This window comes from Streptomyces sp. NPDC002446 (assembly GCF_053595675.1).
Genome location: NZ_JBSFYC010000008.1, coordinates 1 through 111,044, shown reverse-complemented (window position 1 = coordinate 111,044; position 111,044 = coordinate 1). Strand labels below are relative to the sequence as shown.

108 protein-coding genes and 1 rRNA gene (1 of these 109 running past the window's edge) are annotated in these 111,044 nt (G+C 72.2%); 50 read left to right on the top strand and 59 right to left on the bottom strand.

The annotated features are described in order from the left end of the window. Positions 1 to 53, bottom strand: the 5' portion of a protein-coding gene (gene ispD, locus ACWD6P_RS07305; protein WP_451443051.1) for a 2-C-methyl-D-erythritol 4-phosphate cytidylyltransferase. 694 nt of this gene lie to the left of the window's left edge; 53 of the gene's 747 nt are visible here — the first part of the coding sequence; it begins with the start codon at positions 51 to 53; its stop codon lies off the left edge, out of view. Positions 54 to 502: 449 nt separating this feature from the next. Beyond that, positions 503 to 985: a CarD family transcriptional regulator gene (locus ACWD6P_RS07300; RefSeq protein WP_003953493.1), complete on the bottom strand. Its 483-nt coding sequence runs from the start codon at positions 983 to 985 to the stop codon at positions 503 to 505. 856 nt (positions 986 to 1,841) lie between these two features. Between ACWD6P_RS07300 and ACWD6P_RS07295 the strand changes: the two genes are divergently transcribed. Then, positions 1,842 to 2,501 (top strand): DUF461 domain-containing protein, encoded by a 660-nt coding sequence (locus ACWD6P_RS07295; RefSeq protein ID WP_451443050.1) that lies wholly within the window; start codon positions 1,842 to 1,844, stop codon positions 2,499 to 2,501. 105 nt (positions 2,502 to 2,606) lie between these two features. On the opposite strand, the gene ACWD6P_RS07290 is transcribed toward ACWD6P_RS07295, so the two are convergent. Next, entirely contained in the window at positions 2,607 to 3,287 is a 681-nt protein-coding gene (locus ACWD6P_RS07290) for a response regulator transcription factor (protein ID WP_006603892.1), read from the bottom strand. Beyond that, entirely contained in the window at positions 3,284 to 4,552 is a 1,269-nt protein-coding gene (locus ACWD6P_RS07285; RefSeq protein WP_451443049.1) for a sensor histidine kinase, read from the bottom strand. The genes ACWD6P_RS07290 and ACWD6P_RS07285 overlap by 4 nt, the downstream gene beginning before the upstream one ends. 465 nt (positions 4,553 to 5,017) lie before the next feature. Here ACWD6P_RS07285 and phoU point away from each other — a divergent pair, with 465 nt between their 5' ends. Both phoU and ACWD6P_RS07275 read left to right on the top strand, forming a co-directional pair. Continuing rightward, positions 5,018 to 5,695, top strand: coding sequence for a phosphate signaling complex protein PhoU (gene phoU / locus ACWD6P_RS07280; protein WP_451443048.1), 678 nt, complete (start codon positions 5,018 to 5,020; stop codon positions 5,693 to 5,695). 155 nt (positions 5,696 to 5,850) lie between these two features. Continuing rightward, positions 5,851 to 6,003 (top strand): hypothetical protein, encoded by a 153-nt coding sequence (locus ACWD6P_RS07275; RefSeq protein WP_451443047.1) that lies wholly within the window; start codon positions 5,851 to 5,853, stop codon positions 6,001 to 6,003. 139 nt (positions 6,004 to 6,142) lie between these two features. On the opposite strand, the gene ACWD6P_RS07270 is transcribed toward ACWD6P_RS07275, so the two are convergent. Beyond that, a complete protein-coding gene (locus ACWD6P_RS07270; RefSeq protein ID WP_451443046.1) occupies positions 6,143 to 6,391 on the bottom strand; it encodes an SCO4226 family nickel-binding protein in 249 nt (82 codons plus the stop codon). Between the two features lie 143 nt (positions 6,392 to 6,534). On the opposite strand from ACWD6P_RS07270, the gene ACWD6P_RS07265 reads away from it, so the two are divergent. Continuing rightward, positions 6,535 to 6,972, top strand: coding sequence for a DUF7144 family membrane protein (locus tag ACWD6P_RS07265; RefSeq protein ID WP_451443045.1), 438 nt, complete (start codon positions 6,535 to 6,537; stop codon positions 6,970 to 6,972). Positions 6,973 to 7,057: 85 nt separating this feature from the next. Here the strand turns inward: ACWD6P_RS07265 and ACWD6P_RS07260 are convergent, their stop codons facing one another. Then, entirely contained in the window at positions 7,058 to 7,819 is a 762-nt protein-coding gene (locus ACWD6P_RS07260) for a phosphoglyceromutase (protein ID WP_384424826.1), read from the bottom strand. A 233-nt stretch (positions 7,820 to 8,052) separates the two neighbouring features. Between ACWD6P_RS07260 and ACWD6P_RS07255 the strand changes: the two genes are divergently transcribed. Then, entirely contained in the window at positions 8,053 to 9,354 is a 1,302-nt protein-coding gene (locus ACWD6P_RS07255) for an MDR family MFS transporter (protein WP_451443044.1), read from the top strand. A gap of 56 nt (positions 9,355 to 9,410) precedes the next feature. Further along, positions 9,411 to 9,740, top strand: coding sequence for a deoxyxylulose-5-phosphate synthase (locus tag ACWD6P_RS07250; protein ID WP_451443043.1), 330 nt, complete (start codon positions 9,411 to 9,413; stop codon positions 9,738 to 9,740). Between the two features lie 44 nt (positions 9,741 to 9,784). Here the strand turns inward: ACWD6P_RS07250 and ACWD6P_RS07245 are convergent, their stop codons facing one another. Further along, a complete protein-coding gene (locus tag ACWD6P_RS07245) occupies positions 9,785 to 10,642 on the bottom strand; it encodes a class I SAM-dependent methyltransferase (protein ID WP_451443042.1) in 858 nt (285 codons plus the stop codon). Then, positions 10,642 to 11,607: an NAD(P)/FAD-dependent oxidoreductase gene (locus ACWD6P_RS07240; protein ID WP_451443041.1), complete on the bottom strand. Its 966-nt coding sequence runs from the start codon at positions 11,605 to 11,607 to the stop codon at positions 10,642 to 10,644. Before ACWD6P_RS07240 ends, ACWD6P_RS07245 begins: the two co-directional genes overlap by 1 nt. Before the next feature lie 254 nt (positions 11,608 to 11,861). Here ACWD6P_RS07240 and ACWD6P_RS07235 point away from each other — a divergent pair, with 254 nt between their 5' ends. Next, entirely contained in the window at positions 11,862 to 13,919 is a 2,058-nt protein-coding gene (locus ACWD6P_RS07235; protein ID WP_451443040.1) for a phosphocholine-specific phospholipase C, read from the top strand. Positions 13,920 to 13,957: 38 nt separating this feature from the next. Here the strand turns inward: ACWD6P_RS07235 and ACWD6P_RS07230 are convergent, their stop codons facing one another. Together ACWD6P_RS07230 and mshA are read right to left on the bottom strand one after the other, a co-directional pair. Further along, positions 13,958 to 14,545: a YbjN domain-containing protein gene (locus ACWD6P_RS07230; protein ID WP_451443039.1), complete on the bottom strand. Its 588-nt coding sequence runs from the start codon at positions 14,543 to 14,545 to the stop codon at positions 13,958 to 13,960. Beyond that, positions 14,538 to 15,908, bottom strand: a complete 1,371-nt coding sequence (gene mshA, locus ACWD6P_RS07225; RefSeq protein ID WP_451443038.1) for a D-inositol-3-phosphate glycosyltransferase — start codon at positions 15,906 to 15,908, stop codon at positions 14,538 to 14,540. The genes ACWD6P_RS07230 and mshA overlap by 8 nt, the downstream gene beginning before the upstream one ends. A 168-nt stretch (positions 15,909 to 16,076) precedes the next feature. Between mshA and ACWD6P_RS07220 the strand changes: the two genes are divergently transcribed. Further along, positions 16,077 to 16,922 (top strand): class I SAM-dependent methyltransferase, encoded by an 846-nt coding sequence (locus ACWD6P_RS07220; protein ID WP_451443037.1) that lies wholly within the window; start codon positions 16,077 to 16,079, stop codon positions 16,920 to 16,922. 40 nt (positions 16,923 to 16,962) lie between these two features. Here ACWD6P_RS07220 and ACWD6P_RS07215 read toward each other — a convergent pair whose 3' ends face one another. Next, positions 16,963 to 17,829 carry a helix-turn-helix domain-containing protein gene (locus ACWD6P_RS07215; RefSeq protein ID WP_451443036.1) on the bottom strand — a complete coding sequence of 289 codons (867 nt, stop codon included), beginning with the start codon at positions 17,827 to 17,829 and terminating at the stop codon, positions 16,963 to 16,965. Positions 17,830 to 17,971: 142 nt separating this feature from the next. Here ACWD6P_RS07215 and ACWD6P_RS07210 point away from each other — a divergent pair, with 142 nt between their 5' ends. Further along, a complete protein-coding gene (locus tag ACWD6P_RS07210) occupies positions 17,972 to 18,979 on the top strand; it encodes an aldo/keto reductase (RefSeq protein ID WP_451443035.1) in 1,008 nt (335 codons plus the stop codon). A 262-nt stretch (positions 18,980 to 19,241) separates the two neighbouring features. Here the strand turns inward: ACWD6P_RS07210 and ACWD6P_RS07205 are convergent, their stop codons facing one another. Together ACWD6P_RS07205 and ACWD6P_RS07200 are read right to left on the bottom strand one after the other, a co-directional pair. Next, positions 19,242 to 19,670: a VOC family protein gene (locus ACWD6P_RS07205; protein ID WP_451443034.1), complete on the bottom strand. Its 429-nt coding sequence runs from the start codon at positions 19,668 to 19,670 to the stop codon at positions 19,242 to 19,244. A 222-nt stretch (positions 19,671 to 19,892) separates the two neighbouring features. Then, positions 19,893 to 20,939, bottom strand: a complete 1,047-nt coding sequence (locus ACWD6P_RS07200; protein WP_451443033.1) for an SMP-30/gluconolactonase/LRE family protein — start codon at positions 20,937 to 20,939, stop codon at positions 19,893 to 19,895. 150 nt (positions 20,940 to 21,089) lie between these two features. Here ACWD6P_RS07200 and ACWD6P_RS07195 point away from each other — a divergent pair, with 150 nt between their 5' ends. Further along, complete coding sequence (locus tag ACWD6P_RS07195) at positions 21,090 to 21,530, top strand: MarR family winged helix-turn-helix transcriptional regulator (RefSeq protein ID WP_451443032.1); 441 nt, start codon at positions 21,090 to 21,092, stop codon at positions 21,528 to 21,530. Between the two features lie 27 nt (positions 21,531 to 21,557). Here the strand turns inward: ACWD6P_RS07195 and ACWD6P_RS07190 are convergent, their stop codons facing one another. The 5 genes from ACWD6P_RS07190 to ACWD6P_RS07170 form a co-directional block, all read right to left on the bottom strand. After that, entirely contained in the window at positions 21,558 to 21,977 is a 420-nt protein-coding gene (locus ACWD6P_RS07190; protein WP_451443031.1) for an NUDIX hydrolase, read from the bottom strand. Between the two features lie 12 nt (positions 21,978 to 21,989). After that, positions 21,990 to 23,234, bottom strand: coding sequence for a CHAD domain-containing protein (locus ACWD6P_RS07185; RefSeq protein ID WP_451443030.1), 1,245 nt, complete (start codon positions 23,232 to 23,234; stop codon positions 21,990 to 21,992). After that, positions 23,218 to 25,500, bottom strand: coding sequence for an RNA degradosome polyphosphate kinase (locus ACWD6P_RS07180; RefSeq protein WP_451443029.1), 2,283 nt, complete (start codon positions 25,498 to 25,500; stop codon positions 23,218 to 23,220). Before ACWD6P_RS07180 ends, ACWD6P_RS07185 begins: the two co-directional genes overlap by 17 nt. 263 nt (positions 25,501 to 25,763) lie before the next feature. Further along, the gene (locus ACWD6P_RS07175) at positions 25,764 to 26,831 is read right to left on the bottom strand and encodes an ABC transporter permease (RefSeq protein ID WP_451443028.1); all 1,068 of its coding nucleotides are present in this window, start codon (positions 26,829 to 26,831) and stop codon (positions 25,764 to 25,766) included. After that, positions 26,828 to 27,943, bottom strand: a complete 1,116-nt coding sequence (locus ACWD6P_RS07170) for an ATP-binding cassette domain-containing protein (RefSeq protein WP_451443027.1) — start codon at positions 27,941 to 27,943, stop codon at positions 26,828 to 26,830. The genes ACWD6P_RS07175 and ACWD6P_RS07170 overlap by 4 nt, the downstream gene beginning before the upstream one ends. Positions 27,944 to 28,046: 103 nt before the next feature. On the opposite strand from ACWD6P_RS07170, the gene ACWD6P_RS07165 reads away from it, so the two are divergent. After that, positions 28,047 to 28,649 (top strand): GNAT family N-acetyltransferase, encoded by a 603-nt coding sequence (locus ACWD6P_RS07165; RefSeq protein ID WP_451443026.1) that lies wholly within the window; start codon positions 28,047 to 28,049, stop codon positions 28,647 to 28,649. Between the two features lie 68 nt (positions 28,650 to 28,717). On the opposite strand, the gene mshD is transcribed toward ACWD6P_RS07165, so the two are convergent. Further along, positions 28,718 to 29,662 carry a mycothiol synthase gene (mshD, locus tag ACWD6P_RS07160; protein ID WP_451443025.1) on the bottom strand — a complete coding sequence of 315 codons (945 nt, stop codon included), beginning with the start codon at positions 29,660 to 29,662 and terminating at the stop codon, positions 28,718 to 28,720. A 146-nt stretch (positions 29,663 to 29,808) separates the two neighbouring features. Between mshD and ACWD6P_RS07155 the strand changes: the two genes are divergently transcribed. Then, positions 29,809 to 31,617, top strand: coding sequence for a bifunctional metallophosphatase/5'-nucleotidase (locus ACWD6P_RS07155; protein ID WP_451443024.1), 1,809 nt, complete (start codon positions 29,809 to 29,811; stop codon positions 31,615 to 31,617). A 16-nt stretch (positions 31,618 to 31,633) separates the two neighbouring features. Here ACWD6P_RS07155 and ACWD6P_RS07150 read toward each other — a convergent pair whose 3' ends face one another. Together ACWD6P_RS07150 and ACWD6P_RS07145 are read right to left on the bottom strand one after the other, a co-directional pair. Then, positions 31,634 to 32,560 (bottom strand): aminoglycoside phosphotransferase family protein, encoded by a 927-nt coding sequence (locus ACWD6P_RS07150; protein ID WP_451443023.1) that lies wholly within the window; start codon positions 32,558 to 32,560, stop codon positions 31,634 to 31,636. A 110-nt stretch (positions 32,561 to 32,670) separates the two neighbouring features. Then, on the bottom strand, positions 32,671 to 33,528 hold the full coding sequence (locus tag ACWD6P_RS07145; RefSeq protein ID WP_451443022.1) for an SDR family oxidoreductase: 858 nt from the start codon (positions 33,526 to 33,528) through the stop codon (positions 32,671 to 32,673). Between the two features lie 201 nt (positions 33,529 to 33,729). Between ACWD6P_RS07145 and ACWD6P_RS07140 the strand changes: the two genes are divergently transcribed. Next, on the top strand, positions 33,730 to 35,109 hold the full coding sequence (locus tag ACWD6P_RS07140; RefSeq protein ID WP_451443021.1) for an LmeA family phospholipid-binding protein: 1,380 nt from the start codon (positions 33,730 to 33,732) through the stop codon (positions 35,107 to 35,109). 32 nt (positions 35,110 to 35,141) lie between these two features. On the opposite strand, the gene ACWD6P_RS07135 is transcribed toward ACWD6P_RS07140, so the two are convergent. The 7 genes from ACWD6P_RS07135 to ACWD6P_RS07105 all read right to left on the bottom strand — a co-directional run bounded on the left by ACWD6P_RS07135 (position 35,142) and on the right by ACWD6P_RS07105 (position 44,902). Beyond that, a complete protein-coding gene (locus tag ACWD6P_RS07135; protein WP_451443103.1) occupies positions 35,142 to 36,590 on the bottom strand; it encodes a HAMP domain-containing sensor histidine kinase in 1,449 nt (482 codons plus the stop codon). 20 nt (positions 36,591 to 36,610) lie between these two features. Next, positions 36,611 to 37,345, bottom strand: coding sequence for a response regulator transcription factor (locus tag ACWD6P_RS07130; RefSeq protein ID WP_451443020.1), 735 nt, complete (start codon positions 37,343 to 37,345; stop codon positions 36,611 to 36,613). Between the two features lie 79 nt (positions 37,346 to 37,424). Further along, positions 37,425 to 38,471, bottom strand: a complete 1,047-nt coding sequence (locus tag ACWD6P_RS07125; RefSeq protein WP_451443019.1) for a S1C family serine protease — start codon at positions 38,469 to 38,471, stop codon at positions 37,425 to 37,427. Positions 38,472 to 38,570: 99 nt separating this feature from the next. Continuing rightward, entirely contained in the window at positions 38,571 to 39,596 is a 1,026-nt protein-coding gene (locus tag ACWD6P_RS07120) for a LacI family DNA-binding transcriptional regulator (RefSeq protein WP_451443018.1), read from the bottom strand. Positions 39,597 to 39,620: 24 nt separating this feature from the next. After that, the gene (locus ACWD6P_RS07115; RefSeq protein WP_451443017.1) at positions 39,621 to 40,460 is read right to left on the bottom strand and encodes a response regulator transcription factor; all 840 of its coding nucleotides are present in this window, start codon (positions 40,458 to 40,460) and stop codon (positions 39,621 to 39,623) included. Positions 40,461 to 41,129: 669 nt separating this feature from the next. After that, a complete protein-coding gene (locus ACWD6P_RS07110; RefSeq protein WP_451443102.1) occupies positions 41,130 to 43,031 on the bottom strand; it encodes an ABC transporter ATP-binding protein in 1,902 nt (633 codons plus the stop codon). A gap of 137 nt (positions 43,032 to 43,168) precedes the next feature. Then, positions 43,169 to 44,902: an ABC transporter ATP-binding protein gene (locus ACWD6P_RS07105; protein ID WP_451443016.1), complete on the bottom strand. Its 1,734-nt coding sequence runs from the start codon at positions 44,900 to 44,902 to the stop codon at positions 43,169 to 43,171. A gap of 208 nt (positions 44,903 to 45,110) precedes the next feature. Here ACWD6P_RS07105 and ACWD6P_RS07100 point away from each other — a divergent pair, with 208 nt between their 5' ends. The 7 genes from ACWD6P_RS07100 to ACWD6P_RS07070 all read left to right on the top strand — a co-directional run bounded on the left by ACWD6P_RS07100 (position 45,111) and on the right by ACWD6P_RS07070 (position 49,552). Continuing rightward, entirely contained in the window at positions 45,111 to 45,356 is a 246-nt protein-coding gene (locus ACWD6P_RS07100) for a MoaD/ThiS family protein (protein WP_451443101.1), read from the top strand. A 10-nt stretch (positions 45,357 to 45,366) separates the two neighbouring features. Beyond that, positions 45,367 to 46,539: a hypothetical protein gene (locus tag ACWD6P_RS07095; protein ID WP_451443015.1), complete on the top strand. Its 1,173-nt coding sequence runs from the start codon at positions 45,367 to 45,369 to the stop codon at positions 46,537 to 46,539. A 195-nt stretch (positions 46,540 to 46,734) separates the two neighbouring features. Next, positions 46,735 to 47,430 carry an LmeA family phospholipid-binding protein gene (locus ACWD6P_RS07090; RefSeq protein ID WP_451443014.1) on the top strand — a complete coding sequence of 232 codons (696 nt, stop codon included), beginning with the start codon at positions 46,735 to 46,737 and terminating at the stop codon, positions 47,428 to 47,430. Positions 47,431 to 47,645: 215 nt separating this feature from the next. After that, on the top strand, positions 47,646 to 47,753 hold the full coding sequence (locus tag ACWD6P_RS07085) for an Ms5788A family Cys-rich leader peptide (RefSeq protein ID WP_363152786.1): 108 nt from the start codon (positions 47,646 to 47,648) through the stop codon (positions 47,751 to 47,753). Positions 47,754 to 47,938: 185 nt separating this feature from the next. Beyond that, on the top strand, positions 47,939 to 48,784 hold the full coding sequence (locus ACWD6P_RS07080; protein WP_451443013.1) for a sulfurtransferase: 846 nt from the start codon (positions 47,939 to 47,941) through the stop codon (positions 48,782 to 48,784). A gap of 39 nt (positions 48,785 to 48,823) precedes the next feature. Next, entirely contained in the window at positions 48,824 to 49,111 is a 288-nt protein-coding gene (locus tag ACWD6P_RS07075) for a DUF1416 domain-containing protein (RefSeq protein ID WP_189861150.1), read from the top strand. Positions 49,112 to 49,321: 210 nt separating this feature from the next. After that, the gene (locus ACWD6P_RS07070; protein ID WP_451443100.1) at positions 49,322 to 49,552 is read left to right on the top strand and encodes a hypothetical protein; all 231 of its coding nucleotides are present in this window, start codon (positions 49,322 to 49,324) and stop codon (positions 49,550 to 49,552) included. Between the two features lie 39 nt (positions 49,553 to 49,591). On the opposite strand, the gene ACWD6P_RS07065 is transcribed toward ACWD6P_RS07070, so the two are convergent. After that, positions 49,592 to 49,957, bottom strand: a complete 366-nt coding sequence (locus tag ACWD6P_RS07065; RefSeq protein ID WP_399148699.1) for a DsrE family protein — start codon at positions 49,955 to 49,957, stop codon at positions 49,592 to 49,594. A 261-nt stretch (positions 49,958 to 50,218) separates the two neighbouring features. Between ACWD6P_RS07065 and ACWD6P_RS07060 the strand changes: the two genes are divergently transcribed. The 6 genes from ACWD6P_RS07060 (at position 50,219) to ygfZ (ending at position 55,431) form a co-directional block, all read left to right on the top strand. Next, positions 50,219 to 50,806: an FABP family protein gene (locus ACWD6P_RS07060; RefSeq protein ID WP_451443012.1), complete on the top strand. Its 588-nt coding sequence runs from the start codon at positions 50,219 to 50,221 to the stop codon at positions 50,804 to 50,806. A 252-nt stretch (positions 50,807 to 51,058) separates the two neighbouring features. Next, positions 51,059 to 52,102, top strand: coding sequence for a FecCD family ABC transporter permease (locus ACWD6P_RS07055; protein WP_451443011.1), 1,044 nt, complete (start codon positions 51,059 to 51,061; stop codon positions 52,100 to 52,102). Continuing rightward, complete coding sequence (locus ACWD6P_RS07050; protein ID WP_451443010.1) at positions 52,102 to 52,884, top strand: ABC transporter ATP-binding protein; 783 nt, start codon at positions 52,102 to 52,104, stop codon at positions 52,882 to 52,884. Before ACWD6P_RS07055 ends, ACWD6P_RS07050 begins: the two co-directional genes overlap by 1 nt. An 8-nt stretch (positions 52,885 to 52,892) precedes the next feature. Next, on the top strand, positions 52,893 to 53,912 hold the full coding sequence (locus ACWD6P_RS07045; RefSeq protein ID WP_451443009.1) for an ABC transporter substrate-binding protein: 1,020 nt from the start codon (positions 52,893 to 52,895) through the stop codon (positions 53,910 to 53,912). A gap of 69 nt (positions 53,913 to 53,981) precedes the next feature. Continuing rightward, positions 53,982 to 54,419, top strand: coding sequence for a Fur family transcriptional regulator (locus tag ACWD6P_RS07040; protein WP_451443008.1), 438 nt, complete (start codon positions 53,982 to 53,984; stop codon positions 54,417 to 54,419). A 31-nt stretch (positions 54,420 to 54,450) separates the two neighbouring features. Beyond that, positions 54,451 to 55,431 (top strand): CAF17-like 4Fe-4S cluster assembly/insertion protein YgfZ, encoded by a 981-nt coding sequence (ygfZ, locus tag ACWD6P_RS07035; protein WP_451443007.1) that lies wholly within the window; start codon positions 54,451 to 54,453, stop codon positions 55,429 to 55,431. A 288-nt stretch (positions 55,432 to 55,719) separates the two neighbouring features. On the opposite strand, the gene dtd is transcribed toward ygfZ, so the two are convergent. Beyond that, positions 55,720 to 56,145 (bottom strand): D-aminoacyl-tRNA deacylase, encoded by a 426-nt coding sequence (gene dtd, locus ACWD6P_RS07030; protein ID WP_451443006.1) that lies wholly within the window; start codon positions 56,143 to 56,145, stop codon positions 55,720 to 55,722. Positions 56,146 to 56,321: 176 nt separating this feature from the next. On the opposite strand from dtd, the gene ACWD6P_RS07025 reads away from it, so the two are divergent. From ACWD6P_RS07025 to ACWD6P_RS07010, 4 genes are all read left to right on the top strand, one after another. Then, on the top strand, positions 56,322 to 57,101 hold the full coding sequence (locus ACWD6P_RS07025; protein ID WP_451443005.1) for an RsiG family protein: 780 nt from the start codon (positions 56,322 to 56,324) through the stop codon (positions 57,099 to 57,101). Between the two features lie 53 nt (positions 57,102 to 57,154). Further along, complete coding sequence (locus ACWD6P_RS07020; protein WP_451443004.1) at positions 57,155 to 58,162, top strand: asparaginase; 1,008 nt, start codon at positions 57,155 to 57,157, stop codon at positions 58,160 to 58,162. 224 nt (positions 58,163 to 58,386) lie between these two features. After that, on the top strand, positions 58,387 to 58,818 hold the full coding sequence (locus ACWD6P_RS07015; RefSeq protein ID WP_451443003.1) for an ankyrin repeat domain-containing protein: 432 nt from the start codon (positions 58,387 to 58,389) through the stop codon (positions 58,816 to 58,818). Positions 58,819 to 58,982: 164 nt separating this feature from the next. Beyond that, on the top strand, positions 58,983 to 59,549 hold the full coding sequence (locus ACWD6P_RS07010; protein ID WP_451443002.1) for an NADPH-dependent FMN reductase: 567 nt from the start codon (positions 58,983 to 58,985) through the stop codon (positions 59,547 to 59,549). A 58-nt stretch (positions 59,550 to 59,607) separates the two neighbouring features. Here ACWD6P_RS07010 and ACWD6P_RS07005 read toward each other — a convergent pair whose 3' ends face one another. Further along, positions 59,608 to 60,018, bottom strand: coding sequence for a VOC family protein (locus ACWD6P_RS07005; RefSeq protein ID WP_451443001.1), 411 nt, complete (start codon positions 60,016 to 60,018; stop codon positions 59,608 to 59,610). A gap of 317 nt (positions 60,019 to 60,335) precedes the next feature. Between ACWD6P_RS07005 and ACWD6P_RS07000 the strand changes: the two genes are divergently transcribed. Next, on the top strand, positions 60,336 to 61,016 hold the full coding sequence (locus ACWD6P_RS07000) for a helix-turn-helix domain-containing protein (protein WP_451443099.1): 681 nt from the start codon (positions 60,336 to 60,338) through the stop codon (positions 61,014 to 61,016). 105 nt (positions 61,017 to 61,121) lie between these two features. Here the strand turns inward: ACWD6P_RS07000 and ACWD6P_RS06995 are convergent, their stop codons facing one another. Beyond that, complete coding sequence (locus tag ACWD6P_RS06995) at positions 61,122 to 62,114, bottom strand: aldo/keto reductase (protein ID WP_451443000.1); 993 nt, start codon at positions 62,112 to 62,114, stop codon at positions 61,122 to 61,124. A 325-nt stretch (positions 62,115 to 62,439) separates the two neighbouring features. Between ACWD6P_RS06995 and ACWD6P_RS06990 the strand changes: the two genes are divergently transcribed. Both ACWD6P_RS06990 and ACWD6P_RS06985 read left to right on the top strand, forming a co-directional pair. Beyond that, positions 62,440 to 63,369, top strand: a complete 930-nt coding sequence (locus ACWD6P_RS06990) for a putative protein N(5)-glutamine methyltransferase (RefSeq protein WP_451442999.1) — start codon at positions 62,440 to 62,442, stop codon at positions 63,367 to 63,369. A gap of 71 nt (positions 63,370 to 63,440) precedes the next feature. Continuing rightward, positions 63,441 to 64,286, top strand: a complete 846-nt coding sequence (locus tag ACWD6P_RS06985; RefSeq protein ID WP_451442998.1) for a maleylpyruvate isomerase N-terminal domain-containing protein — start codon at positions 63,441 to 63,443, stop codon at positions 64,284 to 64,286. Between the two features lie 76 nt (positions 64,287 to 64,362). Here ACWD6P_RS06985 and ACWD6P_RS06980 read toward each other — a convergent pair whose 3' ends face one another. The 4 genes from ACWD6P_RS06980 to ACWD6P_RS06965 all read right to left on the bottom strand — a co-directional run bounded on the left by ACWD6P_RS06980 (position 64,363) and on the right by ACWD6P_RS06965 (position 68,822). Further along, on the bottom strand, positions 64,363 to 65,139 hold the full coding sequence (locus tag ACWD6P_RS06980) for a DUF5707 domain-containing protein (protein ID WP_451442997.1): 777 nt from the start codon (positions 65,137 to 65,139) through the stop codon (positions 64,363 to 64,365). 264 nt (positions 65,140 to 65,403) lie between these two features. Then, on the bottom strand, positions 65,404 to 67,824 hold the full coding sequence (locus ACWD6P_RS06975) for an ATP-binding cassette domain-containing protein (RefSeq protein WP_451442996.1): 2,421 nt from the start codon (positions 67,822 to 67,824) through the stop codon (positions 65,404 to 65,406). Positions 67,825 to 67,912: 88 nt separating this feature from the next. Further along, positions 67,913 to 68,329, bottom strand: a complete 417-nt coding sequence (locus tag ACWD6P_RS06970) for a VOC family protein (RefSeq protein ID WP_451442995.1) — start codon at positions 68,327 to 68,329, stop codon at positions 67,913 to 67,915. Between the two features lie 10 nt (positions 68,330 to 68,339). Continuing rightward, complete coding sequence (locus ACWD6P_RS06965; RefSeq protein WP_451443098.1) at positions 68,340 to 68,822, bottom strand: helix-turn-helix domain-containing protein; 483 nt, start codon at positions 68,820 to 68,822, stop codon at positions 68,340 to 68,342. A 137-nt stretch (positions 68,823 to 68,959) separates the two neighbouring features. Here ACWD6P_RS06965 and ACWD6P_RS06960 point away from each other — a divergent pair, with 137 nt between their 5' ends. From ACWD6P_RS06960 to ACWD6P_RS06950, 3 genes are all read left to right on the top strand, one after another. Then, positions 68,960 to 69,427, top strand: a complete 468-nt coding sequence (locus tag ACWD6P_RS06960) for a helix-turn-helix domain-containing protein (protein WP_451442994.1) — start codon at positions 68,960 to 68,962, stop codon at positions 69,425 to 69,427. Positions 69,428 to 69,460: 33 nt separating this feature from the next. Next, the gene (locus tag ACWD6P_RS06955; protein WP_451442993.1) at positions 69,461 to 70,063 is read left to right on the top strand and encodes a hypothetical protein; all 603 of its coding nucleotides are present in this window, start codon (positions 69,461 to 69,463) and stop codon (positions 70,061 to 70,063) included. A 155-nt stretch (positions 70,064 to 70,218) separates the two neighbouring features. Then, positions 70,219 to 70,563, top strand: coding sequence for a DUF2516 family protein (locus tag ACWD6P_RS06950; protein WP_451442992.1), 345 nt, complete (start codon positions 70,219 to 70,221; stop codon positions 70,561 to 70,563). Between the two features lie 42 nt (positions 70,564 to 70,605). Here the strand turns inward: ACWD6P_RS06950 and ACWD6P_RS06945 are convergent, their stop codons facing one another. Together ACWD6P_RS06945 and ACWD6P_RS06940 are read right to left on the bottom strand one after the other, a co-directional pair. Then, the gene (locus ACWD6P_RS06945; RefSeq protein ID WP_451442991.1) at positions 70,606 to 72,027 is read right to left on the bottom strand and encodes a PP2C family protein-serine/threonine phosphatase; all 1,422 of its coding nucleotides are present in this window, start codon (positions 72,025 to 72,027) and stop codon (positions 70,606 to 70,608) included. A gap of 298 nt (positions 72,028 to 72,325) precedes the next feature. Beyond that, positions 72,326 to 73,423, bottom strand: a complete 1,098-nt coding sequence (locus ACWD6P_RS06940) for an NlpC/P60 family protein (protein WP_451442990.1) — start codon at positions 73,421 to 73,423, stop codon at positions 72,326 to 72,328. A gap of 454 nt (positions 73,424 to 73,877) precedes the next feature. On the opposite strand from ACWD6P_RS06940, the gene pstS reads away from it, so the two are divergent. From pstS to pstB, 4 genes are all read left to right on the top strand, one after another. Continuing rightward, positions 73,878 to 74,993 (top strand): phosphate ABC transporter substrate-binding protein PstS, encoded by a 1,116-nt coding sequence (pstS, locus tag ACWD6P_RS06935; protein WP_451442989.1) that lies wholly within the window; start codon positions 73,878 to 73,880, stop codon positions 74,991 to 74,993. Positions 74,994 to 75,107: 114 nt separating this feature from the next. Then, positions 75,108 to 76,103: a phosphate ABC transporter permease subunit PstC gene (gene pstC / locus ACWD6P_RS06930; protein WP_451442988.1), complete on the top strand. Its 996-nt coding sequence runs from the start codon at positions 75,108 to 75,110 to the stop codon at positions 76,101 to 76,103. A gap of 5 nt (positions 76,104 to 76,108) precedes the next feature. Beyond that, complete coding sequence (gene pstA, locus ACWD6P_RS06925) at positions 76,109 to 77,179, top strand: phosphate ABC transporter permease PstA (RefSeq protein WP_451443097.1); 1,071 nt, start codon at positions 76,109 to 76,111, stop codon at positions 77,177 to 77,179. A 73-nt stretch (positions 77,180 to 77,252) separates the two neighbouring features. Next, positions 77,253 to 78,029, top strand: a complete 777-nt coding sequence (gene pstB / locus ACWD6P_RS06920; protein WP_355787463.1) for a phosphate ABC transporter ATP-binding protein PstB — start codon at positions 77,253 to 77,255, stop codon at positions 78,027 to 78,029. Between the two features lie 188 nt (positions 78,030 to 78,217). On the opposite strand, the gene ACWD6P_RS06915 is transcribed toward pstB, so the two are convergent. Then, entirely contained in the window at positions 78,218 to 79,216 is a 999-nt protein-coding gene (locus ACWD6P_RS06915; RefSeq protein WP_451442987.1) for an anion permease, read from the bottom strand. Positions 79,217 to 79,225: 9 nt separating this feature from the next. Continuing rightward, complete coding sequence (locus tag ACWD6P_RS06910) at positions 79,226 to 79,846, bottom strand: DUF47 domain-containing protein (RefSeq protein WP_451442986.1); 621 nt, start codon at positions 79,844 to 79,846, stop codon at positions 79,226 to 79,228. Positions 79,847 to 80,040: 194 nt separating this feature from the next. On the opposite strand from ACWD6P_RS06910, the gene ACWD6P_RS06905 reads away from it, so the two are divergent. Next, positions 80,041 to 80,457: a metal-sensitive transcriptional regulator gene (locus ACWD6P_RS06905; RefSeq protein ID WP_451442985.1), complete on the top strand. Its 417-nt coding sequence runs from the start codon at positions 80,041 to 80,043 to the stop codon at positions 80,455 to 80,457. 6 nt (positions 80,458 to 80,463) lie between these two features. Here ACWD6P_RS06905 and ACWD6P_RS06900 read toward each other — a convergent pair whose 3' ends face one another. Together ACWD6P_RS06900 and ACWD6P_RS06895 are read right to left on the bottom strand one after the other, a co-directional pair. Next, positions 80,464 to 80,655 (bottom strand): hypothetical protein, encoded by a 192-nt coding sequence (locus tag ACWD6P_RS06900; protein ID WP_451442984.1) that lies wholly within the window; start codon positions 80,653 to 80,655, stop codon positions 80,464 to 80,466. Positions 80,656 to 80,791: 136 nt separating this feature from the next. After that, a complete protein-coding gene (locus ACWD6P_RS06895) occupies positions 80,792 to 81,652 on the bottom strand; it encodes a hypothetical protein (protein ID WP_451442983.1) in 861 nt (286 codons plus the stop codon). 509 nt (positions 81,653 to 82,161) lie between these two features. Between ACWD6P_RS06895 and ACWD6P_RS06890 the strand changes: the two genes are divergently transcribed. Then, a complete protein-coding gene (locus ACWD6P_RS06890) occupies positions 82,162 to 83,754 on the top strand; it encodes an FAD-binding oxidoreductase (RefSeq protein ID WP_451442982.1) in 1,593 nt (530 codons plus the stop codon). Between the two features lie 93 nt (positions 83,755 to 83,847). Here the strand turns inward: ACWD6P_RS06890 and ACWD6P_RS06885 are convergent, their stop codons facing one another. Then, complete coding sequence (locus tag ACWD6P_RS06885) at positions 83,848 to 84,555, bottom strand: phosphatase PAP2 family protein (RefSeq protein WP_451442981.1); 708 nt, start codon at positions 84,553 to 84,555, stop codon at positions 83,848 to 83,850. A 206-nt stretch (positions 84,556 to 84,761) separates the two neighbouring features. Next, complete coding sequence (locus ACWD6P_RS06880; protein WP_451442980.1) at positions 84,762 to 85,766, bottom strand: C40 family peptidase; 1,005 nt, start codon at positions 85,764 to 85,766, stop codon at positions 84,762 to 84,764. 180 nt (positions 85,767 to 85,946) lie between these two features. On the opposite strand from ACWD6P_RS06880, the gene ACWD6P_RS06875 reads away from it, so the two are divergent. The 7 genes from ACWD6P_RS06875 (at position 85,947) to ACWD6P_RS06845 (ending at position 93,965) form a co-directional block, all read left to right on the top strand. After that, positions 85,947 to 86,069 (top strand): hypothetical protein, encoded by a 123-nt coding sequence (locus tag ACWD6P_RS06875; protein WP_399148754.1) that lies wholly within the window; start codon positions 85,947 to 85,949, stop codon positions 86,067 to 86,069. 283 nt (positions 86,070 to 86,352) lie between these two features. Further along, entirely contained in the window at positions 86,353 to 86,661 is a 309-nt protein-coding gene (locus ACWD6P_RS06870; RefSeq protein WP_046930918.1) for a hypothetical protein, read from the top strand. A 539-nt stretch (positions 86,662 to 87,200) separates the two neighbouring features. Next, positions 87,201 to 88,061, top strand: coding sequence for a hypothetical protein (locus ACWD6P_RS06865; protein ID WP_451442979.1), 861 nt, complete (start codon positions 87,201 to 87,203; stop codon positions 88,059 to 88,061). Continuing rightward, complete coding sequence (locus ACWD6P_RS06860; protein ID WP_451442978.1) at positions 88,051 to 89,361, top strand: hypothetical protein; 1,311 nt, start codon at positions 88,051 to 88,053, stop codon at positions 89,359 to 89,361. The genes ACWD6P_RS06865 and ACWD6P_RS06860 overlap by 11 nt, the downstream gene beginning before the upstream one ends. Further along, positions 89,358 to 90,920, top strand: coding sequence for an SCO6880 family protein (locus tag ACWD6P_RS06855; protein WP_451442977.1), 1,563 nt, complete (start codon positions 89,358 to 89,360; stop codon positions 90,918 to 90,920). Before ACWD6P_RS06860 ends, ACWD6P_RS06855 begins: the two co-directional genes overlap by 4 nt. A 28-nt stretch (positions 90,921 to 90,948) precedes the next feature. After that, on the top strand, positions 90,949 to 92,373 hold the full coding sequence (locus ACWD6P_RS06850) for an ATP-binding protein (RefSeq protein ID WP_451443096.1): 1,425 nt from the start codon (positions 90,949 to 90,951) through the stop codon (positions 92,371 to 92,373). Continuing rightward, on the top strand, positions 92,370 to 93,965 hold the full coding sequence (locus ACWD6P_RS06845) for a TraM recognition domain-containing protein (protein WP_451442976.1): 1,596 nt from the start codon (positions 92,370 to 92,372) through the stop codon (positions 93,963 to 93,965). Before ACWD6P_RS06850 ends, ACWD6P_RS06845 begins: the two co-directional genes overlap by 4 nt. Here ACWD6P_RS06845 and ACWD6P_RS06840 read toward each other — a convergent pair. The 14 genes from ACWD6P_RS06840 to ACWD6P_RS06775 form a co-directional block, all read right to left on the bottom strand. Then, complete coding sequence (locus ACWD6P_RS06840) at positions 93,951 to 94,730, bottom strand: thioesterase II family protein (protein WP_451442975.1); 780 nt, start codon at positions 94,728 to 94,730, stop codon at positions 93,951 to 93,953. The genes ACWD6P_RS06845 and ACWD6P_RS06840 overlap by 15 nt on opposite strands. Next, positions 94,720 to 95,541 (bottom strand): SDR family NAD(P)-dependent oxidoreductase, encoded by an 822-nt coding sequence (locus ACWD6P_RS06835; RefSeq protein ID WP_451442974.1) that lies wholly within the window; start codon positions 95,539 to 95,541, stop codon positions 94,720 to 94,722. Before ACWD6P_RS06835 ends, ACWD6P_RS06840 begins: the two co-directional genes overlap by 11 nt. Before the next feature lie 11 nt (positions 95,542 to 95,552). Continuing rightward, positions 95,553 to 96,299 (bottom strand): 3-oxoacyl-ACP reductase family protein, encoded by a 747-nt coding sequence (locus ACWD6P_RS06830; RefSeq protein WP_451442973.1) that lies wholly within the window; start codon positions 96,297 to 96,299, stop codon positions 95,553 to 95,555. A 30-nt stretch (positions 96,300 to 96,329) separates the two neighbouring features. Continuing rightward, positions 96,330 to 99,212 carry an aminotransferase class III-fold pyridoxal phosphate-dependent enzyme gene (locus ACWD6P_RS06825; protein ID WP_451442972.1) on the bottom strand — a complete coding sequence of 961 codons (2,883 nt, stop codon included), beginning with the start codon at positions 99,210 to 99,212 and terminating at the stop codon, positions 96,330 to 96,332. A 20-nt stretch (positions 99,213 to 99,232) separates the two neighbouring features. Beyond that, positions 99,233 to 100,540: a beta-ketoacyl synthase N-terminal-like domain-containing protein gene (locus tag ACWD6P_RS06820; protein ID WP_451442971.1), complete on the bottom strand. Its 1,308-nt coding sequence runs from the start codon at positions 100,538 to 100,540 to the stop codon at positions 99,233 to 99,235. Then, the gene (locus tag ACWD6P_RS06815; protein WP_451442970.1) at positions 100,530 to 101,819 is read right to left on the bottom strand and encodes a beta-ketoacyl-[acyl-carrier-protein] synthase family protein; all 1,290 of its coding nucleotides are present in this window, start codon (positions 101,817 to 101,819) and stop codon (positions 100,530 to 100,532) included. The genes ACWD6P_RS06820 and ACWD6P_RS06815 overlap by 11 nt, the downstream gene beginning before the upstream one ends. Beyond that, the gene (locus ACWD6P_RS06810; RefSeq protein ID WP_451442969.1) at positions 101,816 to 102,979 is read right to left on the bottom strand and encodes a beta-ketoacyl synthase N-terminal-like domain-containing protein; all 1,164 of its coding nucleotides are present in this window, start codon (positions 102,977 to 102,979) and stop codon (positions 101,816 to 101,818) included. The genes ACWD6P_RS06815 and ACWD6P_RS06810 overlap by 4 nt, the downstream gene beginning before the upstream one ends. A 5-nt stretch (positions 102,980 to 102,984) precedes the next feature. After that, positions 102,985 to 104,289 (bottom strand): beta-ketoacyl-[acyl-carrier-protein] synthase family protein, encoded by a 1,305-nt coding sequence (locus ACWD6P_RS06805; RefSeq protein ID WP_451442968.1) that lies wholly within the window; start codon positions 104,287 to 104,289, stop codon positions 102,985 to 102,987. Positions 104,290 to 104,336: 47 nt separating this feature from the next. Next, entirely contained in the window at positions 104,337 to 104,915 is a 579-nt protein-coding gene (locus ACWD6P_RS06800; RefSeq protein ID WP_451442967.1) for an acyl carrier protein, read from the bottom strand. Between the two features lie 634 nt (positions 104,916 to 105,549). After that, the gene (locus tag ACWD6P_RS06795; RefSeq protein ID WP_451442966.1) at positions 105,550 to 106,809 is read right to left on the bottom strand and encodes an NAD(P)/FAD-dependent oxidoreductase; all 1,260 of its coding nucleotides are present in this window, start codon (positions 106,807 to 106,809) and stop codon (positions 105,550 to 105,552) included. Positions 106,810 to 106,811: 2 nt separating this feature from the next. Beyond that, entirely contained in the window at positions 106,812 to 107,006 is a 195-nt protein-coding gene (locus ACWD6P_RS06790) for a ferredoxin (RefSeq protein WP_451442965.1), read from the bottom strand. A gap of 17 nt (positions 107,007 to 107,023) precedes the next feature. Continuing rightward, positions 107,024 to 108,202, bottom strand: a complete 1,179-nt coding sequence (locus ACWD6P_RS06785; protein WP_451442964.1) for a cytochrome P450 family protein — start codon at positions 108,200 to 108,202, stop codon at positions 107,024 to 107,026. Between the two features lie 33 nt (positions 108,203 to 108,235). Further along, positions 108,236 to 108,883 (bottom strand): TetR/AcrR family transcriptional regulator, encoded by a 648-nt coding sequence (locus ACWD6P_RS06780; RefSeq protein WP_451442963.1) that lies wholly within the window; start codon positions 108,881 to 108,883, stop codon positions 108,236 to 108,238. Next, entirely contained in the window at positions 108,880 to 109,941 is a 1,062-nt protein-coding gene (locus ACWD6P_RS06775) for a saccharopine dehydrogenase (protein ID WP_451442962.1), read from the bottom strand. Before ACWD6P_RS06775 ends, ACWD6P_RS06780 begins: the two co-directional genes overlap by 4 nt. 116 nt (positions 109,942 to 110,057) lie before the next feature. On the opposite strand from ACWD6P_RS06775, the gene ACWD6P_RS06770 reads away from it, so the two are divergent. Beyond that, a complete protein-coding gene (locus tag ACWD6P_RS06770) occupies positions 110,058 to 110,699 on the top strand; it encodes a 4'-phosphopantetheinyl transferase family protein (RefSeq protein ID WP_451442961.1) in 642 nt (213 codons plus the stop codon). Between the two features lie 78 nt (positions 110,700 to 110,777). Here the strand turns inward: ACWD6P_RS06770 and rrf are convergent. Beyond that, positions 110,778 to 110,894 (bottom strand): 5S ribosomal RNA (gene rrf / locus ACWD6P_RS06765). Positions 110,895 to 111,044 lie beyond the last annotated feature (150 nt).

The window sequence follows — 111,044 nt, the reverse complement described above, 5'->3', positions numbered from 1 at the left end:
CCGGCGGCAGGGATCACCGCGGCGGTGCGGATCGGGCGGGAGGGATCTGACATCGATGGCTCCGGAGTCCGGGGCGAGCCCGGAATTGGCGCAGACAGGTTTGTTTCCTCGGGAGAGGTGGGTATGGCCTGGGGGTACCCCCTGCTCGTAGAGCTTGGGGGAGTGCCGGGCGCGACGCCTTGACCGGACCCTTCCGTGACATCGGTCGGGGCAGCTGCCCGGGCCCGGCACTCCACGACAGGTCCGCGAGAGCGAGCCGAACCGCAGCGCAACGGCCACCGCAACGGCCACCGGTGCCTCGGCGGGCCCTGCCGGATCGCCGTCCCGTCACAGGCGAACGCGGGCGGGCGTCGAACACAGGCAGACATACAGAGGCAGATATGCCGCAGCGCCCGGTAACGGACCCCTCCCACATGGGAGTCGGTCGCCACTCGGGCACCGCGGCATTTTTGCTACGTCGTCGCTGCGGGTCGTCGCTGCGTCGGTCGGTCGCCGTACGGCGTCAGGACGCGAGGACCTCGTCGAGCAGGGCCTCGGCCTTGTCCTCGTTGGTGTTCTCCGCGAGGGCGAGTTCGCTCACCAGAATCTGGCGGGCCTTTGCAAGCATCCTCTTCTCACCGGCGGAGAGTCCGCGCTCGCGCTCACGCCGCCACAGGTCGCGCACTACTTCGGCGACCTTGATCACATCGCCGGAAGCGAGCTTCTCGAGATTTGCCTTGTAGCGACGGGACCAGTTAGTCGGCTCTTCGGCATACGGTGCACGAAGCACCTCGAAGACCCGGTCCAGCCCGTCCTGACCAACCACGTCGCGTACGCCGACGAACTCCGCATTGTCCGCTGGCACACGAACAGTCAAGTCGCCCTGGGCGACCTTCAGCACCAAGTAGGTCTTGTCCACGCCTTTGATCTGGCGAGTTTCGATGGCCTCGATCAGCGCGGCCCCGTGATGGGGATAGACCACGGTGTCGCCAACCTTGAACGTCATGTGACAGGTACCCCTTCCGTGGCTATCCATGCTAACACGGGAACGGGCCGTTCTGAATGGCGTTTTCGCAGGTCAGGGCATATCTCGGGGCTTGACAACAGCAGCCGGAACGTGCTGCGAGGGGCCCTTCGGTGCGGGTATTCGCAGGTCGGAGGGGCTTCGCGGGCGAGCGGAAACGTGCCTGTCACACGTCGGGAACACCATGATCGATAGGCTGAACGTCCCGTTTTGCACGGATCCGCATGAGCGAGTTCCGCTACTCCGTTCGGCCGCGCAAGCACCCGTCAGGGCCGATTCTCGAATTGATCACCTTCCGGCCGGTGAAGAGTGTGATCAATTCCGTGAGGTCTTCACATTCCCTTCGAATACTGTTTTTCGCCGGGGGAAACCGGCCGGGGAAACGGGCGCATGCCCACCCGAACGGCCGCCTGCCGAATATTCATCCCTGTTCCGGTCATCCATGATCCCGTCATCTCATCCTTGATCCCCTCATCCGTGATCCCGTCATACGGAGCCCGTCATACGGTGAGCCCGTCCTCGCCGTTCCGTGAAGGTCCCGGCACCTTCCGCGCGTCGTTCTCCCGCGGCCGGCTCTCCGGCGGGCCGGGCGCGGCCGGGGGCCCGGCGCCTGGGTCGGAACCGTGTGCGGGCGGCGGTGGCGGGCCGGTGATCGCGCTGGGGGCGGGTCGGGTGCGGCGGTGCGGGGACGGCTCGGTAACCTAGCGGCGCTGACACACCCTTAGGGCGGCTTTACGTGCCCGTCGTCATGACGCGTACGCGGCGCCGCCCCAGCCGTCCATCCGCGACCGGGCACGAACGTTCGGCCGCCGTAGCTCGTCAAGGAGATGCCGCCGCCGTGAGCCGCAGCCTTCGACGCGGCGTCCTCGCCGCCACCGTCCTTTCGCTCTCGATCGCCACGCTGTCCGCGTGCGGGGCCGGGAGCGACGCCCAGACGCTGCAGGTCAAGCCGGACAACGCCGAGACCTCCGCCGGTGACATCAAGATCCAGAACGTGTCCGTCGTCACCCAGCCCGATCTGCACGCCAAGGGCCCGGCCGTGGTGACCGCGACGCTGTTCAACAACGGCACCAAGGACCAGAAGCTGACCGCGATCTCCGTCAACGGCACCGGCCAGTCGGCCAAGCTGAAGGCGGCGGGCAACGGCTCGGGCGGGATCACCGTGCCGGCCGGCGGCTCCGTCGTGGTCGGCGGCAAGGACAACGCCGCCGCCGTCCTGCCCAGCGGCCGGGAGGCCGTCCAGGACGGGAACGTGCAGACGCTGACGTTCGACTTCAGCTCCACCGGCAAGGTGAAGATCGACGCCTTCGTCGTCCCGGCGAAGAGCTACTTCGAGGGCTACGGGCCCTCCCAGGTGCCGCAGCCGTCCGGTTCGGCCACCCCGGGCGGCAAGCCCACGGAGACGGGCAAGCCGACCGAGTCCGGCACGCCGACGGGTACCGCCACGCCGACCACCGGCGCCACCAAGCCCGCCGGGTCGGCGCACGCCGGTCACTGACCTCACCGCACGGGCGTCGTCACCGGCCCCGTGCCCCACGCGTCAGGGGCGCCCCTCCGGATCGGGGGAGCGCCCCTGACGCATGTGCGGTGGTCCGCCGGCGGTCTACGGCTCGAACTTGTAGCCCAGACCGCGGACCGTGACCAGGTAGCGCGGCGCGCCCGGGTCGGGTTCGATCTTGGCGCGCAGCCGCTTGACGTGCACGTCCAGGGTCTTGGTGTCGCCCACGTAGTCGGCGCCCCAGACCCGGTCGATGAGCTGCATGCGGGTCAGCACCCGGCCCGCGTTGCGCAGCAGCATCTCCAGGAGGTCGAACTCCTTGAGGGGCAGGTCGACCTTGCCGCCGGAGACCGTGACGACATGGCGGTCCACGTCCATCCGGACCGGGCCGGCCTCCAGTGCCTGCGGGGTGACCTCCTCGGGCTCGCCGCGGCGGCGGAGCACCGCGCGGATGCGGGCGACCAGCTCACGGGAGGAGAAGGGCTTGGTGACGTAGTCGTCGGCTCCTATTTCCAGGCCGACGACCTTGTCGATCTCGCTGTCCTTGGCGGTGACCATGATGACCGGGACGTTGGAGCGGCCGCGCAGCTGGCGGCAGACCTCCGTGCCGGGCAGGCCAGGCAGCATCAGGTCCAACAGAACGAGGTCGGCGCCGTTGCGCTCGAACTCGTCCAGTCCGTCGGGGCCCGTTGCCGCGATGGCGACCTCGAATCCCTCTTTGCGAAGCATGTACGACAGTGCGTCGCTGAACGATTCCTCGTCCTCGACGACGAGCACTCGGGTCACGGAAGGACCTCCGGGGCTGGGTGAGCAGGGAGCGGATCGTTGAAGGTCTCGTACGGGCGGTCCTCGTCGTCGAGGCCCTCCGCGGAGAGATCGGCGGGCCGTTCGCGGTCGCGTACGGCCCCGGCTTCCGGGAGACGCAGGGTGAACGTGGAGCCCTGTCCCTCAGCGCTCCACACCGTGACCTCCCCGCCGTGTGAGGCGGCCACATGCTTGACGATGGCGAGGCCGAGGCCGGTCCCGCCGGTGGCGCGCGAGCGCGCCGGGTCCACGCGGTAGAACCGCTCGAAGACGCGGTCCCGGTCCTTTTCGGATATCCCGATGCCCTGGTCGGTCACCGCGATCTCGATCAGGTCGCCGCCGGGCGCGGAGACCCGCCGCCCGGCGATCCCGACGCGGGTGCGCGCCGGGGAGTAGTTGACGGCGTTCTCGACGAGGTTGCCCAGGGCGGCCGCGAGCTGGCCGCGGTTGCCCCATACGTGCAGGTCGGCGGTGCCTCCGGCGGCCATGGTGATCTGCTTGGCGCCGGCCTGCTGGCGGCAGCGGTCGATCGCCTCGGCGACCAGCTCGTCGACCCGGACCGGCTCGGCGTCCTCCAGCGGGTCGTCGTTCTGGACCCGGGAGAGGTCGATGAGCTCCTGGACGAGGTTGGTCAGGCGGGTGGCCTCGTTCTGCATCCGGCCGGCGAAGCGGGTGACGGCCTCGGGGTCGTCGCTGGCGTCCATCACGGCTTCGGAGAGCAGCGACAGCGCGCCGGCGGGCGTCTTGAGCTCATGGCTGACGTTGGCGACGAAGTCGCGGCGGACCGCCTCTATGCGGCGGGCCTCCGTCAGGTCCTCGACGAGCAGCAGGACGAGCCGGGAGCCGAGCGGGGCGACCCGGGCGGAGACCGCGAGGGCCTCCCCGCGGCCCGTGCCGCGGCGCGGCAGGTCCAGCTCGACCTGGCGTATCTCCCCGTCCCTGCGGGTGTCGCGGGCCATCTGCATCATCGGCTCGACGGCGAGCTTGCCGCCGCGGACCAGGCCGAGGGCGTACGCCGCGGAGCTGGCCTTGACGACGGCGTCGGCCTCGTCGAGGACCACGGCCGAGGAGCGCAGGACGGAGAGCACGGTGTCGACGCCGGGCGGCAGCACGGCGTCGGTGTGCAGTGAGGTGCGGGTGGGTTTGGCCTGGTCACGCTCGCTCCAGCGGAACGCCAGCATGGCGAAGACGCCGGTGCACAACCCGGCGATCGCTGCCACTGCGGCGACGGCCGCGTCCACGTTCATGTCTCCAGAGTATGTGCCGGGTCGGACACTCCCCCAGCCTTGCGAGCCGCTGCTCGAACAGCCGTCGCCCAGAGTTCACCGTGGCGTCCGTACGGGTTCACTCGGGGGGCCGGGGACGGCGTGCGGCCGGCCGCCGGACGCCTCCGAGGGGGCCGGTGCGGCGCCCGGTCCCGCCGGTGTGCGGCCGGGTGAACGGCGGCGCCGGCCCGGGGGCAGCGGCCGCGTCGCCCAGAGTTCACCTTCACGTCGGTACCGGTTCACCCGGGGTGGGACGGCAGGTCGCGATCCGGCCGCAGGGTGAGGGTGCGGGTGACGGGTGGCGGAGTACCGGCTCCGTGGCGCACCGCCCTGCGGGACACGGGCCGCGCGGGCACGGACCGTGAGACCGTGGGCGCAGGTCGACTGCACCCGGCCCCACCTCCCACACCACGCCACACCACCACTCGACGCGAGAGAAGGTCACAGATGCGGGACGCGTACCACGAGGAGCTGGATTCGATCGGCGAGGGCCTGGTCGAGATGGCCCGGCTCGTCGGCTCCGCGATCGGGCGCGCCACCACGGCGATACTCGACGCGGACCTCAAGCTGGCCGAGCACGTCATCGCGGCCGACGAGAAGGTCGACGACCTCCAGCGTGAGCTGGAGGAACGGGCGGTCACCCTGCTGGCGCGGCAGCAGCCGGTCGCCACGGACCTGCGTATCGTCGTCACCTCGCTGCGGATGAGCGCCGACCTGGAGCGCTCCGGCGACCTGGCCCAGCACGTGGCCAAGCTGGCCCGGCTGCGCTTCCCGGAGACGGCCGTACCGCGCGATCTGCACGCCACCATCCTGGAGATGGGGCAGCTGGCGCAGCGCCTGATGGCCAAGGCCGCCGAGGTCATCATCACCAAGGACGTCGATCTCGCGCTCCAGCTGGAGCAGGACGACGACGCGATGGACCTGCTGCACCGCACGCTCTTCCAGCACCTGATGGACGACCGCTGGAAGCACGGCATCGAGACGGCCGTGGACGTGACCCTGCTGGGCCGCTACTACGAGCGCTTCGCGGACCACGCGGTCTCCGTCGCCAAGCGGGTCGTCTACCTCGTGACCGGCGAGCACGCCGACGAGCTCGCCCCGCCGACGACGGTGGAGGGCGCATAGCGGCAAGGGCGGGAGAGCGGTGGGAGTCCGCCCCGTGAGCGACCATGCGCCGTTGACGCGTGCCTCCGCGCGCCGTTGACGCGCCCTGCCGCCCGGCCGTGCAATGGGGCGGAAGGTGACCCCTCGGACACCAGGTGATCCCTAGGAGGCAATGCATGGCATCCCTTGCGGACTCCCCCGTCCCCGCGTCGCACGGCGCCCCGACGGCCGTCGAGCGCCCGGAGCTCTCCATGGCGTGCTCCTGCGGCCCCGGCTGCAGCTGCGGCTGCCAGTCGGGCGGGCCCTGCCAGTGCGGCGGCGGCTGCTAGCGGCTCCCGCGGTCTACGGCACAGTGCCACCACGGCCCCGGCCGGCTGATCAGCCGGCCGGGGCCGCTGCCGTGTTCTGCCGTGTTCCGGGGGCACACAGGCGCCCCCTCCGGTCGGCCGTCTCTGCCGCGCGGACGGGTCACAGGCTGAGCGCCAGCGGATGGATCTCGTCCGCTCTGTGGCCGGCACGCTCGTGTATGCGCTGTACGGCCCCCGCCGAGGGCGCCTCCGACAGACAGAAGACATCGCCGGATTCCGTGTCGGCCCAGGCGTGCTCGAAGGTCACGCCCTCCTCGCTCTGTATGGCGAGGTCGGCCTGGTGCGCCGCTTTGAACTCGTCCTGCGTGAGGTTCTTCATGCCGTGGTGGATGTCCATGAACTTGGGCATCGGACTCATCCTTCCGGTCGCGGACGGGCAGGGCTCCCGATCCCCCGCAGCTCTGCACTTCCATGCTGCCTCGGCGCCCCGGTTCTCGCCCCAACGGCCCGCTCCTGTTGCGTGCCCCCTCCCCGCCGGGCGAGATGGGACTCATGCAGCCGAATTCCCCTGCCCCGGACACCCGGCCCGTTCCGCCCGCCGAGCAGTCCCACTGGGTGGTGTTCGCCGGGATCATGCTGATGCTCAGCGGCTTGTTCGACCTCCTCAACGGCTTTGTGGCGCTGCTGGACCACGGCTACTACGAGACGACCGCCAACCACGGCAACCGCCTGCTGGTCTTCGACTTCGCCTTCTGGGGCTGGGTGTGGATCATCATCGGCATCGCCCAGATCCTGGCCAGCCTGGGCGTGCTCCTGGGCGTCCGGGCCGCGCGGATCACCGGCATCGTCCTGGCCTCCGCCTGCCTGGTGGGCCAGCTGATGTTCCTGTCGACGTTCCCGTACTGGTCGATCTTCATCATGGTGATGTCCGTGCTCGTCATCTACGGCCTGGTCGCGGAGCCCCGGCACGTGCGGGGAGTGCGGGTCTGAGCGGAACGGCGCAAGCCCCCCGCCCGCGGAGAACCGCAGGTGGAGGGCTTGCTTGACCAGCGACGCCGGGCGTCGTGCGCCAGGGTTACTTCTTCTTGCCCTGGTTCTTCACTGCCTCAATGGCGGCCTTGGCGGCCTCCGGGTCGAGGTAGGTGCCACCGGGGGTGAGGGGGCGGAAGTCGGCGTCCAGCTCGTAGGAGAGCGGGATGCCGGTGGGGATGTTCAGGCCGGCGATGTCCGCGTCGGAGATGCCGTCGAGGTGCTTGACCAGGGCGCGCAGGCTGTTGCCGTGGGCGGCGACCAGCACCGTGCGGCCGGCGAGGAGGTCCGGGACGATGCCGTCGTACCAGTACGGCAGCATCCGCGTGACGACGTCCTTGAGGCACTCCGTGCGCGGGCGCAGCTCGCTGGGGATGCCGGCGTAGCGCGGGTCGTCGCTCTGGGAGAACTCGGAGCCGTCCTCGAGGGCGGGCGGCGGGGTGTCGTACGAGCGGCGCCAGAGCATGAACTGCTCCTCGCCGAACTCGGCCAGCGTCTGCGCCTTGTCCTTGCCCTGCAGCGCGCCGTAGTGGCGCTCGTTCAGCCGCCAGCTGCGGTGGACCGGGATCCAGTGCCGGTCGGCGGACTCCAGGGCCAGCTGCGCGGTGCGGATGGCGCGCTTCTGGAGGGAGGTGTGCACTACGTCGGGGAGAAGCCCGGCGTCCTTGAGCAGCTCTCCGCCGCGGACCGCCTCCTTCTCGCCCTTCTCGTTGAGGTTGACGTCCACCCAGCCGGTGAACAGGTTCTTCGCGTTCCACTCGCTCTCGCCGTGGCGGAGGAGGATCAGCTTGTACGGTGCGTCGGCCATGGCGTCGAGCGTAATCCAATTCCGGACATGGCCCTGCGCGGGTCCAGGACCTGGGCTTCCCGGTGACGTTTGACGGTTCCCGTCAATTGGGTGGCGGCAGAAGCCGACCGGAAAGTAGGTTGCGGTCGTCGCCTGCACCACTTACACGGTCCCGTTGCCGGGGCCCGCCGGACGACCACGTACACACCGCGCACCGTGCTCCGCCATGCGCCGCACCACCAGGGGGAAATGTCATGTCCGCATCCATCCGTGGTCTGAGACGCGCCGCCGCCGAGAGCGTCTCCGGTCTCCCCCGGCAGTTCTGGTGGCTGTGGACCAGCACCCTGATCAACCGGCTGGGCGCGTTCGTCGCGACCTTCCTGGCGCTCTACCTGACCGTCGAGCGGGGCCACTCCGCCTCCTACGCGGGCCTGGTCGGCGCGCTCCACGGGCTGGGCGGCGTGATCTCCTCCATCGGCGCGGGCGTCATGACCGACCGCCTCGGCCGCCGGCCCACCATGCTGATCGCGCAGCTGTCCACGGCGGCGTCCGTGGCGCTGCTGGGCTTCATGGAGGACCCGGTCGCCATCGCGGTCGTGGCGGGCGTGGTCGGTATGGCGTCCAACGCCTCCCGCCCCGCCGTACAGGCGATGATGGCGGACATCGTCGCCCCCGAGGACCGCGTCCGGGCCTACTCCCTCAACTACTGGGCGATCAACCTCGGCTTCGCCATCTCCTCCGCCGCCGCCGGGCTCATCGCCGAACACGGCTATCTGGCCCTCTTCCTGGGCGAGTCGGCGCTCGTCCTGGCCTGCGCCGTGGTCGTCTTCGTCAAGCTCCCGGAGTCGCGCCCCGCCGCGCACGCGGCGGAGGGCACGCCGGGCGCCGCCCCCTCCCCCGCCGCCGTCTCCATGCTGACCGTGCTGCGCGACGGCCGCTTCATGACCGTCGTCGGCCTCAACCTCCTCCTGGCGCTCCTCTTCCAGCAGGCGTACGTCTCGATGCCGGTGTCGATGGGTCACGACGGCTTCTCCAGCGCGGACTTCGGCGCGGTGATCGCGGTCAACGGCGTCCTCATCGTGCTGCTGCAGATCCCCGTCACCCGCTTCATCGAGCACCGCAGCCCGGCGATGCTCCTCGTCGGCTCGTCCCTGCTGGCCGGCTACGGCTTCGGGCTGACCGCGCTGGCGGGCTCCGTCGCCATGTACGCGGTCGCCGTCGCCGTCTGGACCCTCGGGGAGATCATCAACTCCCCCACCCAGATGGGCCTGGTGGTACGCCTCTCCCCCCTCCACGGCCGCGGCCGCTACCAGGGCATGTACGCCCTGTCCTGGTCCATCGCCTCCCTGGCGGCCCCGCTGCTCGGCGGCACGGTCATCGACCACTACGGCACGGACGCCCTGTGGGCGGGCTGCGCGGTCGTGGGCACGGTGGCGGCGGCCGGATACGGGCTGCTGCTGCGGAATCTGCCGGAGCAGGGGGAGCCGGTGGCGGGAGCGGCGCGGCCCGCGGACAGGGAGTCCTCCGCGCCGGCCACGGGTGAACCGGTCGCGTGACGAGCGGCGCCGAAAACCCGTCGAGCCCTGTCCCCGCCGCGGCTACGCTCGCCCCCATGCCGCCCTCGAAGACGTCGTACGTCTGCCTCCCGTGCCGTGCCTCGTACAAGCAGCCGTACGATGGCGACCACGAGCGCCGCTGCCCGCGCTGCGCAAAGCCGCTGATCCACGCCGGTTCCGCCTTCGCACCGCCGAAGCGCCGCGACACCGCCGGATGGCGAGTGCTCTCCGTCCTCCTGAACGCGGGCATCCGCTTCCACAAGAGCTGCTGCGGCGGCCCCGGTTACCGCCCCCGCACGCTGGGCGAAGTGCGGGAGCGGATGGCCTTCGCGAAGGCCACCGGCGAGCCGTTCGCCCGCGCGCTGGTGCGCTACGAGGTGCCGTAGCCGGAGGGGGGACCGGCACCACCCCGCCCCGTGCACGCGGTTGTTCAGGACGACGGCGCCGAACCGAAGTGCACGGTCTTCGCGGTCAGCAGGAACAGGTCCGGGCGGCGGTCGACGCCCGCCGGGTCGGACGGGTCGAGGAGGCGGTCCAGGGTCGTGCGGTCCTCGGCGTCCAGGAGCCCGTCGAGTACCTGGCGGATCCGCGTCAGGAACTGCCGTACGAACCGCCGGGGCTCTTCCGCCAGCGGCGCGGGGTGGTCCACGAGGAACGTCCTGCTGTGGGCGCCGGTGAGTCCCGCGGTCCGCAGCATTCCGGGCCAGTCCTCGACCACGGCCACCGAGCCGGGCAGCTCGGCCCGCATCCGGCTGAAGCGTTCGGCCATCGCCACGTCCAGCCGCTCCTGCAGTCCGGGACGACCGAAGCCCAGGTCGCGCGGCAGCCAGCGGGGCGGCAGGCCGCCCTCGACGACGGCCAGTACGCCGCCGGGCGCGAGCAGCTTCGCCAGCTGGTTCAGTACGCCCTGCTGGTCTCCTACGTGGTGGACGGCCTGCCCGGACCACACCAGGTCCGCCGGCTCCAGGTCGGCGAGCCCCGCCGGGAACTCGGCCTCCTGTGTCCGCAGTCGGGCGCCGAGCCGCTCGGCGCGTTGTGCCGCGCGGGCCAGCAACTCCGGCGACCCGTCGACCGCGGTGACCTCGGCCTCGGGGAACACCTCGGCCAGCCGGCAGGCCGCGACGCCCGGTCCGCTGCCGATGTCCAGGATCCGGCGCGGCGTCAGATGCGCCAGCTCGGCCAGGGCCTGGCGGACGTAGGGGCTGTGGGTCTCGCCTTCGAGCTCCAGGAGGTCGGCCATCGCGGCCCAGTCGAAGTCGTCGTCGTGGCCGTGCCCGTGGTTCGTCATCACACCCGCTCCCTTCGGCCGTACCCGGCCAGTTCTTCCTCGATGAGGTCCATGTTCAGCGCGAGCGCCGCCTTGGCTCCGCCCGCGGCCGCGGTGACCACATGGGCACCGGAGTCGACCGCGTTGCCGGCCGCCCAGACGCCCGGCACGCTGGTCCGCCCGCTCGGATCCGTCCGGAGGCGGCCGCTCTCGTCCCGTGCGCAGCCCAGGCCGGTGAGCAGTTCGTCGCGGGGTACGGGGCGGGTGGGCACGAAGAGCGCGGACCGCGTCACGACGGTCCCGTCCGCCAGCCGTACGCCCCGCAGCCGGTCGTCCTCGACCACCAGGCCGCCGACCTCGCCGTCCACGATCCGTATGCCGCGCGCGGTCAGCCTGGCGCGGTCGGCACCGTCGTCCAGGGCCTCGGCGAAGAACACCACGTCGTCGGAGAGCTGCCGCACCAGCAGGGCCTGATGCAGCGCCGCCGCCTCCCGGCCGGCCGCGCCGAGCACGCCGAGCGGCTGGTCGCGCACCTCCCAGCCGTGGCAGTACGGGCAGTGCAGCACCTCGCGCGCCCAGCGTTCGCGCAGGCCGGGGAGGTCGGGGAGTTCGTCGCGCAGGCCGGTCGCCACGATGACGCGGCGGGCCCGTACGGTGCGGTGGCCGGCGAGTTCGGCCTCGAAGGCGATGCCCTCGGCGCCGGCCGCCCGCCGCAGTGTGCGTACCTCGCCCCTGACGACCCGTCCGCCGTACCGCTCGACGTCCGCCCGGCCGGCGGCCAGCAGTTCCGCCGGCGGTGTGCCGTCCCGGGAGACGAAGCCGTGCACCTCCCTGGCGGGGGCGTTGCGCGGGGCGCCGGAGTCGACCACCAGCACCCGGCGGCGGGTCCGGGCCAGCATCAGCGCGGCGTTCAGGCCGCCGGCGCCGCCCCCGACGATCAATACGTCCTGCACCTCTTCCGGTGCCGGATCCAGTCTGTCTTCCATGGTGGAGCACCTCCTGGCGCCGACCATGCGCCCGGAGGCGCGAAAGGGGCAAACATTGTTGCCGTTTTCGCAACAGGGCCCGGCGGGCGGTGCGGGGGCGACGGGGAGCGCGGGGCGCCGGGTTGCCCGCCGATGCGGATCGCTCGTGTTTCTTCACGATTCCTCTTCGGGTCCTCTTCAGGATTTGACGTCCCGCCCGACGGCCGGTCTACGGTGACCGCCCCCCACCCCCTGCGTGTCAAAGGTGCAGCTCCATGCCTGAATTCAACCGACGGCGCTTCCTCCAGGCAGCAGGCGGAGCCGCCGGCGCCGCGGCATTGTCCGGCAGCATCCTGCGCGCGGTCGGGATACCCGCCGCCGGACGGTCGGGGTCGATCGACGACGTGGAGCACATCGTCGTCCTCATGCAGGAGAACCGCTCGTTCGACCACTACTTCGGCACGCTCAAGGGCGTGCGCGGATTCGGCGACCCGCGGCCGATGACGCTGCAGAGCGGAAAGCCGGTGTGGCACCAGTCCGGCGGCGGAAAGGAAGTCCTTCCCTACCGTCCGGACGCCGACGATCTGGGCATGAAGTTCCTCGCCGGGCTGGACCACGACTGGGAAACCGGGCACCAGGCATGGAACAAGGGGAAGTTCGACAACTGGATACCGGCGAAGACCTCCGGGACGATGGCCTATCTGACCAGGGAAGACATCCCGTTCCACTACGCCTTGGCCGACGCTTTCACGGTCTGCGACGCGTACCACTGCTCTTTCATGGGTGCAACGGACCCCAACCGCTACTACCTGTACACGGGACACGTCGGCAATGACGGAAAGGGCGGCGGGCCGGTCCTCGGAAACGAAGAAGCGGGATACGACTGGACCACCTACGCCGAGCGCCTGGAAAAGGCCGGTGTCTCCTGGAAGGTGTACCAGGACATCGGCGACGGCCTGGACGAAAAGGGGCTCTGGGGCGCTCTCGAAGACGCCTACCGCGGCAACTACGCGGACAACTCCCTGATGTTCTTCAACGCGTTCCGCACGGCGAAGCCGGGGGACGCGCTCTATGAGAAGGCGCGCAAGGGGACGAAGGTGAAGGAGGGCGGTCATCTGCTGGACGACCTCCGTGCGGACGTCAAGAGCGGGAAACTGCCGCAGATTTCCTGGATAGCGGCACCGGAAGCGTTCTGCGAGCATCCCAACTGGCCCGCCAATTACGGCGCCTGGTACATCTCACAGGTGCTCGACGCGCTGACGTCCGATCCGGAGGTGTGGAGCAGGACCGCCCTGTTCATCACCTACGACGAGAACGACGGCTACTTCGACCACGTGCCCCCGCCCTACCCGCCGGCCGACTCCTCCTGGGGAGCCTCCACCGTCGACACACGGCTCGACCTCTTCCCCGGGAACGACGACTACAGCGCCGGCCCCTACGGACTCGGCATGCGGGTCCCCACGCTCGTGGTCTCCCCGTGGTCCACCGGAGGCTACGTCTGCTCCGAGGTCTTCGACCACACCTCCGTCATCCGGTTCATGGAACGCCGCTTCGGCGTCCGCGAACCGCATATCTCCCCCTGGCGCCGGGCCGTCTGCGGCGACCTGACCTCGGCCTTCGACTTCAGCCTCCGGCACACCCGGCACGCGCCCCTGCCCAGCACCGCCGGCTACCGGCCGCCGGACGGCGAACGCCACGGCAGCTACACCCACTCACCGCCGGCCGACCCCGCCCTGCCCAGGCAGGAGAGGGGCGCCAGGCGCACCCGGCCGCTGCCCTACGTCCCGCTCGTCACCGCGGCCGTGCGGCACTCCGGCACGAACGTCACCCTCGCCTTCACCGCCGGCGAGGAGCGGGGCGCCTGCTTCCTCGTCACCAGCGGCAACCGCACCGACGGCCCCTGGACCTACACCGCCGGGCCCGGCGAGACGGTGTCCGACACCTGGAGCACCGCCTCCTCCGACGGCACGTACGACCTCACCGTCCACGGCCCCAACGGCTACCTCCGCAGCTACCGGGGTTCCCCCGCGGCCGCGGGCCCGGAGGTCACCGGGCACCACGACAAGAGCAGCGGGCGCCTCAAACTCACCGTCGCCAACCCGGGGAAGGCCGACTGCCACCTGACCCTCACCCATGCCTACGGCGGCAGGACCGTCCGTCTCACCGTCGCCGCCGGCGAACGGCAGACCCGCTGGATCGACCTCGGACACAGCAAGCGCTGGTACGACCTGCACGTACGCTCCGATGACGACCGCACCTACCTGCGCAGGCTCGCGGGGCATGTGGAGACCGGCGAGCCCGGCACCAGCGACCCGGCCCTGCATACGCGGTGACCGGCCGCCACCGCGGGCCGTGAGCCACCGGACGGGCGTCAGGCCGTGCCGCCGTCCCGCGTCAGGTGGGCGAACGCCTCCAGGTTGCGGGTGGACTCGCCGCGGGAGACCCGCCAGGCGTACTCCTTGCGGATGGCGGTGGCGAAGCCCATCTCCAGCAGGGTGTTGAAGCTGCCGTCGGCGTTCTCCAGGACCGTGCCGAGGATGCGGTCGAGTTCGTCGGGGGTGACGGCGGCGAGCGGGAGTTTGCCCACGAGGTAGATGTCGCCGAGCTTGTCGATCGCGTAACTGACGCCGTAGAGGCGGGTGTTGCGTTCGAGGAGCCAGCGGTGCACGGCCTCGTGGTTCTCGTCGGGGTGGCGCACGACGAAGGCGTTGATGGAGAGGGAGTGCTTGCCGACGATGAGGGAGCAGGTCGTGGAGAGTTTGCGGGTGCCGGGGAGCTTGACGACGTAGGTGCCGTCGGAGGGGGACTCCCAGTCGAGCTCGGCGTCGGTCAGAGCCGTCTCGATCACCTGCCGCGCCTGTTGCGGCTGCTGCGCCGCGCCCGCCTGCCGCACCTGTCCTGCCTGCTGCGCCTGCCGCACCGGATCCACCTGTCGCACCTGCCTCGCGCCGTCAGCCATGGGCCGATCGTAGGTGACGCCGCCGCTCCTGCATCGCGGCGGTGTAGACCTCGCCGGTCGCCGCGGCGGCGGTGTCCCAGCCGAAGGACTGGGCGTGGCGGGCGGCGGCGGTGCCCATGCGGTCGGGCAGGGCCGGGTCCGTAAGGAAGCGGCGCAGCGCGCGGGCGTAGTCGGCGGGGTCGTGGCCGGCGACCAGGAAGCCGCTGACGCCGTCGCGTACGGCCACCGGGAGGCCGCCGACCGCGGCCGCGACGACGGGGGTGCCGCAGGCCTGGGCCTCGATGGCGACCAGCCCGAAGGACTCGCTGTACGAGGGCATGACCAGCACGGATGCGGCGCGGTACCAGTCGGCGAGCTGTTCCTGGCCGACCGGGGGACGGAACTGCACCAGATCGGCGATGCCGAGCCGGGCGGCCAGCTTCTGCAGGCCCTCGGGCTTGGCCAGGCCGCTGCCGCTGGGCCCCCCGACGACGGGCACGACCAGGCGGGAGCGCAGCGAGGGGTCCTCGGCCAGCAGGGCGGCGGTCGCGCGCAGCAGGATGTCGGGGGCCTTCAGCGGCTGTATCCGCCCGGCGAAGAGCGGGATGACCGCGTCCTGCGGCAGGCCCAGGCGGGCGCGGGCGGCGGCCCGGCTCCGGGCGACCGGGCCACCGGTGGGCCGGAAGCGGTCGAGGTTGACGCCGGGGTGGACGACGGCGACCTTGCCGCGCTCGGCGTCGTAGTGCCGTACGAGCTCGTCCGCCTCCTCGGCGGTGTTGGCTATCAGGCGGTCGGCGGCCCGGACGATCTGGGTTTCGCCGATGACCCGGGCGGCCGGCTCCGGGGTGTCGCCGACGGCCAGCGCGGCGTTCTTGACCTTGGCCATGGTGTGCATGGCGTGCACCAGCGGGACGCCCCAGCGCTCGGCGGCCAGCCAGCCGACGTGGCCGGAGAGCCAGTAGTGCGAGTGGACCAGGTCGTAGTAGCCGGGGCGGTGGCCGGCCCAGGTCTGCATCACGCCGTGCGTGAAGGCGCACAGCTGGGCGGGGAGGTCCTCCTTGGCCAGGCCCTCGTACGGGCCGGCGTCCACATGCCGTACCAGGACGCCGGGGGCGAGCTCGACGGCGGGCGGGAGGGTGCCGGTGGTGGCCCGGGTGAAGATCTCCACCTCGATGTTGATCGAGGCGAGCTTCCTGGCCAGCTCGACGATGTAGACGTTCATACCGCCGGCGTCGCCGGTGCCGGGCTGGTGCAGCGGCGAGGTGTGGACGCTGAGCATGGCCACGCGGCGGGGGCGCCGGGCCCCGCCGGGCAGCCGCAGCCTTCCCTGGCCCGGGAACTGGCCGTGGGGTCGGTTGCGGAGCCGGGACACATATTGGCTCACGTCGGGCTACCTCCTTGGCGGGGCGGGCGTCGCGCCTCCGCCCCCGTGCAACAACAGACGCCCGCCATCCATTTCCGTCCGGCGCCCGGTCTGCGTACTTTGCCAAAGCGTGACCATGGTGCGGGACGGAATACGAGGACGGGCGGGGCACCCCATACTCTCGAAGGCATGGCCCGCCGCCCCTCCCCGCCCTCCCTCACCGCCGCCACCGCACGTCCCGCCGCCGCGCGGCCCGTCGGCACGGCCACCCGCGGGACCACCAACCCCAACCGGCTGCGCCGCATGGACCGCTGGATAGCCGCGGAACACGGCGCCGAGCTGCGCCGCAGCGCCGACCCCGTCGCGGTCGACCTCGGCTACGGGGCCGCGCCCTGGACCGCGGTGGAGCTGCTGGGCCGCCTCCGTACGGTCCGGCCGGACGCCCGCGTCGTCGGCGTCGAGATCGACCCGGCGCGGGTCGAGGCCGCCCGGCCGTACGAGAAGCCGGGGCTGGACTTCCTGCACGGCGGCTTCGAGGTGCCGCTGCCGGGCACGCGGGGGCGGGCGCCGGTACTGATCCGGGCGGCGAACGTGCTGCGGCAGTACGACGAGGACGAGGTGGCCGCCGTCTGGCAGCGGCTGTGCGCCCGGCTGGCGCCCGGCGGGCTGCTGGTGGAGGGCACCTGCGATGAGATCGGGCGGCGGCACGTGTGGGTGGCGCTGGGCCCCGAGGGCCCGCGCACGGTCACCTTCGCCACCCGCCTCGGCTCCCTTGACACCCCCTCCGACCTGGCAGAACGCCTTCCGAAGGCGCTGATCCACCGGAATGTTCCGGGCGAGCCGGTGCACGCCTTCCTGCGGGACTTCGACCGCGCCTGGGCGAGCGCCGCGCCACTGGGCGCCCTGGGCGCGCGCCAGCGGTGGCGGGCCGCCGTCGCGGCTCTGGCGACGGACTGGCCCCTGGCCGGCGACCCCCGGCGCAGGCGCCAGGGCGAGGTCACGGTGCGCTGGGAGGCGCTGGCTCCGCGGGGGTAGGCGCGCGGCCGTGCGCGGCCCCGACGCGTCGGGGCAGCCGCTAAGCCGCCGCGGCCGCGGCCTGCCGCTCCCCCAGCTCGCGCAGTCGCCGCTCCGTGCGGGACCCCCGCGGCGCCGTGTACGTCACCAGTGTCTGGTCCTCGTCGGTGCTCAGCCGGAAGCTCTCGAAGGTGACGTCGAGCTCGCCGACCTCCGGATGCAGGATGCGCTTGGTGCCGCGCAGGCATTCCTGCACCGACTGCGTCTCCCAGATCCGCCGGAAGTCCTCGCTGTGCGCCAGCAGCTCGTTGACGACGTCGCAGATCCGCGGGTCGTCGGGGTGCCGGCCGCTGTCGGCACGCAGATTGCCGACCACCTCGACGGCCTTGGCCTCCCAGTCCGGGTGCAGGGCGCGGGCCGCCGGGTGGAGGAAGACCAGCAGGGCGCTGTTGCGCCGGTCCGGGGCGAGCGCCTCCAGGTCGAAGGCGACCCGGCCGCCGAGCGCGTTCCAGGCCAGGATGTCCAGGCCACGGCCGATGATCACGGCCGGGACGGTGCTGTCCATGGCGTCCAGGAGCTGCCGGATCTCAGGCCGTACGGTCCGGCCGGGGGCGGGCCCGCCGGCACAGCCGTCCGCCGTGCGCCGCCGGGGCGCCGCGATGTTGTGCAGATACGTCACCTCGCCGCCGGACAGCCGCAGCGCCCGCGCGATGGCGTCCAGGACGGAGTCGGAGATGGCCTGCGCCCGGCCCTGTTCGATGCGGGTGTAGTAGTCGACGCTGATGCCGGCGAGCTGGGCGACCTCCTCGCGCCGCAGCCCGCGCACCCGCCGGCGGCCGATGCCGCCGGGCAGGCCGAGGTCGGCCGGGTCGAGCGCGGCGCGACGCGCCTTGAGGAACGCACTGATCTCGATTTCCGCGTGCAGCATCCGTCCAGTATGCGACGCACGACCGGCTGGGTGGTCTTGCCGGACCCAGGCTGCGACGGGCCTGGTCCGCTCCCCGTACGGGCGCCAGGGTGGTCCGCACACCCCTCAGGGACGTATCCGGGGGACGGAGAAGGAGTGCTTCATGCAGCGCAGGATCCTCGGCGGCACCGGCATCTCGGTCAGCGAGTACGCGCTGGGCGCGATGATGCTCGGCGCGTTCGGCAACACCGATCACGACGAGTCCATACGGATCGTGCACCGCGCGCTGGACGCCGGCATCAACTTCGTCGACACCGCGGACTGGTACTCCGCCGGCGAGTCCGAGGAGATCCTCGGCAAGGCGCTCAAGGGCCGCCGCGACGATGTCGTCCTGGCCACCAAGTTCTTCAACTCCATGGGACCGGACGCCAACCACGGCGGCGCCTCCCGCCGTTGGATCGTCCGCGCCGTGGAGGACAGCCTGCGCCGGCTCGGCACCGACCACATCGACCTCTACCAGGTGCACCGCCCCGACCCCACGACCGACATCGACGAGACGCTCTCCGCGCTGTCGGACCTGGTCCGCTCCGGCAAGGTCCGTGCGATCGGCAGCTCGACCTTCCCCGCGGAGCAGATCGTAGAGGCCCAGTGGACCGCCGAGCGCCGCGGCCACCTCCGCTTCCGCACCGAACAGCCGCCGTACTCGATGCTGGCGCGCGCCGCGGAGAACGCGGTACTGCCGACCGCTCAGCGCTACGGCATGGGCGTGCTGACCTGGGGTCCGCTCAGCGCCGGTTGGCTCTCCGGCCGTGCGCTGTCGGCCAGTTCGCGAGCCGGCATCGAATCCCACAAGTTCGACCTCTCGATCCCGGAGAACGCCCGCAAGGCGGAGGCGGTCGCCGCCCTCGGCGAGGTCGCCGCCGAGGCGGGCCTGACGCTCCCGCACCTGGCGACCGCGTTCGTCCGCAGCCACCCCGCGGTCACCTCCGTCATCATCGGCCCGCGCACCCTCCCCCAGCTCGACGGCCTCCTGGAGGGCTCCGAAGTCACCCTCACCGCCGACATCCTGGACCGCATCGACACCATCGTCCCGCCCGGCACCGACCTCAACCGCGCGGACAGCTACTACGTGCCCCCGGCCATCGCGGACGCGTCGCTGCGGAGGCGGTGAGCGGTCGACGCGGCGCGTTCCGTCCTGCATCCACCGCCGTCTTCGCCGCACCGGGGGAGGGTGCCGCTATGGCCCCTCCCCCTTCGCGTGCAGGGCCGACGGCTCAGTAACCGGCCTGCCTGGGGCGGGCTTTCTAGGCGGCTTTGAGGAGAGCTACGTTCCGGGATCGTTCCATCAGCGCTCGTACGGCGGGCAGCTGACGGTAGGGCCGTAGACCATTTCGCAGGGTGGCGAAGTGCTCGTCACCGCGGGAGCAGCCCGGCTACGGACGCACGTAAGGCCGGGTCATGATCTCCATGTTGTGGCCGTCCGGGTCGGCGAAGTAGGCGCCGCGGCCGCCGAAGAGGTGGTTGATCCGGCCGGGGTCGGTGTGGCCGGGGTCGGCGAAGTAGGTGACCTGGAGCGTGTCCAGGCGGGCGATCATGGTGTCGAACTGGGCGTCGGGGACGAGGAAGGCGTAGTGCTGCGACTGGATCGGCTCGTCGCGCTTCTCGTAGTAGTCGAGCGTCACGCCGTTGCCGAGGTCGACGGGGAGGAAGGGCCCGAACGGTGCGCCGACCTCAAGGCCGAGGACCGCGGCGAGGAACTCGGCCGACAGGTGCCGGTCGCTGGCGTATATGGCGGTGTGGTTGAGCTGGACGGTGGTGACTGGTGGCTCGGGAATGTGCGAAAGCTGCTGGTCGTACGGCATGGTGGGGTTCTCTCCAGGTCTTGGGTGTGCGGGGACCGGGCGCCGCGTGGGGGCGCCGGGAGCGAAGACGCGGAGAGAAGGGGCGGGCCTCGTGCCCGCCTCGGGCTCACGCCGAGGCCGGGAGCCTCACTGATGAATGGCCCATGGCCGACCCGGCAGTCACCCGGCCGACTTTAAAGATCACTGCGGGCCGGGGCAAGGCCTTTTCGGGGCGTACCGCCGTCAGATCCCGTCCACGGCCGCGACCGAGAACGGCGTCTGCGGCGTGCCGGGGCCCATGGGGCCGCCCTTGTCGAACTGCGAGCGGACCACCAGGGTGCGGCCGTGCTGCCGTACGAGGGTGGTGGGGACCTGGAGGGCGGTGTCGGTGACCTGGCGCTCCATACGGGCGGCGGTGCCGTCGGCGAGGAGCCGCCAACGGCTCACCGTGTTCCGGGTGTTGTGGGCCGCCCAGAGGGTGCCGTGGCGCAGGTCGAGTCCGTCGGCCAGGAGCATGCTGCCGCCGTGGAGGGCCAGGCGGCGGACGGCGCCGGAGGGGAGCCCGATGCGGTAGAGGTCGCCGCCGTTCGAGTCGGCCGCCAGCAGGAAGCGTCCGGCGGGGTCGGCGACGATGCCGTTGAGGGTGTAGCCGTCGGGGGCGTGCGGGGCGAGGACGCCGGAGAGGTCGGCGTACGGGGTGAGCGTGCCGCTCCCCGTGCCCGCCGTGACCCGCGCGAGCCGGTCCGGGGTGACGCGGTAGATCACGGCGCGGGCGCTGTCGGTGAGGTAGGCGCTGCCGTCCGGGGCGATGGCCAGGTCGTTGACGAAGGTCCGGGCGTCGCCGGGGACGGCGAAGCGGGCGAGGAGGCGGCGCTGGCGCAGGTCGTACACGGCGACGCCGGTGGTGGAGTCGATCACCCACAGGCGCCCCGCGCGGTCCGCCTTCAGGCCGTTGGCCGTGTGGCGGCCGTCCGCACCGGCGGGCAGGAAGACCTTCGCGGCACGCTGGCCGGGGGTGATCCGGTAGACGGCCCCGGTGGCGTACGAGCCCACGTAGAGGTGCCCGGTCCGCCGGTCCTCGGCGATGCCTTCCGGGTAGGCGCGGTCGCCCGGCAGGTCGTGGACGGCGTGGACCCGGGAGTGGGGGCCGCTCCGGGGGGCGTGGCCCGCCGTGCCGGGCGCGGTCCCTGCGGTCGCGGCGGCCGGCGCGGCGGTGGCGAGCGTGAGGGTGAGCGCGGCGAGGGCGGTGCGGCGGCGGCGCAGGCGGCGCAGAGGGCGCAGAGGGCGCATGGTGGGCCTTTCTCGTGGGAGCCGGGGCGGCATTGATCGACTGAGCGCTAACATAAGTTAGAACTCTAATGCTCGTCAATGGGCTAATTTCAAGTAAGCCTCTAATGATGAGGTGGGGTGCTCGCGCAGCCCGCTCGTTACGATGCGGGGATGACCTCCATGCCCGCCGACGAGCGTCTCGGATCGCATATCAAGCGCGCCGAACAGGCCCTCAATGCGACCAAGTACGCGGTGCTCAAGCCGGCCGGCCTGACCGTCGCGCAGTACGCCGCGCTGCTGTTCCTCACGGAGCAGCCGGGGATCTCGGCCGCGGCGCTGGCCAGGGCGTGCGGGGTGACGCCCCCGACCATGAACACCGTGCTGAAGAACCTCCAGGAGCGCGGGCTGATCGAACGCACCCCGCACCAGTGGCACAAGAACGTCCTGGAGACCCGCCTGACCGACGAGGGCAGAACGGTCATGGCCGACGCGGACGCCCGCGCCATCCGGGTCGAGCGGGCCCTCGCGGCGGAGTTCAGCGACGCGGAGCGGGAGTCGCTCGTCGCGCTCCTGGGCCGGTGCGTGGCCCTCCTGGAGTCCGTCCGGCCCTAGGGCGGGTGTGAGTGAAGACGGCTCGGCTCAGGCCAGATGCAACGACGCCAGCAGTGCGTCCACCAGGGGCCGGTCGCGTTCATGGGTCAGGCGGCCGCGGGCCTCGGCGGGAGTGAGCCAGGCCAGGCGGTCGACCTCGGCACTCGGGGTGAAGGCGCCGGCGACGGCCTCGGCGGCCCAGTAGCGGACCTGCTTGGGGCGTCCGCCGGCGAGGTAGCAGGCGGTCGGCAGCGGGGCGCCGGGGCGGCAGTCCATCCCCGTCTCCTCGGCCACTTCGCGTACCGCACCGGCCAGCGGGTCCTCACCGCGCTTGAGTTTGCCTTTCGGGTGTGACCAGTCGTCGTACTTGGGACGGTGGACGAGACCGATCTCCAGCCCGTCCTCGGTGGCCGCGCGGCGCCACAGCACACAGCCGGCGGCCCGTACCGGTTTCCGGGGGACGGTCACCTTCACTCCCCCTCAGCCCCTGGGCACCTTGGCCAGCCACACCCGGCCGAAGGCGAACCGGGCCGCCTCCACCTGGTGGCGCTGGTCGGCGTGCAGCACCCCGAGGGCGTAGGCCGTGGCCGGGGCGATTCTGGGGGTGCGGGCCGCGGCGGCAGCAGCGGCGGCGGCCTCCGCGGCGTCGCGGTGGGACTCCAGGGCGCGGGCGGCCTCCGTCAGCCGCGCATCGGCGTGCTCGGGCCCGGTGACCTCCTGGGCGTAGCGGCTCAGCCGCACCAGGAGCCGGACCTGGTGCCAGGACGCGTCCTGCCGGTGGTCGGCGGTGAGCGCCTCGGCGTTGTACGGGTGTCCCGCACGCGACAGCGGCAGCGCGCCGACCGCCTCCGTGAGCCGCCGGTGCGCCTGCTCGGCGAGCGGCGGCAGCGCTTCGGCGGCCGGCAGCTCCGCGGCCGTACGGGCCAGCGGCGCCTCGGAGGCGAGCACCGCGACGGAGTCGGCGACGGCGTGGAAGCGGGAGGAGCCCAGTGCCTGCAGCGCGGCGGAGTGGGCGCGGGTGCGGGCGAGGGTGAGCTGGCGGTCCAGCAGCGCCCCGGCCCGTGCGGCCCCGGCCGCCAGTGCGGTGTCCGGATCCGGCTCGGAGGGGGCGGCGGGCCCGGCGGTGGCCGTGGCCGTGCGGTCGGCGCGTGTGCCCCGCTCTGCGCGGTCCGCCCGCTCGCTCCGTTCGCCGCGGGCGGGCCGCTCGGGCCGTTCCCCCCGGCCCGTCAGCCGCTGCAGCGCCGCCATCAGCCGCTCGCGGCGGGCCGCGCAGGCCTGCTCGCGGGCCAGCGTGCCGGACAGCCAGCCGAGTTCGGCGAGGAGCTGGTCGGCCCAGGCCTCCTCGGTCAGCGGCCGGAAGGTGTGCAGGGTGGCGCTGATCCGGCGGGCGGCGCGGCGCAGCTGGCGGGCGGCCGTGCCGGCGCCCTCCGCGTCCGAGCCGCTCTCGTGGTGCAGCCGCAGACTGCGCAGGAACTCCGAGGACTGCTGGTGCAGATAGCCGGCGAGCACCTCCTCGGCGGTCCGGGCGGCCAGGGTGGCCGCGGCGGCGGAGCCGGCGGCCGGGGCGCTGCCGGGCACCTCGTCGCCGAGGCCGTACGGCGCCGCGGCCTCGGGCGCGTACGGCCCGTCCACCACCGCGGAACGGGCTCCGGGCGCCCCGGGCTCGTATCCGGTACCGAGGAGACCGGCCGGCCCCCCGGTCGGCTGGTCATGTCGCTGGGCCACGCCGGCGCCTCCGGGCGTCGATGAGCATTTCCTGTACGTTGCGCAGCGGCGCGCCGTCCGCGTCCACGGCGCGCCGGGTCCAGTCGCCGTCCGGGCCCAGGCGCCAGGAGGACGTGGAGTCCGAAGTCCCGGTCTCCAGCAGCCGGTTGAGCGAGGCGCGGTGCGCCGGGTCGGCCACCCGCACCAGCGCCTCGATCCGCCGGTCCAGGTTCCGGTGCATCATGTCGGCGCTGCCCAGCCACACCTCGGGCTCCCCGCCGTTGCCGAAGACGAAGATCCGGGAGTGCTCCAGGAAGCGGCCGAGGATGCTGCGGACGCGGATGTTCTCGCTCAGGCCGGGCACCCCCGGGCGCAGCGCGCAGATGCCGCGCACCCAGATGTCGACCGGTACGCCCGCCTGCGAGGCGCGGTAGAGGGCGTCGATGACGGCCTCGTCGACCATCGAGTTGACCTTGATGCGGACATAGGCGGGGCGGCCGGCGCGGTGGTGCGCGGCCTCCTTGTCGATGCGCTGGACCAGGCCGTCCCGCAGGGACTTGGGGGCGACCAGGAGGCGGCGGTAGGTCTCGCGGCGGGAGTAGCCGGAGAGCCGGTTGAACAGGTCGGAGAGGTCGGCCCCGACCTGCGGGTCGGCGGTCAGCAGGCCGAGGTCCTCGTAGAGCCGGGCCGTCTTGGGGTGGTAGTTGCCGGTCCCCACGTGGGAGTAGCGGCGCAGCATCTCGCCTTCCTGGCGGACGACGAGCGAGAGCTTGCAGTGCGTCTTGAGGCCGACCAGGCCGTAGACGACGTGGCAGCCGGCCTCCTCCAGCTTCCGCGCCCACTTGATGTTGGCCTGCTCGTCGAAGCGGGCCTTGATCTCGACGAGGACGAGGACCTGCTTGCCGGACTCGGCGGCGTCTATCAGGGCGTCGACGATCGGCGAGTCGCCCGAGGTGCGGTAGAGCGTCTGCTTGATCGCGAGGACGTCGGGGTCGGCGGCGGCCTGCTCCAGGAAGGACTGGACGGAGGTGGAGAAGGAGTCGTAGGGGTGGTGGAGCAGGACGTCGCGGGCGCGCAGCGCCGCGAAGACGTCGGGGGCGGAGGCCGACTCCACCTCGGCGAGGTCACGGTGGGTGCCGGCCACGAACTTGGGGTACTTCAGCTCGGGCCGGTCCAGCGCCCCTATTCCGAAGAGCCCGGTCAGGTCCAGCGGGCCGGGCAGCGGATAGACCTCGGCGTCGGAGATCTTCAGCTCCTGGACGAGCAGGTCGAGCACCGCGGGGTCGATGGACTCCTCGACCTCCAGGCGGACCGGCGGTCCGAAGCGCCGCCGCATCAGCTCCTTCTCCAGGGCCTGGAGCAGGTTCTCGGCGTCGTCCTCCTCCACCTCCAGGTCCTCGTTGCGGGTGACCCGGAACATGTGGTGGGCGCGCACCTCCATGCCCGGGAACAGCTCCTCCAGGTGGGCGGCGATGACGTCCTCGATGGGGACGTAGCGCTGCGGGGAGGCCTCCAGGAAGCGGGAGAGCAGCGGCGGGACCTTCACCCGCGCGAAGTGGTCATGGCCGCTGACCGGGTTGCGTACGACGACGGCCAGGTTCAGCGAGAGGCCGGAGATGTACGGGAAGGGGTGTGCCGGGTCCACCGCCAGTGGAGTGAGTACCGGGAAGATCTGCTGGCGGAAGAGGGTGAACAGGCGGGCCTGCTCCTTCTCGGTCAGCTCCGGCCAGCGGATCAGGTGAATGCCCTGGTCGGCGAGCTCGGGGGCGATGTCCTGCTGGAAGCAGGCGGCGTGCCGGGCCATGAGTTCGCGCGAGCGCGTCCAGATCAGCTCCAGCACCTCGCGGGGCTGCAGGCCGGACGCGGAGCGGGTGGCCACACCGGTTGCTATCCGCCGCTTGAGCCCGGCGACCCGGACCATGAAGAACTCGTCGAGGTTGCTGGCGAAAATCGCCAGGAAGTTCGCCCGTTCGAGGAGGGGGGTGGCCGGGTCCTCGGCCAGTTCGAGCACCCGCTCGTTGAACGCCAGCCAGCTGCGCTCGCGGTCCAGGAAGCGGTCGCCGGGCAGTTCCTCGCCGTCCGCGCCCACCACGCCCCGGTCCTCGTACGCGTCCGGATCGGCGTCCAGGTCGGGTTCCAGGCCCGGCACCGTCCCGCGGACCGCGTTGGGGCGGTGCGCGGCGATGGAGCCCACGGAAGGCTGGGCCGACGGCGCCGGAGCCTCGCGGGGCTTCGTGGTCGGCATCTCGGGCTGGACCTGTGCCTGAGCGCTGGGCTGATGGTTCATGGCCTTATTCTTCCGCGTCCCCGGGGTTCCAGGCGCGTCAGGAGGAGGCGGCGCGAGATGGAGCCTCGGGTGGGGGACATTCGGCACAGCGGGCTGCATTCAGTGATGCTCGCAAGCAACATTGAATCACCGGTAACGCGGATATGGCGGACAGGCAATCGGGGTGCTACCGGCGGGGGCGGCCGCCGGGTGCGGGGCGGGGCGGCCCGTCCGGTGCGCGGGCGGCCCGTCGCCTGCTCCCCGGGCCGCCGGGGCATGCCGGCTCAGCCGTGCCGGCGGCGCATCACCCGGAAGGCGACCGCGGTCAGCGCCGCCGCCAGCGCCACGACGAGCCCGGCCTCGATCCAGGCCAGCGGCCAGTGGTGCGAGACCGGGTGCTGGTCCAGGAACCGGCCGGTCACCCCGTGCCCGCGCAGACAGCCGTCGTAGTCGCCGCTGGGCGGGCACTCCATCGCCTCCTCGGTCAGCCGGGCGCCGGAGCCGGTGGTGTACCCCTGCTCCAGGACCCAGCTGTCGTCCGGCGCCGAGACCGCCGCGCCGCGCCCGTACCCGGTCGTGGTGGCCGCCAGCAGATACGGCCTGAGCAGCGTGAACGCGCCCGGCAACACGATCATGGCGGCGAGTGTCACGGCCATCGACACGACCGTACGGCGCAGCAGCAGACCGGCCAGCGCCCCGACGGCCAGGCCCAGCAGGCTGTAGGCGACGGGCACCGGGCCGAGCGAGTGGAAGCCGAGGGTGGAGTACCAGTAGGAGCCGGAGACCTCGTCGCCGCCGACCTGCCAGAGCCAGGCGAAGACCGCCGAGAGCCCCGAGACCGCGGTGAGCACGCACAGCGCGGGCAGCGCGAGCTTCGCCGCGAGCCAGCGCAGCGGCCCGGCCGACTGGGTCAGTACGAGCTGGTGGGTGCCGGTCTCCAGCTCGCGGGCGATCAGCGGCGCGCCGAGGAACAGGCCGATCAGCACCGGCAGCAACGTCAGCCCCAGCTCGGCGAGTTGCAGGGAGGGGCGGTAGGCCGCGCGGAAGGCCATGACCGCGTCCTGGGTGCCCTCGCAGCGCGGGACCAGGGAGATCAGCGAGCAGCCGGCGAGGTGGTGGGCGTCGATGAAGGAGGCCATCCGGCCGCGCAGCACCGCGCACCAGACCGCGGCGGCGGCCGACCCGGCGAACAGCACGCCGAGGAGCAGCCGGTGCTGCCGCCAGACCAGCCAGGCCAGGCCCCCGAGCGGGCCGCCGGCCGCCGTCCGGCCCGCCGGGCCGCCCCGCCCGCCCCGGCCGTCCGCGCCGGGCCCGCGCCCGCCCGCGGTGGGGTCTGCCGTGGTGCCGGTCATGCCGCCGCTCCCTTGCCGCTGTGGTGGTCGTACCCGGTGCGCGCGCCCGGCGGGCCGGGTGCGGCGTTGCGCGGCATACCGGGGATGCCGGGCCGGTGGCCGGGTGTGCCGCCGGGCAGGCGGCGCGGCGGCGGGAAGTCCGGCTCGCCGTCCGCCGCGATCGGCGCGGGCGCGTCGGGCGCCCGCAGATAGGCCAGCAGCAGCTCCTCGACGGACGGCTCGGCCGCCTCCCAGCTCCCGGCGGCGATCGCCCCCTTCCGCCGGACGACCGCCGTGAAGTGACGGCCGGCCAGCTGCGCCTCGACGACCGTGTGCGCGGTGATCTCGGGCGGCAGCGCCGTGCCCCGGCGCTCCCCCATGACCAGGGCGTGCGCCCCGATGACGGCGTCGACCGCGCCCGCGAGACGGACCCGGCCGTCGCCCAGCACCAGCAGATGGTCACAGACCCCGTCCAGCTCGGCGAGCAGATGCGAGGTCAGTACGACGGTGGTGCCGTACTCGGCGGCCTGGGCCAGCAGCAGCGCGGCGATCTTGTGCCGCACCAGCGGATCGGCGTCGGCCAGCAGGCCGTCGAGCAGCAGGAGTTCGGGCTCCTTGCCGAGGGCGAGGGCGAGCGCGAGGCAGGCGCTCCCCCACTGCCGTGCGGGCGTGGGCGCCGCCCCCGGCCCGCCGGTCAGGGCGCCGACGCGGGCGTCCGGGGCCAGCCGGCCCTCCCGCACGATCTGCTCGGCGCGCCGGGCGTTCCAGTGGCCGGGGTGCAGCGCACGGCCCAGGCGCAGCGTCTCGGCGACCGTGAGCCGGGGGGAGAAGGGCGTGCCCTGGGTGACGTGCGCGATCCGGGCGCGGCCACCGGGGCGCGCGGGGCTGGCGCCGCCGATGCGTACGGTCCCCTCGGTGGGGCGGACTAGGCCGGCGGCGAGGGAGAGCAGGGTGGTCTTGCCTGCGCCGGCGGGCCCGACCAGCGCGCAGATACGGCCGGCCGGCAGCCGGAAGGTGCAGTCGCGCAGCGCCCAGCGGCGCCGGTAGCGCCTGCCGAGGCCGATCGCCTCGATGGCGGGGCGCCCCGCGACCGGACCGGTCGCCTCGCCCCCGGCCAGCGGCCATATCGCCATCCCCGAGCCCCCTGCCCCATCCCCGACTCATTCCACTAATTAAGTAGTGGAAGCGTGGGGGAAGTCGGCTGCGTCTGTCAACCTCCCGCCCTACGCTGGCCGCGTGCCCATACCTTCCGCACCCCCCACGCCGCCGCTGCCGTACACCCCCGAGTACCCGATCCGCACCGCCCGACTGGATCTGCGCCCCGTCACCCACGACGACTTCCCGGCGGTCCACGCCTACCAACAGCGTCCCGAGGTCTGCCGGTACCTCTACTGGGGCCCCTTGGACGAGGCCGGGTCACGGGCCTCGGTCGCCACCAAGGCCGCCCGCACGACGCTGCGCGAGAGCGGCGACGTCCTCCAGCTCGCCGTCGTCGTCCGGGAGACCGGCACCCTGGTCGGCGACGTCACCTTCGTCTGGAAGAGCCGCGAGCACCGCCAGGGCGGCATCGGCTATGTCTTCAACCCCGACCACTCCGGCCGCGGTTACGCCACCGAAGCCTCCCGGGCGCTGCTGAAGCTGGGCTTCGAGGAGCTGGGACTGCACCGCATCCAGGCCGAGTTGGACGGCCGCAACACCGCCTCGGCCAGGCTGCTCGAACGGCTGGGGATGCGCCGCGAGGGCCATCTGCGGGAGAACGAGTTCCTCGACGGCACCTGGACCGACGAGGTCGTCTACGCGATGCTGGCGCGCGAGTGGCAGGCGCTGCCGCGGCAGTGAGCGGCGCACGACGACGGGCGGGGCGGACCTCGCCGGTCCGCCCCGCCCGCCGTCCCCGCCCGTCCCTCTCAGGTCTCCGAGCGGTACATCAGATCCGTCTCGTGCGTGAGGAACCCCATCCGCTCGTACACCGACACGGCCGCCACGTTGTCCGCGTCCACGTACAGCATCGCCGTCGGCAGCCCCTGGCCCGCCAGATGCCGCAGCCCGAGGGAGGTCAGCGCCTTGCCCAGGCCGCCGCCCTGGGCGCCGGGCCGCACCCCGAGCACATAGACCTCGCCCAGGCCCTCCTCGGCGTGCACCTTGGTCCAGTGGAAGCCGACCAGCCGGCCGTCCTTCTCCGCCAGGAAGAAGCCCTTCGGGTCGAACCACGGCTCGGCCTTGCGGTCGTCGAGGTCGCGCTGGGTCAGCGCGCCCTGCTCGGGGTGGTGCGCGAAGGCCTCCGCGTTCACCTCCAGCCAGGCCGCGTCATCGGTGCCCGGCTGGAAGGTCCGTACGGACACCCCCTCGGGGAGCACCGGCTCGGCGAGCTCCAGGTCCGCCAGCGAGCGCCGCATCTGCCGCAGCTCCCGGAACATCGTCAGCCCCAGGGTCTGGGCGAGGTGGCGGGCGGCCGGATGCCCGCCGTGGGCCCAGACCCGCAGCCGGCGCCCGGACTGCTCCAGCAGCTCGCCGCCCAGCGCGCGGCCGTGCCCGCGGCCGCGGTGGCCGGGGTGCACCACCAGTTCGGCGGCCGGCGCCTCCACCGGGTCGGTGTCCTCCAGCTGCCCGTACGCGACCAGCTGCTCGCCCTCGTCACCGGGGACGTGCACCAGCACATGGCGCACGCCCTCCCGCCGGCCGCCGCCGCCCCGCAGCTGCAGCCGCCCCTGCTCGGACACGGCGGGCTGCCCGTCCGTACGCGCGGCGCGCTCGATCAGCTCCAGGACGGCCGCGACCGCTTCCGGCGCGAGCTCGTCGACCACCTCGATCCGGCGGCCGCTCCGTCCCATCTCCTGTGCAGCGTCAGTCATGTGTGAAGCGTACGACCCTGCCGGGGGCTGCGAGGGGCACCACCCGCGCCGCCCGGCAACCAGCTCGTAACCCGCCGACCCCTGTTGCGCTACGCGCGTTGACCATAAGCTGCCCTCCGCTCATGACCGTTCAGGAGGGGAAGCACATGCCAGCGACACCGCAACGGCGCCGCACCGCACGAAGATTGACGATGGGGGCCGCCGCACTGGCGGTCGCGGGTATCGCCGCCACCGCCCTGCCGGCCGGCGCGGACACCGGCCGCACCGGCCACGGCGACCGCGCCGGCCGCACCGTCGACGTCCAGCTCCTCTCCTTCAACGACTTCCACGGCAACCTCGAACCGCCGCAGGGCTCCTCCGGCACGGTCGAGGAGCTCCAGCCCGACGGCACCAAGAAGGCCGTCCCGGCCGGCGGTGTCGAGTACCTGGCCCAGTTGCTGCGCACGGCCCGCAAGGGCCACCCGTACTCCGTCACCGCGGCGGCCGGCGACATGGTCGGCGGCTCGCCCATGCTGTCCGGGCTCTTCCACGACGAGCCCACCGTCGAGGCCCTGAACAAGCTGAAGCTGGACGTCACCAGCGTCGGCAACCACGAGTTCGACGAGGGCCGCACCGAGCTGGCCCGGATGCAGAACGGCGGCTGCCACCCCAAGGACGGCTGCTACGAGAAGGGCAAGGTGTTCCCGGGCGCGGCCTTCCCCTATCTCGCCGCGAACGTGACGGACGAGAAGACGGACAAGCCGATCCTCAAGCCGTACACGGTGTGGAAGAAGAACGGCGTCAAGATCGGCTTCATCGGGCTGACCCTGGAGGGCACCCCGGACGTCGTCACGGCCGACGGCGTCAAGGGCCTGAAGTTCCACGACGAGATCGAGACGATCAACAAGTACGCCAAGGAGCTGGACAAGCAGGGGGTGAAGTCCATCGTCACCCTGATCCACGAGGGCGGCGAGCCGGCCTCGACGGCGTACAACTACGACTGCGACAGCCCCGGGCCCGGCGACGGGATCTCTGGCCCGATCACCGCGATCGCCAAGGGCGTCACCTCCAAGGTCGACGCGTTCGTGACCGGCCACACCCACGAGGCGTACGTCTGCACGATCCCGGACCCGGCGGGCAAGCCGCGCATGGTCACCTCGGCGTCGTCGTTCGGCAAGGTCTACACCGACACGACGCTGACGTACGACCGCAGGACCAAGGACATCGTGCGCACCGGCGTCAGGTCCGCGAACCACGCCGTGCGGCGCGACGTGCCCAAGGCCGCGGACATGACGTCCCTGATCGCCCGCTGGAACAAGCTCGCCGCCCCGGTCGCCGGCCGCCCCGTCGGCCACATCTCGGCCGACATCGCGGGCCGCGGCGCGGGCACCCTGGAGTCCCCGCTCGGCGACGTCATCGCCGACGCCCAGCTGGAGGCCACCAAGGCGGACGGCAAGGGCGGCGCCCAGCTCGCCCTGATGAACCCCGGCGGCATCCGCTCCGACCTCGCCTTCAAGGCGTCCGGATCGGAGGGCGACGGCGTGGTCACCTACGGCGAGGCCTTCACCGTCCAGCCGTTCACCAACATGACCAATGTCGTCGACCTGACCGGCGCCCAGCTGCTGACCGCCCTCCAGCAGCAGGTCAGCGGCCCCAACGAGGCCTCCCCCCGGATCCTGCAGGTCTCCGCGGGGCTGACCTACACCCTCGACCTGACCAAGACCGGCGCCGACCGCGTCGTCAAGGACTCGGTCAGGCTGAACGGGGCGGCGCTCGACCCCGCGAAGACCTACCGCGTCGCCATGAACGAGTTCCTGGCCGGCGGCGGCGACGGCTTCCCCGTCTTCAAGGAGGCCAAGAACAAGTACGTCGGCCCCTCCGACCTCGACGCCTTCACCGCCTACCTGACCGCCCACTCCTCGAAGGAGCGGCCGCTCACCCCGCCCAAGGCGGACCGCATCACCGTGGTGAAGTAACCGGCACCAGCCGCCCTCACCCCACCCCGAACCAGGTCTCGGCCAGCGATTCCAGGCCCGGTTCGGGTGGGGCGGGCAGTTCGCGCAGGTACCAGGGCAGATTGCTGTAGACGTGCAGGAGCGTGCAGGCGAGCAGTTCGCGGGGGGCGAAGGTCTCGCCGTAGGCACAAAAGACGCGGGACAGCAGGCGCGGGTCGGCCCGGGAGACGAACAGGCCCACGGCGACGAAGTCGTACGCGCGGTGGCCGATCATGGCGGGCTCGAAGTCGAGGAGTCCGGTCAGCCGCCAGTCGTCGGCTTCGTCGACGGTCAGATGCTGGCGCATGAACTCGGTGTGCAGCAGGGCGGCGGGCGGGTGCGCGGGCAGGGCCACCGAGTCGAGGAAGTCGGGGATCTGCTCCAGCCAGGGCTCGGGCAGCCCGCGGGCGCGCTGCTGGTCGACGGCGCCGGCGCGCTGACGCGCGAGGAAGGCGCCCCAGTCGCCCGGCCCCAGGACGTCGGTGAGCGGCTTGGGGTCGAGGGCGTGCAGGGCGGCGAGGGTCTCCCCGGCTTCGGTGGCGATGCGGTCCTGGTCGGCGCGGGGTATCCGGGGCCAGGCGACGGCCAGGTCGCTGCCGCGCAGCCGGGACATCAGCACATAGCGCCAGCCGTTCTCGTACTCGCCGGCGTCGTGGACATACGGCGTGGGCACCGGCAGCCGGCCCTGGACGTGGGCGAGGACCCGGGCCTCGGTGATCCCGTCGTCGGCGCTGGCGGCCGGGAAGAGCTTGAGGACGTAGCGGTCCCCGACGGCGTACACCGGCTGGGAGCCGGCGGGGTAGCGGGTCAGGGTCGCGTCCCGCAGCCCGAGCCGCGCGCAGAGCGCCAGGGCGCCCGGCTGCATCACCGCTTCGTCGGGGACGATCGCGTCCCACTCGTCATCCGTATCCACGCGAGGCAGCATGCGCGGACGGTATGGCGGCACGGGCCGCGCGGGCAAAGGGTTTTCGTCCGCCGGCGGCCGCAGCCGCGGCTCCGCCGTGCGGCGGAGCCGGTGTGGCTGGTGCGGGCCGGTCAGGAGAAGTCGGCGGCGTGATCCCTCGCCCACTGGGCGAAGGGGCGGGCCGGGCGGCCCGTGACGCGTTCGACGGCGTCCGAGACGGGGAAGGCGGGGGCCTCGACCGTCTGGCCGAAGAGCCGGACGAGTTCCAGGGCGGCCTCCTTGGGCAGGTGCGGGCCGGACATCGCCTCGGCGGCCGCGTCCTCGGAGATCTGCTCGATGCGGGTCTCGCGTCCGATGGCCCGCCCGATCTCGGCGACCTGCTGGGCGAAGGTCATCTGCTCGGGGCCGGTGACCTGGTAGATCCGGCCCTGATGGGTGCCGGTGCGGTCCATGAGCGCGACGGCGGCGACGTCCGCGAGGTCGTCCTCGTGGACGGGGACGCCCTGGGCGCCGGGGTGCGCATCGCGGACGACCCCCGTCGCGCGGATCGACGGGGCCCAGGCGAGCGTGTTGGCGGCGTAGTTGGCGCCGCGGACGAAGGTCCACTCCAGGCCCGAGTCGCGCACCGCGCGCTCCAGGGCGGCGTGCATCCGGGCGATGAAGTTGGTCTCGTCGGCGGGCGTATCGGTCACGCCCATCGAGGAGTTGAGGACGATCCGGCGGACACCGGCCTTGACGGCGGCGTCGATCAGGGCGGTCGCCGCGCCCTCGCCGCCGGCCGCCAGGTTGAGGAAGAGCGCGTCGGCACCAGCGAGGAGCGGGGTGAGGTCGTCGGTGCCGGTGAGGTCGGCGCGCACCACTTCGGCCCCGGCGGGCAGCGCGGCGCGCGCCGGATCGCGGGTCAGTGCGCGTACGGCGACGCCTTCCGCGAGGAGCCGGCCGACGAGGCTGCGGCCGATATTGCCGGTCGCTCCGGTTACCACGATCATGGGACCACCTTCGGGAACTCGTGAATTCCGCCGCCCGATTCGGACGGTTCCGTCAGTTGCACAAGAGGAGTGACGGTAGTTCAGGTCCGCCGGGGCGTGCGCGGCAATTTTTTGCCAAGACTGAGCGGACAACCTTCGCTTTCCCGACGTACCCCCGGTTCGAGTTGCGTACAAGGGTCTTGCTCATGGTGGGATGTTCGGATGCGATCCCCCATACGCATATCTTCACCCTCGCCGGAGCCCGCCGACCGGCACCATCCGCATTCCCCGGCGCCGGACGCCGGGAACGACCTCTCCGGCGGCACCAGAACCCTTGCACCGGTCAATCCGTATGCGGATCTGGCGGCCCTCGCCGACCCCGAGCCGGAGCCCGAACCCGATCCGGAATCCGGCCCGTTCGACGCTCCCGGCGCCACCCGCCGCCGCACCTACCTCAACGAGCGCGACGACAGCGACGACCCGCTGGGCCTGGGGCTGCGCTCGGACGACGACGGGGACGAGGCCTGGAAGCCGCCGAACCACCGCCGCAAAAAGCGCGGCATCAGCCGCTTCGCCGCCGTCCCGATCACCCTGAAGCTGCTGGTGGCGGTCCTGGTCGCCACCGTTTTCCTCACCGTCTGCGACCGGTTCGCCGTGCTCTACGCACAGGACGCGGCCGCGGAAAAGCTGAAGGATTCGCTGCATCTGAACGGCAAACCGGAAGTCGACATCCAGGGATTCCCGTTCCTCACCCAGGTCCTGGACAAGCGCGTCGACCGGGTGCACGTCAGCATTCCGGATGTCGCCGCCGACCGGGTCTCGCTGGCGAAATTCGAGGCGACCGCGGACGACATACGCATCGACGGCGATCTGCCCACCTCCATCAAGGGCGCCACGATCGGCTCCATGCACGGCACCGTGCTGCTCGCCTTCGACGACATGAATCGCGAACTGGGCGCCTCCCAGGTGAAATTCAGTGAGCTGGGCCACAATTCCATCCGCGCGGTCGGGCGACTGCCGATCGCCGGGCACGAATTGCGCGTACGGGCCGAGGCGCGCATTCAGCGGGCCGGCGACCGCGGTATCTCCACCGAGATCAGCCGGATGCGCCTGGACATCGGCGATGTCGCCGTCTACCGCCCCGGCACCGGCAAGGAGGAGGGCCTGCGGCTGACCCGCAAGGCCGCCGCCGAGCTCAGCCGCCAGGCCGCCAAGGTCAAGTCGATGCTCGGCATCCCGGCCATCGCGGACCGCATCGGCATCCCCCGGCCGTACATCGACGAGGCGCTGCGCAACGAGGAGAAGCTGCACGAGCTGACCGGGTCGCCGCGCTTCATCCAGCAGCTGATGAAGGTCAACCTCGTCGATGTGGTGATCGACCACCCCTGGCTGCTGGAGAAGGTCGGCATCGACCCGAAGATCCTCGGCACGCTGAGCGGGCTGACCAAGCCGCAGCTCGCCGACCGGCTGTCGCTGTCCTTCCGGCTGCCCAAGACGCCCGGCGACGTACGGCTGCGCAACATCTCCGTCCAGCAGGACGGCATCCGGGCCGAGCTGTCGGGGTCCAACCTTCCGGTCGGGGACGCGGCCGGGAAGAAGTAGCGCCCCAGGGGTGCGGCCGGCCGGCCCGGGCGTCAGCTCCCGGTGCCCGGCGGCGGGCCCGGCGGCACCGGCGGCTCCTCGGGCAGCTGCGGCGGCGGTGCCGGCGCGCCCGGCAGGGTCAGCACCGCCTCGGTGCCGCCGAGATCGCCGGACCGCAGCCGTACCGCGCCGCCCGCCCGCTCCGCCGTCCGCGCCACGATCGACAGCCCCAGGCCGCTGCCGGGCAGGCTGCGCGCGGACGGCGAGCGCCAGAACCGCTCGAAGACATGCGGCAGTTCGTCCTGCGGAATACCGGGCCCGTGATCGCGTACGGTCAGCTCGCCGCCGGTCAGCCGGACCTCGATGGTGCCGCCGGCCGGGCTGAACTTCACCGCGTTGTCCAGCAGGTTGACCACCGCGCGCTCCAGCCCGGCCGACTCCGCCCGTACGTACCAGGGCTCCACCTCGGCGGTGATGGTCAGCGACGGGCCGCGCAGCCGGGCCCGCTCCAGCGCCGAGCCGACGATGTCGTGCAGCGCCACGACCTCGACGGCGCTCTGGCCGGGCTCGGGCGGCCGGGACAGCTCCTGCAGATCGCCGATCAGCGCCGCCAGCTCCCCCATCTGCGCCTTCACCGACGCCAGCAGCGCCTCCCTGTCGGCGGCCGGGATCGGGCGGCCGGACTGCTCGCTGCGCACCAGCAGATCGATGTTCGTCCGCAGCGAGGTCAGCGGTGTGCGCAGCTCATGGCCCGCGTCCGCGATCAGCTGCCGCTGCAGATCGCGGGAGGCGGCCAGCGCGGCGGTCATCGCGTTGAAGGAGCGCGAGAGGCGGGCGATCTCGTCCTCGCCGTCCGCGGGGATCCGGATGGTCAGGTCCTCGGTGCGGGCGACCTGTTCGACGGCCTCGGTGAGCCGGTCGACGGGTTTGAGGCCCGCGCGGGCGACCCACAGTCCGGCGGTCGCGGCGCCCAGCACCCCGACCCCGGCGACGATCAGCAGCACCAGCGCGAGCTGGTTGAGCGGCTGGGTGACCTGGTCCATGGGGGCGGCCACGGAGATCGCGAGCGGATTGCCCGAGGCGTCGGTGACCGGGCCGTGGTAGAGCATGGTCGACACCCGCATCTCGGTGCCGTTCTCGTCCCTGGCGGTGCGCACGCTGCTGGGCAGCCGCCGCTCGGCCACCAGGACGTCCGCCCGCTGCGCGGGGATCTCCGCCTTGTCGGGGGCCGTACAGACATAGCCGCTGGACGACACCAGGCGGACCGTGTACGGGGTGGGCTGGAAGCGCAGACCGGGCTGGTCGTTGCAGTGGGCGATCAGCGCCTGGACGTAGCTGTCGTCCACCTTCACCGAGCTCAGCGTCTCGTCGAGCTGCTCGGTGAGCCGGTCGCGGGTGATCACCCAGCAGGCCGCGGCCGAGACGGCGACCGCCACCGCCACCGCGAGACCCACCAGCATCGCCAGCCGCGACCGCAGCGGCAGCTGCCGCAAGCGGGCCAGGGGGCCGGGGCGGCCGGCGCTCACTCCGCCCCGCCGTCCGCCCGCAGGACGTACCCGACTCCCCGCACCGTGTGCACCAGCCGCGGCTCGCCGCCCGCCTCCGTCTTGCGGCGCAGGTACATCACATAGACGTCGAGGGAGTTGGAGGTGGGCTCGAAGTCGAAGCCCCAGACCGCCTTGAGGATCTGCTCACGGGTGAGGACCTGCCGCGGATGCGCCAGGAACATCTCCAGCAGCGTGAACTCGGTGCGGGTCAGCTCGACCGGCCGGCCGCCCCGGGTCACCTCACGGGTCGACAGGTCCATCCGCAGATCGGCGAAGCCCAGCGTCTCGCCCTCCTCGGGCTGCGCGCCGGCCGCCGCGTACGAGCTGCGGCGCAGCAGCGCGCGGATCCGGGCGAGCAGCTCGTCCAGCTCGAAGGGCTTGACGAGGTAGTCGTCGGCACCGGCGTCCAGCCCCGTGACGCGGTCGCCGACCGTGTCCCGGGCGGTGAGCATCAGGATCGGTACGGTCACCCCGCTCGCCCGCAGCCGGCGGGCGGCGGTCAGCCCGTCCATACGGGGCATCAGGACGTCCAGCACGATCAGTTCGGGGCCGTAGGAGGCGACCTTCTCGACCGCGTCCAGCCCGTCGACCGCCTGCTCGGTGCCGTAGCCCTCGAAGGCGAGCGAGCGCTGCAGCGCCTCGCGGACCGCGGGCTCGTCGTCGACGATCAGGATGCGGGCGGGCTGGTCACCGTGCTCGGCGGGGCTCATGTGCGTGGTTACCTCGGGTGGGACGGCTGTACGGGCGGCTGGTCCTTAAGCCTTGCACGGCACCGGGCCGGGCGGGGAGTCAGACGCCGCTGCTGGCGCCGCCGCTCCCGCCGCCGCGCAGCGCGTCGAGGTCGGCCTTGACGGTGTTGATGGGGATGGCGAAGCCGAGGCCGACGCTGCCCGCGGTGCTGCTCGTCGCCGAACTCGGCGAGTACATCGCGGAGTTGATGCCGATGATCTGCCCCTGCATATTGATCAGGGCGCCACCGGAGTTGCCCGGGTTGAGCGACGCGTCGGTCTGTATGGCCTTGTAGGAGGTCTTCGACGAGCCGGTGTCCCCGTTGTACTGGTTGCCGCCGAACTCGAACGGCCAGCCGCCACCGCCGTCCGGATCGCCCTGCCGCCCCTGGCCCTGCTCCTTGGGCACGGTGACATCCCGGTTGAGGGCGGAGACGATACCGCTGGTCACCGAGCCGGTCAGGCCCTCGGGGGAGCCGATCGCGACCACCTGGTCGCCGACCGCGAGCCTGCCGGAGTCGCCGAGGGCGGCCGCGGTCAGGCCCTTGGCCCCGCGGACCTTGATCAGCGCCAGGTCCTTGTCGGGGTCGGTGCCCACGACCCTGGCCGTCCTGCGGCTGCCGTCGCTGAAGGTGACGGCCACCGACTCGGCGCCCGCCACCACGTGGTTGTTGGTGATGATCTCGCCGTCGCCGGTGATCACGACGCCGGAGCCGGTGGACTGGCCGCCGCTGGTCCGCGCCTTGATCTCCACTATCGCCGGGCTGACCGCCTTGGCCACGCCCGAGACCCCGCTGCCACCGGTCTTGCCGGCGTTGACGAGCGGGGTCGAGGCGCCGTTCGCGCTCTGCCCGGCGGTCGCGCCGGCGATCAGCGCCGCGCTGCCGCCCCCGATGAGACCCGAGGCGAGCGCCACCGCCGCGATCAGCGCGACCGGCCGGCGGGCCCGGCGCCGCGGCGCGGGCGGTGCCTCGGCGACGCCCGGTGCGTACGGCGGGGGCGGGGGGAAACCCTGCGCGCCGCCGTAGGTGTCGTGGTGCTCGGCGCCGTATGCGTACGGCCGGTCCTGTGGCATCTCATCGCCGCTTCGGCGGTAGCTCTCGGTCATGGTGAAGACTGTGCTCCCGGTCCATGAGAAGCGTCTGAGAACGCCCTGAGAGACCCGGCAGAAGTGGGTATGCCCGGAATAAGGACCGCTGCGGGCCGCTCAGCCGCCGCAGCCGCACGAGCGCCGTACGACCAGGCGTGACGGGAACTGCCGCAGCCGCTCCCGCCGGGAGCCGACCACCCGCAGCCCGTCGTCCAGCACGAGGTCGACCGCCGCCCGCGCCATCGCCTCGCGGTCCGAGGCCACGGTGGTCAGCGGCGGATCCGTGAGCGCCGCCTCTTTCACATCGTCGAAGCCGGCGACCGCCAGCTCACCGGGGACGTCGATCCGCAGCTCACGGGCGGCCCGCAGGACACCGATCGCCTGGTCGTCGGTCGCGCACATGATGGCCGGCGGCCGCTCGGGCCCCGCCAGCAGCTTCAGCGCGACCTGGTAGGCGTCGTAGCGGTTGTACGCCGCCTGGAAGTAGCGGCCCTCGGGGGTCCTGCCCGACTCCAGCATGGCCCGCCGCCAGCCCTCGACGTGGTCGGTGACCGGGTCGCCGGACTTCGGGGTCTCCTCCGTGCCGCCGAGGAAGGCGACGTACGGATGGCCGTGCTCCAGCAGATGCCGGGTCACCAGCTGCGCGCCCCAGATGTCGTCCGTCATCACGGCGACGTCGTCGATGGCGTCCGGCCGGCGGTGCAGCAGCACCACCCGGGCGTCCCAGGCGTCGATCTCGGCGGCGGCGTGCTCACTGGGGCCCTGGCTGATCAGGATCAGCCCGGCCACCCGCATCCCGAGGAACGCGCGCAGATAGTGCACCTCGCGCTCGTCGAGGTAGTTGGCGTTGCCGACCAGCACCATCTTTCCGCGCTCGGCGGCGGCCTGCTCGACCGCGTGCGCCATCTCCGCGAAGAACGGCTGCCGGGTGTCCGGCACGATCAGGCCTATGAGGTCGGTACGGCGGGACGCCATCGCCTGCGCGACGCGGTCCGGCCGGTAGCCCAGCTCCTTGATGGCGGCGAGCACCCGCTCGCGCGTGGCCGGGGCGACCGGCCGGGGTCCGTTGTTGATGACGTAACTGACAACGGCGGTGGATGTACCCGCCAGCCTTGCCACATCATCCCGCGTCACCTTGGCCACGCGCGGCAGTCTACGCGGGTGGTCCTACCGGCGGGCAGGCCGGACGGCGGGGGATTCCGCGGCGGCGGCGACCGCCTGGCCGGAACCGTCGCCGTCCGCCGGTGCCCGGCCGTCCGCGGGCTCCCCGCCGCGGGCGGACTTCGCGGCCTGCCCGGCCTCGCCCTTGGCCTTGGCCTCCGCGGCGCGCTCCGCCTTCTCCGGCGTCACGAAGCGGTAGCCGACGTTGCGGACCGTGCCGATCAGCGACTCGTGCTCGGGGCCGAGCTTGGCGCGCAGCCGCCGGACGTGGACGTCCACGGTCCGGGTACCGCCGAAGTAGTCGTAGCCCCACACCTCCTGCAGGAGCTGGGCGCGGGTGAAGACCCGGCCCGGGTGCTGCGCCAGGTACTTCAGCAGCTCGAACTCCTTGAAGGTCAGGTCCAGGACCCGCCCCTTCAGCTTGGCGCTGTAGGTCGCCTCGTCCACCGAGAGGTCGCCGTTGCGGATCTCCATCGGGCCGTCGTCGGTGGTGATCTGCTGGCGGCCCATCGCCAGCCGCAGCCGCGCCTCGACCTCGGCGGGTCCTGCGGTGTCCAGCATGACGTCGTCGACGCCCCAGTCGGCGGTGACGGCGGCCAGCCCGCCCTCGGTGACCACCAGGACCAGCGGGCAGCCGGGGCCGGTGGACCGCAGCAGCTGGCACAGGGAGCGGACGTGCGGAAGGTCGCGGCGGCCGTCGATCAGTATGACGTCGGCCCCCGGGGTGTCGATGAGGGCCGGGCCCTCGGCGGGGGCCACCCGCACACTGTGCAGCAGCAGGCCGAGCGCCGGGAGCACCTCCGTCGACGGCTGGAGTGCGTTGGTCAGCAGCAGGAGCGAACTCACCTCCGACCACCTGCCCGGTTCACGGAGCGTTCCGCCCTGATCTGCTCACGGTCCTGCCTGCTTCGCTCGCCCATGACGTCTGGTTCCTCCTCGGTCCCTGCGACGGGGGCACCTCCCGGCCCTGGCCGGGGGAGTCTGCGGCACTGCTTCGTACGGTCCTGTCAGCCACGCGGCTCGTGGCTGAAAGCACAAAAGGACCCGGGGGCTACGCTGCCCGGATCCTTCTTGCCCAGCAGAATAGCTCAGAAGAGTTCCGCACCCGAGGTCGATTTTGCACGTTCCTGTGTTCCGTCGATCACTTCGAGTGGTCATCGCGTGTCCCGGTTGACGTACGCGAGGGTCCGGACCGGGGCCGCCCGCACCCCGCAGGGCCCGTCCTGAAGCGGATTCCGCCGCCCGGTCGCGGACCGCCGCGCCCGCCCCCGCGCACCGCCTCACCAGCACTCCAGTCCGGTCCGCGGCATTTCCCGCGGCCGTCCGGTTTTCCCAGCATGCGGACGTGATCATGTCTCCGTCCGGGAGGTACGGCCTCCCGCGGCCCGGCGGCGGGCGGCGCGGCGCGCCCTGGGGGGGCGCACGGAGAGCGCACGGATGCGCACCCCCTGCGCACCGGGCACCGGGCACGGCCCGTCGCCCCTCGCCGCCGGACTCCGCCTCGTGTGCGTGGCGTCAGCCGGTCTCGGCCACCGCCGCCTCGAACTGCGCCGCGTACAGCCGTGCGTAGGCGCCGCCCGCCGCCAGCAGCGCCTCGTGCGAGCCCTGCTCGACGATCGTGCCGTTCTCCATGACGAGGATGGTGTCGGCGTCGCGGATGGTGGACAGGCGGTGGGCGATGACGAAGCTGGTGCGGCCGGTGCGGAGCTGGGCCATGGCGTGCTGGATGAGGACCTCGGTGCGGGTGTCGACCGAGCTGGTGGCCTCGTCGAGGACGAGGATCTCGGGTTCGGCGAGGAAGGCGCGGGCGATGGTGATCAGCTGCTTCTCGCCCACGGAGACATTGCCGCCCTCCTCGTCGATGACGGTGTCGTAGCCGTCGGGCAGGGTCCGGACGAAGCGGTCCACGTGGGTGGCCTTCGCGGCGGCGACGATCTTGTCCATGGAGGTGCCGGCGGGGGCGCCGTAAGCGATGTTCTCCGCGATCGTGCCGCCGAAGAGCCAGGTGTCCTGGAGGACCATGCCGATGTGGGAGCGCAGCTCCTCGCGGGACATGGCGGCGATGTCGACGCCGTCGAGGGTGATCCGGCCGCCGCCGACCTCGTAGAAGCGCATCAGGAGGTTGACGAGGGTGGTCTTGCCCGCGCCGGTCGGGCCGACGATGGCGACGGTCTGGCCGGGGCGGACGGACAGCGACAGGTTCTCGATGAGGGGCTTGTCCGCGGTGTACGAGAAGGAGACGTCCTCGAACTCGACGCGGCCCGCGATGTCCACGGGCCGGGCCGGGTCGGCCGCGTCCGGCTCCTGCTCCCGCGCGTCCAGCAGCTCGAAGACCCGCTCGGCGGAGGCGACTCCGGACTGGACGAGGTTGGCCAGCGAGGCGACCTGGGTCAGCGGCTGGCTGAACTGCCGGGAGTACTGGATGAAGGCCTGGACGTCACCGATGGACAGGGATCCGGAGGCCACCCGCAGACCGCCGATGACGGCCACCAGGACGTAGTTGAGGTTGCCGATGAACATCATCGCGGGCTGGATGACACCGGAGATGAACTGGGCCTTGAAGGACGCGGTGTACAGGGCCTCGTTCTGCTCGCGGAAGAGTGCGGCGGACTCCTTCTGCCGGCCGAAGACCTTCACCAGGCTGTGGCCGGTGTACATCTCCTCGACGTGCGCGTTGAGCTTGCCGGTGGTCTTCCACTGCTGGACGAACTGCGGCTGGGCCCGCTTGCCGATCTTGGTGGCGACGACGACCGAGACCGGGACCGTGACCAGGGCGACCAGGGCCAGCAGCCAGGAGATCCAGAACATCACGGCGAGCACGCCGAGGATGGTCAGCAGCGAGGTCACTATCTGGCTCAGCGTCTGCTGCAGCGTCTGCTGGATGTTGTCGATGTCGTTGGTGGCGCGGGAGAGCACCTCGCCGCGCTGCTGCTTGTCGAAGTAGCTCAGCGGCAGCCGGGCGAGCTTCTCCTCGACCTGCTCGCGCATCCGGAAGACGGTGCGCTGGACGACCTTGGTGGCGATCCGGGCCTGCACGAAGCCGAAGAGGGAGGCACCGGCGTAGATCAGGGTGGCCCACAGCAGGACCGTGCCGACCGCGCCGAAGTCGATGCCGTGGCCGGGGACGACCGGCATCGCGCCGAGCATGTCGGCCAGCCCGTCCTGGCCGTGGGCGCGCAGCTGCCGTGCGGCCTCGGCCTTGGTGATCCCGTCGGGCAGCCGGCGGCCGATGATGCCGGACATGATCAGGTCGGTGGCGTGGCCGAGGACCTTGGGGCCGACGACGGTCAGCGCCACGCTCAGCACCCCGAGCAGCAGCGCGACGGAGATGACGGCGCGCTCGGGGCGCATCTGGGCGAGCAGCCGCTTGCCGGAGCCCTTGAAGTCCATGGACTTCTCGGTGGGCTGGCCGCCCATGAAACGGGCCGGGCCGGCCGCGGGGGCCGGGCCCCGGACCGGCGCCGCCTTGGCGGTCTCCCCGGTCTCCCCGGTCTTCGCGGTCTCCCCGGTCTCCTCGGTCTTCGCGGGGGCGGCGGCCCCCTTGTCCGCGGTGGTCACGCCGCCTCCTGCTCGGTGAGCTGGGAGAGCACGATCTCCCGGTAGGTCTCGTTGCCGGCCATCAGCTCGGTGTGGGTGCCGGTGCCCACGACGCGGCCCTCGTCCAGGACGACGATCCGGTCGGCGCCGCGGATCGTGGAGACCCGCTGGGCGACGATCACCACCGTCGCCCGGTCCGTCTCGCGGGCCAGCGCGGCCCGCAGCGCGGCGTCGGTCGCGTAGTCCAGGGCGGAGAAGGAGTCGTCGAAGAGGTAGATCTCGGGCTTGCGGACCAGTGCGCGGGCGATGGCCAGGCGCTGGCGCTGGCCGCCGGAGACATTGGAGCCGCCCTGCGCGACGGGGGCGTCCAGCCCGCCGTCCATCCGCTCGACGAAGTCCCGCGCCTGGGCGGTCTCCAGGGCGTGCCACAGCTCCTCGTCGGTGGCGTCGGGATTGCCGTAGCGGAGGTTGCTGGCGACCGTCCCGGAGAAGAGGTACGGCTTCTGCGGGACCAGGCCGATGGCGCGGGCCAGGGTCTCCTGATCGAGGGTGCGGACGTCCTCGCCGTCCACCAGGACCGCGCCGCCGGTGGCGTCGAAGAGCCGGGGGACGAGCCCGAGGAGGGTGGACTTGCCGCTGCCGGTCGATCCGATCACGGCGGTGGTCTCGCCGGGGCGGGCGGTCAGCGAGATGTCCCGCAGGACCGGCTGCTCGGCGCCCGGGAAGCGGAACTCGACGCCGCGCAGCTCCAGTTCGCCGCGCCGGCGCAGCTCGGTGACGGGGTGTGCGGGCGGTGTGACGCTGGAGTCCGTCGCCAGCACCTCCTGGATGCGCTCGGCGCAGACCTCCGCGCGCGGCAGCATCATCACCATGAACGTCGCCATCATGATCGACATCAGGATGTACATCAGGTAGCTGAGGTAGGCGGTCAGCGCGCCGATCTGCATGGCGCCGCTGTCGATGCGCAGTCCGCCGAACCAGACGACGGCCACGCTGGAGAGGTTCACGATCAGCATGACCAGCGGGAACATCATCGACATCAGCCGGCCGGCGCGCACCGACACGTCGTACAGGTCGGTGTTGGCCCCGGCGAACCGCTCGCGCTCGTGCCGGTCGCGGACGAAGGCGCGGATGACGCGGATACCGGCGATCTGCTCGCGCAGCACGCGGTTGACGGTGTCGATGCGCTCCTGCACCCCGCGGAAGAGCGGACGCATCCGGCGCACGATCAGTGAGACGACGATCCCGAGGGCCGGGACGATGGCCAGCAGCAGCCCGGACAGCGGCACGTCCTGGTTGAGCGCCATGACGATGCCGCCGACGCACATGATCGGCGCCGAGGCCATCATCGTGAACGTCATCAGCACCAGCATCTGGACCTGCTGGACGTCATTGGTGGTGCGGGTGATCAGCGACGGGGCGCCGAACGTGGCGACCTCCCGGGCGGAGAAGGACTGCACCCGGTCGAAGACCGCGGCGCGGATGTCCCGGCCGAGCGCCATGGCCGTACGGGCACCGAAGTAGACCGCGCCGCTCGCGCAGACGATCTGCAGCAGTGTCACCGCGGTCATGAGGCCGCCGACGCGGAGGATGTAGCCCGTGTCGCCCTTCACGACACCGTTGTCAATGATGTCGGCGTTGAGGGTGGGCAGATAGAGGGTCGCCAGGGTCTGGATGAGCTGGAGCAGCACGATCAGGGATATCGAGCGCCTGTGGGGCCGCAGATGCCCCCGCGCGAGTCGGACCAACACACAAGGAGCCTATGTGAACGCTTGCCTTCGGCAATCGAATTTACGGCAGTCGGCCCAGGACGCGGTGTGCTCCTTTGCCAGAACTTGCCCGGACCCGGATCGTCCGCCGCGTACGCCATCATGGAGGCGGCAACGACGGGGCGGCCCGCACGACAGGCGGCCCCCCGACCGACACGACGAAGAGGCCGCCGTGACAACAACTGGCACCGTGCGCTACTGGGCCGCGGCGAAGGCCGCCGCCGGCACGGCTGAGGAGCCGTATGCGGCGGCGACGCTCGCCGAGGCGCTGGACGCGGCGCGCGCGGCGCATGCCGGCAACCCCGAGTTCGCCCGCGTGCTGATGCGCTGCTCATTCCTGGTGGACGGCGATCCGGTCGGCACCCGCGACCATGCCGCGGTGCACCTGGCCGAGGGCGGAACCGTCGAGGTCCTGCCGCCGTTCGCGGGAGGGTGAGCAGGAGACCATGAGCGACTACCAGCCCCAGGGCCACTCCCCGTACCAGCCGCACGACCCGTATGCGCAGCCGGATCCGTACGCCCAGCAGGACGGGCAGTCCGGGCAGGCGCCGCACGACCCGCAGACGGCGTACGGCGCCCCGTACGGGCAGCAGGCGTACGACCCCTACGCACAGCAGCCGCAGCCGCAGCCGCACGAGCCGTACGGGCACGGCCAGTACGGCTACGGCACATACGAGCAGCAGCCGACGCCGCAGCAGCCCGCGCCGGCGCCGCAGCCGCACTACGGCCAGCTGCCCGCCCAGCCCGCCCAGCACCAGAGCGCGCCGCCGGCCGAGGAGCCGTACGCCCGTCAGCACCCGCCGGCCAGGACCGCACCGGCCGCCGCGCCGGCCGCCACCGCGCCGCTGCCCGCCGCGCCCCTCGCGCCCAACCAGCGCGCCCGCGCCGAGGGCCGCTCGCCGATCATCCCGCCGGGCATCCAGCCGGCCGCGCTGACCGCCGGGCTCGCCCTGCTGCTCGCGCTGGCCGCGCCGCTGGGCCGCCCGCTGCTCGCCATCCCGGTGGCGCTGCTGCAGGCGGTCACCGCCGCCGGCTGGTTCCGGCTGAACGGCATGTGGCCGGCCCGCCAGGGCATCGCGCTGGCGTTCCTGGCCGGGCTCGCCACCGACGCCGCCCTGCTGGCCACCGACCGCGCCAGTGCGCCCCTGGTGGGCATCGGCACCCTGGGCGTGTGGTGCCTGCTCGTCCTGATCCTCCAGCTGCGCAACCGCAGCAGCGCCGACGAGCGGATGTACGCGCTGACCGCCGGCCTGACCTCGACCGCGCTGGCGGTGCTCGCCGCCGGACAGCTCGCGGCGGGCGGGCACGCGGTGACGGTCGGCGCCGCCGCGGTCGCGGTGGCCACCCTCGCCCGTGCGCTGCCGCTGCCGTTCCCCGTCTCGGTCGGCGTCGCCCTGCTGGCCGCCGCGGGCGCCGGCATCGGCGCGGGCCAGCTCACCGGCCTGGGCGCGTCCGGCGCGCTGCTGGGCCTGGCGGCCGGCGGCTGCGCCCTGATCGGCCTGCGGGTGGCCAGCTACGACTACCCCTCCCGCTTTGTGCACATGACGGCCGGCGTCGCCCTGCCGCTGGCCCTGGCCGCGCCCGCGGTGTACGTCCTGGGCAGGGCGCTGGGCCAGTAGGACCGGCAGCCCGGGAGCGTCATCGGTCCGGCGGCCACCACGGAGCGCCCGTGGTGGCCGTCGTTCTTGCGCCTTCCCGGCGGCCGCCGCTGCCTTCCCCCGACGACGTCCCTTAGGGTCTGTGCGGAGCGCAGGCAGGGGGCCTGCACGGACGATACGGCCGGGACCCGGCCCAGGTGTGGGGGAAGTGGTTCGATGCGTGCACTTCGCGTGCTGTTGGTCATCCTCGTCATATGCGGCGGGCTCTTCGTGGCCGCCGACCGGCTGGCGGTGAATCTCGCCGAGGACAAGGCCGCGGAGAAGATCCGCAGCAGCCAGGGGCTCGACCGGACCCCGGAGGTCTCCATCAAGGGCTTCCCGTTCCTGACCCAGGTCCTCGGCCGCAGTCTGACCGAGGTGGACGCGGATCTCGGGGGCATGTCGGCCAGCGCCGACGGGCGCACGCTGCGCGTGGACAAGCTGCGCGCGCAGTTCCACGACGTCAGGCTGACCAGCGACTACTCCTCCATCGAGAGCGCCGCCTCGGCCACCGGCAGCGCCACGATCTCCTACGCGGACCTGACCAGGGCGGCCGGCGGCGGCATCAAGATCAGCTACGCCGGGGAGAAGAACGGCCCCCGGGTCAAGATCTCGCCGAATCTGCCGCTCCTCAGCTCCATCGAGGTGACCGGCTCGCTGGCCGTCTCCGGCAACACCGTCAGGCTGCGCGCCGACGAGATCCCGGCGATGTGCAAGGCCCTGCCGACCTGCCAGTCGAAGGTGCGCACCCAGACCGACCACGTGTGGACGCTGGACCGGCTGCCCGGCAACCTCAAGCTGGACGAGGTGGTGGCGAAGCCGGACGGCATCTCCCTCTCGGTCTCCGGGAAGAACGTCAAGATCCCCAGCTGACGGGCGAAGGGCGGCGGGCCGCCCCACCGGCCCGCCGCGCTGTCCACTTCCTGAGACACCCCGGTCCGTACGCCAGACCCCCCACCGGCGCACGGCCTCCGGCGGGGCGCCCGGGGCCGCCCCGCACCACTCCGCGTCCCACATAACGGACAGACGCGTCTCGCCATTCGACACACCGGTGACATGCCCGGCCCGGCGTCCCTACGATCGGTGGCATGCAGAGCGCATTGAGCGGTCTCCGTCCACGGGGACAGGCGGTACTCACGAAGCGGCGGGCAGTAGACCTGTGCCGCGTCGCCGCCATGCTCTGTCGCCCTGTCTGACGGGCCCTTCCCACCCGTCTCACCCCGGGTCCGCCCCTCGGACCCCGCCACCCCGCGAGTCCCCGCACAGCGCCACTTCGGCCCCGTTCGAACACAACGGGCCATCCGGACAGGAAAGGCGCGTGTCCGGCGTACCCGCGTGCCACTCTGCAACCGCCCCCGCAACTGCCCCGGAGGAGAAGAACATGAGCCGTAGCGACGTCCTCGTAGACGCCGACTGGGTCGAGGCCCACCTCGAGGACCCGAAGGTCGTGATCGTCGAGGTCGACGAGGACACCTCGGCCTACGACAAGAACCACATCAAGAACGCGGTCCGCATCGACTGGAAGAAGGACCTCCAGGACCCGGTGCGCCGCGACTTCGTCGACCAGGCGGGCTTCGAGAAGCTGCTGTCCGCCAAGGGCATCGCCAACGACGACACGGTCGTCCTCTACGGCGGCAACAACAACTGGTTCGCCTCCTACGCGTACTGGTACTTCAAGCTCTACGGCCACGACAGCGTCAAGCTGCTCGACGGCGGCCGCAAGAAGTGGGAGCTGGACTCGCGCGACCTGGTCGACGGCGCGCAGGTGCCCGAGCGCCCGGCGACCCAGTACCAGGCCAAGGCCCAGGACACCTCCATCCGCGCCTTCCGTGACGACGTCGTCGCCGCGATCGGCAGCCTCAACCTCGTCGACGTGCGCTCCCCCGACGAGTTCAGCGGCAAGCTGCTCGCCCCCGCGCACCTTCCGCAGGAGCAGTCGCAGCGCCCCGGCCACGTGCCCAGCGCCCGCAACATCCCGTGGTCGAAGAACGCCAACGACGACGGCACGTTCAAGTCGGACGACGAGCTCAAGGCCCTCTATGAGGAGGAGTCCGTCGACCTCGCCAAGGACACCATCGCGTACTGCAGGATCGGTGAGCGCTCCGCGCTGACCTGGTTCGTGCTGCACGAGCTGCTCGGCCAGACCAACGTCAAGAACTACGACGGCTCCTGGACCGAGTACGGCTCCCTGGTCGGCGTCCCGATCGAGCTCGGCGCCAACAAGTAAGCAAGAAGCCTCTCCCCCGAACCCCTCAAGGAAGTACCCATGTGTGGAGCACAGGCCGGCGGCCCGGACGCCTCGACCATCAAGCCCGGTGAGACCACGATCCAGGGCAGCGTGACCCGCGACGGCCAGCCCGTCACCGGTTACGTCCGACTCCTGGACAGCACCGGCGAGTTCACCGCCGAGGTCCCCACCTCCGCGACCGGACAGTTCCGCTTCTACGCGGCCGAGGGCACGTGGACGCTGCGTGCGCTCGTCCCGGGCGGCAGCGCGGACCGTACCGTCGTCGCCCAGAAGGGTGGCCTGGCGGAGGTCGCCATCGCCGTCTGACGGCGGTCTGTACGCACTTTCCGTACGGCCGGAGGGCCGCACCCCAGAGGTTTGGACGCCTGCGCGGGGGTGCGGCCCTCCGGGGTGTCCGGGGCCCGGAACGGGCGTTCGCGGCGGCTTCTTTCCGCTGTGCCGCGGACTTACCGTGGAGCTATGGACAGCCGCCGCCGGTCGCCCGCCGAGCGCCGTCATCGCCGGTACTTCGTGCTGATGGGCGCGTGCCTCGTGCTGTTCGTCCTGGCCTGGGGCGTGGTGCGGCTGTGGTCGGTGCCGGCCGCGGTGTGCATGTGCCTGGTCGCCATGGTCATCCCGCCGGTCGCGGCGATCATCGGCAACCGGCGGGAGCCCGGCGAGCGCTGGTGGGACGAGTCGGGCGATCCCGAGTCCGACCGCTGGTGGCGCGAGCTGGACGACCGGGGCGACGACAAGCACCCGCGGTAGCCGCCCCCGCCGCCGGGCACCCCGCCGCCCGGGGCCGGATCAGTACACCAGCGCCTGCACGTCGTCCGGCATGATCTCGCTGACGAAGAGCTGGGACCCGGCGATGCCCGCCCCCTCGATCAGGTCCTTCTGCTCGATGTTCCGCCGGGCCGCGCACTGGGTGCACACCGTGATCGCCCCGCCGCCCGCGCGGATCCCGTCGATCAGCTCCGGCAGCGGGGCGGCGTGCGGCAGCTCGAACTCGGCCGCCCGCCCCGGCAGCGCGAACCACACCGACTCCCCGGTCAGCCACAGCGACACCTCGACGCCGCTGGCCACCGCCACCGCCGCCACCGTGAACGCCTGCGAGCACCGCTCGGGCGCATCGGCACCCGCCGTCACCTTGATCACGAGCTTCTTCGCCATGGGGCAAGAGTAGGACGGCACCGGACGGGCGGCCGACCTCACAGCGCCGCTGTCACCGGTGGCGACTAGACTCGCAGGCGGTCCGTTCCACCCTCACTCCGTCCAAGGAGCGCGCTCGTGCTTGAGGCATTCTTCACCACCCTGCTGGTTCTGGTCGGCGTCGGCGTGATCGCGTTCGCCGGTCTGACCTGGAAGAAGCTGTACCAGGGCCAGCGCTGACCCGACCTTCCCCTCCCTCCTCTACAGATCGTCTGAGCTGTCATGATCGAGATCCCGTCCGACCTGAACCCGTCCCTGGTGCCGCTCGCCTTCCTCCTCGGCCGCTGGGAGGGTGCCGGCGTCTCCGACTTCCCGGGCGCCGAGAAGTGCAACTTCGGGCAGGAGGTCACCTTCACCCACGACGGCCGCGACTTCCTGGAGTACACCTCGCACAGCTGGGTGCTCGACGCCGAGGGCAAGAAGGTCCGCCCGCTGGAGACCGAGAGCGGCTACTGGCGCGTCGACGCGGACCGCAAGGTCGAGGTCGTGATGATCCGCGACCAGGGTGTCGCGGAGGTCTGGTACGGCGAGCTGGCCGACAAGAAGCCGCAGATCGACCTGGCCACCGACGCCGTCGCCCGCACCGCCGCCTCCGGCCCGTACAGCGGCGGCAAGCGGCTCTACGGCTATGTCAACAGCGACCTGATGTGGGTCGGCGAGAAGACCACCCCGGACGTCCCGCTGCGCCCGTACATGTCGGCGCATCTGAAGAAGGTCGCCGACCTGAAGGAGTGGGCCGAGAGCCTGCCCGACGACATGCCGGACGGGGTCGCGTTCTTCAACCCGGACGGCACCCCGTACAAGGGCTGACCGGCCCCCTGGTGTGACGCGCCCCGCGGGGGAAGTCCGGTGAGAGTCCGGCGCTGACCCGCAACGGTAAGCGGAAGACCCCTTCCGCAAGCCCGATCGCCCGCGGCGGCGCACGATCCTGACAACTCGCCGCGGACTGCGAGGGGACGCGCCGCTGCCTCGTGCCGCGGGCCGCCGCTCCTTCCTCCCCCAAGCTCTCCAGGAGCAGGGGGGACTCCCACGCCCGCGGCCCGAGCCGAAGGCGTACGTCCCTTGGCAAGCCCCGCCCGTACCACCCCGCTGGCGGCCGCGCTCTGTGTGGCCCTCCTCGGCTCCCTGCTGTGCGGCGTCGGCCTCGGCGCCGCCGGGGTGAGCTGGGCACAGGTGCTGCGCTACCTCGGTGCCGGACTGACCGGCGGCACCATCACGCCCGGCGAGGTCGCCTCGTACACCATCGTGTGGGAGCTGCGCTTCCCCCGGGTGCTGCTGGCCGCGGTCGTCGGCGCCGGGCTGGCCGCCATCGGCGTGGCCGTCCAGGCGCTGGTCCGCAATGCGCTCGCCGACCCCTTCGTCCTGGGCATCTCCTCCGGCGCGGCCGTCGGCGCCAACGCCGTCCTGCTCTTCGGGGCACTGGGCGCGCTGGGCATCTGGGCGCTGTCGGTGTCGGCGTTCGTCTCCGCGCTGCTGGCCATGGTCCTGGTGTACGCGGCGGCCCGCACCGCCCACGGGCTGACCCCGCTGCGACTGGTGCTGACCGGCACCGCGATGTACTACGGCTTCTCCGCGATCACCACCCTGATGGTCTTCAGCGCCGACCGCGGCGAGGCGGCCCGCTCGGCGATGATGTGGCTGCTCGGGAGCCTGAGCGGGGCCGGCTGGGGTTCGCTGCCGATCGCCGCGGTCGCGGTGGCCGCCGCCCTGGTCCACCTGCTGCTCTCCGCGGGCCGGCTGAACGCGCTGGCCATGGGCGACGAGACCGCCGCGGCCCTGGGGGTGGACGCCGAGCGGCTGCGCCGCGAGCTGTTCGTGGTCGCGGCCGCCGTCACCGGAGCGGTGGTCGCGGTCAGCGGCGCGATCGGCTTCGTCGGGCTGATGGTGCCGCATGCGGCCCGGATGCTGGTCGGCGCCGACCACCGCCGGGTACTGGCCGTCGCGCCGCTGCTCGGGGCCGTACTGCTGGTGTGGGTGGACGCCCTCTCGCGGGTGGTGCTGGCGCCCGTCGAGCTGCCGGTCGGGGTGCTCACCGCCGTCATCGGCGTGCCCTGCTTCGTCGTGCTGATGCGCCGGCGCGGCTACAGCTTCGGAGGGGGCGCCTGATGCGGATCGACATCGAGGAGCTGTCCGTGGAGGTGGCGGGCACCCGCCTCGTCCACGAGCTGACCCTGCGCGCCGGCAGCGGCCGGCTCGTCGGGCTGGTCGGCCCCAACGGCAGCGGCAAGTCCACCCTGCTGCGCTGCGTCTACCGCGCGCTGCGCCCGGCCGCCGGCACGGTACGGCTGGACGGCGCGGAGCTGCACGCCATGACCGCCCGCGAGAGCGCACGGCACCTGGCCGCGCTCCCCCAGGAGGCCGCCACCGACTTCGACTTCACCGCCGCCGAGGTCGTCGCGATGGGGCGGCTGCCGCATCAGCGCGGCGGCTCCGGGCGGCCGAGCGACGCCGACCGGGAGATCTGCGCGGCGGCGCTGGCCCGGGTCGGCGCGGGCCACCTGGGCGGCCGGGGCTTTCTGAGCCTGTCCGGTGGTGAGAAGCAGCGGGTGCTGATCGCCCGCGCGCTGGCCCAGCAGCCGCAGGTGCTGGTCCTCGACGAGCCCACCAACCACCTCGACATCGCCCAGCAGTTGGAGGTGCTCTCGCTCGTACGGGGCAGCGGGCTGACCGTGCTCACCGCCCTGCACGACCTCAATCTGGCCGCCGTGCACTGCGACGAGCTGTACGTCATCGCGCACGGCCGCATCGTCGCCTCCGGCGCCCCGCACGACGTGCTGACCGAGGACCTGCTCGCCGAGGTCTTCCACGTCCGCGCGCACCGCGTACGGCACCCCGAATCCGGCGCCGTACAGCTGCTCTTCGACCGCATCGCCCCCACCGCCCCATGAGGACCACCATGCGCATCCGCCGTCCCGCCGCCCTGCTCACCGTCCTGGCGCTCGCCCTGACCGGCTGCGGAGCCGAGGTCGCCGGGAGCGGCGCCCCGCGGCAGGCCGCCGGCGGCCACTACCCGGTCACCGTCGAGAACTGCGGGGTGAAGACCACCTACGACCGGGCGCCGCGGCGCGTGGTCACCAACGACGTCGGCATCGCCGACATCATGTTCGCGCTCGGCCTCCAGGACCACATGGCCGGTTACGTCATGCCCGCATACCGCGGCAGGATCGAGGCGGTGGCCTGGAAGGACGCGTACGCCAAGGTCCCCTGGCTCTCGAAGAAGGCGATCACCAAGGAGATCGCGCTGGACGCCAGGGCCGACCTGGTCTTCGCGGGCTGGAACTACGGCTTCGGCGAGGACAACGACCTCACCCCCGCCTCCCTCAAGCGGCTCGGCATCGGCAGCTATGTGCTCACCGAGTCCTGCCGCAACGGCGCCTCCGGCACCTCCCGCGGGGTGATGCCGCCCCTGGAGGCGCTCTACGCCGACCTGGAGAACCTCGGGAAGATCTTCCACGTCGAGGACCGGGCCGCCGCCCTGGTCGCGAAGTACAAGAAGCAGGTCGCCGAGGCCGCCGCGAAGGCTCCCGCCCCCGGCCGGCGCCCCTCCGTCTTCCTCTACGACGGCGGCCGCGACAAGCCGCTGACCTCGGGCAGGTACGCCGGCCCGCACGACATCATCACCAAGGCCGGCGGCGACCACGTCATGAAGGACCTCAAGGACTCCTGGACGACCGTCGGCTGGGAGACCGTCGTCGCCCGCGACCCCGACGTCATCGTCATCAACGACTACGGCACCCCCACCGGCGAGCAGAAGAAGGCGTTCCTGAAGTCCTACGCCCCGCTGGCGAACGTCTCGGCGGTCAAGAACGACCGGATCTACGTCATGGACTACGCCGACCTCGTCGAAAGCCCCCGCAACCCGGCCGCGATCAGCGCTCTCGCCCGCTATCTGCGCGGTGTCCGGGCGGCCGGCTGACGCGGGATACGGACGGGCCGCCTCCGCGGTGCGCCTCCGCGCCGGCGGCCCGCCTCCTACACTGGCTGTGTGGTGACCACCGACTGGCAGAGCGACCTCCGCAGGCGCGGATACCGCCTGACCCCGCAGCGTCAGCTCGTCCTGGAGGCCGTGGACAGACTGGAGCACGCCACCCCGGACGACATCCTCACCGAGGTGCGCAAGACGGCGGGCGGGGTGAACATCTCCACCGTCTACCGGACCCTGGAGCTCCTGGAGGAGCTGGGCCTGGTCAGCCATGCCCATCTCGGGCACGGCGCGCCGACGTACCACCTCGCCGACCGCCACCACCACATCCATCTGGTGTGCCGGGACTGCACGGAGGTCATCGAGGCGGACCAGTCGGTGGCCGACCCCTTCACCGCCACTCTGCGCGAACAGTTCGGCTTCGAGACGGATATGAAGCATTTCGCGATCTTCGGGCGCTGTGCGGCCTGCCGTGCCAAGGCCGCGGAGGGCGACGGCTGAGTCAGCCGCCGGCGAGTCGTAGGCTTGCCCCATGCTGCGACAATCACCCGCCAGCCCCCTGCTGTCGCTGCCCGGCGCCGTCCCCGCCGAGGCGCCCGACGAAGGCGTCGCCGCGCACTACGGCGACCTGTTCCGCGAGCAGCGCGCCCTCGCCGACGGCTCCGGCTTCGTGGACCTCTCGCACCGCGGTGTGGTCACCGTCACCGGCCCCGAGCGGCTGAGCTGGCTGCATCTGCTGCTCACCCAGCACGTCAGCGAACTCCCGCCCGGCCAGGCCACCGAGGCGCTGATCCTCTCCGCGCACGGCCATATCGAGCACGCCCTCTACCTCGTCGACGACGGCGAGACGACCTGGCTGCACACCGAGCCGGGCAACCAGGAGGCGTTGATCGCCTACCTGGAAAGCATGAAGTTCTTCTACCGGGTCGAGGTGGCCGACCGCACCGACGCGATCGCCGTGGTGCATCTGCCGGCCGGTTCGATCACCGAGGCGCCCGAGGGCGTGGCCGTACGCGAGACCGCGCACGGCCGCGATCTGTTCCTGCCGCGTGACGGCCTGGAGTCCTTCGCGGCCGCGCACGGTCCGGCGATCGGCGTGCTGGCGCTGGAGGCGCTGCGGGTCGAGGCGCACCGCCCGCGGCTGGGCCTGGAGACCGACCACCGCACCATCCCGCACGAGCTGGGCTGGATCGGCACCGCCGTCCACCTCCAGAAGGGCTGCTACCGCGGCCAGGAGACCGTGGCCCGGGTCCACAACCTGGGCAAACCGCCGCGCCGGCTGGTCTTCCTGCACCTGGACGGCAGCGAGGTGCATCTGCCCCCGCACGGCACCCCGGTGCGCCTGGCCGCCGACGGCGAGGAGGGCCGCCAGCTCGGCTTCGTCACGACCTCGGCCCGCCACCACGAGCTCGGCCCGATCGCGCTGGCCCTGGTCAAGCGGAACGTGCCGGTGGACGCCGAGCTGATGGCGGGGAGCACGGCGGCGGCACAGGAGGTCGTTGTCGAGCCTTAGGGGCCGCGGGGCGCGCGACGGGGTCCGCGGGGCCCGCGACGGGGTCCACGGCGGGGCCCGCCGTAAGGAGCGGGGCGCCCTGTAAGAGCGGGGCTCACTGTAACGGCGGGGCGCGCCGTGACGGCGGGGCGCGGCCGTGACGGCGGGGCGCGGCCGTGACGGCGGTGCGGGAATACCCTCCCCCACCGCCGCGTTGTGGCCCCGCAGGGGGCGCCCGTATCCCCTACGGCATCTGTTCGCCTGCCCCCTAAGGGCCCGCCGCGCCCCCCGGTCTCCGCGGGCCCGGGCCTACACCTCCACCAGGACGGTGAACGGCCCGTCGTTCGTCAGCGACACCTTCATCTGCGCACCGAAGCGGCCGGTCTCGACCTGGGCGCCCAGCGCCCGCAGCTGGGCGACGACCTCGTCGACCAGCGGCTCGGCGACCGGGCCAGGCGCCGCGGCGTTCCAGGTGGGGCGGCGGCCCTTGCGGGCGTCACCGTAGAGAGTGAACTGGCTGATCACCAGCAGCGGCGCCGAGGTGTCCGAGCAGGACTTCTCGCCCTGCAGCATCCGCACCGACCACAGCTTGCGGGCGAGCTGCGCCGCCTTGGCCGGGGTGTCGTCGTGGGTCACGCCCACCAGCACGCACAGGCCCTCGCCGACGATCTCCCCGACCGTCTCGCCCGCCACCTCGACGCGTGCGCCGTCAACTCTCTGCACCACAGCTCGCATACCCGCCATGATGCCCGGCGCCCGGACCCCTTCGGACAGCCGTACCCGTACGGGGGCCGTTCGGGTGCCATGGCCCTGCAGAAGGACCGCCCAGAGTGGCACGATGCGTGCACGTGGTGCGTTTCACGGACAACATGCCCTGGACGCGGCACCGGACGAGGGGACGGAACGATTTCATGAGCACTCTCGGCGCCGGACAGACACCCGGTCCCGTACCAACCGCCCGTACGACACCGGCCGGACGGACGACACCGGTCCCCGCGCCGGATCCCCAACCCGCCCCACCCGCCGCACCCGTCCCGCCGGCGCCGCCGGCCGCCGCCACGACGAGCACCGCCACCGCACCGCCCACCACCACGACGACCACCCCAGCGGCTCGGGTCGAGCCCGCCGGCACCGAGGACGGCCCCATGCTCCAGGCAGGCCAGGCGCAGCACCCCCGCCCCCCGCAGCAGCGCGACCACTGCCGCCCGGCCACCGCCCCCGAGCTCTCCGGCCTGGGGCTGCCCGAGCTGCGGGTGGTGCGGCGTGACTCGCAGCAGGAAGAGGCCGATCTGAGCTATCTGCGGCGGCTGCTGCAGGGCCGGATCGACATCCTGCGGGCCGAGATCGCCCGCCGCAGCGCGCAGCACTCACCGCTGCTCGACCGGCTGCCGGAGATCCTGACGGACCTGCCGTCCCGGCACCGCTCCTCGGCACGGCACGTCACGCTCGGCACACCGCACAGCGAGGAGTACCGCAGGCTGGCCGACGAGATGCTCGGCGAGGTGGAGCTGTCCGATCTCACCGCGCGTACGGACCAGGAACTGCACGATGCGATGGGCCGGCTGATCCGCTACGAACGGCAGGTCTCGCGCCGCCGTCAGTCACTGCAGCGCACCACCGACGATTGCAGCGCGGAAATCGCCCGCAGGTACCGTGAAGGCGAAGCACAAGTAGACGACCTGCTGTCCTGACCGGGCCACAAGCCTTGGGGACAGGGGTCACTCCCCCACCCGGAAGGCCGCCGATGACCTCGTCCTCGCCCATCCCGATTCCCGAGCCGGCCGCGGCGCCCGCCGCACCCGTGCCTTCCCCGGCGTCCCCGGTACTGGCCGAGGTCGTCCGCTCCGGCTTCGTCGAGGGCCGGCACCGCGGCTCGCTGGTGGTGCTCGCGGCCGACGGCAGCGTGGAGTGGGCGCTGGGCGATGCGGCCGCGCCGGTCTTCCCCCGTTCGTCGAACAAGCCGATGCAGGCCGCCGCCGTGCTGCGGGCGGGCCTGGAGCTGTCCGGCGAGCGGCTGGCGCTGGCCGCCGCGAGCCACTCCGGCGAGGCCTTCCACCTCGATCTCGTACGGACCATGCTGGCCGAGCACGGCCTGACCGCCGGCCATCTGCAGACCCCGCCGGACCTGCCGCTGGACCCGGAGGAGGCGGAGGCCTACCTCGCCGCGGGCCGGGTCCGCGACCGGCTGGCCATGAACTGCTCGGGCAAGCACGCCGCGATGCTGGCCGCCTCCGCGCTCAACGGCTGGCCGCTGGACTCCTACCTCGACCAGGACCACCCGCTGCAGCAGCTGGTGGCCGAGGGTGTGCGCACCGCCGGCGGCGAGGACGTCGCCCACGTCGGCACCGACGGCTGCGGCGCGCCGCTGCTCTCGCTCTCCCTGACCGGCCTGGCCCGCGCCTTCCGGCACTTCGTCCTGGCCGAGCCCGGCACCCCGGAGCGGCGGGTCGCGGACGCCATGCGCGCGCACCCGGAGTACGTCGCCGGCACCCGCCGCCCCGACACCTGGCTGATGCGGGCGCTGCCCGGCACCCTGTCGAAGATGGGCGCCGAGGCCGTCCAGGCGCTGGCCCTGCCGGACGGCCGCGCCCTGGCCTTCAAGATCGACGACGGCGCCACCCGCACCCTCGGTCCGATCCTGGCCCGCACCCTGCGCGGCATGGGCGTCGAGTCCGAGGTGCTGGCGCGGCTGGAGGACGTGCCGCTGCTGGGCGGCGGCGTGCGGGTGGGGGAGATCCGGGCGGCGTTCTGAGGGGCGGGGCAGCGTTTTCGTGGGGCGGGGTGGCTCCGGCCGCCTCGGCCCCGCGACCGCCGGCGGTCGGCCGGCCGCTGCCGATCGGCCCCGCGACCGCTGCCGATCGGCCCCGCGACCGCTGCCGATCGGCCCCGCGACCGCTGCCGCGGCGGCCATGGCCTGCATAAAGTGGCGATGACAGTGCACATGCGCACCACCCACCACACAGGAGGCCGGCGACCATGAGCGACGCGAATCCCGAGCCGCAGGGGCCCGAGGCGATCGAGCACGCGCACGACCCCGAGGTACTGCAGCTCGCGGCGAAGGTCTTCGACCTGGCGCGGCACGGTGACACCGACACCGTCGCCGCCTATGTGGACGCGGGCGTCCCCGCCAACCTGACGAACGACAGGGGCGACTCCCTGGTCATGCTGGCCGCCTACCACGGCCATCCGGCCACCGCGGAGGCGCTGTTGCAGCGCGGCGCCGATCCCGACCGGCCCAACGACCGCGGCCAGACCCCGCTCGCCGGCGCGGTCTTCAAGGGCGAGGACGAGGTCGTCAAGGTCCTGATCGCGCACGGCGCGGACCCGGCGGCGGGCACGCCCTCGGCGATCGAGACGGCCCGGATGTTCCAGAAGACCGAGTTGCTGGAGCTGTTCGGGGCGGGGTGAGCCGGCGGACGGTACGGGGGCGGGGACGGTGCGGGGGCGGGGACGGTGCGGGGACGGTTCCTTCACCACGCTTGACCTCAAGCTTGCTTGAGGTCCTAGCGTCGGGTTCCGACGACGGCGACACCGCCGTCCGCCGACTCCCGCCACGCCACGAAGGGCCGACCATGTCCGAGCACCCGTACCGTCTCGCAGTGATCATCGGCAGCACCCGGGAGGGCCGGTTCGCGCCCGTCATCGCGAACTGGTTCACCCGGCACGCCGAGAGCCACGCCCATATCGACGTGGACGTCATCGACCTGGACGCCGTCCGCCCGTACGAACTCCGCTACGGCAGCGAGGAGTACGAGTCCTTCGCCAAGCGCGTCGAGGAGGCCGACGCCTTCGTCGTGATCACCCCGGAGTACAACCACTCCTTCCCGGCGCCCCTCAAGCACGCCATCGATCTGCTGAACCGCCAGTGGCAGGCCAAGCCGGTCGGCTTCGTCTCGTACGGCGGGATCTCCGGCGGGCTCCGCGCCGTCGAGCAACTGCGCCTGGTCTTCGCGGAGTTGCACGCCACGACGGTGCGCGAGACGGTCAGCTTCGCCCTCGCCGGCAACCTCTTCGACGACACCGGCCGGCTGCGCGACCCCGCCCCCGCCGCCAAGGCCGCCGACGCCCTGCTCCGGCAGCTGAGCTGGTGGGCGGTGACCCTGCGCGAGGCGCGGGCGGCGCGTCCGTACGGCGGCTAGGGCAGCTAGGGCGCCTCGGACGCCGGCCGCCCGGGGCGGCGCGCCGTTCGGCCGCGGCTCAGGCCTCCGCGGGCCGCTCCTGCAGCGACCAGCCGTTCCCGTCCGGGTCGTGGAAGTAGACGAACGAGTTCCACGCCCCGCCGGGGCCGTCGGCCATCGCCCCGTCCTCGACATGCTGTACGGGGCTGGCCGGCACGCCCCGTTCGACCAGCTGAGCGCGGGCCGCGGCGATATCGGACACCGTGAGCTGCAGGCCCTGCACCGAACCGGGCGGCACCTGTGTGACGCCGGCGCCGGTTCCGATGACGATCGAGCAGCCCGACCCCGGCGGCGTCAGCTGCACGATCCGCGCCTCGCCGCCGACGCACATGTCGTGGTCCACGGTGAAGCCCATCTGCTCGCTGTAGAAGCGCTTCGCACGGTCCACATCGGACACCGGAATCGGCACCAGTTCGAGCTTCCAGTCCATGGCGCGCCGTCCTTCCGTACGGGCGACGTACGGGTGACGGCCGCCGTCACCACCGGCTTGTGTCGCGCTGCAAGAAGTCTAGGGAGCGGGACCGGACATCCGCATGCGGCCATCCGCCCCGTTGACTCCCCGTGACGGAGTGAGCACTCACTCCATAGCCTGATGCCATGACGGAACAGCACCGGCAGTTCCCCCACCGGCCCCCGCAGCAGGCCCCACAGCAGGCCCCACAGCAGGCCCCGCAACAGCCCGCGGCCGCGTCGGCGCCGCGGTCGCGCCGGCGCGCCCCCGGTATGAGCGTCGAGCAGCGCCGGGCCATGATCGTGGCCGCCGCACTGCCGCTCGTCGCGGAGTACGGCGCGGCCGTCACGACCAGCCGGATCGCGCGCGCCGCCGGGATCGGGGAGGCCACGATCTTCCGTGCCTTCAGGGACAAGGACGAGGTGCTGGACGCCTGTGTCGCCGAGGCCGTCGGCACCGACCATGTCCTGCGCGAGCTCACCTCGATCTCGCTGGACGAGCCGCTCTCCGTACGGCTGGCCGAGGCCGCCGAGGCGCTCCGTGCCCACATGGAGCGCATGGGCACCGTGATCAGCGCCCTGCACGCCTCGGGCCACCGCCGCGGCCCCGAGCCCGCCGCCGCGCCCGCCTCGGGCGGCCCTGCCGCCGATGCCCGCACCTCCGGTACCAGGACCGGCGACGCCCGCACGTCCGCCGAAGCCCGCACGTCCGCCGAAGCCCGTACGCCCGGCGGCGGGCCGCCGCCGGACGCCCGCGCGCAGTCCGTCACCGCCCTCCGCAACGGCGTCATCGAGCTGATCGAACCGGACCGGGCAGCCTTCCGCCTCAGCCCCGAGAAGGTCGCGTCCGTCTTCCTGGGCCTGCTGTTCACCCGTCTGCAGTCGCCGGCCGGCGAGGCCGAAGCCCTGCTCACGCCCGAAGAGCTCATCGCCGTACTCCTGCACGGCACCCTCAACCACCCCGGGAGCGCCCCGTGACCGTGACCCTCAACCACACCATCGTTCCGGCCGGCACGGCCACTTCGCCCCGGTCCGGGTGGTCATGTCGCAGGCCTAGAGGCCCGTCCGGCGGCATCCGATGGGTCAGCCGTCGACGAAGCCCATGCTCACCTCGTCGTAGCGGGTCCCGGCTATCCGGGCCGCCGGGGCCGCGGCGTCGATGGCGGCGAGTTCGTCGGCGGACAGTTCGACGGCGAGGGCGCCGAGGTTCTCCTCCAGGTACTTCTGCCGGCGGGTGCCAGGGATCGGTACGACGTCGTCGCCGCGGTACTGGACCCAGGCCAGGGCGAGTTGCCCGGCGCTGACGCCCTTCTCGGCGGCGAGTGCGTCGAGCTTGTCGACGATCGCCAGATTCCGTTCGAGGTTGCCGTCGGCGAAGCGGGGCTGGGTCCGGCGCACGTCGGAGTCCGACAGGCCCTCCACCGAGGTGTACCGCCCGGTCAGGAATCCGCGGCCGAGCGGCGAGAACGGCACCAGGCCGATGCCGAGTTCACGGCACACCGGCGCGATCTGCTGCTCCAGATCACGGGTCCACAGCGACCACTCGCTCTGCAGCGCGGCGATCGGATGCACCGCGTGCGCCCGCCGCAGCGTCGCCGCACCGGCCTCGGACAGCCCGAGGTGCCGTACCTTGCCCGCCGCGACCAGTTCGGCCATCGCGCCGACGGTCTCCTCGATCGGTACGTCGGGGTCGACGCGGTGCTGGTAGTAGAGGTCGATGTGGTCGACCCCGAGCCGGCGCAGCGACGCCTCGCAGGCCTGCCGTACGTAGGTGGCGTCCCCCCGGATCGCGGTCGGCTCGCCCAGCCGGTTGGCGAAGCCGAACTTCGTCGCCAGCACCACCTCGTCGCGCCGGCCGGCGATGGCCCGGCCGATCAGCTCTTCGTTGTGCCCCGCACCGTAGAAATCGGAGGTGTCCAGCAGGCTGACGCCGAGGTCGAGGGCTCGGTTGATGGTCGCGATCGACTGCTCGTCGTCCGATTCCCCGTATCCGTGGCTCATCCCCATGCAGCCGAGCCCCTGCGCGGAGACCACCAGCTCACCGAGCTTGCGCGAAGGAATGTTGGTCGTGGTCATGGTGCTGCTACCTCCTGGACCGGGCCCGTCCCGGAATCCCGTTCGAGACGGTATGAGTTGGAGCGCACTCCAAGTCAACAAGGCGTCGGCGCCGGGCCGGTGCGGGTGTGCGCGCACGCCCCCGCCCCGCCCCGCCCCTGCATGTGCGCCGCGTCCCAGGTCAGGTACTGTGGCGTGCCAGTAACGGACCGACCGAGGAGGTGAGACCGATCCCCCGCCAGACCAGGCAGGCGCTTCCGTCTCACGCCCGTACGGCCCGCCCGACGCAGGTGGCCGTCCGGCACAGGTGACCCGGGAAGCGCCCTCGGCGCCCCGAAAGGCTCACATGTCGTCATCTCAGCAGTGCCCGCCCGACCAGTCGTCACCTCTCGCGCCCGGGCACCCCGCAGCGCTCCCCCGCCCCACCGTCATCGCCAGGCTGCGCGCCGCCGGCTGTGTGTTCGCCGAGGACGAGGCGGAGCTGCTCCTCTCCACGGCGCGTACCGCGGAAGAACTCGCCGCCATGGTGGAGCGGCGGGTCGCCGGCCAACCCCTTGAACACGTCCTCGGCTGGGCCGAGTTCCACGGTCTGCGGGTCGCCGTCGCTCCCGGCGTCTTCGTGCCGCGCCGCCGCACCGAATTCCTCGTGGGCCGGGCCGTGGACCTCGGCCTGCGGACCGCCGGCCGCACCCGGCGGCCCACGGTCGTCGTCGACCTGTGCTGCGGCTCCGGCGCGGTGGGCGCCGCGCTCGCCGCCGGACTGGAGCGGGTCGAGCTGTACGCCGCCGACATCGAGCCCGCCGCGGTGCGTTGCGCCCGTCGCAACGTCACCGCCGTGGGGGGCGAGGTCTACGAGGGCGACCTGTTCGACCCGCTGCCCGCCGGGCTCCGGGGCCGTATCGACATCCTGGTGGCCAACGTCCCCTACGTACCGACCGAAGAGGTGGGGCTGCTGCCCCCGGAGGCGCGTGAGTACGAGCCGCTGGTGGCGCTCGATGGCGGTGCGGACGGGCTCGACGTACTGCGGCGGGTGACCGCGGCCGCGCCGCGGTGGCTGGCCCCGGGCGGCCATCTGCTGGTCGAGACGAGCGAACGTCAGGCGCCCCGGGCCGTCGAGGCCTTCGCCCGCAACGGGCTGCTCCCCCAGGTGGCCGCCTGCGACGAGCGGTACGCGACGGTCGTCATCGGGACCCGGCCGGCAGAGGAGGAGCCGGCAGACCAGCGGCCGGCGGATGAGGAGCCGGCGGACGAGGAGCCCGCACCGGCCGCGCCGTGACACGGCCGGCGCAGCGGGCGCGGGAGGGAAACTCGCTGGGTCCCGGGCCGGCGCCGGTCTACCGTGGCGCCATGCCTTCGATGAGCTATGACCGCCACTGTGCCGAAATCGTCGCGCAGACCGACCTGTTGAGAGCCCGCATCGAGGGCGCCGACCTGGCGGCGCCCGTTCCCACCTGTCCCGGCTGGAGCCTGGGGCAGCTGCTGCGGCATGTGGGCTGGGCACATCGCTGGGTGGAGGAGATCGTACGGACCCGGGCCACGGGGCCGGTGTCCGACGAGCGGCTCAACGACGTCTCGGGCTATCGGGACGAGGACCCCGCCGTCCTCGGCGCCTGGCTCGCCGAGGGTGCCGGGCAGCTGGCGGACACGCTGCGGGCGGCCGGGCCCGAGGCCGAGGTGTGGACCGTGGCGCCCGGTGGGACCCCGGTCTTCTGGGCCCGCCGTATGACGCACGAGACGGTCGTCCACCGTGCCGATGCGGCCTTCGCCGTCGCGGCGGCCCCCTCCGGCCGTACCGGCTCCGCCGCCGGGGCGGGTTTCACCGTCGCGGACGAGGTCGCCGTCGACGCCCTCGACGAGTGGATGGGCTTTGGCTCCCTGCCGGAGGTCTTCGAGGCCGAGCCCGAGCTGCGCAAGCTGATGTCCGGCGGCCGGACCCTGCACTTCCAGGCCACCGGCACCGCACCCGGCGCGCCGGTGCAATGGCTGGTCGGCCTCGAGGGCGACGCCCTCACCTGGCGCCGCGCCCACGCCGAGGCCACCGTCGCGGTACGCGGCCCGCTGGCCGAACTGCTGCTGCTCATCTACGGCCGGCGGCCCACCCGCGGCGCCGGCGGAAGCGGCATCGAGATCGCCGGCGATGTGGCGCTGCTCGACGCCTGGCTCGACGGCGTCGGCTTCTGGCTCAACGAGTGAGCGCGCGCCGCCTGCACAAACGGCAAGGCGCCGGCCGCCACCAGCGGCGGCCGGCGCCGTGCCGCGGCCGGGAGTGCTACTGCACGTCGACGTAGTCACCGGTCGCCGCGACGGCCGGGGTCGTCGAGGTGCCGGCGAAGTTCCAGCGCCAGTAGCCGTCCGCGGACGCGGTGACCGTGGTCGTGAGGTCCCCGGTGCTGGAGGTGTTGACCGTCTTGACGGTGGTGTAGGTGCTGGTGCCCGCCTTGCGGAACTGGAGCCTGACCGGCTGCGCGGTGTAGCCCGCGTAGGCGTCGGTGTCCCAGTTCGCCCGGGTGAGCCTGCCGGTGACCGTGAGGGTCTTGCCGCCGGCCACCGGCTCCGGGCCGGCGTTGACCGTCAGCTTGGAGTACCGCTGGATGCGGGTGGTCGCGTAGGCGTCCCGCTGGGTGCGGCTGTCGTCGTTGGCCCACGCCTGGACGCCGACCTTCCAGATCCCGGCGTCGGCGTTGGCGAGCCACCAGTCCGGCTCGAAGGTGAAGGTCTTCGAGCACGTGGACGTGGTCGCGCTGGCGGCGACGCAGTCCGCGGGGGTGGTGTCCTCGTTCGGCTTGATGTAGCCGACGGGGTTGTCCGGGTCGGTGCCGCGCCACAGGTGGACATCCGCGTCCCAGATGCCCGACGGGTCGGTGGCGGTGACCGAAACCGTGATCGTCCGGTCGGTGAGGCCGACGGCGATGTCCTTGCCTCCGTTGACGGCGACACCGGTGATCTGGATGTCGCCGACGGTCTCGTCCGCGTACGCGGCAGGGACGACGAAGCCGCCCAGCGCGGCGGCCGCAGCGAGACCGGCGAAGATTGCGCGCTTGCGCATGAATCTCCCCACATATGAAGATGCGCCCGCCGAATGCAGGGCACGGCGGGCGAATGAGGAGGCCAACTGTAAACAGTTGAACGATTCTTCACAACGGTTCGCTGACCGCCCCCGAACCCCTCGGAATTTCCCGCCCATACGCCCCTGATCAGCCATTTCGCACCCGCGGCTGCCGGGGCTGACGGCCGCCCCGCCCCACCGCAGCCGCCGCTGGCCGCAGCCGCCGCCGGCCGGACCGGGGTGCTCCGGCCGGCGGCGCCCCGGTCAGGCGCCGACGTAGTCCGCGAGGTGTTCGCCGGTGAGGGTGGAGCGGGCGGCGACGAGGTCGGCGGGGGTGCCCTCGAAGACGATCCGGCCGCCGTCGTGGCCGGCGCCGGGGCCGAGGTCGATGATCCAGTCGGCGTGCGCCATGACCGCCGGGTGGTGCTCGACGACGATGACCGACTTTCCGGAGTCGACGAGCCGGTCGAGCAGACCGAGCAGCTGCTCGACGTCGGCGAGGTGCAGGCCGGTGGTCGGCTCGTCGAGGACGTAGATGCCGCCCTTGTCGGCCATGTGCGTCGCCAGCTTGAGCCGCTGCCGCTCGCCGCCGGAGAGCGTGGTGAGCGGCTGGCCGAGGGTGAGGTAGCCGAGGCCGACGTCGGCGAGCCGGGTGAGGATGCGGTGCGCGGCCGGCGTGCGCGCCTCGCCCGCGCCGAAGAACTCCTCGGCCTCGGCCACCGGCATCGCGAGCACCTCGCTGATGTCGCGCCCGCCGAGGTGGTGGTCGAGGACCGAGGCCTCGAACCGCTTCCCCTCGCAGTCCTCGCAGGTCGTGGCGGTGCCGGCCATCATCGCCAGATCGGTGTAGAGGACCCCGGCGCCGTTGCAAGTGGGGCAGGCGCCCTCGGAGTTGGCGCTGAACAGCGCCGGCTTCACACCGTTGGCCTTGGCGAACGCCTTGCGGATCGGGTCGAGCAGCCCGGTGTACGTCGCCGGGTTGCTCCGCCGCGAGCCGCGGATCGGCGCCTGGTCCACCGACACCACGCCCGCCGAGGCCGGGATGGAGCCGTGCACGAGCGAGCTCTTGCCGGAGCCGGCGACGCCGGTGACGACGGTCAGCACCCCGAGCGGGATGTCGACGTCGACGCCCTGCAGGTTGTGCGTCGTCGCGCCGCGGACCTCCAGGGCGCCGCCGGGGGTGCGGACCGCCTCCTTCACGGCGGCCCGGTCGTCGAGGTGGCGGCCGGTGACGGTGCCGCCGCCCCGCAGCCCCGCGACGGTGCCCTCGAAGCAGACGCTGCCGCCCGCCTGGCCCGCGCCGGGGCCGAGATCGACGACGTGGTCGGCGATCGCGATCGTCTGCGGCTTGTGCTCCACGACGAGCACCGTGTTGCCCTTGTCCCGCAGCCGCAGCAGCAGGTCGTTCATCCGCTGGATGTCATGGGGGTGCAGGCCCGTGGTGGGCTCGTCGAAGACGTAGGTGGTGTCGGTGAGCGAGGAGCCGAGGTGGCGGATCATCTTGACGCGCTGCGCCTCGCCGCCCGACAGCGTGCCCGCCGGCCGGTCGAGCGCGAGGTAGCCGAGTCCGATCTCCACGAACGAGTCGAGCGTGCGGGCCAGCGCGGTGAGCAGCGGCGCCACCCTGGCGTATCCCCCGCTCGAAGAGCCTACGGAGGGCTCCTTGAGGCCCCGGACCCACTCGGCCAGGTCCCTGATCTCCATCGCGCAGGCGTCGGCGATGCTGATCTGCTCGATCTTCGAGGACCGGGCGCCCTCGCTGAGCCGGGTGCCGTCGCACTCGGGGCAGGTGGCGAAGGTGACCGCCCGCTCCACGAACGCCCGGATGTGCGGCTGCAGCGCCTCCTTGTCCTTGGCCAGGAACGACTTCTGGATCTTGGGGATCAGGCCCTCGTAGGTGAGGTTGACGCCCTCGACCTTCACCTTGGTCGGCTCGCGGTAGAGGAAGTCCTGCATCTCCCTCTTGGTGTACTTGCGGATCGGCTTGTCCGGGTCGACGAAGCCCGACTCGGCGTAGACCCGCACGGTCCAGAAGCTGTCGGACTTCCAGCCGGGGATGGTGAACGCGCCTTCGGAGAGCGACTTGGTGTCGTCGTAGAGCTGGGTGAGGTCAATGTCGGAGACCGCGCCCCGGCCCTCGCAGCGCGGACACATGCCACCGGTGCGGCTGAAGGTCGCCTTCACCGCCTTCTTGGCGCCGCGCTCGACGGTGATCGCACCGCTCGCCCGGACCGAGGGGACGTTGAAGGCGTACGCGCTGGGCGGGCCGATGTGCGGCTTTCCGATCCGGCTGAAGAGGATGCGCAGCATCGCGTGGGCGTCGGTGACGGTGCCGACCGTGGAGCGCGGGTCGGCTCCCATCCGCTGCTGGTCGACGATGATCGCGGTGGTCAGCCCTTCGAGGACGTCGACCTCGGGCCGTGCCAGCGTCGGCATGAAGCCCTGGACGAAGGCGCTGTAGGTCTCGTTGATCAGCCGCTGCGACTCGGCGGCGATCGTGTCGAACACCAGCGAGCTCTTGCCCGAGCCGGAGACACCGGTGAACACCGTCAGCCGCCGCTTCGGGATCGCGATGCTGACGTCCTTGAGGTTGTTCACCCGCGCGCCGTGCACGCGGATCAGATCGTGGCTGTCGGCGGCGTGCGGTGCGGGCGACGGCGGGGCCGTCCGCTGGGCCGGGCTCATGGTCTCTCCCTCTGTGGGGCGGGGCGGGCTTCGCGGTGGGTGGCCGCGGACCGGGGCCGGCCGGTGCGGTGCCCGGCCGGCCCCGGGCTCACTTGGTGCGGCGCTGGTTGAAGCGCAGCATGTTGCCCGCGGGGTCGCGGAAGGCGCAGTCGCGGACCCCGTACGGCTGGTCGACCGGCTCCTGCAGCACCTCGGCGCCCGAGGCCTGGATGCGCTCGAAGACGGCGTCGACGTCGTCGGTCGTAAAGATCACGCCGCGCAGCATGCCCTTGGCCAGCAGCTCCGCCATGGCCTGCTTGTCGGCCGGCGAGGCGTTGGGGTCCGCGGCGGGCGGCTCCAGCACGATCTCCACGTCGGGCTGCGACGGCGAGCCGACCGTCACCCAGCGCATGCCCTCGAACCCGACGTCGTTGCGCACCTCGAAGCCGAGCACGTCCCGGTAGAAGGCGAGCGCCTTGTCGTGGTCGTCGACGGCGATGAAGCACTGCGAAAGTGTGATGTCCATGCGGCTCACGCTACGGGCGGGCCGCGCGCTCCGCTTCTCCGTTCCTGACCGGTTCCGCGGCCGCGGCCGGTTCGGTCTTCCTGGCCGGTTCCGCGTCCGTCGCCGGTTCCGCGTCCGCGGCCGGTCCCGCGTCCGTCGCCGGTCCCGCGTTCCTGACCGGCCGCGTGAAGATCTTGGCGACGCAGGCCGGGATGGCCGCGCCCGGCTCGTGCTCGCGCGCCCGGTACGCACTCGGGCTCTCGCCCACCAGCTCGGTGAACCGCGAGCTGAACGACCCCAGCGACGTGCACCCGACGGCGAAGCAGACCTCCGTCACCGACAGGTCGCCGCGCCGCAGCAGGGCCTTGGCCCGCTCGATCCGGCGGGTCATCAGGTAGCTGTACGGCGTCTCCCCGAAGGCGGCACGGAAGCTGCGGGAGAAGTGGCCGGACGACATATGGGCCGCGCGGGCCAGCGCGGGGACGTCGAGCGGCTCCGCGTAGTCGCGGTCCATCAGGTCGCGTGCCCGGCGGAGCCGGACCAGGTCCGCAAGCGTCACGGGCCCAGCATCGCACGGGCCCCCGCCCCCACCCCGAGCACTTTTGCTAGCGCTTGCTTGCAATAGTTAGCACGAGGAGGCACCATCGACACATGGCATCACTCAACGTCGGCAATCTCGGCGAGTTCCTGCGGGAGCAGCGGCGCACGGCGCAGCTGAGCCTGCGGCAGCTCGCGGATGCCGCCGGGGTGTCCAATCCGTATCTGAGCCAGATCGAGCGCGGCTTGCGCAAGCCGAGCGCGGAGATCCTGCAGCAGCTCGCCAAGGCGCTGCGGATATCCGCCGAGACGCTCTACGTCCAGGCCGGGATTCTGGACGAGCGGCGCGGGCTGGACGGGGTCGAGGTACAGACCGCGATACTCACCGACCCGGCGCTGAACGAGAGACAAAAGCAGGTCCTGCTGCAGATCTACGAGTCCTTCCGCAAGGAGAACGGGCTGGTCGGCGGCAAGGAGGGCGCTGCGAGCGGGCCTGCGGACGGGCGTGGTACGGACTCCCGCGTGACACGCGGCACGGACTCCCACGAGACAGAGGCCGACGGCGGCCCGCACACCACCTGAGCAACCGATTCCGTTTCCAGGAGGAACAACGTCATGGCCATCAACACCGATGACCTCCGCAAGGCCCTGACCGACGCGACCCCGCTGTACGCCCTGGCCGGCACGGTCGACTTGGCCGCCGAGAAGGTGCCGCAGCTCGTCGAGAAGCTGCGCACCGAGGCGCCCAAGCACTTCGAGTCCGTGCGCAGCACCGACCCCAAGGACGTCCAGGCGCTGGTCGCCAAGCAGGCCAAGGACGCCCAGGAGAAGCTGGCCGAGCTGCTGGGCTCGCTCGACGGCGACTTCAGGAAGTTCCGCGACCAGGCGCAGGAGCTGGCGCTGCAGGGTGTGGGCCGGCTCGCCGAGGGGGCCGTGCAGGTCCGCGAGGGGTACGACCAGCTGGCCGAGCGCGGCCGCGACGCGGTGGCGAACTGGCGCGGCGAGGCCGCCGACCAGGTCGAGGACCTCGCGGTGGCGATCGAGCCGGAGCCGAAGCCGGCCGCCAGGAGCGGCGCGAAGACCGAGACCGCCAACGGCGCCAAGGCGGAGACCAAGGCCACCCCGGCGGCCCAGGCCAAGCCCGCCGCGCCGAAGAAGCCGGTCGCGCAGCGCAAGCCGGCACCGGCGAAGAAGAGCACCCCGCCGTCCGCGAAGTGAGCCGGCGCGCTCCGCGCTGAGCACACGGATTTCACCGGCCGGGCCGGGCACCCTTGGCGTGCCCGGCCCGTTGTGCGGGTACGGTGGGGCGGCACGGGCCGCGGACGGCCGCGGCGGACCGAGACGACACGACTGGCGAACGGGCGGTGTACGGCGTGCTGATTTACGGGTTCCAGAGCATTCTGAGCTGGGTGCAGCTCGCCCTGGGCGTCTATGCCGGTGTGATGCTGATCGATGCGGCGGTGCGCCGCGAGGACGCCTACCGCGCCGCGAGCAAGCAGACCAAGGGCATGTGGCTGATCTTCCTCGCCCTCGCCACGGCGCTGCTGTTCATCCTGCCGATCATGTCGTTCCTGCCGATCATCGGCGTGATCGCGGTGATCGTCTACACCGTCGATGTGCGGCCGGCGCTGCGGGAGGTCACCGGCGGCGGGCGCGGCCCGCGGCGCGGCGGCTCCAGCTCGGACGGACCGTACGGGCCGTACAACGGGGGGCGCTGAGCGCTCCGCCGGGCGACCGGACCTTAAGCTGTCGGACCGGCCCTAACCGCGGTTCAGCAGCAGTACCGCCACGTCGTCCGTCAGCTCGCCGCCGTTGAGGTCGCGTACCTCGCGGACCGTGGCGTCCAGCAGCTCCTCGCCCGCGAGGCCCCGCGCCATCTGCCGGCTCACCAGCTCGGTCATGCCGTCCTGGCCGAGGCGCTTGTTGCCCTCGCCGATCCGGCCCTCGATCAGGCCGTCGGTGTACATCATCAGGCTCCAGGAGCCGCCCAGTTCGACCTGCCGGCGCGGCCAGCGGGCGCGCGGCAGCAGGCCGAGCGCCGGGCCGCCGCACTCGTACGGCAGCAGCTGCGGGCGCTCGCCGGCGCGGGCCAGCAGCGGTGCGGGGTGGCCCGCCAGGCACAGGCCGGCGCGGCGGCCGTCCGCGGAGATGTCGACGGTGCACAGCGTCGCGAAGATCTCGTCGTCGGAGCGCTCGTGCTCCAGCACCTTCTGCAGCGTGGCGAGCAGTTCGTCGCCGGACAGCCCGGCGAAGGTCAGCGCGCGCCAGGCGATCCGCAGCTCGACGCCGAGGGCTGCCTCGTCGGGGCCGTGGCCGCAGACGTCGCCGATCATCGCGTGGACGGTGCCGTCGGGCGTGCGGACCGTGTCGTAGAAGTCCCCGCCGAGCAGGGCGCGGCTGCGGCCGGGGCGGTAGCAGGCCGCGAAGTGCAGGTCGGAGCCGTCGAGCAGCGGCGTGGGCAGCAGACCGCGCTCCAGGCGGCGGTTCTCCTGGGCGAGCATCCGCGACTCGGTGAGCTGGCGCTGTGCGAGGTCGGCGCGTTTGCGTTCGACGGCGTAGCGCACGGCGCGGCTGAGCACCGCGCCGTCCAGCTCGTCGCGGAAGAGGTAGTCCTGGGCGCCGACGCGTACGGCGTCGGCGGCGCGCTCGGCGTCCGTCTCGTAGGTCAGCACGAGGACGGCGTGCGAGGGCGCCATCCGCAGGACGTCGTGCAGCATGCCCAGCTCGGCGCCGGGGGCGCCGTCCCGCTCGCTGCGGTCGTCGCGCTCGGCCGGGGGCAGGTCGAGCAGGATGCAGTGCACGTCGTCGGTGAGCAGCCGCTCGGCCTCGGTGAGGTTGCGGGCGGTGCGCAGGCGCACCCGGCGGCCCGCCCAGTCCGACATCTCGGGGACGTGGCTGTTGGGGTCCTCGCCGATGAGGAGCAGGGTCAGGCCCTGATGGGACGGTCCGTGGTCGGCCGAAAGTCGCTGTTCGTCCGTGAGCGGCTGCTCGGGCGTCCGGAGGTCCTGCGGCGCCGGGTGGGCCGCCTCCTGGCCGGCGGCGGGGGCGCGCAGGCCCTGGTCCGCCGCGTTCCCCGTGCCTACCGCGCCGGCCGCCGGCGCGGTGTCCGCGCAGGCGCCGTCCACCGGTCCTGCCTGGTGCGGCAGTACGACCGTCCGCTGGTGCGGTACGGGTACGGGCATCGGTCTGCTTCCTTCCCTCCCCCCGAGGGGCGCAGTGGTGCGCCGACGGCGCACCACCGTGCCCGACCGGCACCGCTCGTCGGTCGGCCGAGCGGGGCACCCACCGGGCACTGACAGGCGACCATAGCGTCAGTTCGGAGGAGGAGGGAATGGCCGATGGCAATCAGCCATCGGCATATGCCGAGGCTGATAAGCCATTTGGCCCGGGTCAGGCGGAATGCGGAATGACGAATATCACCCCGCTTGAGTGCATTCCGCTACGCGATGGCAACCCTCAGACAACAAGCATTCCGGTCATTTATCGTGTGCGATCCGCGTCACGGTGTCCGCCGTCACCATCGGGACGGACCACGCCGAGGATGGGCATCGAGCCGGCGCCGGCGATCGTCACCTGCCGGCCGGGCCGGGGCGCGTGGACGATCGCGCCGTCGCCCAGATACATCCCGACATGACTGGCGTCGGAGAAGTAAATGATCAGGTCACCGGGCCGCATGTCCCTGAGGGCGATGCGCGGCAGCTGCCGCCACTGCTCCTGCGAGGTCCGCGGAATCGTGCGGCCGCCGCGCTCCCAGGCCCGCAGGGTCAGCCCGGAGCAGTCGAAGGTGTCCGGCCCCTCGGCGCCCCATACGTAATCCTTGCCGATCTGCTCGGTGGCGTACGAAATCGCCTTCTTGCCCCAGGCGGATGCTTTGTCGCTGATGTCGTCGAGTACGCCCGAGTCGAGCCACTTCTGCTGCTGCGCGAAGGCCTGCGCGTCCTCCAGTTTCCGCAGCCGGTCCTTTTCCTTGGCGGCCAGTCGAGATTCCAGCTTCTTTGCCGCGTCGATCTTTTTCTTGATGTCCCGCTGCGCGCTTTCCTTCTTCTTGCGGTTCGCCTCCAGCCGCTCCCAGCGATCGGTGGCGGCGTCGGAATAATCCTCCAAGTCGCCCTTGAGATTCGCGAGTTGAGTGATCACGCGTTTGGCGGCGAGCTGCCCTTTGCGGGCCAGGGTGACATTGTCGAGAAAACTGCCGGGATCGTCGCCGAGCATCAGTTTCGCCTCCGCGGGCAGCCCGCCGGCGCGGTACTGCGCGCTGGCCAGCGCGCCCGCCTGCCGCTTGAGGGCGGCCAGCCTGCGCTGGGTGCCGTCGATGCTGCGCGCCAGCTTGACGATCTCCTTCTGCTGGAGCTCGACCTGCTCCTTGGCGGCGTTGTACGCGTCGGTGGCCTGCTCGGCCTTGCGGTAGAGGGCGTCGATCTTCTTGCGTACGTCGTCGAGGCGCCGGGCGCCGGGGTCGGCGGCCGGTCCGTCGCCCTTCCCGGAGCCGGCCGCGGGCGGGGGGTCATCGGCGTACGCGGCGCCCGCCGTACCGCCGAGCAGACCCGTCGCGCACAGGACGACGGCGGTGCACGCCACCAGCCGGCGCCCCCGGGCACCCCGGCCGCCCCGCCTCTCCCCCGCGCCGGGTGAGCCCCCTTCGCCCCTTACTTCTTGTACGTCCCGAACGCCCTGCCCTGCCCCCTGGCGCCCCACCAGTCACCTCCGGTCGTTCCGCACCGATTCGCGTGGTCCTCCGGCGCGGATGCTGCCATACCCCTCAGTAATTCAACAGAGCGACGGGCCCTTTAGTACGAGCGGGCGAACACTTCTTCCCCCGCACCCACCTGATGGCCGAGGTTCACCGTGCGTTCACTTTGCCCCATCGGCCGCTTCACCTGATCTGCTTAATTTCGGCCGTACCGAGTGCGCGTCATGCCCAGACGGCTGCCGCGGCACGGCTAGCTGACACCGCACCCCCACGGCGGTCATCACACACATCGCCCCCGTGCACGCCGGAGAAGCGGCGCGCCCCAGGAAGGAATTCCCGACAGTGAAGCTTCAGCGCAAGAACCGGGTTCGCGCCCTCGCCGTTGGCGCTCTCGCCGTCTCCGGTGCCCTGGCCCTGTCCGCGTGCGGCTCCGACGACACCACCGGCGCAAGCGGTGGCGGCGGCTCCGCCAAGACGAACATCAAGTGTGAGGGCAAGGGCAAGCTGCTCGCCTCCGGCTCCTCCGCGCAGAAGAACGCCATGGACGTCTGGGTGCAGAACTACTCCGGCGCCTGCAAGGACACCGAGATCAACTACCAGCCGACGGGCTCCGGCGCCGGCGTCACCACCTTCCTGCAGGGCCAGACCGCCTTCGCGGGTTCCGACTCGGCCCTCAAGCCCGACGAGGTCACCAAGTCCAAGCAGGTCTGCAAGGGCGGCCAGGCCATCGACCTGCCGATGCTCGGCGGCCCGATCGCGGTCGGCTACAACGTCCCCGGCGTGGACAACCTCGTCCTGGACGCCCCGACCCTGTCGAAGATCTTCAACTCGGAGATCAAGAACTGGAACGACGCGGCGATCAAGAAGCTGAACCCGGACGCCAAGCTGCCGGACCTCAAGATCCAGGCGTTCCACCGCTCCGACGACTCGGGCACCACCGACAACTTCACCAAGTACCTCAAGGCCGCCGGCGGCTGGAAGCACGAGCCGGCGAAGAAGTGGGAGGGCGAGGGCGGCCAGGCGGCGTCCGGCTCGGCCGGCGTCTCCTCGCAGGTCAAGCAGACCAGCGGCGCGATCTCCTACTTCGAGCTGTCCTACGCGACCTCCAGCAAGATCCCGACGGTCAAGGTGGACACCGGCGCCAAGGAGCCGGTCGAGGCCACCGTCGACAACGCCTCCAAGGCCATCTCCGAGGCCAAGCAGGTCGGCAAGGGCAACGACCTCGCCCTGGAGCTCAACTACACCACCAAGGCCGACGGCGCCTACCCGATCACCCTGGTGACGTACGAGATCGCCTGCGACAAGGGCAACAAGGCCGAGACCCTGCCGGCCACCAAGTCCTTCCTGACCTACGTCTCCAGCAAGGACGGCCAGACCGCCCTCAAGGAGCTCGGCTACGCCCCGCTGCCCACCGAGATCGCCGACAAGGTCCGCGCGACCGTCGCCAAGATCTCCTGACCCACCGGGCGCATTCTGGAAGGGGCCCCCTGACAAGGGCCCCTTTCGGGCCGTCGCCCGTCCGGTGCACCGCCGCGCCAGGAGCCCTCACCGGCTCCGCAGACCGGAGAACCCATGAATACAACCTCCTCGATAACCGACAACCCGCCTGCGCCACGCGACGGCCGCTCCGCCGTCTCCGGCAAGGCGGTCCGTCCCGGTGACCGGATCTTCCTCGGCCTCTCCCGGGGGTCCGGCATCGCCCTCCTGGTGATCATGGCCGCCATCGCGGGCTTCCTCACCTACCGGTCCGTGCTCGCCATCTCCGGCGACAAGGCCAACTTCTTCACCACGCTGGACTGGAACGCCACCGGCCTGGAGCCCAAGTTCGGCATCGCGGTGCTCGCCTTCGGCACCATCGTCAGCTCGGTGGTCGCGATGGTCATCGCGGTCCCGGTCGCGGTCGGCATCGCCCTGTTCATCTCGCACTACGCGCCGCGCAAGCTGGCCTCGCCGCTCGGCTACGTCATCGACCTGCTCGCCGCGGTGCCCAGCATCATCTACGGCCTGTGGGGCGCGCTCTTCCTCGTCCCCCACCTGACCGGCTTCTACAGCTGGCTGGACGACTACCTCGGCTGGACCGGGATCTTCGAGTACGGCGGCGGGGCGGCCCGCTCGCTGTTCACCGTCGGCATCCTGCTCGCGATCATGATCCTGCCGATCGTGACCAGCGTCAGCCGCGAGGTGTTCCTCCAGGTCCCCAAGATGCATGAGGAGGCCGCGCTCGCGCTCGGCGCCACCCGCTGGGAAGTCATCCGGATGTCGGTGCTCCCCTTCGGCCGCTCCGGCGTCATCAGCGCCTCCATGCTGGGCCTGGGCCGCGCGCTCGGCGAGACGATGGCCGTCGCCACGGTCCTGTCCCCGAGCTTCCTGATCAACGCCAGCCTGCTGGACCCGGGCGGCGGCACCTTCGCCCAGAACATCGCCAGCAAGTTCAGCGAGGCCGACCAGTTCGGCCAGGACGCCCTGATCGCCTCCGGCCTCGTCCTCTTCGTGATCACGCTCCTCGTCAACGGCGCGGCCCGTCTGATCATCGCCCGCCGCAAGGAGTACTCGGGAGCCGCAGCATGAGCGTCATGACGGACCACCGGCAGACCGCCAACGGCGGCAGCCCGCTCGCGGCCTCCCTCAAGCACCCCCGGCTGCCCCGCTGGGCCCCGCCGGCCCTCGCGCTGGTCGCGGCCGGCGCGGGCTGCGGCATCGGACTGGCCGCCGGCCTGGACAGCACCCTCCAGTGGGGCCTGATCGCCGTCCTGCTGTTCATCTTCGGCACGTTCGCGCTGACCGCGGCCGTCGAGGGCGCCCGGCAGGCCAAGGACCGGCTGGCCACCAGCCTGGTCTGGGTCGCCTTCCTGCTCGCCGTGATCCCGCTGGCCTCCCTGCTGTGGGAGACCGTGGCCCGCGGCATCAAGGTCCTGGACGGCTACTTCCTGTCGCACTCGATGGGCACCCTCCCCGACCAGATGGCCGGCGGCGGTATCTACCACGCGATCATCGGCACCCTGGAGCAGGTCGGCCTGGCCACCCTGATCGCCGCGCCGATCGGTCTGCTCACTGCGATCTACCTCGTCGAATACGGACGCGGCAGGCTCGCCAAGGCCGTCACCTTCTTCGTCGACGTGATGACCGGCATCCCCTCGATCGTGGCCGGCCTGTTCATCCTGTCCGTGTGGATCCTGATCCTCGGCTTCGGCCCGTCCGGTTTCGCCGGTGCGATGGCGCTGGCGATCCTGATGATGCCGGTCGTGGTCCGCTCCACCGAGGAGATGCTCAAGCTCGTCCCGAACGAGCTGCGCGAGGCCTCCCTGGCCCTCGGCGTCCCGAAGTGGCGCACCATCCTCAAGGTCGTCCTGCCGACGTCGATCGGCGGCATCACCACCGGCGTGATGCTCGCCATCGCCCGTATCACCGGCGAGACCGCCCCGGTGCTGCTCCTGGTGTGGGGCGCGAAGACGATCAACAACAACCCGTTCGAAGATGCCCAGCAGTCACTTCCGCTCTACGTTTTCCAGCAGTGGCAGCAGGGTTCCGAGGCCTCCTACGACCGCGCGTGGGCCGCGGCACTGGTCCTCATCGCCTTCGTCATGCTCCTCAACCTGGTGGCCCGCGGGATCGCCCGCTGGAAGGCCCCCAAGACCGGTCGCTAAGGCGACCCCCTCCGGCTCCGCCGAGTGGGGCCAGACAGCGACCCTCTGAAGCACCGAAAGAAGCAGTGATCCCATGGCCAAGCGAATCGACGTCAGCGGACTGTCCGCGTACTACGGCAGCCACAAGGCCATCGACGACATCTCGATGACGGTCGAGCCGCGCTCGGTGACGGCCTTCATCGGCCCCTCCGGCTGCGGCAAGTCGACCTTCCTGCGCACCCTGAACCGCATGCACGAGGTCACCCCCGGCGGCCGCGTCGAGGGCAAGGTGATGCTGGACGACGAGAACCTCTACGGCTCCGGTGTCGACCCGGTCGCCGTCCGCCGCACCGTCGGCATGGTCTTCCAGCGCCCCAACCCGTTCCCCACGATGTCGATCTTCGACAACGTCGCGGCGGGCCTGCGGCTGAACGGCTCGTACAAGAAGAGCGAGCTCAAGGACGTCGTCGAGAAGTCCCTCAAGGGCGCCAACCTCTGGAACGAGGTCAAGGACCGGCTGAACAAGCCCGGCTCGGGCCTGTCCGGCGGCCAGCAGCAGCGGCTGTGCATCGCCCGTGCGATAGCCGTCGAGCCGCAGGTGCTGCTGATGGACGAGCCCTGCTCGGCGCTCGACCCGATCTCCACCCTCGCCATCGAGGACCTGATCGGCGAGCTCAAGGAGCGCTTCACGATCGTCATCGTGACGCACAACATGCAGCAGGCCGCGCGCGTCTCGGACCGTACGGCGTTCTTCAACCTCGCGGCCGTCGGGCAGCCCGGCAAGCTGATCGAGATCGACGAGACCGAGCGGATCTTCTCCAACCCGTCGGTCCAGGCCACGGAGGACTACATCTCCGGCCGCTTCGGCTAGGCCCTGACCCATCGGACAGGCCCTGGCCGTGCTTCGGCCGGGACGTGCCCTGGCCGACGCCCCCTGAGCGTCCTGCGGTGCTGCATGGCGGTGCCACCGCAAGACGAAGGGCCCGCCCCTCCTTCCCGGGGGGCGGGCCCACTGCTGTGTCCGGCGGCCGGCGGTACTCGGCCCGGCGCGCCGGTCCGTCAGCCGAACGCCAGCTGCACGAGCCAGTACGCGAGCGCCGCGACCAGCGCCGCCGCCGGCATGGTGATGAACCAGCCCATCACGATGTTCTTGGCGACGCCCCAGCGCACCGCGCGGGTGCCCTTGGTCGAGCCCACGCCCATGATCGCCGAGGTGATGACATGGGTCGTGGAGATCGGCGCGTGGAACATGAACGACGCGGTGTACATGACCGAGGCGGCCGTGGTCTCCGCGGCGAAGCCCTGCGGCGGGTCCAGCTCGATGATCCGGCGGCCGAGCGTACGCATGATCCGCCAGCCGCCCGCGTACGTACCGAGCGAGAGGGTGATCGCGCAGGCCAGCTTGACCCAGATCGGGATGGCCGCGTTCGCCGTCTCGACGTCGGCGATGACCAGGGCCATCACCACGATGCCCATGGTCTTCTGGGCGTCCTGCAGACCGTGGCCGAGCGCCATGCCCGCGGCCGAGACCGTCTGCGCTATGCGGAAGCCACGCTTGGCCTTGTGCGGATTGGCCTTCCGGAACATCCACAGGATGACGACCATCACCAGATAGCCGACCACCAGGCCGATCACGGGCGAGATGAACATCGGCAGGACGACCTTCTCGATCACCCCGCTCCAGATCACCTCGGTGCCGCCCGCGAGCGCCGCACCGACCATGCCGCCGAACAGGGCGTGCGAGGACGACGACGGCAGCCCGAAGTACCAGGTGACCAGGTTCCAGACGATCGCGCCGACCAGCGCGGCGAAGAGGATGCCCATCCCCTGGCTGCCGTGCGGAGTGGAGATCAGCCCCTCACTGACGGTCTTGGCGACCCCGCTGCCGAGGAAGGCACCGGCGAGGTTCATCACGGCGGCCATCGCCAGCGCGGCCCGTGGGGTCAGCGCCCGCGTCGAGACCGAGGTCGCGATGGCGTTCGCCGAGTCGTGGAAGCCGTTGGTATAGGTGAATCCGAGCGCGACCGCAATGGTCACGACAAGCGCGAAGGTGTCCATGGCCGGGGCTCAGGACTCCTTGACCGCGATGGTCTCGACGGTGTTGGCGACGTGCTCGAAGGCGTCCGCGGCCTCTTCCAGGATGTCCACGATCTGCTTGAGCTTGAGGACCTCGATGGCGTCGTACTTGCCGTTGAAGAGGTGCGCGAGCAGCTTGCGGTGGATCTGGTCGGCCTGGTTCTCCAGACGGTTGACCTCGATCCAGTACTCGGTGAGGTTGTCCATCGTCCGCAGATGCGGCATCGCCTCGGCGGTCAGCTCGGCCGCCCGCGCCAGCACCTCGATCTGCTGCTCGATGCCCTTCGGGAGCTCCTCGACCTTGTAGAGGACGACCAGATCGACGGCCTCCTCCATGAAGTCCATGATGTCGTCGAGGGACGAGGCGAGGTTGTAGATGTCCTCGCGATCGAACGGCGTGATGAACGAGGAGTTCAGCTGGTGGAAGATCGCGTGCGTCGCGTCATCTCCCGCGTGCTCCGCCGCACGCATCCGTTCGGCGATCTCGGTCCGCGCGGAGGCGTCCGCCCCGAGCAGTTCCATCAGGAGCTTGGAGCCCGTGACGATGTTGTCCGCGGAGGCGGCGAACATGTCGTAGAAGCTCGTCTCCCTGGGGGTCAGACGAAAGCGCACGTGAAATCCTCGGGGTGCATCGGATTCGGTCGAGTTGATGCTAGGCGCATCATCCAGCCACTGCTAACCGGCATTCCCTCAGTGTCGCCCATCGGGCAGCATGCTCTGCACGGGGTACCGCAGGTGCCCGCAAAGTTCGGTACCATATACCCACCAGGGGTATATAGATCGCCTAGATACCACGGGAGACGGCCATGACGACCACGGACGCCGACGCCAACGGCCCCGCCGCAGCCGCCGCGGCCCGCCCCGCCCCGCAGCCGGAATCCGCACCCCATAGCGCGGCCCGGACCGTGACCGACGCCGCAGCGACTTCGCCGAAGACCGGCATCCACGGCTACGCACAGCAGAAGGACGCTCACATCAAGCGACTGCGCCGGATCGAGGGCCAGATCCGCGGACTGCAGCGGATGCTCGAAGAGGATGTCTACTGCATCGACATACTCACCCAGGTCTCGGCGAGCACGAAGGGCCTGCAGTCCTTCGGGCTCCAGCTCCTGGAGGAGCACCTGCGGCACTGCGTCGCCGACGCCGCCGTCAAGGGCCCCGAGGCCATCGACGCCAAGGTCCAGGAGGCGACCAAGGCCATCGAGCGGATGCTGCGCACCTGACGGCGGCTACGCCGGCGGCCCGCCGGGCGGCTCGCGGCCGTCCCCGTCCACGTCCAGCACCTCGTCGATACGGTCCGGGCTGAGCCGATCCTCGCTCGCGGCCGCGGCCGCGATCATCAACTCACCCGTCAGGTCGATCTCGGCGAGGGCTACGTGGTCCTGAACCGTCGTAGGGCGGTGGCCGGCCACGTACAACACCTCCTCCTTCGAGCGCCTTCCCACGCCTTGGGTGGTTACCGACCAGCGTAAGGACGGCCGGACGCTCCGCGCATGGCACGGAAGGACCATTTCCGCCACCGGGCACCCGCCCCCGACACGTGCCCGCCGGGCCTTGCTAGGGCCCGGTGGAAGCGATCTTCCCCGCGTAGATGTCGTCCCGGTCCGGCAGCCGGACCGGGACCCTCGCCCCGAAACCGGACAGTTCGGTCGTGGAGGTCACCGACGCCCCCTGGGGCGCGCCGTTGGCGAAGTGGAACCGCTGGCGGACCTTGCGCAGCCGCCCGGCCTCGTCCAGATACGCGTCGAACGGCACCGCGTCCGTGGTGAACCCTTTCTCCGCGGCGACCAGCGCGTCCCTCGAACGCGGCGACGCCGCCCGCGCGGCCGTCCCGATGTCCGTCGTGCCCCGGTAGTGCCGCACCACGACGCCGTCCAGCCGCTCGTCGCCCTGGTACGTCACGTCCCGTGCGCCGCGCAGCAGTTCGGCGGCGGCCAGCGGATCGGTGGCGCCGCCGGTGACCAGATTCCCGTCGGCCAGCGTGGCGGTGTCGACTCGTACCCATTTGTCCGCGGGCACCCCCGCGCCGCGGTTCTTCATGAACAGCGCGCCGGGCGCAAGGATCTCCGTGATCGGCTGGTGGCCCGCGCTGGGGCCGCCCGCCGGGTCGGGCAGCACGACGCGCAGCTGCCCGCTGCTGGTGGTGAAGTCATAGCCGCCGGTGCCGCGGATGGCGACGCGGGTGCCGCCGCTCACCGTCTCCATGGCCGTACGGACCTCGGCGGAGCGGGCCCGGACCAGGGCGTCGGCGCTGGCGCGGACGGCGGCGGCCGCGGCGGCGGGCCGGCCGGACGGCTCCTGGTCGTCGGCGGCGGCGCCCTCGGAGGAACAGCCCGTCGTCAGCAGCCCGACGGCCAGCCCCGTCCCGCACGCCACGGCCACGGCGGCCGCGCCGCCCCGCCTGTCCTGCACCACCATGCGTACGAGCCCCCTCGGCCGCCGTTTCCGGGACCGGCCTGGGCCGGCCGGTCCGCTCGGGAGGGTCGGACGTACCGCCAACGCCACCTCTGACGTTCCGTCGACCGATCCGTTCAACGACCGTTGCGGGGGCTCGTCACGCAACGGCGGCGGGGGCGCGTAGCGTGGACGGGTGCCCGACCGAGTCCCTCATACGACCTCCACCACCGAGCGCGGTTCCTTCTGCACCGCGCGCTGCACCTGCGGCTGGCGGGGGCCGGCCCGCCGCGCCCGGTCACAGGCGCGCACGGACGCGGAGCGCCATCTGTCCGAGGCCCCCGAGGGGTCCGGCCGCGGGTGCCCGCCGGAGTGACGCCGCCCTCTGGAACGAGTCCGTCCGTTCCGGGAACCCCCAACGCCCCTGGGGCATCTGGCTAGTGGAGGGAAGCAACGGCGCGGCGCGCCCCGCGACCACCGGCCGCCATCGGCCGCCGGGGCAGGGCCGCAGACATCGAGGGGGACTCATCCCAGTGAAGCGGCGCACACTCCTGCAGGCCGGCACCGGACTGGCGGCGACCTCGGTCGTCTGGGCCACCGGCTGCGACACCAAGACCGCCGGGGCGGCCGCGGGGTCCGCCACCTCGGCCAACGGGGCCGCCGCCGGTGCGGCGCGGACCCAGACGGCCGGTGCCCGCGCCGGCCAGGCCTCCTGGACCGCGCTCGGCAAGAGCCTGGACGGTCAGCTCATACGGGCCTCCGACGCCGCCTACGCGACCGCCCGGCGCCTCTACAACACCCGCTACGACACGCTGAAGCCGTCGGCCATCGCGTACGTCAAGCACCCGGCCGACATCGCCGAATGCCTCGCCTTCGCCAAGCGGCACGACACCCCGGTCGCCATCCGCAGCGGCGGCCACTCCTACGCGGGCTGGTCCAGCGGCAACGGCAAGCTCGTCATCGACGTCTCCGCGCTCTCCAAGGTCGGCGCGCCCTCCGGGGGCACCACCCACATCGGCGCCGGCGCCAAGCTCATCGACGTCTACACGGGGCTGGCGTCGCACGGCGTGACGATACCCGGGGGCTCCTGCCCCACCGTCGGCATATCCGGCCTCACCCTCGGCGGCGGCCATGGCGTGGTCTCCCGCGCGTACGGTCTGACCTGCGACAGCCTCGTCGGCGCGACGCTGGTCACGGCCGACGGCAAGACCGTCCACTGCGACAAGAACCAGCACGCCGACCTGTTCTGGGCGCTGCGCGGCGCCGGCAACGGCAACTTCGGCGTGGTCACCGAACTGCGCTTCCGTACGCATCCGGCGCCACGCGCGGTGATGGCGTACATGACGTGGCCGTGGGCCAAGGCGGCGAAGGTCGTGGCGTCCTGGCAGAAGTGGGGGCCGGTGCAGGCCGACGAGATATGGTCCGCCTGCCATCTGGACGCGCGGCCGGGCGGGACCCCGGCGGTCTCCGTCGCGGCCTTCTCCCTGGGCGGCTACCGCGAGCTGCAGAACGCCATCGACAAGCTGGCCGACCAGCCGGGCGGTCCCGGCCCCGCCGCCACCGTCCGCCTCACCCCGACCGGCTATCTGGACGCGATGGAGTCCTACGCGGGCTGCTCGTCGAAGTCCACCGCGCAGTGCCATATGCCCGGTTCGCTGCCCGGCCGCACCGGCGCCGGCCAGCTCGGCCGCGAGACCTACGCGGCCCGCTCGCACTTCTTCGACCGCTCGCTGTCCGCGACCGGTATCCGCACCCTGATGGACCAGATCGAGAGCGGCGGCCGCAAGGGCGTGAGCGGCAATGTGGCGCTGACGGCGCTGGGCGGTGCGATCAACCGCGTCGGCCGCACCGACACCGCGTTCGTGCACCGCGGATCGCGCTTCCTCGCCCAGTACTTGACGTCCTGGCCTGCGAACGGTTCGCCCGGCACGCGGACAGCGTGGCTCAATTCCTTCCATGACGCGATGCGCCGGCACTCGTCGGGCGCCGCGTACCAGAACTACACCGACCCGGGCCTGGCCGACTGGAAGTCCGCCTACTACGGCGCCGCCGCCACCCGCCTCGCCCAGGTCAAGCGGACCTACGACCCGCAGCGGCTGTTCAGCACCTTCCCGCAGGCGCTCTGAGCCGGCGCACGGCACACGGACGGCCCGGCCCCCGCGAGGGGTCCGGGCCGTCCGCGTCCGCCAGGCTCCGCCGTTCTCCGGGCCCCGGGGCCCTCAGGCCGCCAGGTCCTTGTCGCGCTCCTTGTGCCCGCTCGGCAGCGCCGATCCGGCGACCACCCGGCTGCCCTCGGCGTCCTCCGCCTCGCTGCCCGGCGTCCGCACCAGCCACGCCAGCCCGGACCGGCCGATCGCCGTCGTCAGCGGCACCAGCAGCGCCTGGGCCAGCGGCGCGAGCAGCAGCGCCACGGCGGTGCCCAGCGCGAAGCCGCCGATCACGTCGGTCGGGTAGTGCACGCCCATGTAGACGCGACAGAAGCCCTCGGCGAGCGCCAGCGCGATGCCGATCAGGCCGTACTTGCGGTGGGCGACGAAGAGGCCGACGCCGACCGCCATCGTGAGCGTCGCATGGTCGCTGACGAACGAGAAGTCGCTCTTGCCGGGGATGAGCACTGCCAGCCCGGCGTGGTCCTTGAACGGCCGCGGCCGTTCGACGAACTCCCGGATCGGGATGTTGGCCAGCAGCGCGATACCGGCGGCCAGCGGCGCCCACACCAGGCCGGCGACCGCGGACGGCGCGCCGGGCCGGCGGCGCGCCGACCACCAGGCGACCAGGCACAGCACCGCGAGGGCGGCGATGATGCCGTACTCGCCGATGTACTCCATGGCCTTGTTGACCCAGTGGGGGGCGTCCTTCGCGAGGCCGTTGATGCCGTCGAGCACGTCGACGTCGGGGTTCGGCCCCTCGAGTGCGAGTCCAGCCATCTGCCGCAGGCCCCTTATCTTCCGCGCGCGCGAGCGCCTTCGTGTGCTGCCAACCCCCGTGGTCGTCGAGCGTGTGCTGCTTCGAGCGCTGCTACGTCCCCACGCAAGGGAAACGCCATGCCCGCCCCGGGCGTTCCACCCTCCACCGGATGATCACCAGGACGTTATCGAAGCTTGATTCATCGCTGCAGTTCAGGGCCCTATGTTCACGCAGCGTTGGCGCTGGGGAGCGCTTTTGCGCCATCCGAGGTGACGCGGGTCGCACCGATGTAGTCCGGTGTGTCGATCTTGTCGAACCGGATCACCGCACCGGTGTAGGGCGCGTTGATCATGTACCCGCCACCCACATAGATGCCCACGTGGTGGATCGACCGCGGATCGTTCAGGTCGTACGCGAAGAACACCAGGTCCCCCGGGAGCAGCTCACTGCGCTTGGGGTGCGGGCCGGCGTTCCACTGGTCGTTGGCCACCCGCGGCAGCTCGATGCCCACCGAGCGGTACGCGGCCTGGGTGAGCCCCGAGCAGTCGAACCGGCCGCCCTGCGCGGCGGTGCCGGTCCCGCCCCACAGATAGCGCGTGCCGAGCTTGTCCTGCGCGAAGTAGATGGCGCCCGCGGCCTGCCGCGACGGCGCCACCGGGCCGGCCGGCGCCTCGAAGCTCTTCGCCAGGGTCGTGATCGTCTTCACGTAGTTCTGCGTCTCGCGGTAGGGCGGGACCCCGTTGTACTGGATCACCCGGTACGCCCCCGCGTTGTACGCGGCGAGCATGTTGTGGGTGTCGTTGCCCGGCGCGCGCTTCACGTAACGGGCCAGCTCGCAGTCGTACGACGCGGCGGACGGGATCGCGTCCTCCGGGTCCCACACGTCCCGCTTGCCGTCGCCGTTGCCGTCGATGCCGTGCGTCTGCCAGGTGCCGGGGATGAACTGCGCCATCCCCTGCGCGGCCGCCGGGCTCTGCGCCTTCGGGTTCCAGCCGCTCTCCTGGTAGAGCTGCGCCGCCAGCAGCGCGGGGCTTATCGCCGGGCAGAGCGTTCCCCACTTCTGCACCAGCGACTGGTACGCGGCCGGCACCGCGCCCTTGGCCAGCCCGAGCGCCCGGCCGCCGGTCCCGGCCAGCCCGGCCGCCACCGTGTACGTACCGATCACAAGCAGCCCGAGCAGGCAGAACACCAGTCCTGCCCCGAGCCCGCCGGCCACCCAGAATTTCCGCACCCCACAACCCTCCCCCATTCAGGCGCGGTTCACTGCCGTTTTCCAGCCGCTCGCTGCGGGTTGTGTCACACGGGAGGCGCAGGGGCGCTCCGGCCCGGGCGCGATTCCCCTCACAGGGGCGCCCGGGGCACCGCCGGATGAGCGACACTGCACAGGAACCCCGAAACAGGACGGCGAGCCGTGGACCCGAACGACCAGAAGCAGATGAACCGGCACCTGTGGTGGCGCGTGGCGTACTTCCTCTTCGCCATCCACCTGGTGGCGCTCGTCATGATCTTCGCCATGTCCCACGCTCCGAAGTAGCCGCCCCGCGCCCGGCCCCGGATCACTGCGCCCCCGGCCCGATGATCATTGCTCAGGGTTATCCCCCGTGATACACACGGTGAGACCAGCCGGTTCAATGGAGTACGCGTGCCCGTCGGCGCACGTCACTCGCATCGGATCCGCCAAAGAAAGACGCCAAGTCGATTTCTGACGGCGCCTTCGTCGGCGAAGATAGAAGCCGGCCCGTGCCGCACCGGTACGGGCGAGGGCAACCAACTACCCATAAAGGGCGGTGAGTTCACACATGGCACACATGTCACACATGTTCCTTGCGGCCGAAAAGGGCGACATCACCACCATCATCGGCGGAATCGCCCCGGACTGGGGCCCGTTCGGCAGCCTGGGCAACGAGGCCCGTGTGATGGTCGAAGTGGTCATGGCGGTGGCGATCCTGCTGTGCCTCGGCATCGCGATCTGGGGCGCCGCCAAACAGCGCATCGGCGCCACGGCGCTGCGCGACACCTTCAGCGCCGAACAGGGCAAGGGCCTGATCGTGGCCGGCCTGACCGGCGTCTTCATCATCGGATCCCTGGGGACACTGTTCACCATCGTCTACGGAATGGCGGTCTAGCCCCGGCCACGGCACGGCGTCCGGCACGCCGTCCGTACCGCGCGGCGGCCGCCACCGCCGCCCCGCCGCCCGCGCGCACCCCTGCATGCGCCCGAACCCGGGCCGCCCGCCGTGCGCCCCCGCCCGACATCTCTCCGCCGCCCCGTGCCCCCACTCGCTTCCACCGGCCGCACCTTCCCTGCCGAGGCCCCATGCTGACGCCCCCTCACCCCGGCCCGCCAAGTCCGCCGCGCGCCCTCGTCACCCCCGGCCACCAGCGGGCCGATTGGGCTGCCCGCCGCGCGGGGACAGGTGGATCCGGGGGCCAACCGGCTCCGGGACGGCGAGGGCACACGCGGAGCGGCCGATGAGTACAAACAGCCCAGAGCCGCCCATGTCCCCCATTCGCCTCCGCCGCACCGCATCTGAGGACCCGTCACCGTGAGATGTACTCGTACCACTGCACCCGAGCCGCCGCCCGCGCGGCTACGGTCATATGAGGGCGGCACGACAACGGCACGGACGGCGACGGCGGCAGAGGCAGAGGGGGCACAGGCGCGATGAGCATCGGTGACGACGGCGGCTACGGCGGCGACGGCCACCGTGGTCCCGAGACGGGCCAGACACGGACCAGACTTCCCGGCAGCGAGGGCGATCTGTACGGCTCGGGACGCCGGTCCCGGGCCGGCCTGTCCAGCCGCAACCTCGTCACGATCGTCGGCGTGATCGTCCTGCTGCTGGCGGCCATCGCCTTCGCCAACCGCGGCGGAGACGGCAACAGCGGCTCCGCGGGCGGCGACACCGCAAAGGGCACCGAAGCCGGCCCCGCCCGCCCCACGGCCCCCACCGGCACCAAACCGGTCACCAGCACGAACGAGGGGATCGCTTCGGGGTTCGCGAAGACGGAGCAGGGGGCTCAGTCGGCGGCGGCGAACTTCGTGGTGGCGCTCAATAGTGACGGTATGTACAAGACCGACCGCCGGCACACGATCATTGACGCCGTCTACGCACCCTCAGCAGCGGCGGCGCGCAAGAGCGGGCTCGACAAGGCGTACTCCGACGCCTCGGCCCTAGGACGGGTCGGCCTCAAGCCAGACGGCACGGCTCCCAAGGGGATGACGTTCGTGTCACGCGCCAACCCGGTCGGCACAAAGATCGAGTTGTTCAAGGGCGACACAGCCAAGGTCTCTGTCTGGTACTCCGCCCTCTTCGGCCTTGCAGGCACGCAGTCACAGAACCCCGTCACAGAGAGCTGGTACACGAACACGTTCGACCTGAAGTGGACGGGCGGCGACTGGAAGGTCACCGATTCCGTTCAGAAGGATGGTCCCGCTCCAATCGGGCGTGATCAGGCCGCCGCATCGGCGCAGGACATGACCAAGGCTGTCCAAGGCTATGGAGGGTTCACCTATGCCCGGTAAATCCAAGCATCGCCGTGTGGTCTCGGTCGCCGCCATGCTGGCGAGCGTACAAACCCTCGCCCTCATGCTTGCGACACGTGCCATGGCTGAGCCGTCCCCAGGGCCGGGCGACAAGAACTGCGACCTGCTCCAAGGCCCCTTCGTGCACTCGTGCACAGAAGGAAACCAGTCGGGGGGCAGCACGGCCCCCACCAGTCCCTTGGACAACACCCCCCTAGACCCTCTCTCCTCCCTGGCCAAAGGCTGTGCCAAAGCCGCCGCCTGGATCGTGGACAAGTTGTCCGATGCCGTGAACGCCACCTCGCAGGTGGACTTCACCAATGCGGCCTTCCTGCGGCAGTACGCCGTCGTCTTCGCCGCCTCGACCGTGCTCACGCTCGTGCTGTGGCTGCTGGCCGTGGCCAAGCGGGCGGTGCGGGGGGTGCGGCTGACGGAGGCGATCAGTGAGGCGGTGGGGTTCTTGTGGCTGACGGTGCTGGCGTCCGCCTTTACGCCGCTGATCCTCTATACGGTCGTCTCGGCGACGGACGGTGTCACCGAGATCATCGCGAAGGGGACGGGCGCGCAGACCGACACCTTCTTCGGGTCGTTCTCGCAGGCGCTGACGAAGGGCACCGACATCGGCGGCGGCCCGATCATGCTGATCGTGGTGTCGCTGGTGTCCGTGCTGGCCGCCGGTGTGCTCTGGCTGGAGCTGGTGATCCGGGCCGCGCTGCTGTACGTCGGGGCGCTGCTGGGGACGGTGGTCTACGCCGGGCTGGTCGACAAGAACATGTGGGGGCATGTGCGCCGCTGGGCGGGCATCATGATCGCGGTGATCATGGTGAAGCCGGTCATCGTGATCGTGCTGGGCGTCGCCGGGGCGCTGTCGTCCGACAAGGGGCCGAACGCCATCTCCGCCGTGGTCTCCGGGCTCGCGATCATCCTGCTGGCCATCTTCGCCAGCGCCGTGATCTACCGCTTCGTGCCCGGCTTCGGCGACGAGATCTCCGCGTCGCGCAACAACCGGATGAGCCGGGGCGCGGAGAACGCCGCGGCCGCCGTCCTCAGCTCGCCGGCCGCGCTGGTCTCGCAGGGCATCAAGACGCACAGCTCCCGCACGTCCGGCTCGGACGGCGCCGGCCAGGCGCAGGGCGGCCAGTCCCGGCCGGCCGACGCGGTCTCCGGCGGCGTGGCGGCCCACGGCTCCCGCTCCGGCGGCGGTCGCGCCACGCCCCCCGCCGCCCCCGCTCCCCGCACCAACCCCCACCCCGGCAGCAGCGCCCGCACCGGCAAGACAGCAGGAGGTGATGGGCGTTGAGCACGCAGTCCCACCCGATCGCGCCGCGTCGCACATATCTGATCGGCCGTGCCCGGCCCCACGCCATCGTCGGCAAGAACCGCGAGACCGGCGAGATCGCGCTGATCATCGCGGGCGCGTTCCTCGGCATGATGTGCGGGCTGCTGGTGCCCATGCTGCCGCTGCGGATCATGACGCTCACCGGCTTCCCGATGCTGGGGCTCGCCGCCGTCTACGTCCCGTACAAGGGCCGTACGTTCTACAAGTGGTTCGAGATCCGGCGCAGCTACCGCCGTACGGTCCGCAGCGGCGCGGCCTACCGCTCCGGTGCCGCGGAGGCGGGCGTACGGCTGGACGGCCGGGAGGTCGAGATCGGCCCGCCGCCCGGTATCGGGCGGATCAACTGGCTGTCCGCGCCGTTCGGCCCGGACGAGATCGCCGTGCTGCTGCACGCCGACCGCAAGACGGTCACGGCCGCCATCGAGATCGAGGGGCCGGGCGTCGGGCTGCGCGACAGCGAGGACCAGGAGGCGCTCGTCGACCGGTTCGGGACGCTGCTCAAGCACGTCGCCAACGGGGACGGCTTCGTCACCCGGCTGCAGATGCTGGCGCGGACCCTCCCGGCCGACCCGGACGCCCACGCCAAGGACGTCGCCCAGCGCGGCGATACGGCCTCCCCCCGCTGGCTGCAGGACTCCTACGACCAGCTGCAGTCGATGGTCTCCACCTCCTCCGAGCAGCACCGCGCCTACCTCGTCGCCTGTATGCACTACACCCGCGAACTGGCCGCCGAGGCGCACACGATGGCGCGCGCGGCCCGGATGCACCAGGGCGGGCTGCTGCGCCGCAAGCTCGACCGGGACGCCGGGCTCGCGGTCGTGATGGCCCGTGAGCTGACCGACATCTGCGCCCGGCTCGCGGAGGCCGACATCCGGGTGCGCCAGCCCCTCGGCCAGGCCCGGCTCGCCTCCCTCGTGCACTCGATGTACGACCCGGACCACCCCATCGACCACATCCAGGCGATGAGCAAGCGCAACGCCTGGCCGGCCGAGCTCGATGCGATGGAGCCGACGTATCTGCAGGCCAAGACGCGGGAGTCGTCGACGCGGGCGCCGTGGTGCCACGCCACCGCCTGGGTCAAGGAGTGGCCGCTGACCCCGGTGGGCGTCAACTTCCTCGCGCCGCTGCTGGTGCACACCCCGGACGTGATCCGTACCGTCGCGGTCTGCATGGACCTGGAGCCCACCGAGATCGCCATCGAGCGGATGCTGACGGAGAAGACCAACGACGACGCCGAGGCCAGCCGGGCGGCGAAGATGAACCGGGTGGTCGACCCGCGGGACGTGGCCCACCACGGGCGGGTCGACCAGCGCGGCGAGGACCTCGCCTCCGGCGCGGCCGGCGTCAACCTCGTCGGCTACATCACGGTCTCCTCCCGCTCGCCCGAGGCGCTCGCCCGCGACAAGCGCACCATCCGCGCCTCGGCCGGCAAGTCCTACCTCAAGCTGGAGTGGTGCGACCGCGAGCACCACCGGGCGTTCGTCAACACCCTGCCGTTCGCGACCGGGATCCGCCGCTAAGCCGCTGGGAGGCGCGTACGTCATGGCCCTGCACGATCCGCTCGGAGCGCTCACCGAGGCGTTCACCAGCTTCCTGTTCGGGAAGGTGGAGACGACCCGGCTGCCCGTACGCACCTCCACCGGCCAGGCCCAGGCGGTCTATCTGCCGACCGCGGCCCCCGGTCTCGGCGACTCCGGCGTGATCATCGGCCGCGAGGTCTACAGCGGCAAGGGCTATATCTACGACCCGTTCCAGCTGTACGGACAGCAGCTGCCGGCGCCGCACTGGCTGGTGCTCGGCGAGTCCGGCAACGGCAAGTCGGCGCTGGAGAAGACGTACGTCCTGCGGCAGCTGAGGTTCCGCGACCGGCAGGTCGTCGTCCTGGACGCGCAGGGCGAGGACGGCGTCGGCGAGTGGAACCTCATCGCCCAGGAGCTGGGCATAACTCCCATCCGGCTGGACCCGACGGCCGCCCTCAACGGCGGTATCCGCCTCAACCCGCTCGACCCGTCGATCACCACCACCGGCCAGCTGGCCCTGCTGCGGACGATCATCGAGGTCGCGATGGGCCACGGTCTGGACGAACGCTCCGGCTTCGCCCTGAAGGTCGCCCATGCCTACGTGGTCGAGACGATCACCAGCCGCCAGCCCGTCCTGACCGACATCGTCGAGCAGCTGCGGCACCCGGAGGCGGAGTCCGCCGAGGCGATGAACGTCGACATAGACGATGTGCGGGCCTGGGGCCTGGACGTGGCGCTGGTCCTCGACCGGCTCGTCGACGGTGACCTGCGCGGCATGTTCGACGGGCCGACGACGGCCGGCATCGACCTGGACGCGCCGCTGATCGTCTTCGACCTCTCGCACATCGACCGCAACTCCATCGCGATGCCGATCCTGATGGCGATCGTGGGGGTGTGGCTGGAACACACCTGGATCCGCCCCGACCGGAAGAAACGCATCTTCCTGGTCGAGGAGGCCTGGCACATCATCAATTCGCCGTTCGTGGCGCAGCTGTTCCAGCGGCTGCTGAAGTTCGGCCGCCGGCTGGGCCTGTCGTTCGTCGCGGTCGTCCACCACCTGTCCGACGTGGTGGACGGGGCGGCCGCACGGGAGGCCGCGGCGATCCTCAAGATGGCCTCGACGCGGACCATCTACGCGCAGAAGGCCGACGAGGCACGGGCCACCGGACGGGTGCTGGGCCTGCCGCGCTGGGCGGTGGAGATCATCCCGACCCTCACTCCCGGCATCGCGGTCTGGGACGTCAACGGCAACGTCCAGGTCGTCAAACACCTGATCACCGAGGCCGAACGCCCGCTGGTCTTCACCGACCGGGCGATGACCGAGTCGTCCGCGATGCCGACCGACGAGGCACGCGCCCTGGAGGCGGCGGCGGACGCCGAGGCCGAGGCGCGCGCGGAGGCGATCGCGATGGAGCGCCAGTGGAGAGACGAGTCGAGCGAGACGGTGGCGTGAGGCGCGGATACGACGACGGACGGCGCGGCGGCCGCGGCTACCGCGATCCGCACGACGGCCCGGGGCGCGGCATCCCGGACTCCCTGCTGGTCGGCCTGCTCGCCTTCCTGCTGGGCCTGACCGTGCTGGTGTGGACGGCGACCGGGCTGGCCGGTCTGTTCGCCCACGGTGCCTGGCCCGACGGCGTCAGCTACCCCGGTACGCCGGTGGCGCTGCGCCATCTCGCCGCCGCGCCGCACGACATGGCCGGCGCCTGGCCCGGCACTCCCAAGGGCCAGCTCTCCGGGTACGGCCTGTTCTGGGGCATCCTCATCGGCGAGCTGCTGGTGCTGCTGGTGCTGACCATCTTCACGATGGGGACGGTGACCCGCTACCGCGCCGTACGGGCCGCGCGGCGGGCGAAGGCCAAGGACGAGGCGGCCAGGGCCGCGCGGGCGGCCGGGGAGGCGGAGCGCGGCGTACGGGAGGCCGAGCGGGAGGCCCGCGAGGACCGGGAGGCGCTGGCGGCGGCACGGGCCGCGCGGGCGGCCCTGGCCGCACCCGCCGAGGACGCCCCGGCCGTCCCGGTCGCCCCCGCCGGCGCCGCCGCCCCCGCCGGGCCGGTCCCGGAGCAGCGCACCGGCTCCCCGGCCGCCCCCGGCCCGCTGGGCGAACCGGCCCTGCCCCGGGTGCAGTTCACCGCCTCCGGCCGGGCCGGGGCCCTCGCCGCGGCTGTGGCCACCGCGACCGCCGCGGCCGGCCCCCTGATCGTCGCCACCACCGACCCGGCGCTCTGGTCCGAGACCAAGGACGCCCGCGCCAAGCTCGGCCCGCTGCTGACCTACGACCCCACGCACCGCCTGGACACCCCGGCCCGGCTGCGCTGGTCGCCGGCCTCCGGCTGCGAGGACCCGGCCACCGCCGCCGCCCGTGCCGCCGCGCTGCTCGCCCCCGTACGGCCCTCCGGCGCGCTGGACTCGGCGGTCGCGGACGCCGCCCAGACCCTGCTGCGCTGCTGGCTGCACGCCGCCGCGGTGGACGGCCGCCCGTTCCGCCAGCTGCACCGCTGGGCCCATGCCCCGGGCAGCGCCCAGGAGCCCGTACGGATCCTGCGCACCAGCCCGAAGGCGGCCGGCGGTCAGGCCGGGGAGCTGGAGTCGGTGCTCACCGCGCACGCCGAACGCCGGGAGCTGGCCACGGAGTTGGTCGAGCGTGCGCTGACCGCCCTCTCCTCGCTCCATATCCGGGACGCGTGCAATCCACTTCGAGCGGATTCGGTCATTCTCGAATCATTTATCGATGAGGGGGGAACGCTGTACGTGGTAGGCGAGCCCGTCGAGGATCCGCGTACCGACCCGGGTGCGATGCCGCTGCTCACCGCACTCCTCTCAAGCGTGGTCGAGCACGGCCGCCGCATGGCCGAACGGTCATCTGACGGTCGGCTCGACCCACCACTCACCCTCGTCCTGGACGACATCGCCGCGCTCGCCCCGCTGCCCGCGCTCCCCGACCTCCTGGAGACCGGCCGTACGCGCGGCCTGCTGACGCTGGCGACGATGCGCTCCCAGGAACAGGCGCGGGCCCGCTGGCCGCACCGCTCACTGCCGGTGTGAGGCCGCTCCCCGGGCCTGACCGGTGAGCTGGGCCACGACCTGCGGCCAGTGCTCGCGGTGCGCGAAGTGGCCGCCGCCCGGCAGGATCCGCAGCCGGAAGTCCCCCGTGGTGTGCTCGCGCCAGGCGGCCGCGTCCTCGATGCTCACCAGCGGATCGGCGTCGCCGACCAGTGCGGTCAGGGGCGTGCGCAGCGGCGGGCCCGGACGGTGCCGGTAGGTCTCCACGGCCTTGTAGTCGCCGCGCACCACGGGCAGGGCCGCGGCCAGCAGCTCCGGGGACGCCAGCAGCCGGGGGTCGGTGCCCTCGGTCCGGCGGATCTCCTCGATGAGGGCGGCGTCGTCCCGCAGGTGGACGGTGCCGCCGCCGACCCGGGCCGGCGCCCAGGCGCCGGCGACCAGCAGGTGCACCGGCGGCGTCCCCGCCCGCTCCAGCAGCCGGGCCACCTCGTACGCCACCAGCGCGCCCATGCTGTGCCCCAGCAGCGTCAGCGGCCGGCCGGTGAGCGGCGCCAGCGCCTCGTGCGCCCCGGCCGCCAGCCGCCTCAGGTCCTCGATCCGCGCCTCGCCGACGCGGTCGTGGCGGCCCGGGTACTGCACCGCCAGCACCTCGTGCGGGCACCCGCCCGCGGTGCCCGGGGCGGCGGCGAGGGCCCGGGCCAGCGGCCGGTAGGCGCCCGCGCCGCCGCCCGCGTGCGGGAAGCACACCACGCGGGCGGCGCCGGCCGGCTGCGGCCCCAGCCGGCGCAGCCAGCGGCTACATCCCACGGGTGTACCCCCCGTCGACGGTCAGGCTCTGCGCCGTGATCGCCCCCGCGCGCCCGGACACCAGGAAGCCGACGAGCTCGGCGGCCTCCCGCGCCTCGACGAGCCGGCGCAGCGGGATGCCCTTGCGCGCCTGGCGCAGCATCCGGGCCGGGTCGGCGCCGATCTCGTCGGCCTGGGCGGCGAGTTCACGGCGGAGCATGGGGGTGTCGATCCAGCCCGGCAGTACGGCGTTGACCGTGATCCCGCGGGCGGCGAGATCGAGGGCCAGGCCCTTGGTGTAGCCGATCAGGCCGTGCTTGGAGGCGCAGTACGCGGTGTTCCGCATCTTGCCGGCCTTGCCGAGGATGGAGGAGACGTTGACGACGCGGCCCTGGTCGACGAGGTACTCCAGGCAGGCGGCGGTGACCGCGAAGGTGCCGTGGAGGTTGATGTCGAGCACCCGCAGCCAGGTGGTCTCGTCGTCGGGGCCGTTCTCGTCGGCCACTCCGGCGTTGTTGACGAGGATGTCGAGCCGCCCGGCCGCCCGCAGTTCGGCGCGCAGCCGGCCGCGGACCAGGTCGCGGTCGCGCAGGTCGGCGGCGACGGCCACGGCGGCCGCGCCCAGCGCGCGGACCTCCTGGGCGACCGTCTCCAGGTGGCCGGCCTCCCGGTCCAGCAGGATCAGGCGGTCCGCGCCGGACCCGGCCAGCAGGAGGGCCACTTCGCGGCCGATGCCCTGGGCGGCGCCGGTGACCACGGCGACCTTGCCCGCCAGTTCGCCGGGCCGCCCCCGCCCGCCCGGCCGCTCGCCTTCTTCGGTGCGTGCGTTCATGTCCGGCCCCCTCACGCCATCTTCAGTCCGCCGTCGACGTGCAGGACCTCGCCCGTGGTGTACGTGTTGCGGGGGCTGGCGAGGTACGCCACGGCGTCGGCGATCGTCTCGGGTTCGGCGTAGCTCTTCACCAGCAGCCGGCGCATGATCTCGTCCTGGCCGTGGCTGCGGAGGGCGTCGGTCATCGCCGTGTTGATCACCCCGGGGGCGACGGCGTTGACCAGGATCCCGCGGGAGGCCAGCTCCACGGCCATGGCCTTGGTGAACGCCTCCAGACCGCCCTTGGCCGCCGCGTAGTTGGACTGGCCGCGGCCGGGTTTGGAGGCGGCGGACGAGGAGATGTTGACGATCCGGCCGTAGCGCCGGCGCAGCATCAGGGGTGCGGCGGCCTGCACGGTGAGCATCGGCCCTGTCAGGTTGGTGGCCAGGACCTCCTCGATGTCCTTGAGGCTCTGGTTGACCAGCAGCTCGTCGCGGATGATCCCGGCGTTGTTGACGAGCACGTCGAGCCGCCCGAAGGAGCCGCGTACGCCGCTGACGATCCTCTGCGGCACATCGGGATCGGAGATGTCCCCCTGGAAGAGCTCGACCCTGCGGCCGAGCCCCGCTATCTCTTCGGCGGCCTGCTCCGCCTCCCTGGTCGAGCTGCGGTAGTTGAGCGCGATGTCGCAGCCGGCCCGTGCCAGCCGCACGGCGATCGCCCGGCCGATGCCCCGGCTGCCGCCGGTCACCAGCGCCACCTGGCCTTCGTATTCCATGGTGTCCTCCCGTGTCGGTGCGGCCCGCTCTCAGACCGAGTGGGCGCTCTTGTAGTCGGCGAGCCGCAGTCCGTGGGCCTTGGCCAGTGCGGCGATGTCGATGACCTGCTGGCGGCTGATGTTCCCGTAGGAGTAGTGGTGGTCGAGGCCCGCCAGGCCCATCAGGGCGGTCTCCGCCATGCAGGCGAACAGCTGGCCGGCCTGCAGGAAGGCGCGCGCCGAGGGGTGCAGGCTCTCGCCGTGGGGGGTGGCGACGATGCCGCCGAGCATGTACGCCAGGTCGGGCCGCTGTTCGGCCAGGCCCGCGACGGCGTTGCTGGGTACGGCGATGTCGCAGATCACCGTCTCCGGCGCGAAGTGCTCGCCGGTCAGGAACGGTTCGGGGCTGTTGGACGCGCACAGCACCAGCTGCGCGTCCCTGAGGGCGGCGCTGTCCTGGGTGACGGTCAGGAACGGGTCACTGCCGTAACGCTCCTGCAGATACGCGGCGATCTCCCGGCCCCGGCCCGCGTCCTCGGCGGGCCCCTCGGCCAGCCACTTGGTGATCAGCGGCTCCTCGGCCAGCCGCGCCGGGATCCCGGTCAGTTCGCCGCCGTCCGCGATCCGCGCCCAGCACTCCTGGTAGATGCCGTGCACGGTGTGCTGCAGCCGCCTGGCCGAGCCGTCCCGCCGGCTGCCGACCAGCACGATCCGGCCCAGCCGCTCGGCGAAGAGCTGGCTGTAGACCGAGGCGATGTTGCCGGCCGCGCCGACCACGGCCAGCGTGGCGTCCTCGACCCGCCAGCCGCGGTCCGCCGCGCCCCGCTCCATCGCCTGTACGCCCATGGCCACGGTCAGCGCGTTGCCCGAGGTCAGCGCGATGCCCGGGACCCGCAGCGAGGTGCAGTTGGCGGTGACGATGGAGGTGTACATCCCCAGGCCCGCCACCACGCAGCCGTCGTCGCGGGCCGCCCGCACCCGCTCCTCGATGTCCGCCCGGATCCCCGCCACATCCCCCGAGGCGAGGTAGCCGCCCATCTGCTCGGAGCCAGCCATCAGCGGATAGAGGGCGAACTCGACGGCGCTGCCGAGCGGCGAGTCGATCCGCACCCCGGGGTAGGGCGCCGCCGTCTTGACCGGGTCCATGCCCAGGACGAAGGAGCGCAGCGCCGCGTCACCGAGGTCGGCGAGCGCCGGGTCCACCTGCCGCAGATGCGCCGGTTCGATGAGGTGGTTGAGGAAGGCCACCTTGCGCACCGGCCCGGTCGCCGCGCGCCGCTCGTCCTGCTCGTATCCGGGCAGCGCCCCCCGGAAGTCCCTGATCTCCGCGCGGGGTTTGGGGATCGTGCGGTCACTGGCCGGGTGGACCAGGTGCAGGGTGTCCTCGTAGCGCAGGATGCGGCAGAGCCGCTCCAGCGCCCCGCGCAGCTGCTCGATCTCCTCGTCGGTGAGGTACGCGGACGGCTGGATGCGCAGCACGTTGCCGGCGCTGCCGGTCGGTGCGATCCGGATGCCTTCCTGGCGCAGCAGGTAGCCGGCGAGCAGATAGCCGAGCGAGCCGGTGTAGGCGCTGCCGCGCAGCACCATGGAGCGGGCCCCGGCCTGGTCGCGCAGCTGCAGGCCGATGAACAGGCCCTTGCCGCGGACGTCTTCGATGACGTCGGGGTAGGCCGCCCGGAGCCCGCCCAGCATCTCGGTGAGCCGCTCGCCGCGCTCGGTGACCTGGCGGTAGAGCCGCCCGTCGTCCGCCTCCAGCAGCTCGACGACCCGGTGCGCGAGGGACGAGGAGAAGTCGTCCATGGCGAAGGTCGAGCTGTGGATGATGTCGAACTCGCCCTGGTAGAGGGACCGGCGGACCAGCATGGCGGAGATCTTGGCGAGCCCGCCGCCGAGCGACTTGGACAGCGCGTAGTAGTCGCCGCGCAGCCCGATCAGCGAGCTGGCCAGGAACGCGCCGCAGCGGCCCAGGCCGCTCTGCACCTCGTCGAGGATCAGCGGGGCGCCGGCCTTGTTGCAGAACAGCCGGATGGCCCTGCCCTGCTCGGCCGTCAGCGCGTGGATGCCGCCCTCGCCCTGCACCGGCTCGGCCAGGAACGCGGTGATGACCGGCAGCGGGCGTTCGACGACCCGGACCCGCCCGGCGTCGAGCTCGGTGTCGAGCAGGACCACCCGCTCCTCGTCGGCGATCCCCGCCAGCAGTTCGAGCCGGTCCGCGGGCACGAAGCGCACCCGCGCCCCGAGGTTCTGGAACGGGGCGCGGAAGCCGCTGTTGTAGGTGAGCTGGACGCTGCCGACGAGCTTGCCGTGGAAGGAGCGCTCCAGTGCCAGGAACAGCGGCCGGGTGGCGAGCGCCGCCGCGTTGTGGGCCTCGGCCGCCGCCAGCAGGCCGTCGATGCCCCCGTCCTGCGGCGCCCGGTCGCGGACGGCCGGGTGCCGCAGGGCGTCCGGGTCGAGGGCGGCCTCGCCGCGGCGGACGGCCTCCCGTGCGGCCGCCGCGTTCCCCGCGATCTCGTCGGCGAGCGCCGCGGCCTGCCGCACCCGGACCAGCTCGGCGTGCTTGACGGCCGCCTCGACGGCCTCCGCGCCGCTGTTGCCGAAGGTCGCGACGTACGGCTCCTTGGCCGCGGTCTCCCGGCGGACGGCGTCGCTGAGCGCGGCGCCGAGCCGGCCGGCCCCGCCGCGCAGCGAGAACTGCGCGTGGACGGCCGTGTTGCGGTCCAGCAGCTGCCGGGCGTGGGCGACGAGCTCGGGGTGGTTGTGGCCGAGGATCAGGGAGCCGTAGCCGCCCATCAGGTCGAGGACCGGGACGTCCTCGCCCCGCTCGTCGCGGTAGTGGAGGGTGTTGCCGGCGCCGTGGACGTACTCGACGTCCAGCCCCAGGGCGGTGAGGATCCGCCCCATCCGGGGCTGCACGAACGTGGTGAACTGCGACATGGTGGTGGTCCCCTCGTGCGTCAGGGCGTGTGCGGCCGCTGGGCGAGCAGCGCGCCCGCGAACCCGTTGAAGGTGCTGTGCAGACTCAGCACGGAGTCGATCCGGCGCTTCCTGGGCGCGTCCATGACGAAGTCGGTGCCGTCGTCGGGCGGGGTGCGCAGATGCGCGATCGGCGGCAGCTCGCCGTGGGCGAACAGATGCGGCGCCAGGGCCAGTTCCGCCAGCGGCCCGGCGGCGCCCAGCGTGCCGGTGACCGGGCGCAGCGAACCGACCGGGACACCGCTGTCCTTCAGCAGCGCCCGCAGCAGCTCGGCCTCGGCGGCGTCATGGGCGAGGGTGCCCTTGCCGTCGGCGAGGACCGCGCCCAGCGTGTCGGGCGCCAGGCCATGGGCGGCCAGCAGCCCGCGCGGCCCCTCGGCGAGGGCGGACGGGCCGATGCCGCCGTCCACGGCCGGCCGCAGCGCGGCCCCCAGGAACTCCACCAGCGGCCGTGCGCCGCGCCGCGCGGCGTCGTCGGCCCGCTCCAGTACGAGCGCCACCGCGCCCTCGGCGAGGACCGTGCCGTCCCGCTCGGCGTCGAAGCTGCGCACCGCCGCGCCGCCGGCGCCGCCCGCGCTCAGATGCCCGGCGCGGTACTGCGCGGCGAGCTTCAGCGGCTCGTTGTAGCTTCCCGCACCGACCACCAGGGCGGTGTCGCAGTGCCCCTGGCGGAGGGTGAAGGCGGCCCGCTGCAGCGCCCCGAGCGCGGCGCCGGCGTCCTGGACGAAGGCGGCGCAGTCGCCGCGGAACCGCTGGGCGATGCTGATCATCGCGAGGGTGTTGTTGTTGAGCGCGCGGATGACGGTGAACGGGTTGAAGGTGGCCGCGTTGCCGAACGCCTCCGCCACCAGCCGCTGCAGATCCGCCCCCGCCTGCGGCGAGGTGTCCGACCGGGCCTTGTCGAGCGCCTTGTGGAAGGCCGCGGCGCTCAGCTCGGTGGAGTCGTCCTGGGCGACGTACAGCCCGCGGCGCTCCTCCGGGATCGCCTGCCAGCTCTCGCCCGCCGCCGCCATGGCGTCCTGCGCGGCGAGCACCGCGTTGAAGGTGAACGCCGTGCCGAACTTCCGCAGCTTGTGGGGCACGCTCTCCCGGCTCTGCTGCTGGAGCTCGTCGGGGACATGCCCGAAGTGGGTGATCTTCCGGGTCCGTACGTAGGGGTCGCGGTAGGGGGAGAGCGCGGGCTGCGCCTCGCGCCAGGCCGACCACAGGGCCTTCGGCCCGCGCCCGGTGGGCAGCACCGCGCCGATACCGGTCACCACGATGTTGGTCAGGGTCAGGTCAGAGGTCATAACCGCGCACCACCAGACTGGCGTTGAGTCCGCCGAAGCCGAAGGAATTGCTCACTGCCACGGGCACCTCCTGGTGCCGGGCCTTGTCCGGGACGTAGTCGAGGTCGCAGGCCGGATCCGGGTTCTCCAGATTCAGCGTCGGGGGCACGATGCCGTCGCGTACGGACAGCACCGTGGCGATGAGTTCGGGCGCGCCGGCCGCCGCGATCAGATGGCCGAGGGCGGTCTTGCTGGCGGTGACCGCGAGCGTGCGGTAGTGCCCGCCCGCGGCGAAGACGTCCTTGATCGCGCGGGTCTCGATCGGGTCGTTGAGCGGGGTGGAGGTGCCGTGCGCGTTGACCGAGACCACCTCGCCCGGCGCCACCCCGCCGTCGGCGAGCGCCCGGCTCATCGCCAGCGCGGCGCCCCGGCCCTCCGGATGCGGGGCGGTGACCTGGTACGCGTCCAGGGAGCTGCCGAAACCGGCGACCTCCGCGTAGATCGGCGCACCGCGCCGCCGGGCGCTGTCCTCGCTCTCCAGCACCAGCATCGCCGCGCCCTCCCCGGCGACCAGACCGCTGCGGTCCCGGTCGAAGGCCCGGCACAGCCGGTCCCCGAAGAGCTCGGACGTCGACGGGGCGCCCAGCAGGTGCAGGCCCGTCATCGTCGGCAGGTTCAGCACCGAGTCGGCGCCGCCCACCAGCATGGCGTCCACCTCCCCGCGCCGGATCATGCGGAAGCCGTGGCCGATGGCGTGCGTGGCGCCCGCGCAGGCGGTGCTGAAGTTGAGCGCGGGCCCGCGCAGCCGGTGGCGGCCGGCGATCGCGGCGGCCAGCGCGTCATTGGTGCAGAACAGGCCGCTGCCGCGGTCGAGTTCGGCGCGGCGGGCGTACAGCGCCCGCCAACTGGGCTGCCCGTCGGCGCCGATGGCGTGCAGCAGCTCGTGGGGATCGCGCTCCGGTACGCCGGAGCCGACCGCCGTACCGATCCGGCCCGGCCCTCGCGCGGTATCGCCTCCCGCGGCGAGTCCGGCGTCGGCCAGCGCCTGCCCGGCGGCCGCCAGACCGAACCGTGCCCGCCGCTCCATCGGCCGGTCCAGGCCGTCGTCGGCGCCGTACCGCCGCGCGAACTCCGCGTCATCGACGGGCGCCGCATAGCGCACGGGGAAGTCCTCGACACCGGGCAGGTGCCAGGCGCGGATCGCCGAGCGCCCCTCGCACAGCCCCTCCCACAGCGTCCGCCAGTCGAGGCCCAGCCCGCAGACGGCGCCCATTCCGGTGACCACGACACGGCGGCTCATGCCCCCACTCCTTCCAGTACGACGGCGCACACCTGGCCGCGCGCACCGCACGCCAGCGCCAGCGCCCGGGGCACCGGCAGCGCCTCCTCCCGCACCGCGCCGCCGTCGGCCACCAGCCGGCGCCCGCCGGCCAGTCCGTGCAGCGCCAGCAGCACATGGGCCAGCGGGTGGGCGGGGCCGAGCACACCGGTCGCGGGCGCGCTGCAAAACGCCGCGGGCCGGTGGCCGGCCGCCGCGAAGACCCGGTCGAGCGCGGCGCGCTGGGCCTGTGCCCCGTCCGCCGTCCACACCGCGTCCGGCAGCACCCAGCCGATCCCGTCCGCGTCGGTGCCGGCCATCGCCAGCGCCGCCCGCACGGCCCCGGCGATCGCCTCCGTACGGTCCGCGCCGGCCGCGCCGAACGCCCGCCCGTAGCCGGCCAGCCGGGCCGCCGGTGCCCGGTCGGGCCCGCCCCGCGCCCGCGCGGCGAGGAGGAAGGCGGCCCCCTCGCCCGGAGCGGCCCCGGTCCAGCCCAGCTCCTCGTACTGCAGGAAGAGCAGCGGATGGACCTTGGGGCTGACCGCCCCGATGACGGCCGCCTCGTTCTCGTCCTCGGCGACCGAGAGCACCCCGTCGATCAGGGCCTGGAGCCCCGCGTCGGAGAACGGCGAGTACGCGGCCATCGCCCCGGTCAGCCCGAACGCGGCCGAGATGTGGGCGGCGGCGGTGCTGTTGAGGTGGGACAGGCCGCTGAACGGCGGGACCTCGCGGGCGTAGAGCGCCGCCACCGCACCGGGCGAGCCGGCGGCCCTGCGCAGCCCGTCCAGCGCCTCGAACCGCAGCAGCTCCTCGTCCACCGTGGGCAGTCCGAGGTAGAGCCCCCAGCGCTCACCGCCCACCGGGGCCGGCTGGCCGCCCAAGGACAGCCGGGCCCCGTAAAGCGCCATGCGGGCCTGCTTCTCCGACGTCCGCAGCACCCTTCGGTGCACGCCCAGGGCCGCGGCATCGGGGTCGTCGACGGGGAAGACGGTGTGCGCACCGGGCCAGGGGCCCGCCGGGATCCCGCCCGGCCGGCCGGTGTCCCTGCCGGCCGCCAGCGCCTCCCACAGGGCGGCCGGGTCCGCTCCCGCCGCCGTGTACAAGCCGGGTGCGGTCAGCCGCACCGCGTCGAGGTTCGTCATCGCCGTCACCGCGCCCGGGCCAGGACCAGCGAGCAGTTCTGCCCGCCGAAGCCGAAGGAGTTCGACAGCACGGCGCTAACCGGCACCGCGCGGCGCTCGGTGACGATGTCCAGCCCGCGCGTCACCGCGTCCGGTTCGCGGAAGTTGAGGGTCGGCAGCACGGACTGCCGCTGCAGGCTGAGCACCGACAGCACCGCCTCGGCCGCCCCGCTGTTCGCCAGGGAGTGCCCCATGGCGGACTTGTTGCCGGTGACCGGGATACGGGCGGCCCGCTCCCCGAAGACGGTGTGCAGCGCCGCGGCCTCACAGGTGTCGTTGGCCTCGGTCGAGGTGCCGTGCGCGTTGACGTGGTCGATGTCGCCCGGGCTGAGCCCGGCGTCCGTGAGCGCGGCCCGGATGCACTCGGCGTAGTCCGAGCCGTCCCGCGAACTGGACGTCATCTTCACGGCCTCGGCCACCCCCGCGTACCCGGCGACGCGGGCCAGGATCCGCGCGCCGCGGGCCTCGGCGTGCGCCCGCGACTCCAGTACGAGGAAGGCGGCGCCGTCCCCGATGACGAAGCCCGAGCGGTCCTTGTCGAAGGGGCGGCTGATGCGGCCGGCGTCCCGCCCGCCGGAGGGGGCGAGCGCACCGACCCCGTAGAAGGCGGCCACCGAGGTGAGCGTCGTCAGGCTCTCGGCGCCGCCGGCCAGCGCCACGTCCAGCGCTCCGCTGCGGAGGTAGCGGTACGCGCTGCCGATCGCCATACCGCCCGCGGCACAGGCGTCCGCGTGGGTCTCCAGGACGCCGGCCGCGCCGAAGTAGTCGGCCAGCCGCACGGTGGCGGTGTCCGGCTGGATCCGCTCGTGGCGCCGCGGATCGGTCTCGTCCGCCGCCAGGTAGGCGTCCAGGTCCAGTGCGCCGTCCTCGAAGTCCACATGGCGGGCCAGGCCGGCGAGTTCGGCGGGCTCCATGACCATGCGGTTGCAGGCGAGGAAGACGCCGCCGCGCTCGGTCTCCAGCCGCCGGGGCAGGCCGCTGCGCTCCCAGGCCTGGGCCGCGGCGTGCCAGGCGAGCGTCCCGGCGGGACCCAGCGGCCCGGCCTCCTCGGGCAGCGCGTCCTCGATCTCCCGCCGGACGTGGGGGTCGATATGCGCGGAGGCGGCGCAGGGCACGCCCCACTCGCTGTGGAGCGGGTGCTCGGTGATGAGGGTGTGTCCCTGCGCAAGATGGTCGAACAACGACTCGGGGTCGGTCAGCCGGCCGGCCACCAGGCCGAGCCCGGTCACCACGACCTCATGACCGGCCCCGGCGGGTATCTGGGGGTTCACTTGCGTTCCTTTCGCACGACGAGCGGCATCTGCGGCTCTCCGCCGTGTCAGCCGACGGGCTGGGCGTGCCCCAGCGCCTCGAGCGCCGCACGGACGCCGTCCGCCATCACCTCGTCGCCGGTGGCCGGCTCCGGCGCCGCGCCGCAGCCGGCGCACCGGACCTTGCCGGACGGGGCGATCTGCGCCTTGTCGGCGGCGCACTCGGTGCAGGCCTCGGGAAGGTGGTCGAAGATCCGGTGGGTGAAGGCGGCCCAGTGCGCGCTGGTGGCCGCCCCGGCGACCTCGTACGGGCGCATCCCGGCGTGCACCTGCTCGGCGGAGTAGCCGAAGGCGCTGCGCCGCAGCACCTCGGCGGCCAGCTCGGTGATGCCGCCGCGCTCGTCGTAGAGCTGCTCCGAGCCGCCGAGCGCCGCCGCCAGCAGGTCGAGCACGTTCGACTTGGGCAGGGCCACGCCGAGCCTGGTCTCCATCTCGAAGCGGAACTCGACCAGGTCGAGGGATTCGGCACCGAGGTCGGCGACGAGGGTGGCGTCCGCGGTGATCTCGTCGACGGCGCTGCCCAGCACCTGCGCCAGACCCTCTCGCACGATGTCGTGGATCTGCTCTGTCTCGAAGGGGTTCTGCATGATTCTTTCCTCGTTTCTGAGCACTGTGGACACACGGCACACACGGCGGGTGCGGCCGTTTCCAGCAATGGAAAATGCAGGAGAACTGCAGCGGAAATTACCTGGAGACGTACTTCACCCTCCGGCGGGAGCACGGAGCCCGGCACCGGAATGCATGAACGGAAACAGGCCACCACGGAGACATGAAGAATCCCGAGAAAAGCCGGGCGGATTACCTCAGCCCATTCCCACAAAGAGCTCGGGAATTCATGCCGGAAGGCCCGGCGAGCGGCGAACACCGCCGCGACGGCGGGTTCGACCTAGGGACAAAGAAGACCGGGAACCGCTTCCCACCTGCGGGAAGGCCCGATTCCAGAAACCGGTTCAGATGTCGCTGAAGGTGCTACACATGCCATCCCCCGTAGCGAATGATCCCCCGAAAACCTGCCTGAGCAGGAACAGGCCCAGCTCTCTCCGGCGAGCACCTCGTCGTGACCCCCGCAAGGCCTGCACGCCCCTCCGAGGGGCGCGACAAAAACGTTACCAGAGCCGAATGAGAAGCGTCACGGGAATGTGCGATAGGTCACGTGACCCAATCGAATCCGGAAGGTATTAATCCAAAGCTTCCGTGGTAATGGGAAACTTAACGACGGGTTCACATTCCCGAGGTTTTGTTTTCCCCGGAACCGGAACCGGAACCGGAACCGGAACCAGCACCCCGCTCCGCCCGCAGCCGCCCCGCGTACGCCGCCAGCGACCGCCCCTGGTTCACACTCACCGCACCCACGAGCCGGCCCCGGCCGTAGTGCGCCACCAGCACCGCCCCCTCGGCCGGATCCCCCGCCTCCACCACGGCCCGCTCACCGCTGCCCGGCAGCCCGACCGACCTGATCCGCAGTCCGAACGCCGTCGTCCAGAACGAGGGCACATGGTCGTACGGCTCGGCCGCCGCCGGACCGGCCAGCAGATTGCCCGCCGCCAGCTCACCCTGCGCGGCCGCATTGCTCCAGTGCTCCAGCGCCACCGGCCCCTCGGCCGTGCGCACCGCATCGCACCACGCCGCGTCCCCGGCCACCACCACGCCCGGATCGGGCGCCCCCGGCACCCCCGGCTCCCCCGCGGCCCGCGCGAACAGCCGCTCGTCACAGTGGATCCGCCCGCCCGGCAGCGCCAGCCCCGCCCCCGCCAGCCACCCCGTCGCCGGCACCATCCCGATCGCCACCACCACACAGTCCGCGGGCAGCACACCGCCGTCGGCCAGCTCCACCGCACTGACCCAGCCGCCACCGGCGCGAAACCCCCGTACGCCGGTCCCCAGCCGCACCACCACCCCTGCCCGGCGCGCCGCCCCGGCCACCATCTCCGAGACCGCCCGGCCCAGCCCCCGCAGCGGCGCCCCGGCCGGCTCCACCAGCGTCACCCGCACCCCCAGCCCGCTCAGCGACGACGCCAGCTCCACCCCGACGAACCCGGCACCGACGACGACCACCTCCCGGGCCCCGCCGTCCACCGCCGCCCGCAGCGCCCGTACGTCCGCAAGCCCCCGCACCGTCAGCACCCCGGCCGGCACCGCCCCTTCGGGCCACGCCCTGGCCCGGGCCCCGGGCGCCAGCACCACCCCGTCGTACGGCAGCGCCGCACCGTCCGCCAGGTGGACCCGCCGCCGCTCCCGGTCCAGCCCGACCGCCGCGGTCCCCCGGATCCAGCGGGCGTCGAACTCCCCGGCGTCCGCCAGCCGGATGTCGTCCTCCGTCAGCGTCCCGGACACCAGCTGCTTGGTCAGCGGCGGCCGGTCGTAGGGCACTTCGGGCTCGTCCGACACCACCGTCAGCCGGCCGTCGAACCCCCGCGCCCGCAGCGCCCGGCCGGCCCGCACACCCGCCAGCCCGGCCCCCACCACGACCACCTCGCGCACGGTCAGGCCCCTTCGGCCGACAGCGCCCGCACCGGACACGCCCGCACCGCCGCGGCCACCTTCCCTGCCAGCTCCGGCGCCGGGTCCGGCGCGACCACCAGCCGCTCCTCGTCGTCCAGCGCGAACACCTCGGGCGCCACCAGCGCACACTGCCCGAGTCCGTCACACAGCGCACGATCCACGACGATCTTCCCCATGCCCGCTCCCCCGCTCCTCAGCGCGCGTACCGCAGCGGCAGTTCGACCAGCCCCCGGATCGCATCCGACGGCAGCCACCGCACCTCGTCGGCCGGCACCGCGAGTTCGAGCGTGGCGAACCGCTGCAGGATCTCGGTGAGCGCGATCGTCGCCTCCTGGCGGGCGAGGCGCTGCCCCAGGCAGAAGTGCGGCCCCATCCCGAACGCCAGGTGCTGCGCGGTCGCCCGGTGCAGGTCGAAGGCGTGCGGATCGGCCCGCACCCCGGGGTCGCGGTTGGCCGCGTTCAGCAGAAAGCGGACCAGCTCCCCCTTGCGGATCGTCACCCCGCCGGCCGCGATGTCCTCCCGCGCCACCCGGTTGACCGTCGTCATCGCCGACCCCCGGAACCGCAGCGCCTCCTCCACCGCCGCGCCGACCAGCGACGGATCGCGGCGCAGCGCGGCCAGCTGCCCCGGGTGGGCCAGCAGATCGTGCAGCGCGTTCGCCAGCAGATTCGTCACCGTGTCATGCCCGGCGATCAGCAACACCGCCGCGAACGAGGAGAGTTCCTCGTCGCCGAGCGCGCCGCCGTCCTCGAACCGGGCGGCGATCAGCTCACTGAGCAGGTCCTCGGTGGGCCGCTCCCGCTTGGCACCGATCAGACCGATGCAGTACCCGAACAGCTCCCCGGCCGCCGACTGCATCGCCTCCGCCGACGGCGCCGCGGAGATGTCCATCGCCCACTGCCGGAACGGCTCCCGGTCCTCGGCCGGCACCCCCAGCAGCTCGCAGATCACCTCCAGCGGCATCGGATAGGTGAACTCCTCGATGAAGTCCGCCGTACCGCGGTCCCCCAGCTTGTCCAGCAGCTGGCGGGTGATCTCCACGATCCGCGGCTCCAGCTGCCGCACCGCCCGCGAGGCGAAGGCCGCGCTCACCAGCCGCCGGTTGCGGGCGTGCCCGGGGTCGTCCTGCTCCAGGAGCATCACGGCCATCCCCGGCACCAGCGCCCCGTGCGGCGCATGCGCATGCACGTCGTTGGACAGCCGCGGATCGCTCAGCAGCTCCCGCGTCAGCGAGGCGCCCAGCACCGTCCAGGTCTCCTGCCCGTTCAGCTGACGCGTACGGATGATGCCGTGGCTCCCGGCGAGCCGGTCCAGCTCCTGCTCCAGCCCGGCCGTCGACGCGAGCCCGGCCAGATCCACCACCTCGGTCATGCGGAGATCCCCCCTAGGTGAGCCCCGGGCCCGTCAGTCCCGGAGCAACTGCACAGCGAATTGCGCCAGTTGCGCATCCATCGCGGCCGACCGGCTGCCGGCGATACCCGACCGCATCAGCGCCGCCCCTTCGACCAGCGCGACAAAGGTCTCGGCCCGCGCCCGGCAGTACTCACCCGGCCAGTCCGGCCGCCCCTGCCGGACGAACGCCTCCACATGGGCGACGTACTTCCGGTAGAACTCCCGCACCACGGCGGCGATCTCCTCGTCCCGCGCCGCCAGCGCCCACACCTCGACATACAGGCGCACCAGCTGCGGGTCCTCCTGCTCGGCGAGGACCACCGCCACCACCTCACCGGCGTCCGCCGGCCCCGCCGGCGACTTGAGGGCCGACGGGTCGTCACGCACCGTCCGCAGCCCCGTCGTCTCGGCCAGCCGCTCCAGCGAACGCTCCAGCGCCCGCTCCAGCACCGCCTTGATCAGATCGGCCCGGGTCGGGAAGTAGTGCTGCAGATGCCCGACCCGCACCCCGGCCTCCCCGGCGATGGCCCGCAGCGAGGCATCCGCCCCCTGCGCCACCAGCACCGCCTCGGCAGCATCCAGCAGACTCGTCCGCCGAATGCTGCCCTGCCGCGTCAGCGTCGGTCCCTTGCCGGCTCCCGGCTCCTTGCCCTGCGTCATGACACCTCGACCCCGACGCCCGCCTTCTCCAGTACGGAGACCACGTCCTGCGGCACCGGCGTCATCTCGGGGAAGACCACCCCCGAAGGCGCGGCGGCACCGTCCTCGCCCAGCACCCGCCGCAGGCCCAGCAGCCCGCCCAGCGCCGTGAGATGCGCCTGCCCGGCCGGGTCGGTGACGGTCGCCGTACGCCGCTGTCCGCCCCGTCCCCGCACATCGATCCGCAGCAGCGCACTGCCGCCCTCGCCCGGCGAGTACAGCATCGACCGCCGCACCGACTCGAAGCGGTCCCCGCGCCCCCACCGGAAGAATCCCGTCTTCCTGAGCGCCAGCAGCGTGGACGTCGAGGAGTTGGCGCTGAACCCGATACGGGTGATGGCGGTGTCCACACCGAGCACCAGCGGCAGCGTGAACTGCTCCGGCGTGTCGATCCGCGCGACCTTGGTCCGGTGCTCGCCGATGCCGACGTACCCGGCGCCGCTCAGCGGCATGATCATCCGCCGTCGGCCGCCCTCGGTCACCTCGTAGTCCAGCCCCAGCCGGTCCATGAACTCCACCGAGTCGGTGCCCGCCCGGTCCTTGAGGTCGTAGCGGATGGCGATCTCCACCGCCGCCGCCCCGCCGAGCTCGGCCGCCAGCGCCGCGGCGACCAGCGCACTCACCCCGCCCATCCAGCTGGACGACAGCAGCACCGCAGCCCTGGGCGCCTCCACCGCCGCGACGGCGGTGGCCCGCTGCAACCGCGCCGTCCAGCGCGTGATGTCCACATACGGGACCCCGCCCCTAAGGGCCGCCCGCAGCACCCGGTCCTCGGGATCGTTCACCGTACTGATCACGGCCCGCACCTTGGCCGAGAACGGCTCCGGATCACTCAGATCCCAGCGCCGCACCGCCGCACCGACCTCCTCGGCGAGCTCCCGCCCGCGCTCCGGATTGCGCCCGGTGAGCAGCAGCGGCCACGAGCGGGCCGCGAGCCGGGCCAGCTCACCACCGACGGTGCCGTAGCCACCCACCACAAGAACCGGACCTGTCACATCAAGCTGGATGTCATCGTCCACACCGACGAGACTAGGTCACGCGACCTAGAAACACAACGCCCTCATGATCGACCCCTCCGTAGAGTCGGACGCACCGCACCACCCCCAACCCGCCTGAGAGAACGAGGAGTTGCCCGATGATCGAGGCCGTTCTGCCCACGACCGCAGTGGGCGAGGACGCCTTCGGCGACCCGGCCCGCCCCGCACCGTCCCCCGCCCTCTTCCCCGTCGAGGAACGGGCCATCGCCCACGCCAGCGACAAACGCCGCCGCGAGTTCACCACCACCCGGCACTGCGCTCACCGCGCCCTGTCCCGGCTGGGCCTCCCCCCGACACCCCTGCCCCCGGCCCCCACCGGCGCCCCCACCTGGCCCACCGGCACCACCGGCAGCCTCACCCACTGCGACGGCTACCGCGCCGCCGCCGTCGCCCGCACCACCGACCTCCGCCACCTCGGCATCGACGCCGAACCCCACGCCCCCCTGCCACCCGCCGTACGCCACGGCATCACCACCCCCGCCGAACGCACCCACCTGCACCGGCTCGACGCCACCCACCCCCACATCCACTGGGACCGCCTCCTCTTCAGCGCCAAGGAGTCCCTCTACAAGGCCTGCTCACCGCTCGCCCCACGCGCCCTCCACTTCGACGACGCCGAACTGACCTTCACCCCCGACACCCACACCTTCACCGCCCGCCTCCCCCACCCGCTCCCCCAGCTGACGGGCCACTGGCACACCGGCCACGGCATCCTGATCACCGCCGTGGCCGTTCCCTGAAATTCAAAACGCCCCGGAAACGCAAAAAAGCCTCGTTCCCCGAGTCGAAACTCGGGGAACGAGGCTTTTTCAAAATTTGTTCGGCGGCGTCCTACTCTCCCACAGGGTCCCCCCTGCAGTACCATCGGCGCTGAAAGGCTTAGCTTCCGGGTTCGGAATGTAACCGGGCGTTTCCCTAACGCTATGACCACCGAAACACTATGAAGTTAACCAACCGGAACATGGTTCAACGGTCGTTACTTCAGAACCTACACAGTGGACGCGAGCAACTGAGGACAAGCCCTCGGCCTATTAGTACCAGTCAACTCCACACCTTACGGCGCTTCCATATCTGGCCTATCAACC

Excerpts from the sequence above, each read along its gene's own strand:
- ACWD6P_RS07085 (WP_363152786.1), top strand. The coding sequence starts at position 47,646 with ATGCAGAGCGCATTGAGCGGTCTCCGTCCACGGGGACAGGCGGTACTC.
- ACWD6P_RS06830 (WP_451442973.1), bottom strand. The coding sequence starts at position 96,299 with ATGGAATACGAAGGCCAGGTGGCGCTGGTGACCGGCGGCAGCCGGGGC.
- ACWD6P_RS07015 (WP_451443003.1), top strand. The coding sequence starts at position 58,387 with ATGAGCGACGCGAATCCCGAGCCGCAGGGGCCCGAGGCGATCGAGCAC.
- ACWD6P_RS07110 (WP_451443102.1), bottom strand. The coding sequence starts at position 43,031 with ATGGGCGGCCAGCCCACCGAGAAGTCCATGGACTTCAAGGGCTCCGGC.
- ACWD6P_RS07010 (WP_451443002.1), top strand. The coding sequence starts at position 58,983 with ATGTCCGAGCACCCGTACCGTCTCGCAGTGATCATCGGCAGCACCCGG.
- ACWD6P_RS06970 (WP_451442995.1), bottom strand. The coding sequence starts at position 68,329 with ATGGACATCACACTTTCGCAGTGCTTCATCGCCGTCGACGACCACGAC.
- ACWD6P_RS06790 (WP_451442965.1), bottom strand. The coding sequence starts at position 107,006 with ATGGGGAAGATCGTCGTGGATCGTGCGCTGTGTGACGGACTCGGGCAG.
- ACWD6P_RS06785 (WP_451442964.1), bottom strand. The coding sequence starts at position 108,202 with ATGACCGAGGTGGTGGATCTGGCCGGGCTCGCGTCGACGGCCGGGCTG.
- ACWD6P_RS07200 (WP_451443033.1), bottom strand. The coding sequence starts at position 20,939 with ATGCGCCCTCTGCGCCCTCTGCGCCGCCTGCGCCGCCGCCGCACCGCC.
- ACWD6P_RS07250 (WP_451443043.1), top strand. The coding sequence starts at position 9,411 with ATGCCGCCCTCGAAGACGTCGTACGTCTGCCTCCCGTGCCGTGCCTCG.
- ACWD6P_RS07150 (WP_451443023.1), bottom strand. The coding sequence starts at position 32,560 with ATGCTGCCTCGCGTGGATACGGATGACGAGTGGGACGCGATCGTCCCC.
- ACWD6P_RS06835 (WP_451442974.1), bottom strand. The coding sequence starts at position 95,541 with ATGAACGCACGCACCGAAGAAGGCGAGCGGCCGGGCGGGCGGGGGCGG.
- ACWD6P_RS06985 (WP_451442998.1), top strand. The coding sequence starts at position 63,441 with ATGCCTTCGATGAGCTATGACCGCCACTGTGCCGAAATCGTCGCGCAG.
- ACWD6P_RS07285 (WP_451443049.1), bottom strand. The coding sequence starts at position 4,552 with ATGAACGTGGACGCGGCCGTCGCCGCAGTGGCAGCGATCGCCGGGTTG.
- ACWD6P_RS06810 (WP_451442969.1), bottom strand. The coding sequence starts at position 102,979 with ATGACGAACCTCGACGCGGTGCGGCTGACCGCACCCGGCTTGTACACG.
- ACWD6P_RS07260 (WP_384424826.1), bottom strand. The coding sequence starts at position 7,819 with ATGGCCGACGCACCGTACAAGCTGATCCTCCTCCGCCACGGCGAGAGC.
- ACWD6P_RS07140 (WP_451443021.1), top strand. The coding sequence starts at position 33,730 with ATGCGATCCCCCATACGCATATCTTCACCCTCGCCGGAGCCCGCCGAC.
- ACWD6P_RS07020 (WP_451443004.1), top strand. The coding sequence starts at position 57,155 with ATGACCTCGTCCTCGCCCATCCCGATTCCCGAGCCGGCCGCGGCGCCC.
- ACWD6P_RS07205 (WP_451443034.1), bottom strand. The coding sequence starts at position 19,670 with ATGCCGTACGACCAGCAGCTTTCGCACATTCCCGAGCCACCAGTCACC.
- ACWD6P_RS07145 (WP_451443022.1), bottom strand. The coding sequence starts at position 33,528 with ATGATCGTGGTAACCGGAGCGACCGGCAATATCGGCCGCAGCCTCGTC.
- ACWD6P_RS07210 (WP_451443035.1), top strand. The coding sequence starts at position 17,972 with ATGCAGCGCAGGATCCTCGGCGGCACCGGCATCTCGGTCAGCGAGTAC.
- ACWD6P_RS06955 (WP_451442993.1), top strand. The coding sequence starts at position 69,461 with ATGGCCATCAACACCGATGACCTCCGCAAGGCCCTGACCGACGCGACC.
- ACWD6P_RS06895 (WP_451442983.1), bottom strand. The coding sequence starts at position 81,652 with ATGGTGGTGCAGGACAGGCGGGGCGGCGCGGCCGCCGTGGCCGTGGCG.
- ACWD6P_RS06800 (WP_451442967.1), bottom strand. The coding sequence starts at position 104,915 with ATGCAGAACCCCTTCGAGACAGAGCAGATCCACGACATCGTGCGAGAG.
- ACWD6P_RS06870 (WP_046930918.1), top strand. The coding sequence starts at position 86,353 with ATGTTCCTTGCGGCCGAAAAGGGCGACATCACCACCATCATCGGCGGA.
- ACWD6P_RS07265 (WP_451443045.1), top strand. The coding sequence starts at position 6,535 with ATGCAGCCGAATTCCCCTGCCCCGGACACCCGGCCCGTTCCGCCCGCC.
- ACWD6P_RS07230 (WP_451443039.1), bottom strand. The coding sequence starts at position 14,545 with ATGGCTGACGGCGCGAGGCAGGTGCGACAGGTGGATCCGGTGCGGCAG.
- ACWD6P_RS07255 (WP_451443044.1), top strand. The coding sequence starts at position 8,053 with ATGTCCGCATCCATCCGTGGTCTGAGACGCGCCGCCGCCGAGAGCGTC.
- ACWD6P_RS06945 (WP_451442991.1), bottom strand. The coding sequence starts at position 72,027 with ATGCCCGTACCCGTACCGCACCAGCGGACGGTCGTACTGCCGCACCAG.
- ACWD6P_RS07050 (WP_451443010.1), top strand. The coding sequence starts at position 52,102 with ATGCGGATCGACATCGAGGAGCTGTCCGTGGAGGTGGCGGGCACCCGC.
- ygfZ (WP_451443007.1), top strand. The coding sequence starts at position 54,451 with ATGCTGCGACAATCACCCGCCAGCCCCCTGCTGTCGCTGCCCGGCGCC.
- ACWD6P_RS07240 (WP_451443041.1), bottom strand. The coding sequence starts at position 11,607 with ATGGAAGACAGACTGGATCCGGCACCGGAAGAGGTGCAGGACGTATTG.
- ACWD6P_RS06965 (WP_451443098.1), bottom strand. The coding sequence starts at position 68,822 with ATGGACCGCGACTACGCGGAGCCGCTCGACGTCCCCGCGCTGGCCCGC.
- phoU (WP_451443048.1), top strand. The coding sequence starts at position 5,018 with ATGCGGGACGCGTACCACGAGGAGCTGGATTCGATCGGCGAGGGCCTG.
- pstB (WP_355787463.1), top strand. The coding sequence starts at position 77,253 with ATGGCCAAGCGAATCGACGTCAGCGGACTGTCCGCGTACTACGGCAGC.
- ACWD6P_RS06990 (WP_451442999.1), top strand. The coding sequence starts at position 62,440 with ATGTCGTCATCTCAGCAGTGCCCGCCCGACCAGTCGTCACCTCTCGCG.
- ACWD6P_RS06885 (WP_451442981.1), bottom strand. The coding sequence starts at position 84,555 with ATGGCTGGACTCGCACTCGAGGGGCCGAACCCCGACGTCGACGTGCTC.
- ACWD6P_RS07095 (WP_451443015.1), top strand. The coding sequence starts at position 45,367 with ATGAGCGACTACCAGCCCCAGGGCCACTCCCCGTACCAGCCGCACGAC.
- ACWD6P_RS06960 (WP_451442994.1), top strand. The coding sequence starts at position 68,960 with ATGGCATCACTCAACGTCGGCAATCTCGGCGAGTTCCTGCGGGAGCAG.
- ACWD6P_RS07215 (WP_451443036.1), bottom strand. The coding sequence starts at position 17,829 with ATGCTGCACGCGGAAATCGAGATCAGTGCGTTCCTCAAGGCGCGTCGC.
- ACWD6P_RS06770 (WP_451442961.1), top strand. The coding sequence starts at position 110,058 with ATGATCGAGGCCGTTCTGCCCACGACCGCAGTGGGCGAGGACGCCTTC.
- ACWD6P_RS06825 (WP_451442972.1), bottom strand. The coding sequence starts at position 99,212 with ATGTCGCAGTTCACCACGTTCGTGCAGCCCCGGATGGGGCGGATCCTC.
- ACWD6P_RS07125 (WP_451443019.1), bottom strand. The coding sequence starts at position 38,471 with ATGACCGAGAGCTACCGCCGAAGCGGCGATGAGATGCCACAGGACCGG.
- ACWD6P_RS06915 (WP_451442987.1), bottom strand. The coding sequence starts at position 79,216 with ATGGACACCTTCGCGCTTGTCGTGACCATTGCGGTCGCGCTCGGATTC.
- ACWD6P_RS06995 (WP_451443000.1), bottom strand. The coding sequence starts at position 62,114 with ATGACCACGACCAACATTCCTTCGCGCAAGCTCGGTGAGCTGGTGGTC.
- ACWD6P_RS07170 (WP_451443027.1), bottom strand. The coding sequence starts at position 27,943 with ATGGCGATATGGCCGCTGGCCGGGGGCGAGGCGACCGGTCCGGTCGCG.
- pstC (WP_451442988.1), top strand. The coding sequence starts at position 75,108 with ATGAATACAACCTCCTCGATAACCGACAACCCGCCTGCGCCACGCGAC.
- ACWD6P_RS07155 (WP_451443024.1), top strand. The coding sequence starts at position 29,809 with ATGCCAGCGACACCGCAACGGCGCCGCACCGCACGAAGATTGACGATG.
- ACWD6P_RS07005 (WP_451443001.1), bottom strand. The coding sequence starts at position 60,018 with ATGGACTGGAAGCTCGAACTGGTGCCGATTCCGGTGTCCGATGTGGAC.
- ACWD6P_RS06820 (WP_451442971.1), bottom strand. The coding sequence starts at position 100,540 with ATGACCTCTGACCTGACCCTGACCAACATCGTGGTGACCGGTATCGGC.
- mshD (WP_451443025.1), bottom strand. The coding sequence starts at position 29,662 with ATGACTGACGCTGCACAGGAGATGGGACGGAGCGGCCGCCGGATCGAG.
- ACWD6P_RS06780 (WP_451442963.1), bottom strand. The coding sequence starts at position 108,883 with ATGACGCAGGGCAAGGAGCCGGGAGCCGGCAAGGGACCGACGCTGACG.
- ACWD6P_RS07195 (WP_451443032.1), top strand. The coding sequence starts at position 21,090 with ATGACCTCCATGCCCGCCGACGAGCGTCTCGGATCGCATATCAAGCGC.
- ACWD6P_RS06860 (WP_451442978.1), top strand. The coding sequence starts at position 88,051 with ATGCCCGGTAAATCCAAGCATCGCCGTGTGGTCTCGGTCGCCGCCATG.
- ACWD6P_RS07245 (WP_451443042.1), bottom strand. The coding sequence starts at position 10,642 with ATGACGAACCACGGGCACGGCCACGACGACGACTTCGACTGGGCCGCG.
- ACWD6P_RS07080 (WP_451443013.1), top strand. The coding sequence starts at position 47,939 with ATGAGCCGTAGCGACGTCCTCGTAGACGCCGACTGGGTCGAGGCCCAC.
- ACWD6P_RS07065 (WP_399148699.1), bottom strand. The coding sequence starts at position 49,957 with ATGGCGAAGAAGCTCGTGATCAAGGTGACGGCGGGTGCCGATGCGCCC.
- ACWD6P_RS07000 (WP_451443099.1), top strand. The coding sequence starts at position 60,336 with ATGATCGTGGCCGCCGCACTGCCGCTCGTCGCGGAGTACGGCGCGGCC.
- ACWD6P_RS07270 (WP_451443046.1), bottom strand. The coding sequence starts at position 6,391 with ATGCCCAAGTTCATGGACATCCACCACGGCATGAAGAACCTCACGCAG.
- ACWD6P_RS07175 (WP_451443028.1), bottom strand. The coding sequence starts at position 26,831 with ATGACCGGCACCACGGCAGACCCCACCGCGGGCGGGCGCGGGCCCGGC.
- ACWD6P_RS06865 (WP_451442979.1), top strand. The coding sequence starts at position 87,201 with ATGAGCATCGGTGACGACGGCGGCTACGGCGGCGACGGCCACCGTGGT.
- dtd (WP_451443006.1), bottom strand. The coding sequence starts at position 56,145 with ATGCGAGCTGTGGTGCAGAGAGTTGACGGCGCACGCGTCGAGGTGGCG.
- ACWD6P_RS07075 (WP_189861150.1), top strand. The coding sequence starts at position 48,824 with ATGTGTGGAGCACAGGCCGGCGGCCCGGACGCCTCGACCATCAAGCCC.
- ACWD6P_RS06975 (WP_451442996.1), bottom strand. The coding sequence starts at position 67,824 with ATGAGCCCGGCCCAGCGGACGGCCCCGCCGTCGCCCGCACCGCACGCC.
- ACWD6P_RS07090 (WP_451443014.1), top strand. The coding sequence starts at position 46,735 with ATGCGTGCACTTCGCGTGCTGTTGGTCATCCTCGTCATATGCGGCGGG.
- ACWD6P_RS07045 (WP_451443009.1), top strand. The coding sequence starts at position 52,893 with ATGCGCATCCGCCGTCCCGCCGCCCTGCTCACCGTCCTGGCGCTCGCC.
- ACWD6P_RS07060 (WP_451443012.1), top strand. The coding sequence starts at position 50,219 with ATGATCGAGATCCCGTCCGACCTGAACCCGTCCCTGGTGCCGCTCGCC.
- ACWD6P_RS07220 (WP_451443037.1), top strand. The coding sequence starts at position 16,077 with ATGGCCCGCCGCCCCTCCCCGCCCTCCCTCACCGCCGCCACCGCACGT.
- ACWD6P_RS07235 (WP_451443040.1), top strand. The coding sequence starts at position 11,862 with ATGCCTGAATTCAACCGACGGCGCTTCCTCCAGGCAGCAGGCGGAGCC.
- ACWD6P_RS07275 (WP_451443047.1), top strand. The coding sequence starts at position 5,851 with ATGGCATCCCTTGCGGACTCCCCCGTCCCCGCGTCGCACGGCGCCCCG.
- pstA (WP_451443097.1), top strand. The coding sequence starts at position 76,109 with ATGACGGACCACCGGCAGACCGCCAACGGCGGCAGCCCGCTCGCGGCC.
- ACWD6P_RS07025 (WP_451443005.1), top strand. The coding sequence starts at position 56,322 with ATGAGCACTCTCGGCGCCGGACAGACACCCGGTCCCGTACCAACCGCC.
- ACWD6P_RS06980 (WP_451442997.1), bottom strand. The coding sequence starts at position 65,139 with ATGCGCAAGCGCGCAATCTTCGCCGGTCTCGCTGCGGCCGCCGCGCTG.
- ACWD6P_RS06905 (WP_451442985.1), top strand. The coding sequence starts at position 80,041 with ATGACGACCACGGACGCCGACGCCAACGGCCCCGCCGCAGCCGCCGCG.
- ACWD6P_RS06815 (WP_451442970.1), bottom strand. The coding sequence starts at position 101,819 with ATGAGCCGCCGTGTCGTGGTCACCGGAATGGGCGCCGTCTGCGGGCTG.
- ACWD6P_RS07300 (WP_003953493.1), bottom strand. The coding sequence starts at position 985 with ATGACGTTCAAGGTTGGCGACACCGTGGTCTATCCCCATCACGGGGCC.
- ACWD6P_RS07180 (WP_451443029.1), bottom strand. The coding sequence starts at position 25,500 with ATGAACCATCAGCCCAGCGCTCAGGCACAGGTCCAGCCCGAGATGCCG.
- ACWD6P_RS07070 (WP_451443100.1), top strand. The coding sequence starts at position 49,322 with ATGGGCGCGTGCCTCGTGCTGTTCGTCCTGGCCTGGGGCGTGGTGCGG.
- ACWD6P_RS07130 (WP_451443020.1), bottom strand. The coding sequence starts at position 37,345 with ATGAGCCCCGCCGAGCACGGTGACCAGCCCGCCCGCATCCTGATCGTC.